Annotated in this window: 101 protein-coding genes, 4 tRNA genes and 1 other RNA gene (2 of these 106 only partly in view); 53 read left to right on the top strand and 53 right to left on the bottom strand. The window is 76.4% G+C overall.

All coding sequences use genetic code 11. The features are described from left to right. On the top strand, positions 1–5 hold the 3' portion of the coding sequence (locus D0Z06_RS07085) for a glycoside hydrolase family 16 protein (RefSeq protein ID WP_158579899.1). It extends 793 nt beyond the left edge of the window; only the last 5 of its 798 coding nucleotides appear in the window; its start codon lies beyond the left edge, outside the window; the stop codon is at positions 3–5. An 80-nt stretch (positions 6–85) separates the two neighbouring features. After that, the gene (locus D0Z06_RS07080) at positions 86–1,030 is read left to right on the top strand and encodes an endonuclease/exonuclease/phosphatase family protein (protein WP_158579898.1); all 945 of its coding nucleotides are present in this window, start codon (positions 86–88) and stop codon (positions 1,028–1,030) included. Between the two features lie 27 nt (positions 1,031–1,057). Here D0Z06_RS07080 and D0Z06_RS07075 read toward each other — a convergent pair whose 3' ends face one another. From D0Z06_RS07075 to D0Z06_RS06950, 25 genes are all read right to left on the bottom strand, one after another. Beyond that, entirely contained in the window at positions 1,058–2,890 is a 1,833-nt protein-coding gene (locus D0Z06_RS07075; RefSeq protein WP_117376635.1) for a hypothetical protein, read from the bottom strand. Next, positions 2,887–3,294 carry a hypothetical protein gene (locus D0Z06_RS07070; RefSeq protein WP_117376634.1) on the bottom strand — a complete coding sequence of 136 codons (408 nt, stop codon included), beginning with the start codon at positions 3,292–3,294 and terminating at the stop codon, positions 2,887–2,889. Before D0Z06_RS07070 ends, D0Z06_RS07075 begins: the two co-directional genes overlap by 4 nt. Then, entirely contained in the window at positions 3,291–3,899 is a 609-nt protein-coding gene (locus D0Z06_RS07065) for an acyltransferase (RefSeq protein WP_233517508.1), read from the bottom strand. The genes D0Z06_RS07070 and D0Z06_RS07065 overlap by 4 nt, the downstream gene beginning before the upstream one ends. Then, entirely contained in the window at positions 3,896–5,215 is a 1,320-nt protein-coding gene (locus tag D0Z06_RS07060) for a lipopolysaccharide biosynthesis protein (RefSeq protein WP_117376633.1), read from the bottom strand. Before D0Z06_RS07060 ends, D0Z06_RS07065 begins: the two co-directional genes overlap by 4 nt. Beyond that, positions 5,212–7,767 (bottom strand): glycosyltransferase, encoded by a 2,556-nt coding sequence (locus D0Z06_RS07055; RefSeq protein WP_117376632.1) that lies wholly within the window; start codon positions 7,765–7,767, stop codon positions 5,212–5,214. Before D0Z06_RS07055 ends, D0Z06_RS07060 begins: the two co-directional genes overlap by 4 nt. Positions 7,768–7,816: 49 nt before the next feature. Further along, on the bottom strand, positions 7,817–8,638 hold the full coding sequence (locus D0Z06_RS07050; protein WP_117376631.1) for a polysaccharide deacetylase family protein: 822 nt from the start codon (positions 8,636–8,638) through the stop codon (positions 7,817–7,819). After that, positions 8,635–9,642 carry a glycosyltransferase family 2 protein gene (locus D0Z06_RS07045; protein WP_117376630.1) on the bottom strand — a complete coding sequence of 336 codons (1,008 nt, stop codon included), beginning with the start codon at positions 9,640–9,642 and terminating at the stop codon, positions 8,635–8,637. The genes D0Z06_RS07050 and D0Z06_RS07045 overlap by 4 nt, the downstream gene beginning before the upstream one ends. Further along, entirely contained in the window at positions 9,639–10,535 is an 897-nt protein-coding gene (locus D0Z06_RS07040; RefSeq protein ID WP_117376629.1) for a glycosyltransferase family 2 protein, read from the bottom strand. Before D0Z06_RS07040 ends, D0Z06_RS07045 begins: the two co-directional genes overlap by 4 nt. A gap of 351 nt (positions 10,536–10,886) precedes the next feature. Further along, entirely contained in the window at positions 10,887–11,717 is an 831-nt protein-coding gene (locus D0Z06_RS07035; protein WP_158579897.1) for an alpha/beta hydrolase family protein, read from the bottom strand. Between the two features lie 196 nt (positions 11,718–11,913). Further along, complete coding sequence (locus tag D0Z06_RS07030; RefSeq protein ID WP_117376627.1) at positions 11,914–13,008, bottom strand: GNAT family N-acetyltransferase; 1,095 nt, start codon at positions 13,006–13,008, stop codon at positions 11,914–11,916. Beyond that, on the bottom strand, positions 13,005–13,874 hold the full coding sequence (locus D0Z06_RS07025; RefSeq protein WP_117376626.1) for a metallophosphoesterase family protein: 870 nt from the start codon (positions 13,872–13,874) through the stop codon (positions 13,005–13,007). The genes D0Z06_RS07030 and D0Z06_RS07025 overlap by 4 nt, the downstream gene beginning before the upstream one ends. After that, a complete protein-coding gene (locus D0Z06_RS07020) occupies positions 13,874–15,943 on the bottom strand; it encodes a PIG-L family deacetylase (protein ID WP_117376625.1) in 2,070 nt (689 codons plus the stop codon). Before D0Z06_RS07020 ends, D0Z06_RS07025 begins: the two co-directional genes overlap by 1 nt. Further along, on the bottom strand, positions 15,940–17,388 hold the full coding sequence (locus tag D0Z06_RS07015) for a hypothetical protein (protein WP_117376624.1): 1,449 nt from the start codon (positions 17,386–17,388) through the stop codon (positions 15,940–15,942). The genes D0Z06_RS07020 and D0Z06_RS07015 overlap by 4 nt, the downstream gene beginning before the upstream one ends. Beyond that, on the bottom strand, positions 17,385–18,497 hold the full coding sequence (locus tag D0Z06_RS07010) for a GNAT family N-acetyltransferase (protein WP_117376623.1): 1,113 nt from the start codon (positions 18,495–18,497) through the stop codon (positions 17,385–17,387). Before D0Z06_RS07010 ends, D0Z06_RS07015 begins: the two co-directional genes overlap by 4 nt. Further along, positions 18,494–19,696, bottom strand: a complete 1,203-nt coding sequence (locus D0Z06_RS07005) for a glycosyltransferase family 4 protein (RefSeq protein ID WP_199522176.1) — start codon at positions 19,694–19,696, stop codon at positions 18,494–18,496. Before D0Z06_RS07005 ends, D0Z06_RS07010 begins: the two co-directional genes overlap by 4 nt. Next, positions 19,693–21,150 carry a beta-galactosidase gene (locus D0Z06_RS07000; protein ID WP_147331985.1) on the bottom strand — a complete coding sequence of 486 codons (1,458 nt, stop codon included), beginning with the start codon at positions 21,148–21,150 and terminating at the stop codon, positions 19,693–19,695. Before D0Z06_RS07000 ends, D0Z06_RS07005 begins: the two co-directional genes overlap by 4 nt. Further along, the gene (locus tag D0Z06_RS06995; protein ID WP_117376621.1) at positions 21,137–22,780 is read right to left on the bottom strand and encodes a phospholipid carrier-dependent glycosyltransferase; all 1,644 of its coding nucleotides are present in this window, start codon (positions 22,778–22,780) and stop codon (positions 21,137–21,139) included. Before D0Z06_RS06995 ends, D0Z06_RS07000 begins: the two co-directional genes overlap by 14 nt. After that, positions 22,777–24,234, bottom strand: a complete 1,458-nt coding sequence (locus D0Z06_RS06990) for a glycosyltransferase family 4 protein (protein ID WP_233517507.1) — start codon at positions 24,232–24,234, stop codon at positions 22,777–22,779. Before D0Z06_RS06990 ends, D0Z06_RS06995 begins: the two co-directional genes overlap by 4 nt. Continuing rightward, positions 24,231–25,085 carry a glycosyltransferase gene (locus tag D0Z06_RS06985; protein WP_117376620.1) on the bottom strand — a complete coding sequence of 285 codons (855 nt, stop codon included), beginning with the start codon at positions 25,083–25,085 and terminating at the stop codon, positions 24,231–24,233. Before D0Z06_RS06985 ends, D0Z06_RS06990 begins: the two co-directional genes overlap by 4 nt. A 336-nt stretch (positions 25,086–25,421) precedes the next feature. After that, positions 25,422–26,612, bottom strand: coding sequence for a hypothetical protein (locus D0Z06_RS25270; RefSeq protein WP_158579896.1), 1,191 nt, complete (start codon positions 26,610–26,612; stop codon positions 25,422–25,424). Positions 26,613–27,063: 451 nt separating this feature from the next. Beyond that, positions 27,064–27,489, bottom strand: a complete 426-nt coding sequence (locus tag D0Z06_RS06970; protein WP_117376618.1) for a hypothetical protein — start codon at positions 27,487–27,489, stop codon at positions 27,064–27,066. A 26-nt stretch (positions 27,490–27,515) separates the two neighbouring features. Beyond that, positions 27,516–28,568 (bottom strand): PHP domain-containing protein, encoded by a 1,053-nt coding sequence (locus tag D0Z06_RS06965; RefSeq protein WP_117376699.1) that lies wholly within the window; start codon positions 28,566–28,568, stop codon positions 27,516–27,518. After that, the gene (locus tag D0Z06_RS06960; RefSeq protein WP_117376617.1) at positions 28,565–29,170 is read right to left on the bottom strand and encodes a DoxX family protein; all 606 of its coding nucleotides are present in this window, start codon (positions 29,168–29,170) and stop codon (positions 28,565–28,567) included. The genes D0Z06_RS06965 and D0Z06_RS06960 overlap by 4 nt, the downstream gene beginning before the upstream one ends. Before the next feature lie 59 nt (positions 29,171–29,229). Next, positions 29,230–29,814, bottom strand: a complete 585-nt coding sequence (locus D0Z06_RS06955; protein ID WP_199522175.1) for a phosphatase PAP2 family protein — start codon at positions 29,812–29,814, stop codon at positions 29,230–29,232. A 19-nt stretch (positions 29,815–29,833) separates the two neighbouring features. Next, positions 29,834–30,364, bottom strand: a complete 531-nt coding sequence (locus tag D0Z06_RS06950) for a CGNR zinc finger domain-containing protein (protein WP_117376616.1) — start codon at positions 30,362–30,364, stop codon at positions 29,834–29,836. A gap of 138 nt (positions 30,365–30,502) precedes the next feature. Here D0Z06_RS06950 and D0Z06_RS06945 point away from each other — a divergent pair, with 138 nt between their 5' ends. From D0Z06_RS06945 to D0Z06_RS06920, 6 genes are all read left to right on the top strand, one after another. Then, positions 30,503–31,717: an MFS transporter gene (locus tag D0Z06_RS06945; protein WP_117376615.1), complete on the top strand. Its 1,215-nt coding sequence runs from the start codon at positions 30,503–30,505 to the stop codon at positions 31,715–31,717. A 90-nt stretch (positions 31,718–31,807) separates the two neighbouring features. Then, positions 31,808–31,896 (top strand) — tRNA-Ser (locus D0Z06_RS06940). A 21-nt stretch (positions 31,897–31,917) separates the two neighbouring features. Continuing rightward, positions 31,918–31,990: transfer RNA gene (locus D0Z06_RS06935), tRNA-Arg, on the top strand. 249 nt (positions 31,991–32,239) lie between these two features. After that, entirely contained in the window at positions 32,240–33,508 is a 1,269-nt protein-coding gene (locus tag D0Z06_RS06930; protein ID WP_117376614.1) for a DUF4032 domain-containing protein, read from the top strand. 122 nt (positions 33,509–33,630) lie between these two features. Beyond that, complete coding sequence (locus tag D0Z06_RS06925) at positions 33,631–34,494, top strand: creatininase family protein (protein ID WP_117376613.1); 864 nt, start codon at positions 33,631–33,633, stop codon at positions 34,492–34,494. 154 nt (positions 34,495–34,648) lie between these two features. Next, entirely contained in the window at positions 34,649–35,602 is a 954-nt protein-coding gene (locus tag D0Z06_RS06920; protein WP_199522174.1) for an ABC transporter substrate-binding protein, read from the top strand. A gap of 59 nt (positions 35,603–35,661) precedes the next feature. Here the strand turns inward: D0Z06_RS06920 and D0Z06_RS06915 are convergent, their stop codons facing one another. Then, entirely contained in the window at positions 35,662–37,500 is a 1,839-nt protein-coding gene (locus D0Z06_RS06915; protein ID WP_199522173.1) for a potassium channel family protein, read from the bottom strand. Positions 37,501–37,513: 13 nt separating this feature from the next. Next, positions 37,514–37,900 carry a DUF6394 family protein gene (locus D0Z06_RS06910; RefSeq protein WP_117376611.1) on the bottom strand — a complete coding sequence of 129 codons (387 nt, stop codon included), beginning with the start codon at positions 37,898–37,900 and terminating at the stop codon, positions 37,514–37,516. A 178-nt stretch (positions 37,901–38,078) separates the two neighbouring features. Between D0Z06_RS06910 and D0Z06_RS25675 the strand changes: the two genes are divergently transcribed. Then, positions 38,079–38,399 (top strand): response regulator transcription factor, encoded by a 321-nt coding sequence (locus D0Z06_RS25675; RefSeq protein WP_199522172.1) that lies wholly within the window; start codon positions 38,079–38,081, stop codon positions 38,397–38,399. A gap of 18 nt (positions 38,400–38,417) precedes the next feature. Here D0Z06_RS25675 and D0Z06_RS06900 read toward each other — a convergent pair whose 3' ends face one another. After that, entirely contained in the window at positions 38,418–39,974 is a 1,557-nt protein-coding gene (locus D0Z06_RS06900) for an AMP-binding protein (RefSeq protein WP_117376610.1), read from the bottom strand. A 91-nt stretch (positions 39,975–40,065) separates the two neighbouring features. Here D0Z06_RS06900 and D0Z06_RS06895 point away from each other — a divergent pair, with 91 nt between their 5' ends. The 4 genes from D0Z06_RS06895 (at position 40,066) to D0Z06_RS06875 (ending at position 49,715) form a co-directional block, all read left to right on the top strand. After that, positions 40,066–42,888 (top strand): helix-turn-helix transcriptional regulator, encoded by a 2,823-nt coding sequence (locus D0Z06_RS06895; RefSeq protein WP_117376609.1) that lies wholly within the window; start codon positions 40,066–40,068, stop codon positions 42,886–42,888. A gap of 81 nt (positions 42,889–42,969) precedes the next feature. Next, positions 42,970–43,527: a DUF4188 domain-containing protein gene (locus D0Z06_RS06890; protein ID WP_233517506.1), complete on the top strand. Its 558-nt coding sequence runs from the start codon at positions 42,970–42,972 to the stop codon at positions 43,525–43,527. Between the two features lie 933 nt (positions 43,528–44,460). Then, positions 44,461–46,683 (top strand): MMPL family transporter, encoded by a 2,223-nt coding sequence (locus D0Z06_RS06880; protein ID WP_117376607.1) that lies wholly within the window; start codon positions 44,461–44,463, stop codon positions 46,681–46,683. 320 nt (positions 46,684–47,003) lie between these two features. Further along, the gene (locus tag D0Z06_RS06875) at positions 47,004–49,715 is read left to right on the top strand and encodes a penicillin-binding protein (protein ID WP_117376606.1); all 2,712 of its coding nucleotides are present in this window, start codon (positions 47,004–47,006) and stop codon (positions 49,713–49,715) included. A 468-nt stretch (positions 49,716–50,183) separates the two neighbouring features. Here D0Z06_RS06875 and D0Z06_RS06870 read toward each other — a convergent pair whose 3' ends face one another. After that, positions 50,184–51,506: an alpha-hydroxy-acid oxidizing protein gene (locus D0Z06_RS06870; RefSeq protein WP_117376605.1), complete on the bottom strand. Its 1,323-nt coding sequence runs from the start codon at positions 51,504–51,506 to the stop codon at positions 50,184–50,186. Between the two features lie 193 nt (positions 51,507–51,699). Between D0Z06_RS06870 and D0Z06_RS06865 the strand changes: the two genes are divergently transcribed. The 9 genes from D0Z06_RS06865 to D0Z06_RS06825 all read left to right on the top strand — a co-directional run bounded on the left by D0Z06_RS06865 (position 51,700) and on the right by D0Z06_RS06825 (position 61,039). Continuing rightward, on the top strand, positions 51,700–52,671 hold the full coding sequence (locus tag D0Z06_RS06865; RefSeq protein ID WP_117376604.1) for a hypothetical protein: 972 nt from the start codon (positions 51,700–51,702) through the stop codon (positions 52,669–52,671). A gap of 70 nt (positions 52,672–52,741) precedes the next feature. Continuing rightward, positions 52,742–53,329, top strand: a complete 588-nt coding sequence (locus tag D0Z06_RS06860) for a MarR family winged helix-turn-helix transcriptional regulator (protein ID WP_117376603.1) — start codon at positions 52,742–52,744, stop codon at positions 53,327–53,329. Between the two features lie 63 nt (positions 53,330–53,392). Beyond that, positions 53,393–54,865 (top strand): HAD-IIIA family hydrolase, encoded by a 1,473-nt coding sequence (locus tag D0Z06_RS06855; RefSeq protein WP_233517505.1) that lies wholly within the window; start codon positions 53,393–53,395, stop codon positions 54,863–54,865. Then, positions 54,862–55,863, top strand: coding sequence for a glycosyltransferase family 9 protein (locus D0Z06_RS06850; protein WP_117376601.1), 1,002 nt, complete (start codon positions 54,862–54,864; stop codon positions 55,861–55,863). Before D0Z06_RS06855 ends, D0Z06_RS06850 begins: the two co-directional genes overlap by 4 nt. After that, complete coding sequence (locus tag D0Z06_RS06845) at positions 55,860–56,840, top strand: glycosyltransferase (protein ID WP_117376600.1); 981 nt, start codon at positions 55,860–55,862, stop codon at positions 56,838–56,840. Before D0Z06_RS06850 ends, D0Z06_RS06845 begins: the two co-directional genes overlap by 4 nt. Continuing rightward, positions 56,837–58,054 (top strand): glycosyltransferase, encoded by a 1,218-nt coding sequence (locus D0Z06_RS06840; protein WP_117376599.1) that lies wholly within the window; start codon positions 56,837–56,839, stop codon positions 58,052–58,054. The genes D0Z06_RS06845 and D0Z06_RS06840 overlap by 4 nt, the downstream gene beginning before the upstream one ends. Next, a complete protein-coding gene (locus tag D0Z06_RS06835; RefSeq protein ID WP_117376598.1) occupies positions 58,051–58,716 on the top strand; it encodes a D-sedoheptulose-7-phosphate isomerase in 666 nt (221 codons plus the stop codon). The genes D0Z06_RS06840 and D0Z06_RS06835 overlap by 4 nt, the downstream gene beginning before the upstream one ends. After that, positions 58,713–60,101: a D-glycero-beta-D-manno-heptose 1-phosphate adenylyltransferase gene (rfaE2, locus tag D0Z06_RS06830; RefSeq protein WP_117376597.1), complete on the top strand. Its 1,389-nt coding sequence runs from the start codon at positions 58,713–58,715 to the stop codon at positions 60,099–60,101. Before D0Z06_RS06835 ends, rfaE2 begins: the two co-directional genes overlap by 4 nt. Further along, positions 60,098–61,039 (top strand): glycosyltransferase family 9 protein, encoded by a 942-nt coding sequence (locus D0Z06_RS06825; protein ID WP_117376596.1) that lies wholly within the window; start codon positions 60,098–60,100, stop codon positions 61,037–61,039. The genes rfaE2 and D0Z06_RS06825 overlap by 4 nt, the downstream gene beginning before the upstream one ends. 175 nt (positions 61,040–61,214) lie before the next feature. Here D0Z06_RS06825 and D0Z06_RS06820 read toward each other — a convergent pair whose 3' ends face one another. The 7 genes from D0Z06_RS06820 to D0Z06_RS06790 form a co-directional block, all read right to left on the bottom strand. Next, positions 61,215–62,852, bottom strand: a complete 1,638-nt coding sequence (locus D0Z06_RS06820) for a VWA domain-containing protein (protein WP_117376595.1) — start codon at positions 62,850–62,852, stop codon at positions 61,215–61,217. A gap of 95 nt (positions 62,853–62,947) precedes the next feature. Continuing rightward, positions 62,948–63,925 (bottom strand): UDP-glucuronic acid decarboxylase family protein, encoded by a 978-nt coding sequence (locus D0Z06_RS06815; RefSeq protein WP_117376594.1) that lies wholly within the window; start codon positions 63,923–63,925, stop codon positions 62,948–62,950. Between the two features lie 354 nt (positions 63,926–64,279). Beyond that, on the bottom strand, positions 64,280–65,623 hold the full coding sequence (locus D0Z06_RS06810; RefSeq protein WP_233517504.1) for an ABC transporter substrate-binding protein: 1,344 nt from the start codon (positions 65,621–65,623) through the stop codon (positions 64,280–64,282). Positions 65,624–65,687: 64 nt separating this feature from the next. Further along, a complete protein-coding gene (locus tag D0Z06_RS06805; RefSeq protein ID WP_199522171.1) occupies positions 65,688–66,851 on the bottom strand; it encodes a branched-chain amino acid ABC transporter permease in 1,164 nt (387 codons plus the stop codon). Positions 66,852–66,857: 6 nt separating this feature from the next. Next, positions 66,858–67,736: a branched-chain amino acid ABC transporter permease gene (locus D0Z06_RS06800; RefSeq protein ID WP_117376593.1), complete on the bottom strand. Its 879-nt coding sequence runs from the start codon at positions 67,734–67,736 to the stop codon at positions 66,858–66,860. Between the two features lie 54 nt (positions 67,737–67,790). Continuing rightward, positions 67,791–68,585: an ABC transporter ATP-binding protein gene (locus D0Z06_RS06795; RefSeq protein WP_233517503.1), complete on the bottom strand. Its 795-nt coding sequence runs from the start codon at positions 68,583–68,585 to the stop codon at positions 67,791–67,793. Position 68,586: 1 nt separating this feature from the next. After that, entirely contained in the window at positions 68,587–69,432 is an 846-nt protein-coding gene (locus D0Z06_RS06790; protein WP_233517502.1) for an ABC transporter ATP-binding protein, read from the bottom strand. Positions 69,433–69,620: 188 nt separating this feature from the next. Between D0Z06_RS06790 and D0Z06_RS06785 the strand changes: the two genes are divergently transcribed. Then, a complete protein-coding gene (locus D0Z06_RS06785; RefSeq protein WP_117376591.1) occupies positions 69,621–70,823 on the top strand; it encodes a PucR family transcriptional regulator in 1,203 nt (400 codons plus the stop codon). Positions 70,824–70,987: 164 nt separating this feature from the next. On the opposite strand, the gene D0Z06_RS06780 is transcribed toward D0Z06_RS06785, so the two are convergent. The 3 genes from D0Z06_RS06780 to D0Z06_RS06770 are packed head-to-tail and all read right to left on the bottom strand — an operon-like array spanning position 70,988 to position 72,633. Beyond that, positions 70,988–71,221: a DUF2630 family protein gene (locus D0Z06_RS06780; RefSeq protein ID WP_117376590.1), complete on the bottom strand. Its 234-nt coding sequence runs from the start codon at positions 71,219–71,221 to the stop codon at positions 70,988–70,990. A 57-nt stretch (positions 71,222–71,278) separates the two neighbouring features. Further along, a complete protein-coding gene (locus tag D0Z06_RS06775) occupies positions 71,279–72,196 on the bottom strand; it encodes a prephenate dehydrogenase/arogenate dehydrogenase family protein (RefSeq protein ID WP_117376589.1) in 918 nt (305 codons plus the stop codon). Next, positions 72,193–72,633 (bottom strand): PaaI family thioesterase, encoded by a 441-nt coding sequence (locus D0Z06_RS06770; RefSeq protein ID WP_117376588.1) that lies wholly within the window; start codon positions 72,631–72,633, stop codon positions 72,193–72,195. Before D0Z06_RS06770 ends, D0Z06_RS06775 begins: the two co-directional genes overlap by 4 nt. Here D0Z06_RS06770 and D0Z06_RS06765 point away from each other — a divergent pair. The 5 genes from D0Z06_RS06765 (at position 72,632) to D0Z06_RS06745 (ending at position 75,137) form a co-directional block, all read left to right on the top strand. Continuing rightward, positions 72,632–73,354 carry an O-methyltransferase gene (locus tag D0Z06_RS06765; protein WP_117376587.1) on the top strand — a complete coding sequence of 241 codons (723 nt, stop codon included), beginning with the start codon at positions 72,632–72,634 and terminating at the stop codon, positions 73,352–73,354. The genes D0Z06_RS06770 and D0Z06_RS06765 overlap by 2 nt on opposite strands. Beyond that, positions 73,351–73,848, top strand: coding sequence for a tRNA adenosine deaminase-associated protein (locus tag D0Z06_RS06760; protein WP_117376586.1), 498 nt, complete (start codon positions 73,351–73,353; stop codon positions 73,846–73,848). Before D0Z06_RS06765 ends, D0Z06_RS06760 begins: the two co-directional genes overlap by 4 nt. Beyond that, the gene (locus tag D0Z06_RS06755) at positions 73,845–74,489 is read left to right on the top strand and encodes an HAD-IA family hydrolase (protein ID WP_117376585.1); all 645 of its coding nucleotides are present in this window, start codon (positions 73,845–73,847) and stop codon (positions 74,487–74,489) included. Before D0Z06_RS06760 ends, D0Z06_RS06755 begins: the two co-directional genes overlap by 4 nt. An 88-nt stretch (positions 74,490–74,577) precedes the next feature. Beyond that, complete coding sequence (locus D0Z06_RS06750; RefSeq protein WP_233517501.1) at positions 74,578–75,042, top strand: nucleoside deaminase; 465 nt, start codon at positions 74,578–74,580, stop codon at positions 75,040–75,042. Positions 75,043–75,052: 10 nt separating this feature from the next. Next, positions 75,053–75,137, top strand: a tRNA-Ser gene (locus D0Z06_RS06745). Between the two features lie 58 nt (positions 75,138–75,195). On the opposite strand, the gene D0Z06_RS06740 is transcribed toward D0Z06_RS06745, so the two are convergent. Together D0Z06_RS06740 and D0Z06_RS06735 are read right to left on the bottom strand one after the other, a co-directional pair. Beyond that, positions 75,196–76,818: a serine/threonine-protein kinase gene (locus D0Z06_RS06740; protein WP_233517500.1), complete on the bottom strand. Its 1,623-nt coding sequence runs from the start codon at positions 76,816–76,818 to the stop codon at positions 75,196–75,198. A 35-nt stretch (positions 76,819–76,853) separates the two neighbouring features. Beyond that, positions 76,854–77,201 carry a hypothetical protein gene (locus D0Z06_RS06735; RefSeq protein ID WP_117376690.1) on the bottom strand — a complete coding sequence of 116 codons (348 nt, stop codon included), beginning with the start codon at positions 77,199–77,201 and terminating at the stop codon, positions 76,854–76,856. A gap of 108 nt (positions 77,202–77,309) precedes the next feature. On the opposite strand from D0Z06_RS06735, the gene D0Z06_RS06730 reads away from it, so the two are divergent. Then, positions 77,310–77,394 (top strand) — tRNA-Ser (locus D0Z06_RS06730). A 75-nt stretch (positions 77,395–77,469) separates the two neighbouring features. Here D0Z06_RS06730 and D0Z06_RS06725 read toward each other — a convergent pair. Then, complete coding sequence (locus D0Z06_RS06725) at positions 77,470–78,417, bottom strand: DMT family transporter (RefSeq protein WP_117376584.1); 948 nt, start codon at positions 78,415–78,417, stop codon at positions 77,470–77,472. Between the two features lie 202 nt (positions 78,418–78,619). Here D0Z06_RS06725 and ffs point away from each other — a divergent pair. Continuing rightward, positions 78,620–78,715: signal recognition particle sRNA small type (gene ffs, locus D0Z06_RS06720), an RNA gene on the top strand. Positions 78,716–78,837: 122 nt separating this feature from the next. Here the strand turns inward: ffs and D0Z06_RS06715 are convergent. Then, on the bottom strand, positions 78,838–79,626 hold the full coding sequence (locus D0Z06_RS06715) for a hypothetical protein (RefSeq protein WP_117376583.1): 789 nt from the start codon (positions 79,624–79,626) through the stop codon (positions 78,838–78,840). Further along, the gene (locus D0Z06_RS06710; RefSeq protein WP_117376582.1) at positions 79,623–80,150 is read right to left on the bottom strand and encodes a SigE family RNA polymerase sigma factor; all 528 of its coding nucleotides are present in this window, start codon (positions 80,148–80,150) and stop codon (positions 79,623–79,625) included. Before D0Z06_RS06710 ends, D0Z06_RS06715 begins: the two co-directional genes overlap by 4 nt. Positions 80,151–80,408: 258 nt before the next feature. Between D0Z06_RS06710 and D0Z06_RS06705 the strand changes: the two genes are divergently transcribed. After that, on the top strand, positions 80,409–82,802 hold the full coding sequence (locus D0Z06_RS06705) for a DNA polymerase III subunit gamma and tau (protein WP_117376581.1): 2,394 nt from the start codon (positions 80,409–80,411) through the stop codon (positions 82,800–82,802). Between the two features lie 71 nt (positions 82,803–82,873). On the opposite strand, the gene D0Z06_RS06700 is transcribed toward D0Z06_RS06705, so the two are convergent. Together D0Z06_RS06700 and D0Z06_RS06695 are read right to left on the bottom strand one after the other, a co-directional pair. After that, positions 82,874–83,359, bottom strand: a complete 486-nt coding sequence (locus tag D0Z06_RS06700) for an SRPBCC family protein (RefSeq protein WP_117376580.1) — start codon at positions 83,357–83,359, stop codon at positions 82,874–82,876. Beyond that, positions 83,356–83,727 (bottom strand): ArsR/SmtB family transcription factor, encoded by a 372-nt coding sequence (locus tag D0Z06_RS06695; protein WP_117376579.1) that lies wholly within the window; start codon positions 83,725–83,727, stop codon positions 83,356–83,358. Before D0Z06_RS06695 ends, D0Z06_RS06700 begins: the two co-directional genes overlap by 4 nt. 155 nt (positions 83,728–83,882) lie before the next feature. Here D0Z06_RS06695 and D0Z06_RS06690 point away from each other — a divergent pair, with 155 nt between their 5' ends. The 7 genes from D0Z06_RS06690 to D0Z06_RS06660 all read left to right on the top strand — a co-directional run bounded on the left by D0Z06_RS06690 (position 83,883) and on the right by D0Z06_RS06660 (position 91,232). Continuing rightward, the gene (locus D0Z06_RS06690; protein WP_117376578.1) at positions 83,883–84,218 is read left to right on the top strand and encodes a YbaB/EbfC family nucleoid-associated protein; all 336 of its coding nucleotides are present in this window, start codon (positions 83,883–83,885) and stop codon (positions 84,216–84,218) included. Positions 84,219–84,251: 33 nt separating this feature from the next. Then, positions 84,252–84,851 carry a recombination mediator RecR gene (gene recR / locus D0Z06_RS06685; protein WP_012946702.1) on the top strand — a complete coding sequence of 200 codons (600 nt, stop codon included), beginning with the start codon at positions 84,252–84,254 and terminating at the stop codon, positions 84,849–84,851. Between the two features lie 425 nt (positions 84,852–85,276). Next, positions 85,277–86,977 (top strand): ABC transporter substrate-binding protein, encoded by a 1,701-nt coding sequence (locus D0Z06_RS06680; RefSeq protein ID WP_117376577.1) that lies wholly within the window; start codon positions 85,277–85,279, stop codon positions 86,975–86,977. Between the two features lie 109 nt (positions 86,978–87,086). Further along, complete coding sequence (locus D0Z06_RS06675; protein WP_117376576.1) at positions 87,087–88,091, top strand: ABC transporter permease; 1,005 nt, start codon at positions 87,087–87,089, stop codon at positions 88,089–88,091. Beyond that, complete coding sequence (locus D0Z06_RS06670; RefSeq protein ID WP_117376575.1) at positions 88,088–89,029, top strand: ABC transporter permease; 942 nt, start codon at positions 88,088–88,090, stop codon at positions 89,027–89,029. The genes D0Z06_RS06675 and D0Z06_RS06670 overlap by 4 nt, the downstream gene beginning before the upstream one ends. Before the next feature lie 5 nt (positions 89,030–89,034). Next, on the top strand, positions 89,035–90,105 hold the full coding sequence (locus D0Z06_RS06665; RefSeq protein WP_233517499.1) for an ABC transporter ATP-binding protein: 1,071 nt from the start codon (positions 89,035–89,037) through the stop codon (positions 90,103–90,105). Beyond that, positions 90,102–91,232, top strand: a complete 1,131-nt coding sequence (locus tag D0Z06_RS06660; protein WP_117376574.1) for an ABC transporter ATP-binding protein — start codon at positions 90,102–90,104, stop codon at positions 91,230–91,232. The genes D0Z06_RS06665 and D0Z06_RS06660 overlap by 4 nt, the downstream gene beginning before the upstream one ends. A gap of 75 nt (positions 91,233–91,307) precedes the next feature. Here the strand turns inward: D0Z06_RS06660 and D0Z06_RS06655 are convergent, their stop codons facing one another. Next, entirely contained in the window at positions 91,308–91,658 is a 351-nt protein-coding gene (locus tag D0Z06_RS06655; protein WP_117376573.1) for a Rieske (2Fe-2S) protein, read from the bottom strand. A gap of 108 nt (positions 91,659–91,766) precedes the next feature. On the opposite strand from D0Z06_RS06655, the gene D0Z06_RS06650 reads away from it, so the two are divergent. Together D0Z06_RS06650 and D0Z06_RS25265 are read left to right on the top strand one after the other, a co-directional pair. Continuing rightward, positions 91,767–93,842, top strand: coding sequence for a TPM domain-containing protein (locus tag D0Z06_RS06650; protein WP_117376572.1), 2,076 nt, complete (start codon positions 91,767–91,769; stop codon positions 93,840–93,842). Positions 93,843–93,877: 35 nt separating this feature from the next. Then, on the top strand, positions 93,878–95,851 hold the full coding sequence (locus tag D0Z06_RS25265; protein WP_158579895.1) for a sensor histidine kinase: 1,974 nt from the start codon (positions 93,878–93,880) through the stop codon (positions 95,849–95,851). Here the strand turns inward: D0Z06_RS25265 and D0Z06_RS06635 are convergent. Beyond that, entirely contained in the window at positions 95,836–96,195 is a 360-nt protein-coding gene (locus D0Z06_RS06635; RefSeq protein ID WP_147331982.1) for a hypothetical protein, read from the bottom strand. The genes D0Z06_RS25265 and D0Z06_RS06635 overlap by 16 nt on opposite strands. Positions 96,196–96,274: 79 nt before the next feature. Between D0Z06_RS06635 and D0Z06_RS06630 the strand changes: the two genes are divergently transcribed. Both D0Z06_RS06630 and D0Z06_RS06625 read left to right on the top strand, forming a co-directional pair. Continuing rightward, entirely contained in the window at positions 96,275–96,973 is a 699-nt protein-coding gene (locus D0Z06_RS06630) for a response regulator transcription factor (protein ID WP_117376570.1), read from the top strand. Positions 96,974–97,228: 255 nt separating this feature from the next. Continuing rightward, positions 97,229–98,008, top strand: a complete 780-nt coding sequence (locus D0Z06_RS06625) for a VOC family protein (protein WP_117376569.1) — start codon at positions 97,229–97,231, stop codon at positions 98,006–98,008. Positions 98,009–98,080: 72 nt separating this feature from the next. On the opposite strand, the gene D0Z06_RS06620 is transcribed toward D0Z06_RS06625, so the two are convergent. From D0Z06_RS06620 to D0Z06_RS06605, 4 genes are all read right to left on the bottom strand, one after another. Further along, positions 98,081–98,506: a PPOX class F420-dependent oxidoreductase gene (locus tag D0Z06_RS06620; protein WP_117376568.1), complete on the bottom strand. Its 426-nt coding sequence runs from the start codon at positions 98,504–98,506 to the stop codon at positions 98,081–98,083. A gap of 50 nt (positions 98,507–98,556) precedes the next feature. Beyond that, complete coding sequence (locus D0Z06_RS06615) at positions 98,557–99,522, bottom strand: pirin family protein (RefSeq protein WP_117376567.1); 966 nt, start codon at positions 99,520–99,522, stop codon at positions 98,557–98,559. Between the two features lie 43 nt (positions 99,523–99,565). Continuing rightward, entirely contained in the window at positions 99,566–100,477 is a 912-nt protein-coding gene (locus D0Z06_RS06610; RefSeq protein ID WP_117376566.1) for a DUF5996 family protein, read from the bottom strand. 72 nt (positions 100,478–100,549) lie between these two features. Continuing rightward, positions 100,550–101,539 carry a pirin family protein gene (locus D0Z06_RS06605; protein ID WP_117376565.1) on the bottom strand — a complete coding sequence of 330 codons (990 nt, stop codon included), beginning with the start codon at positions 101,537–101,539 and terminating at the stop codon, positions 100,550–100,552. A 320-nt stretch (positions 101,540–101,859) separates the two neighbouring features. Between D0Z06_RS06605 and D0Z06_RS06600 the strand changes: the two genes are divergently transcribed. From D0Z06_RS06600 to D0Z06_RS06590, 3 genes are read left to right on the top strand one after another with little or no spacing between them, the layout of a single operon-like run. Continuing rightward, positions 101,860–103,584: a circularly permuted type 2 ATP-grasp protein gene (locus D0Z06_RS06600; RefSeq protein WP_117376564.1), complete on the top strand. Its 1,725-nt coding sequence runs from the start codon at positions 101,860–101,862 to the stop codon at positions 103,582–103,584. Then, on the top strand, positions 103,578–104,528 hold the full coding sequence (locus tag D0Z06_RS06595; RefSeq protein WP_117376563.1) for an alpha-E domain-containing protein: 951 nt from the start codon (positions 103,578–103,580) through the stop codon (positions 104,526–104,528). Before D0Z06_RS06600 ends, D0Z06_RS06595 begins: the two co-directional genes overlap by 7 nt. Continuing rightward, positions 104,525–105,445: a transglutaminase family protein gene (locus D0Z06_RS06590; protein ID WP_199522170.1), complete on the top strand. Its 921-nt coding sequence runs from the start codon at positions 104,525–104,527 to the stop codon at positions 105,443–105,445. The genes D0Z06_RS06595 and D0Z06_RS06590 overlap by 4 nt, the downstream gene beginning before the upstream one ends. A 26-nt stretch (positions 105,446–105,471) precedes the next feature. Here D0Z06_RS06590 and D0Z06_RS06585 read toward each other — a convergent pair whose 3' ends face one another. Continuing rightward, positions 105,472–106,254: a hypothetical protein gene (locus D0Z06_RS06585; RefSeq protein ID WP_117376562.1), complete on the bottom strand. Its 783-nt coding sequence runs from the start codon at positions 106,252–106,254 to the stop codon at positions 105,472–105,474. A gap of 241 nt (positions 106,255–106,495) precedes the next feature. On the opposite strand from D0Z06_RS06585, the gene D0Z06_RS06580 reads away from it, so the two are divergent. From D0Z06_RS06580 to mnhG, 8 genes are all read left to right on the top strand, one after another. Next, entirely contained in the window at positions 106,496–108,307 is a 1,812-nt protein-coding gene (locus tag D0Z06_RS06580; protein ID WP_117376561.1) for an ABC-F family ATP-binding cassette domain-containing protein, read from the top strand. A 130-nt stretch (positions 108,308–108,437) separates the two neighbouring features. Continuing rightward, positions 108,438–108,893 (top strand): SRPBCC family protein, encoded by a 456-nt coding sequence (locus tag D0Z06_RS06575; protein WP_117376686.1) that lies wholly within the window; start codon positions 108,438–108,440, stop codon positions 108,891–108,893. A 188-nt stretch (positions 108,894–109,081) separates the two neighbouring features. After that, a complete protein-coding gene (locus D0Z06_RS06570) occupies positions 109,082–111,964 on the top strand; it encodes a Na+/H+ antiporter subunit A (protein WP_199522169.1) in 2,883 nt (960 codons plus the stop codon). Next, positions 111,961–112,497 (top strand): Na(+)/H(+) antiporter subunit C, encoded by a 537-nt coding sequence (locus D0Z06_RS06565; protein WP_117376560.1) that lies wholly within the window; start codon positions 111,961–111,963, stop codon positions 112,495–112,497. Before D0Z06_RS06570 ends, D0Z06_RS06565 begins: the two co-directional genes overlap by 4 nt. Then, a complete protein-coding gene (locus tag D0Z06_RS06560) occupies positions 112,494–114,239 on the top strand; it encodes a Na+/H+ antiporter subunit D (protein WP_199522168.1) in 1,746 nt (581 codons plus the stop codon). Before D0Z06_RS06565 ends, D0Z06_RS06560 begins: the two co-directional genes overlap by 4 nt. Beyond that, on the top strand, positions 114,236–114,817 hold the full coding sequence (locus D0Z06_RS06555; RefSeq protein WP_117376559.1) for a Na+/H+ antiporter subunit E: 582 nt from the start codon (positions 114,236–114,238) through the stop codon (positions 114,815–114,817). Before D0Z06_RS06560 ends, D0Z06_RS06555 begins: the two co-directional genes overlap by 4 nt. Continuing rightward, on the top strand, positions 114,814–115,164 hold the full coding sequence (locus D0Z06_RS06550) for a monovalent cation/H+ antiporter complex subunit F (RefSeq protein WP_117376558.1): 351 nt from the start codon (positions 114,814–114,816) through the stop codon (positions 115,162–115,164). Before D0Z06_RS06555 ends, D0Z06_RS06550 begins: the two co-directional genes overlap by 4 nt. Beyond that, positions 115,148–115,343: the 5' portion of a monovalent cation/H(+) antiporter subunit G gene (gene mnhG, locus D0Z06_RS06545; protein ID WP_117376557.1), read on the top strand. It continues 209 nt past the right edge of the window; only the first 196 of its 405 coding nucleotides appear in the window; it begins with the start codon at positions 115,148–115,150; its stop codon lies off the right edge, out of view. The genes D0Z06_RS06550 and mnhG overlap by 17 nt, the downstream gene beginning before the upstream one ends.

Below are 115,343 nucleotides of genomic sequence, written 5' to 3'. Positions count from 1 at the left end.
ACTGAGGGCCTCCGGTCCCGCCCTCGGGCAGCCGGGTGCGGACGCCGGCCCGCCGAGGCAGCGCAGAGGACGACGTGCCGCCGGCGTGCTCGGGGCCTCCGGTGGGCTGGCCGCGGCGCTCGGGCTCGCCGCGCACCACTACCCCTCGGGGAGCAGCACCACCGTCGCGGTGAGCGCCTTCTCCTCGTACCTCGTCGCGCTGGCCCCGCTCTCGGCCCTGCTCCTGCTCCTCGGGCGGCGGTGGATCGCCGCCGGGCTGGCCGCCGCGCTCACCGCCGGGGCGGTCGCCGCGCTCGCCCCCACCTACGCCGGGGACCAGGTGGCCACGGCCGGGCGGCCGCTGACGGTGCTGACGGCCAACGTGAAGCTGGGCCAGGCCGGTGCGGCGGGCGTCGTCGCGGCGGTGGAGCGCTCGGGGGCGGACGTCGTCCTCCTCCAGGAACTGACCCCCGCGCTCCGCCGGCAGCTGGCCGACGCCGGGCTGGACGCGGTGCTCCCGCACAGCGTGGTCGAGCCGTGGCCGGGGGCCGAGGGGATCGGGCTGTGGAGCCGGTACCGCCTGGCCGACGAGACCCGCCACGACGAGCTGACGTTCCCCGCGGTCTCGGCCCGCCTGGTCCTGGACGACGAGCAGCCCGGGCCCGTGGTGCTCACCCTGCACGCCGCCGGCCCGTGGCCGCAGGCGGCCGACGACTGGGTCCGGGACCTGGCCAAGCTCCCCGCCCTGCTGGACCGGGTGGCCCGCGAGGCCGACGTGCTCGGCTCCCCGGTCCTCATCGGCGGTGACCTGAACGCCACCTGGGGCAACGCGCAGTTCCGCGGCCTGCTGCAGGACGGCTACCGGGACGCCGCCGAGGTCCTCGGCGCCCCGTGGACCACCACCTTCCCGGCGGTGCCCCGGGCGCCCGCGCTCATCGGCATCGACCACGTCCTGGTCCGCGGCGCCGGGCCGCGGGAGCTGCGGACGGTCGGCATCCCTGGTTCCGACCACCGTGGCGTGGTGGCCACCGTGGTGCTGCCCGCCGCTTGAACCGCCCCGTCGGCGCGGGGGCGCCGGCTACTCCGGTGCGCCGCCCTCGTACTGCAGGACCACGGCGTCCTCGTTCTCGTAGAGGGTCGTCCACCCCGGCGCTCCGGTGGCGGCCTCCCGCAGCCGGTCCAGCGAGCCGTCGGCCAGCAGGCCGTAGTACTGGGCGTACTCCGCCATGCTCCGGGTGAGCACCAGGTAGGGGTCCTGCCCCTGGGTCGCCATGAACTCCTCGACCAGGGGGAGCCCGCCCTGGTCGAGCAGGTCCCCGTCCAGGCCGGCGAACTCGATGAGGTCCGGGTCACCGCCCGAGGACGGCACACCGAAGGCGTCGTAGTCGGCCGTCAGCCGCCCGGGCGCGTTCTGGGCGCCGATGACGAGGGTGCGGCGCTCCTCGCCGTTGTCGTAGAGCCACTGCATGGCCTGCACCTCCTCGTCGGAGAAGGTCGACCAGGCCAGGGTGCCGTGCAGGCCCTGGATGCTCGCCAGCGAGACCACGGTGAGGGCCACGGCCAACCCCGGCGCGACGAGCCGGCGCCACGGGATGCGCAGCACCGCCTGCGCGATCAGGAACGCGGTGAAGGGCAGGGAGAACAGGTAGACGCGGTAGATCGCCTCCCCGCCGTAGCTCTGCCCGAAGAGGACCAGGAACGGGGCGAAGGCCAGGGCGGCGGGCACGAGCACCCGCCCGGGCGCCCGCCAGGAGGCCACCACGGCGACGGCCCCCGAGAGCCAGATGCCGAGTGCGAGCGCCGAGGCGACCGTGCTGGTGAAGGCCTGGCCGGCGCTCCCGGTCGTCGTCGACACGACGCCCTCGGCGTTCTCCCAGAACCGCAGGCTGTCGAGCAGGCCGTAAGCGCTGTTGATGAAGTCGAAGCGCGGCATCAGGTAGAGCACCGCGATCGCGATGCAGCCCAGCGCCGTCCAGCGGGGCCGCACGGCCCCGAGCGCCGTCACGAGCACCAGGGCCACGATCACCATGTACGGCGACAGCTGGTGCGCGGTCGTCATCGCGGCGAAGACCACGAACAGCAGCACCAGGCCGACCCAGCGGTCGCCCCGGGACGCGACCGGCTCCGCCCCGCGCACCGACCACGCCTTGAGCCGGCGGAGCCACGCCGGCCCGCGGCGCCACCCGGTGGGGGTCCGGTGCAGCCAGGCCAGGACGACGAGGAAGCAGCCCGCGCTCAGGTGGAAGGCGTACGCCTGGGGCGAGAGGTAGGCGGTCCCCACCCACAGCGCGGCGTGGAACAGGAAGACCGTCAGGAAAGCCACCCGGCGGTCGTCGGCCAGGTGGCGCGCGATGGCGAACACCGGCAGGCACACCAGCACGCTGGAGACGAAGGGAGCCCACGCCGCCAGGGTGAGCGTCGAGATGCCGGTGAGCTCACCGAGGGCAGCGACCGCGGTGAACAGGGTGGGCCACTGCTGGTAGATGTCGCGGGGGTCGGTGACACCGTTGCCCTCGCGGAACCACTCGACGACCCCGAGGTGCTTGTAGGTCCAGGCGTACTCGGGGTTGCTGTAGAGGATCGGCACGGTGGCGTCGATGACCGCCACCAGCGCGAGGACCCCGGCGGCCAGCACCCAGGTGCGCCGCTGGTCGAACAGCTCCACGACGAACCCGAGGCACACCAGCGCCAGCCCGACGTAGAACAGCGGGCCCACCAGACCCAGCAGGCCGTACTCGGACCGCGCCGTGGTGTCGACCTGCGTCAGGCTCACCGCCCACCACACCAGACCGGCCAGGACGACCAGGGGTGCCTGCGCCCGGCGGGACGGCGACGGGGTGCGGCGCGCCGACCCGGTGCCGCCGCCGGTGCCGGCGTCCGGCGCGCCCGGGTTCGCGAGGGTGCGGGTCATCGGCCGGACCTCCGCTCGCGGAGCAGCGCCCCGGCGCAGGACGCGACCGTCGCGGCGGCCAGGACCACCAGCAGCGTCGTGGGCGACCACACGCCGCTCCAGCCCAGCACCGCCGAGCCCAGGCCCCACAGCGCCAGCGACACCACGGTGGTCATCGCCCACGACGTCGACTGGCGGGTGGTCGCCACGTGCGACATGACCGCCGCACCCGGTCCGGCGCAGACGAAGGCGAGCACGGTCACCAGCCGGACGGCCTCCGGGGCGCCGGACGCGGTCGCGACGACCGAGCCGACGGCGGTGGCGATGCCGACCCAGGCGACCAGGGACTGGGTGAACCGGTCGGCGCGGTCCAGGACGCGCTGCGGCGCGTCGGGCGGGCCCGCCGGTGTCGAGGTGGTGCTCATGCGGTCGCCTCTCCTCCTGGTGCCGGGTGCCCGCCGATCTCACGCACACGGCGGGCCGGGACACCGGCGTAGACGCCGCCGGGCCGGCAGTCGGCCGCGACCACCGCGCCCGCCGCCACGACGACGTCGTCGCCGATCGTCACGCCGGGCAGCACCGTGACGCGGGCTCCGAGCCAGACGCGGTCGCCGATCGACACCGGCAGGCCGGTGGCCTCCGGGCGCCAGGACCCGTCGGGGCCGCGGTGGTCCGAGGTGATGATCATCGACTGCATGCCGATCGCGCAGTCCGCGCCGATCGCCACGGGCGCGACGGCCTCGATGTAGCACTCCAGGTTCAGGTAGCTGCGCGCCCCGATCCGGACGTTGCGCGGCTCGCCCTCGAAGCGGCAGGCCGGACTCACCACGAAGGAGTCGACCGCCATCCCCCCGAGCCGCAGGAGCACGCGGCGCAGGACCTTGGGAACGGCGAAGGAGGCCGCCACGCGGTTGAACCACAGGTTGCGCAGGAAGATGCGCGCGTCCAGGCGCAGGGCCTGCAGCAGCAGCCCCGGACCGGGCCGGGGGCGCCGGGGGGAGGACCGCCGCGCGGCCGGGGTCGTGGTCACGGCGTGCTCCCGGGCCGGGCCGGCTCGGCCCCGGTCGCCGGCACCGGCGCTGCGCCGGCACCGGCGACCAGCTCCCGGTGCAGGCGCACCCCCACCGGCAGGACCGCCAGCGCGGTCACGGCCTCGCACACCAGGTACAGCAGCGCCAACCCCTCGAGGCCGAAGCTGTCCAGGCCCAGCGCACCCACTCCCAGGAACACCGTGGCCTTGACCGCGAGCGCCGTGACCAGCGGCTTGAGCCGCTTGCGCGACAGGCTGAGCGCGGTGAAGACGACGAAGCCCGCGGTGAAGGGGAAGGACAGCGCGACCAGGCGGAGCAGCGTCGTCCCCTGGTCGGCGTACTCCGAACCGAGCAGCGCGAGCACCAGGGGGGCGGCGGCCACGGTGACCGCGGTCGCGGCGAGGCTGACCGCCGCGGTGAGCCGCATGGACCGCCGCATCAGCCGGCGGAACGTGCTCGCGTCGGCGGAGTACTCGACCACGAAGGCCATGGCGATGCTCCACATCAGCGTGCCGAAGGCGACGCTGACGTACCAGGGCACGTAGAAGTAGGCCGCCGCCTCGCTGCCGAGCACGGCGGACACGAGCACGGGCGGCAGCAGCGTGATGCAGCTGTTCAGCGCGCTGGCGGCGTAGTCGCCGGCCACGAACCCCTTGATCGAGCCCCACCGGACGTCGGTCGACCCGGGGGACGTGGCCGCGTGCCGGGGGACCAGCCGGCGGAAGACGACGGTGTTGACCACCACGACCGCGAGCAGGGTGGGGACGACGAGCGCCGTGAGCGCGCCCCACTGCGCGGACAGCAGCACGAGGGGGAAGAGCAGGGCGACCCGGAGCAACCCGGCCAGCAGGTTCTCCAGGGGCACCCACACGGCGGCGCCGAGCGCGGTCAGGGCGCCGTCCTGGACCAGGAAGATGGCGTAGCAGAGGGTCGCGCCGACGAAGACCAGGGGGACGAACCAGTCGTCCCCCAGGATGGCGCTGCCGAAGCCCAGGGCGACGAACCCGAGGGTGACCGCCAGCCCGGTGATCAGCGCCAGGCCGTAGGCGCGGGCGATGAAACCGCCGGTCGCGGCCCCGGCGCCGGGGACGAAGCGCAGGAGCACGCTGATGATGTTCAGCTGCGCCAGCCCGGCCAGGAAGGTGATGGCCGACAGCGCCGACGAGGCCTGGCCGACCGCCGAGGCCGGGAGCATGCGGGCGGCCACGATCCAGAAGACGATGCCCAGGACCCCCGTGAGCACCGTGGACGCCATCAGGGCCACGGCGTTGAGCTCCATGGCCCGGCGTCTGCGCGGGGCCGCGGTGGCGGTCACGAGGTCTCCTTCGAGCGGGCGTGGAGGTAGGCGCGGGGTCCGGCGAGCATGCCCCGCAGCCGCAGCCGGCGGAGCTCCGCCGGGAGGCCCTCGAGCAGGGTGGTGACCCCCGGGTCCCGCGGGCGGAGCCGGCCACGTGCGACCGTGGCCGCGGCGTGCGCGAGCCCGACCAGGTGCCGGGGGTCGCGCACGACGAGAGCGGTCAGCAGCGCGGTGAAGCCCGTCCCGTAGCCGGCCATCTGCCGGGCCAGGTCCGCATCACTGCGCCGGTGCGCATGGCAGGTGACCGCCGAGGGCTCGTACCCGAGCTCCCGGCCGGACGCCAGCATGCGGACGACCATGTCGACGTCCTCGCCGCCGCACGTCGGTGTGCCGGTGCCGAGCGCCTCGTCGAAAGGCCCCTGGGCACGCAGCGCTGCCGCCCGGAAGGCCATGTTGGCCCCCATGAAGGTACCCAACTGGTAGAGGGAGTGCACGCGCACGGGGCCCGCAGCCCCGCTCCCGGGTCGCCGGACGCCCACCCGGTAGCGCGCCGGGTGCCACACCGGTCCCCGGGGCCGCTCGAGCCGGAAGGTCTCGGCGGTCAGCACCTTGGCCGCCCCACCGCTGTGCCGTTCGAACACCTCCTGGGCGGGGGTCTCCAGCTCGCTCGGGACCACGAGGCCGCCGAGGCCGTCGAGGGACGGTTCCGCGGCGAACCGCTCGGCCAGCGCCCGGAGCCAGTGGCGGTCGACCGTGACGTCGTCGTCGGTGAAGGCGATCACCTCGCCCGTGGCCTCGGCCACGCCGCGGTTGCGCGCGGCCGAGATCCCGGGCACCGGTTGCCGGAGCAGCCGCACGCGCGGGTCGGCGAGCTCCGGGACGTCGCCGGTGCCGCCGGGGGAGGTGGCCCGCCGGTTGTCGACGACGAGCACCTCGACCGGCGGGAGGTCCTGGCGCAGCAGCGCCTGCAGGCAGCGGGACAGCCCCTCCGGCCGCTCGAACATCGTGGGGATCACCACGGAGACGCCGGGCAGCGGGGACCCGGGGGCGAGCGGCGCGGGGGCGGGTGCGGCCTCCGCCAGTCGGCCGAGGGCCGCGGCGCGGGCCTCGGGGTCGAGCGCCTCGGGGAGCGGCAGGGTGGTCAGCGCCACCGGTCGGGTCCCCCGCCGCACGACGAGGTGAACCGCTGCGTAGCGCTCGGCGTCCACCTCGGCCAGGGTCCGGTCGGGGTCTCCGTCGAGGTCCCAGTGGACGACCTTGGTGGGCCGCCACCCGCTGGCGGCCGGGCGCTGCGGCGCGCCGTCCCCGGCTCGCCGGTCCCGTCGCCGCTGCCGCAGGTAGGCGGCCGGGCCGCGCAGCATGCCGGCCCGGTTGGCGGACAGGAGCTCGGTCGGGAAGTCCGTGGCGAGCCCGGAGACCCGCAGGCTGCTCGAGCTGGTCATGTCCCGCACGGCCCGCCCCGCGAGCGCGGCCAGCGGGAGGAGGACCCGGGGGGAGTCGACGACCAGGGAGGTGTAGAAGGCGGTCAGACCGGTCCCGTACCCCTCCATCTGCCGGCGCAGGCCGGCGAGGTCGCGGCGGTGGAAGTGCCGGGTGACGGCGCTGGGCCGGTAGAGGGTCGGTCGACCGGAGCGCAGGAGGTCGGTGAACACCCGCGTGTCCTCCGCGCCGTGGGTCAGGGTGCCGGCGCCGAGCGCGTCGTCGAACCCGCCGACCGCGTGCAGCGCGGAGGTGCGGAACGCCATGTTGGCGCCCACGCCGAACGGCGGGAGGGGGTACAGCGGGCTCTGCCGGTCCCCGCTGCCGCGCCCGAAGTCGGCCGGGGTGAACCCGCGGCCCTTGCTGTGCCCGCCGAACTGCTCGAACCAGACCTGCGCGCGGGTGGCCAGCTCGGCGGGGACGACCAGGCCGGAGACCGCGGCGGCCTCCGGCCGGTCGGCCAGCGCCCTGGTCAGCTCCGACAGCCACATCGGGTCGGCGACCTCGTCGTCGTCGATCCAGGCGACGACGTCGCCCTCCAGCGGCTCCCGCAACGCGCGGTTCCGGGCGCGGGAGAGGCCGGGCCGCGGCTCGACGACGTACCGGACGTCCAGCCGGCCGGCGAACCGGGCGACGACGTCCTCGGTGGCGCTGGTGACCGGGGCGTTGTCCACGACCCAGACGGCGAAGTCCGGGTGGTCCTGCGCCGCCAGGCTCTCCAGGCAGGCCGCGAGCGCGTCGGGCCGCTCCCGGGTGCACAGCACGACGCTGGCGCGACCGGCGGTGGCCAGGTGCTCGGCGTGCCGCGCGGCGAAGCCGGGGCGCTCGGCGCGGCGGCGGCGGACGAGCTCACCGAACCGGTGGTCGAGCGTCCGCTGCAGCTCCTCGGCCGGGATGCCGTGCTCCGGCAGCGGGAGGACCTCCCACCCCAGGGGCTCACCGTCGAGCCGGACCAGCAGCCACGCCTCGTCGGCGGTGCGGCCGTCCGGCCCCAGGCGGTGCAGCGGCCCGACCGGTCCGGAGAGCTCCACGTCCACGACGTGCGCCGCGACGGACCCGAGCGTCGGGCCGGTGTCCTCGAGCAGTGCCATCTCTGGGTCAGACCGTCCGTTCCCCCGGGTCGTTGCGTGAGTGCGTGCGTTACGTGAGTTCGTGGCCGAAGGCGTGCGCGGTACGGCGGGCGGCGCGCCACGCCGGTGCGGCGACACGTTTGAGGTGCGGTGCGAGCCCGGGCTCGCCCGTGGACACGAGCGCGTCGAAGGCATCCCCGGTGACGCCGGGCCGGACGTGCAGCCGTGGAACACGGTACGTGTCGTCCGCGGACGTGGCGATCCTCCGCCCGACGATGCACCCGTTGGTGTAGCCCGCCCCGGCCACGGCCCGTTCGACCCGGCGGCTGGAGTACCCGTGCGGGTAGCAGAAGGAGGTCACCGCCCGCCCGAGCCGGTCCTCCAGGTCGCGCTTGCTGTCCACGACCTCGGTGCGGAGCTCCTGGGGGGAGAGGGTGTCGAGCGTGCGGTGGTTGACCGAGTGGCTGCCGATCTCGACCCCGACGTCGGCGACGTCGGCCAGCTCGGACCAGCTCAGCCGCGATCCGTACGGGTCGCCGGGCGGTACCCGTACCCCGACGGAGCCGGTCGGGACGTACATGGTGGCCCGCGCGCCCAGCGAGGCGAGCACCTCCACCCCGTGCGTGAAGTCGAGCAGCCCGTCGTCGAAGGTGACCCCGACGACCCGTGCACCGGGGTCGGCGGCGCGGGCGGCGAGGGCTTCGGTGAGGCCCAGGAGGCGCCACCCGTCGGCGGTGAGGGCGCCGAGCTGATCGGCGAGCTCACCGACGGGGACGGCGTGCTCGTCCGGGGTTGCCGGCGCTTCCACCGGGGTCGAGTGGTACATCAGCACGGGCATCCGCCACCGCACCGACCGGCGCAGCAGGCGTCCGCTGGCCGCGCGCCCGCTCACGGCCGGCCCGCCCGGGGACCGGGCACGTCGCCGACTGCCGCCGTCCCGGTGCCGGGCGCCCCGCTGACGGGAGCCACCGCGGCGGTTCGGCGGGTGACCGGCCGTGCCGTGAGGTAGCCGACCCCCGCCGCCGCGATGCCGGCGAGGATCGCACCGGCTCGGGCCAGGCCCCCCAGGACGTCGCCCCGCAGCGCCGCGGCCAGGTTGCGGGCCACCCCGTTGACCAGCACCGTCCGCACGAAGGCGGTCTCCTCCGCGAGGACGTCGTCGCCCGCGGTCGGGAGCGCGGCCATGTGCCGCTTGCCGGCGCCCTCGAGGTGGCAGCGTCGCAGGAAGAAGCCGAAGGTCTGCCGCTCCGGTGGGACCTCGTGCCAGACCACCGCGTGCGGCGTGAACCGCCACCGCGCACCCGGGCCGGTGTGGGCGTTGAGGCGTAGGCAGAGCTCGGTGTCCTCCGGCTGGGAGGCATCCCCGACCTTGCCCAGGTCGGCCGAGAAGCCGCCGACCGCCAGCAGCCTGCTCCGCCGGACCAGCAGGTTGGCGCCCCAGACGTTGCGCACGTCGAGCGACGGCCGGGGCATGGACCCTCCGACCACCCAGGAGAACTGCTCCGGGAACCAGCGGGGAGCGCCCACCGGCCAGCGCGCCTCGATGGCGCCGCCCACCCCGGTCGCGAAGGGGGCCTCGTGGTGGGCGCGCAGCAGTTCCTCGATCCAGGTCGGCTCGGCCACCTCGTCGTCGTCGAGGAAGGCGACCAGCTCCGACTCGCTGACCAGGGCGCCGGTGTTCCGGCCGCCGGACGCGCCCCGCGCGTACCGGTTGGGGACGACACGTGCGCGGTCGCCCAGTTCCCGGCGCAGGCGGTGCAGCAGGGTGTCGTTGTGGTCGACGACCACGACGAGTTCGACCGGGACCGTCTGCGCGGCTGCGGAGTCGACCGCGCGCAGGATGTCGTCCCACCGTGCCTCGCTGAAGCAGGGGATGACGACGGCGACGGTGCTCATGCGACGTCCTCGACGGGCACCGCGCCCGCCCGGGGCAGTGCCGGCACGTCGTCCCCGGAGGTCCGCCGGGGAGCCGTCGCGCGCCGTGACCGCACCACCGGCGGCACGCCGGCTCGCGTCCCGGGCGGGAGGGTCCCGCCGGCGCCGTTGACCCGCTCGACGAGCAGGGCGCGGAGGACCCGGAAGCCGTCCCGCCAGGTGTTGAGGTTGCTCTGCCCGTGCAGGCGGGGGAACTCGAAGCTCGGGACCTCGGCGATCCGGAGCCCCCCCTTGGCGACCCGGGTGTTGATGATCGTCTCGATCTCGAAGCCGTCGCCCCACTGCTTGCGGTCCCGCCCGGTGTCCGCGGCGTCGAGGGCCAGCACCGGCAGGCAGCGGGCCCAGAACGCGTTGTAGCCGTAGCAGAGGTCGCTGTAGGACGTGCCGTAGAGCACGTTGACGACCCGGTTGAGCCACCGGTTGCCCCAGGCCCGCAGCCGCGTGATGTCGGCGCTGCCGCCGCCGGGAGCGAACCGGGTGCCCTTGGCGAAGTCCGCGCCGGAGGTCAGCGCCCCGACGTAGGCGGGGATCTCCCGCGGGTCGGCCGAACCGTCGGCGTCGAGCATCACCACGACGTCGCCGGTCACCGCTGCGAAGCCGCAGGCCATGGCGTTGCCCTTCCCGCGCCTGTTCTGCTGCACCACGACCACGTCGGGGCGCAGGCTCCGGGCCACGGCGACGGTGTCGTCGACGCTCCGCCCGTCGACGACGATGACCTCGTGGAGGTCCTCCGGGAGCAGCGCGAACACGTGCGGGAGGTTCCTGGCCTCGTTGTACGTGGGGATGACCACGCTGATCCGGGGTGCCCCGGTGCTGTCGTGGCGGTGCGCAGCGGTGCCCTGATGTGGGCGCATGCCGGTCCTCTCGGTGCGGAGACGGGTCCGGTTTCGCCTCTGCTCGCCGCCGGGCACGTGGCGACCAGGGTCGCCCGGCGGGTCATCGCTACCCGTGGTGCGTGGTTGGCTCGATGTCCTCGGTGGCCGGTCCTCCGGCACGGGGATCACGACGCGCGGCGGCACACCGGTGTGCAGCCCCCGTGTCGACTGGCCGACGTCCGTTCCAGAGTGACTGAGAGTCGTGGTCGTGTCCACCGGATGGCGGATACGTCACGTCATCGGGTGACAGCCGTGCGATCCTGCTCACTGTCCGTGGCGAGAGCGCGGTGCGGTCGCCCGCGCACGTCCCCCTGTCGGGCGCTGCTGCGGTCAGCCGAGCTCGTCGTCGGCGAGGAACGCGGCCCCCGAGCCGTCGACCGCCGACCGCAGGTCCTCGAGGGCCGCTGGGTCGATGTCCAGCGCCCACTGCAGGTAGTCGGTGGTGACCTCGGCGACGACCGGCCAGGTGGGGTAGGAGTCCTCCTCGTAGGTGCTGCTGTGATCCGCCCCGGGAACCTCGAGGAAGGCCTTGGGTGCCGGAGCGGCGCCGTAGAGCTGCTCGCCCTGCTCCACCGGGATCGCATCGTCCTGGTCGCCGTGCACGAACAGGATGGGGGTGCCGGCGTCGACGAACGTCAGCGGGGGCTTCTCCGCGAGCTCGGGCACCAGGTAGTCCAACGGCCCCCCCGCGAGGACGAGGGCGGCGTCGAAACCGCTCACGAAGCCGTACTCGCTGCGCAGGAAGGCGGTCGTCAGGGCACCCAGCGAGTGCCCGGCCGCGGCGATCCGCTCCGGGTCGACCAGCCCCTCGATGTCGCTGCCGGGGGTCTCCGCGAGCCGCAGCACCTGGTCGAGGACGAAGGCGACGTCCCCCGGCTGCTGGGGCACGTCGGCGCGGATCTCGGCCGCGCCCTCGGCGCTCAGCGGGAACCGCGGCGCCGCGACGACCATGCCCGCCGACGACCACCGGGAGAGCAGCTCCTCGTACTTCTCGGGGGTGGCCAGGTAACCGTGGCTGAACACGACCAGCGGGAAGGGCCCGTCGCCCTCGGTCGGGTACCAGATCGTCGTCTCCAGCTCACGGGTGGCCACGACCTGGTTGCCGTCGGCGTCGTAACCACCCCGGGAGCCGTCCTCGAGGCTGACCTGCGTGCTCGTCACGTCGAGGACGGTTTCCTCGGTGGGGCCGTTCCCGCCCGGGGACCCCTCGTCCGGGGCGGAGGAGGAGCAACCCGAGACCACGAGCACGGAAGCCACGAGTGCCATGAGTCCACGGGTGCGCCGACGCTTCGCCATGATCCCCAGTGTCCGATATCGACTCTAACCAGCCGCGTTCCGGGGCCGATCGAGAGACATCTCACACCGGGCGGTTCCCCGTCGCCCGGGCGGCGACCGCCCGCATCCTCTCGTCCGCGGCGGTGAGAGGCAGTCGCTCGAAGCGCAGGGCCTCGTAGCGGATCGCCGCCGCGCCGAAACCGGCCTTGAAGCGTGCCACCCCCGAGCCGGGGTCGGACTCGCCCAGGTGGAACCAGCGGGCTCCTCCGCGGCAGGCCTCCTCGATGGCCAGAGACTGCAGCAGCGCACCGGCCTGCGTCTGCCCGGCGAGTTCGCGGTCCATCGCCGACATCCAGAAGTAGGCCTGCTCACCGGCCCGCAGCACGACGTACGCGGCCACCGGCTCGCCGTCGAGGTGCGCGGTCCAGCCGGTCACCGCCGCGCCGAGAGCCGGGAGCGCGGAGGCGAGCTGGCCGGCGCGGTCCCGGCGCCGCTCCACGAGGCGCTCGATCCACGGCGGGCGTCCGCGCTGCTCGGCCCACCGGTCCACCGTCCGGCGGTTGAGCGCGGTGAAGGTCTCCACGAGCCGGGCACCGGTGCTCAGCCGGACGTCGAGCGGCTGCCGCTCCGCCCGGCGGACCTTCCTCCGCACGTCCGGGCGGAACCGCGTCGACCACACGGCGGGGAAGCCGCCCGCGAGGTCGAGCACGTGGCACAGGAAGGGCACGCGGACGGTGCCGGGCGGGGCGGTCGCCGCCCAGACGCCCGCCGTCAGGGGGTTCGGGGTGAGCGTCGACCGCAGCACGCGTCGCCCGGCCAGGTCGGCCAGGACGGCCTCGGCCTCGGACCCGGTGACCGGGCACCCGGCCACGAGCGGACCTCCGTAGCCGAAGCCGTAGGGCATCGACTCCTCGGAGAGCACCAGCCCGGCCCGGGTCCGCGCGACCAGCGGCAGCACGAGGCGCCGGCCGTCGTCGAACTCGTAGAGGCGGCTCCGGTCGGTGAAGCCGCGGGTGCCGCACAGCCAGTCGGTCCACGCCGGGGTCTGGGTGGGCAGCGCCAGCGGGTCCGAGGCCAGGACCTCGGCCCAGACCTCGCGCGGAGCAGGGCTGGTCACGCGCACCGCTCCCCGCCGCGGGCCCACCGGGGTGACCGGCGGGTGCACGTGCGTGCTCACGCGGCGTCCCCCGGGGTCCGGCCGGTCACCGTGGCGGTCGGTGCCGGAGCCGTCGTCCCGGTCCCCCCGCGCGGGCCGGGTGCCAGCCGGAGCGCGGCACGGTCGAGGAACCGGTGCACGCGCAGCGCCGGGGGGAACCAGCGCGCCGGAGGCGCGTGCAGGCACCGGTCGGGGAGCCCGTGCCGCGCCAGGCCCGCCCGGCTCGCCGCGACGTCGAAGTCGGCGTGCAGGAACTCGACGGCCCCGGTGGCGTCGTCGAGCACCGCGAACCGCGCGACGGGCCGGCGTTCCCGCTGCCGGGACTGGCCCACGCTCCCGGGGTTGAGCAGCCGCGCCGTCCGGGCCGGCCGCCCCGCGCGACGGGCGGGGACGGTGCCCCGGCCCGCCTCCACGAGCCACGGTTGGTGGGTGTGGCCGAGGACGAGGACGTCGGCCCCCGGTGCCTCCACCGGGAGCCGGGCGAGCAGCTCCTGGGCCCGGCGCTCCCGGAAGATGTACTCCTCCGGGCTGTCGAGCGACCCGTGCGTCATGAGCACCCGGCCGGCCCGCAGGGTGGTCGGCAGCGACTCCAGCCAGCTGCGGACGTCGGCCGACAGCAGGGCGCGGTGCACGTCGGCCGACCGCCGGGCGTAGGAGGGGAAGCGGGTCGGGGGCAGCCGGTCGAGGACGAACAGGTCGTGGTTGCCGAGCACGCACTGCGCCCCGGCCTCGGCCAGCGCCGTCACGCACTCGTTCGGCTGCCCCCCGTAGCCGACCAGGTCGCCGGCGACGAGGAGCCGGTCCACGCCCCGGCGCCGCAGGGCGGTGAGCGCCGCCTGCAGCGCCGGCAGGTTGGCGTGCACGTCGGACAGGACACCGGTGCGCATCAGCGCACCGCCCCGGCCGCCACCGGGCCCTCGGTCGGCTCGGGGGACCGCACCGGCCGCCGCCGCAGCCGGCGCCAGGCCGGTCCCGCCACAGCGGCGAGCATCGGGAGGGGGTCGGACAGGTCCATCGGGGTCTTGGTCTCGGCCCGGGCGGCCCAGCGGGCCCAGCGCCACAGGCCGGTCCCCTCCTCCCGCGCGGCGAGGAAGTCGCGATCCACCCGGCACCAGGCCACGCCCGGGCGGGCCGGGGTCGTGGCCGGCCGGGGCCGGCCGACCAGGTCCGCCCACACCACCGCCGGGATGTTCACCCCTGCGGCCGCCCCGACGTTGTGCCACATGTTGTAGCGGGGGTTGACCTCCAGCAGCCACAACCGCCCGTCGTCGTCCCGCTTGAAGTCCAGCTTGGCCACGCCACGCAGGTCGAGCGCCGCCACGACCTCGCGGCCCAGGTGCAGGACGTCGGGTTCCTCGGAGGTGACGACGGCGGTCGAGTGACCCAGCGCCATCGGGTACGTGCGCACCTTCCGGCCGGTGAACTCGGCGGCCACCCGCCCGGAGGCGTCGACGTAGACGTGGTAGCTCTCGATGCGGGTCTCCGGGCCGAGCACCGGCTGCTGCACGATCAGCTCCGGGTGGTCGCCGGCCAGCCGTTCGACGAGGGCGTCCAGCTCGCCCCGGTCGTGCAGCAGGGCGGCCTTGGCGGGCGTGGTGGCGTCCCAGAGCGGGGCCCGCCGCAGCGGCTTCACCAGCAGGGGGAACGCCAGCCGCTCGTCGAGGACCGGGCAGGCCGTGTCGAGGACCTGCCCCGTCGGCACGGGCAGCCCCACCTCGTCGGCGAGCTGCTGGAAGGCCGCCTTGTCCACGAGCTTCTCGACGAGGTCGGCGTCGGGGACCACGAACCGCAGGGCCGGCGCGAGCTCGTCGCGGCGGCGGGAGACCAGCAGCAGGTCGTCGTCGGACTGGTAGAAGAGCACCGTCGGCGTCTCGCGGCTGCGCGCATCGGCCAGGAGCGCGGCGACCAGCGCGTCCTCGTCGGGGCGCGGGTCGTCGATCCAGCCCGAGACGTACCGGGAGTGCCGGTCGGGCCGCCCGGGCGGCCCCACGGTCGTGACCGGGACGCCCACCGCGTGCAACGGGACAGCCAGGTCCAGGTACCCCAGCACGACGGCGCGCCCGGTCTCCTGCATGTCGGTGGTCTCCTTCGAGCGGGCCCGTGGCCTGGTGCCGGCGGGCAGGGACGGTCGGTCCGCGGCGCGGGAGGGCGTCGTCGTCCCCACCTCGGGCGGCAGGTAGTAGGTCTCCGGGACCAGGGGGATCTCCCCCTGCGGCGGGAACAGCGCCTCGACCTGGGTGCGGTAGCCCTTGATGAGCACCTGCTTGGCGTCGAGGTCGCGGTCCCAGGTCACCGCGGTCAGCCCGCGCGCCGCGACGTAGCCGGGGACGGGGTTGCGCAGGACGTAGGGGAAGTCGGCGTAGAGGACGGCGGGCCGCGGCTGCCGCTCCACCAGCGCGCGGGTGAGCAGGTGGTCGACGTGCCGGGCCACGCCGACCGGGCCGAGCACCAGCGCCGCGTCGATGCGGTCGGCCAGCGCGCGGACCTCGGCGTCCAGCCGGCTGAGCAGCGCCCGGTCCCCGCGGGAGATCCGGCCCTTGTCGATGTCGAGCCGGAAGGTGGGGTAGCGGTGCACGACCTCCGGGACGACGCGGCCGAGCCGCGCGACGGCCGGCGGCACGTCCCGCAACCGGAACAGCGCGTCCGGCACGCCGAGGTGCACGTGCTCGACCCCCAGGCCGGTGAGCACCTCGGCGTCCTCCGCCTGCCGGGCCGCGTACAGCTCGGCGGCGTCGCCGATCGTGCACTGGCCGAGGAACGCCCGCGCCGCGCGGCTGTGCGGCGGCGGGCCCGCCTCGGTGAAGACGGTGGCCACGGTGACCGGCACCCGCCCGGCCAGCGAGCTCAGCAACGCGCCGCAGGACAGGACCGCGTCGTCGAGGTGCGCGGACAGCACGAGGATCCCTCCGCCTGCGGCCACCGCCTCGTCGAGGAGGGTGGACAGCGGGTCGTTCATCGGGTCTCCCGTTCGCCGGTGGGGTGGGTCGAGGCCCTCCGGAGCAGCCGGAGCACGGCGCCGGCGAGCAGCAGGACGGCGACCACCCACAGGGCCGGCACGGAGGCGGCCGCCTGGAGGAGGGCCCCGACGACGCCGGCGGCGAGGAGCGCGGACAGCGCCCGCCGGGGTGTCCGGGGGGGCAGCAGCGGCGCGGCGGCCACCCCCAGCGCCCCGGCCGCGAGCAGGGCGGCCAGCGCCACCCCGGTGGCCAGACCCGGGATCCCGTCGACCTGCCAGCCCAGCAGCAGGCCCGCGGGCATCAGGACGACGGCGGCCAGCAGGCCCGCCTGGCACCGCCGGTAGGCCCGCAGCCCGAGCAGCACGGAGGTGAACGTGGTCAGGGCGGCGTAGCCGATCCCCGCCGCGGCGAGCACCGGGAGCAGCGCCAGGGAGCCGGCGTAGCGCTCCGGGAACACCAGCAGCATCAGCTCGCGGGGCACCGTGGCGACCACGACCGCCGCCGCGAGCGCGAGCACCGCGAACGAGCCCAGCGTCGCGTTCAGGATCGACTCGGTGTGCGCGTGCCGGCTGCGCAGCAGCGGGAAGGCAACGGCGACCGCGCCGGCCGCCACGTAGACCGGTGCCTTCGCCAGCGTCGACAGCGCCTGGAACCCCGCGCTGGCCGCGTCGTGGTCGCCGAGCAGCGCGACCAGGACGACGTCCGCGCCGACCAGTGCGTAGACGATCAGCTGGGTGACGGCGATGTCCCCCGTCTCCGCCCAGCGCCGCCGCTCCCGGAGCACGTCGGGGCGCCAGGACAGGTCACGCCACAGCCGCCGCGGGGTGGTGAGCAGCACCACCGCCGACCCGGCGACGAACCCGACCAGCGCGCCCCCCGCGCTGCCGCCCACGAGGACCACGCCGACGCTGACGAGCACCCGGACGCTGACCTCGGCGACGACCATCCAGGAGTCCCGGACGAACAGCAGCTCGCCGTGCGTCCAGCCCCACACCGGGCTGCACAGGCACAGGACCATCGCTGCCACGGCCACCGTGGCGGCGACCAGCGGCGGGGCGAACGCCGCGGTGATCAGCCCGGTCACCAGGGCGGCGAGCAGCCCGCACCCGGTCGACACCGACCAGGCGAAGGCCATGCCGCTGCGCCGGCCCTCCGACCCCGGGGGGTGGCTGCGGATGGTGTGCGTGAGGGGCATGGGGATCAGCGCCGCGGCGAAGACGCCGACGGTGCCGAGCAGCGTCGCGGCGGCGGCGTACTGGCTGTAGGAAGGGGCGTCGAGCAGGTGGGCCAGCACCAGCGCGCCGACGTAGCCCAGCACGGCGACCATGGCCATGGCCGCCGACACCAGGGGGCCGCGGGACGCGACCAGGCTGCCGTCGGCGGTCAACCGGCCGTCCCCGTCGTGCGGCGCGGCGACGTCCGCGGGCCGGGGGGCGGCGGTCACCGGTCCACCGCCCCGGCGCGGCCCCGCCCGAGCGAGGCCAGCCGTCCGGCCACCGCCCGGAGCCGGTGGTCGGCCGCCGTCATCGGCAGGCGCTCGAAGCGCAGAGCCGACCAGGACACGGGCACGCCGCCGTAGAGCTCCTTGTACTGCGCCACCCCGGAACCTGGGTCGGACTCGCCGAGCTGGAACCACCGGACCCCGGACGCGCAGGCCTCCTCCAGCTCCAGCGACAGCAGCAGCGCCCCGGCCTGGGTACGCCGTGCCAGGTCCGCGTCCACGGCCGACAACCACCCGTACGCCTGGGCGCCGAAGTGCAGCGCAACGTTGACCGCGACCGGCTCCCCGTGCAGGTAGGCCGTCCAGGCGCGGACCATCGGTCCGAGGGCGTCGATGGCGGAGGCGAGCTGGCCGACGCGGTCGCGCTGCCGGTCCACCAGGCGGGCCAGCCAGAGCGGTTGCCCCCGCTGCCGGGCCCAGCGCTCCACGGCGCGGCGGTTCAGCTCGGCGAACGCCTCGACGACGCCGCTGCCGGCGCCCGACCGGACCTCGAGGGGCTGCTTGAGCGCACGGCGGATGTTCCGCTTGGCGCCGCTGCGGAACCGGGTGCTCCGGACCTGCTCGAAGCCCCCTTCGAGGTCGAGGACGTGCGCGAGGTAGGGGACGCGCACGACCCCGGGCGGGGCGATCGCCGACCACTTCGCCGACGCTCTGGGCAGCGGCGCCAGCGACGAGCGCAGGACGGGACGCCGCGCCAGGTCGTCGAGGACCGCCCGCGCCTGATCGGGGCTGGGCTCCCCGCCCATCACCAGCGGGCCCCCGTAGCCGAAGCCGTAGGGCATCGACTCCTCGGTCAGCCGCACCCCCGCCGCCGTGCGCGCCAGCAGCGGGAGCAGCAGCCGGCGGCCGTCGGCGAACTCGTACAGCCGGCTGGCGTCGGTGAAGCCGCGGGTGCGGCAGAGCCAGTCGGTCCACTCGGGGGTCTGGCTCGGGAGGGCGGAGGGATCGGCGGCCAGCGCCTGCCGCCACACGTCGCGAGGGGCGGGGGAGACGACGGACACCTCCCGGCGGAGGTCCACCGATCCGGTCCACGGGCGGATCAGCGTGGTCATCGACGGGCCCCCGAGGTCAGCTCGCCGCACGGTCGCGGTGAGGGGGCGGCCGGTGGCCGGCCCACGGCGGCGCGGTAGACCTCGGCCTGGCGGCGGGCGAGGACGTCCCAGTCGTAGCCGGCGGCGAACGCGCGACCGGCCGTCCCCATCGCCAGGACCCGGTCGCGGTCACCGTGGAGCGCCACCAGTTCCGCGGCCAGGCCGTCGATGTCGAACGGGCGCACCAGCCGCCCGGCGACCGCCGGGACCACCTCCCGCAGGCAGGGGATGTCGAACGCCACGACCGGGGTGGCGGCGGCCAGCGCCTCCACGGCGACGATGCCGAAGGTCTCGGCCCGCGACGGCACCACCGCGATCCTGCTGGTGACCAGCAGCCGGGCCTTGTCCGCGCCGCCGACCCAGCCGGGGAAGCGGACCCGGTCGGCGACACCCAGCCGCTCGGCGAGCTGCCGGACCCTTGCCTCGTCGGGGCCGCGGCCGGCGATGACGAGGTCGCCGTCCACCTGCGGGTGCGCCTCCGCCCACGCCCGCAGGAGGAGGTCCAGACCCTTGCCCCCGAGTTCCAGCCGGCCGATGCACAGCACGTCCCGGCCGAGCTGCGCCGGCTCGTCGAACAGACACGGGTCGACCCCGTTGCCGATGACGTCGACCGAGGCCCGCGGGTTCATCGCGGTCAGCCGTTCGGCCGTGCCCTCCGACACCGCGACGAGCTGCCGGTGGGTCCGCACGGCCGCCCGCTCCACCAGGTGGAAGGGCAGCTTGTACTGCCGGGTCTTCTCTCGGGCGTGCAGCCACTGGACCATCCCGACGACCGGGCGCCGCGTCCACAGCGGGACCGCCATGCTCGAGAACGGCGGCAGGAAGTCCTCGACGACGAGGTCGGCCTCGCGGTGCCGCCGGACGGCGACCGGCAGCATCAGCACGTAGCCGAGCAGCCGGGTGAGGCGGTTTGCGCCGCGGCCGATGCCGACGTGCTCGTACCGCACGCCCTCGTGCTCGCCGTCGACGTACCCGGGGAAGCGGGTGGTGAGGACGGTGACGTCCATGCCCGCGGCGGCCAGCCGCCGGTCGATCTCGCGGGTGCGCACGGATCCGCCCCCGGAGCCCGGCATCCGCGGGTCCTCGAAGCCCAGGTGCAGGACCCGCAGGGGTGCGGAGCCCCCGTGCGGGGCCGGTGCGTCGCTGTCCACGGTGCTCATCGGTGCGTCCCCTTCCTGCCGGGCCGGCGCTCGTCACTCCTGGCGGCCCGGATCCGTGCGGCGTAGTCGTCGATGCCGGCACCGGGGCGCTCGCCGAACAGGTCGTCCTCGAACGCCCACATGAACAGCGACATCCCGCACTCCAGGGCGTACCGGGGCGCGTGGTCCATCTGCTCGCCGGCGCTGTCGGTGAGGTCGTTGCCCCCGGTGCGCGGGGTGTCCGGGGACCCGGGGTTCTCGCCCATGAGACCCAGCCCGGCCGTGCGGGCGTTCGCCATCGTCCAGCGGACCGACGACCACTGCCCAACGTCCGGCTCGGTCAGCAGATCGCGGTCGGCGTCCCCCGGTCGGCAGCTGTCCTGCGGCGGGTCGAGCTGGCGGGCGGTCACCGCGGTCGCGTCGTCCACGCTGCTGGAGTCGGCGTACAGGCTCCCCCAGCCCGGTTGCTCGGTGGACGCCAGGCTGCCCGCGATGTGCGGCAGCTGCTCCGGGTAGAACAGGCCCTGCTCGAAGCTGCCGTCGCGGTCGGCGGTGCCGTCCATGCGGGCGGCCAGGGCCGCCTCCAGGTCGGCCGGCAGCGCACCGCGGCCGGCCAGCGGGAAGTGGATGTCCCTCTCGTAGCCCTGGTCGCGCAGGGTGCGGACCACCCAGATGACGGCGTCCGCGACCGATCGGGAGTACCAGCGGTACCACTCCCGGACCTGCTCGGTGCCCACCTCGGTGCCGTTCCAGGCGGAGGAGCCCGGGATCCAGCCCGGCAACGGGCTGGGCTCCGCCCCGTCGGCCAGGCCCACCCCCTCCTGGGCGGCCGCGTCGAACGCCCAGAACGGGTTGTACCCGGAGGACTCGCCGCCCGGGTAGCCCAGCTCGCCGTGGATGCCGGTGCCCACGCGGATCGCCGCGGCCCGATCCAGGCCGACGGCCCGGTCCAGCGCGGCGAGGTACTCGGCGACGGCGTCCCGGACCGCCTGGCTGAAGACCACGTTCGGCGCGTACCGGTCTCCCCGGTCACCGTGCTGGTTCACGTAGGCACCGCCGGGCAGCTCCGCCACCCAGCCAGGGGCCGAGTGCAGCCCGAGCGTGAACACCACGCCGATCCCGGCGCGGTCGCACTCGTCGATGTGCCGGCGGACGTAGGCGGCGTAGCCCAGGTCGTACTCGCCGGGCACCGGCTCGAACGACGCCCAGCTCAGGCCCATCTCGGCGTAGCGCACCCCGGCCTCGCTCAGGGCGTCGACCCGCTCCGGGTCGCAGCGGGACCCCAGCACGCCGAACGCCAGGCCGGTGCCCGCGTCCGCGACCACCGGGTCCGGTGACCCGGGCACGTCCGCCGGCCGACCCGACACGATCGCGGCCCCGGCGGCCGCGGCCGCGAGCACCGTGACGACGAGCGCCAGTGCGTTCCGACGGCGGCCACGGCCGGGGGCCCGCCGCCCGAGGTCATGGCGTGCCACGGTCACCCGCCTCGGGCACCGCCTCGCCGGCGGTGCCGGCGTCGACGGGCGGCGGGGGAGGGCCGCCGATCCCCAGCGCGGCCGCCGCGGCGAGGTCGTCCTCGTCGACGGACCACAGCACCGTCTCGCCGTTGGTCGGCCCCGCGTGCCGGAACAGCGGCTCGCCGTTCGCCTCGAGCCACACGAGCAGCTCCGGGGTGGCGCGGGCGTAGCCCTGCTCGGTGGGCAGGCTCACGGTCAGCACGTACTCCGCCCCGTTCGCGGTCAACTGCGCCGCGGTGGACCAGGGGCCGAACCGGTCGTCGTCCCGGAAGGCCCGCACCGCCGTGTCGTTGGTGACCCCGACGCGGGCGTCGGCGGGGAGCTCGGCCACCGCCCACGCCCGGAAGCTCCGGAACCCGTCGTCCTCCTCGGTCTCGAGCCGCAGACCGAGGAACGCCGCCGCGGCGAGCAGGAGGCACGCCACGGTCACGGTCACCGTCCGCAGGCCCGGCCGGTGCTCGACCACCATCGCGGCGGCGACGGCGAGGGCGAGCACGCCGGCCACCACGACGGGGTAGCCGAAGTGCTCCTCGAAGGTGCCGAACAGCGCGAGGAAGGCACCGAGCCCGCCCGTCACCACGGCCGACAGGCCGATCAGGCGCCGGTCCGCGCGGCGGCTGCACGCGGCGATCAGCCCGGCCAGCGGGCACAGCAGCAGCAGCAGATAGCTCGTGCCGTAGGCCTGGGCCTGGTCGACGAGCCGCTCGGCGAGGCTGGGCGCCCCGGGGGCGTTGAAGCCGGTCGTCTGCTCCGCGCCGATCAGCCGCAGCACACCGGCGCTCTTCGCGGTGCCCCACAGGCCCAGGTAGCCGGTGAGCCAGAGCGTCATCAGGTAGAGGGCGTAGGGCAGGGCGATCCCCACGAGCACCGTCGCGGCCTCCCGGACCTGCAGGGTCCGACGCCAGGCCACGGCAAGGAGCACCGGGAGGACGACGTAGACGGCGAAGACGTCCTTGGTGAGGACGGCGAGCCCGAGCAGGAACCCGGCCAGGAGCAGCCGTGCCCGCGGACGGCCCCGCTCCCGCCGGTCGACGTGGCGGACCAGCAGCAGCAGGCCCGCCAGGACCGCGACGACCGCGGGGGTCTCCAGGAAGACCCGGCTGTTGTTGCGGAGCACGAAGGGCTCGAACACCAGGAGCAGGGCGCCGAAGACCGCCGGCCAGGTGCCGGCGACCCGTCGCAGCAGGAGGAAGGCGAGGGCGACGGACAGCGCCCCCAGGGAAGCCATCAGCCACCGGAGGTCGTAGACGAGCTCCATGCTGTCGCCGGTCCCCAGGCCGAGCAGCCGGATCACGCCGCCCTCGACCAGGAAGGAGCCCGGCGGGTGGAGGAAGAACGGCCCGTCGCCGAGGGCCGGCATCTCCCACCGGCTGATGGACGCGCCGAGGTCGGCGTAGTGCATCTCGTCGATCCACAGCTCGAAGCTGCGCATCAGACCGACCGAGCGGACGGCCATGGCCAGCGCCGCCAGGGCCCCGGCCAGGGCGAGGGGGTGCGAGGCGGTGCGTCGCCAGGCCGGGGTCCGTTGCCGGTCGCCCGGCCCGGAGGTCTCCTCCGCCGGCGCAGGGGTCTGGTCGATGAGGGTCACGCGCTCTTCTCCATGTCGAGGTGTTCCACGCCGGGAGCAGGGGCCGGCGGCGCCTCGGGCCCGGCCAGCAGGAGGCGGCGGTCGGCGAGTTGCAGGGAGCCGTCACGGGCGCCGATCCGATCGAGGACGACGGCTGCGTCGAAATCGTCGCAACCGGTCAGGACGACCGACGTCCGGTCGCCGTGCTGGACCAGCTCGTCGGTCGAACGGAGCCCGGTCCGGACGTCAGCGGGGTCGGTGTGGCGGAAGCCGACCAGGACGGCCATGTCCGACCGCGCGGACCGGCGCTCGGGCGTGCGCCCCCGGCTGCGCGCGGCGGTGGAGCGCATCTCCTCGACGACCACCCCGGCCAGGAGGTCGGCGCTGCGGTCCCAGGAGAAGCACCGGGCCCACGCCCGGCAGTCGGCGGCCATCCGTTCTGCCCGGGCGTCTTCCCCGAGGAGGTCGACCGCGGCGACGAGCGCCGTGCCCAGGTCCTGCGGCCGCTCGACCAGCCACCCGGTCTCGCCGTGCAGGACCGAATCGCGGATGCCGGGGACCTTCAGCGCCAGGCACGGGACCCCCGTCGCGGCCGCCTCGATCACCGAGCACCCCCACCCCTCGGCGGCCGAGGTCGAGGCGGTGAGCCAGGCCGAGGAGAGCAGCTCGTCGCGCACCTCGGCGGACACGTAGCCGTGGAGCCGGACGGTCGACCGCAGGCCGAGGTCGGAGACCAGGCCCTGGAGCCAGTGCCGTTCGGGGCCGTCCCCGACGATCTCCACCCGCAGCCCCGGGATCCGGGCCGTGGTCGTCGCCAGCGCGCCGAGCAGCAGCTCGATCCGCTTGTGCGGCACGAGCCGGCTGACCACGACCAGCAGCGGGTCGGGGGAGCGGTCCCGCGGCGCCCACGACACGGGGGCGGTGCCGTTCGGCACCACGAAGACCGGGTTGCGGAAGCCCAGCCGGTGCCGGAGCTCGAACCTGGTCGAGGGCGACACCGCGGCGATGGCCCGCTGCGCGTAGACGCGCCGCGCGACCGGGCCCTCCAGCAGGCGGCCCACCGCCGCCATGGCCGGGGAGAACCGGGTGGCGAACTGGTCCTGGTGGACGTGGTGGACGACCTGGACGACGGGCACGGCCTGCGGGAGGAACAGCGGGGCGAAGAACGGGATCCCGTTCTGGCAGTCCACCACCGCGTCGAAGCGTCCCTGGCTGCGCAGCAGCCGGGCCGCCGCGCGGGGGTAGACCGACAGCGGGCCGCCCGCGCGGTGCACGTGCATGCCGTCCAGGTGCTCGTGCTCGGCCTGCCCCGGCGCGCGCGCGGTGAACCAGGTGACCTCGGCGCCGGCCCGCGCCCAGCGCATGCCGATCTGGTGGATGTACTGCTCGGCGCCCCCGGCCTCCGGGTGCCGGACGTCGCGCCAGTTGAGGACCAGGATGCGGCGGGCCCGGAGGTCCGCGGCGGTCGCCGTCACGACGCCCACCGGGCGGCCGCGCGCTGCATCTGCAGCACCGCGCCGAAGCTGGCGACGCCGTCGCGCAGCGGGTGGAAGGAGGACTCGCCGGCGTGGCTCCACGCGACCGGGAGCTCCACGATGTCGAAACCGCTGCCCTGCAGGCACCGGAGGAGCTCGACGTCGAAGGCGAACCCGGTGACCCGGCAGTTCACGAGGGCATGGGTGACGGCGTGCCGCTCGAAGAACTTGAACCCGCACTGGGTGTCGTGCACGCCCTTGACGATGTTGCGGGTCAGGAGGCGGAAGGCCGCACCGCCGAGGCGGCGCCCCGCGGGCTGGGTCTCGACGAAGCACGCCCCCGGCGTGTGCCGGGAGGCGATCACCGCCGCCGCGCCCCGTTCGAGGTGCTCCATCGCGGTGGTGAGGGTCTCCACCGGGGTCGCGAGGTCGGCGTCGAAGAAGCCGACGAAGCGGGAGCGGCTGCTCAGCAGGGCCCGCCGCACCGCCGCGCCCTTGCCCGGGCGAGCGCACCCCACGACCTCGACGGGCACGCGGGGGTCGGCGGAACGCGCCACCGCCCGTGCCACCCCGGCGGTGTCGTCCGAGCTGCCGTTGTCGACGACCACGACGCGCGAGGACCACGGCTGGTCGCGGAGGAACTCCACCGTGCGTTCCAGGGTCCGCGGGAGCCGCGAGGCCTCGTTGTACGCCGGTATCGCCACCTCGAGGTCGGCGCCGGCGCGGGCGCTGGTGATCGCGACCGGCCGGGTGGGTGTGCTCCGGCCGGTGCGCGGTGCGGGCACGGTCGGTGGGTGTTGCCGGGCGTCGGCCCGGTCGAGGGTTGCGCTGTCGAGCGCGATGACGGTCATGAGAGCCCCGTGGTGTCGGGTGGTGCCGGTTCGGGTGCGGGTGCCTGGGCCGCGTCCCCGGGGAGAGGGGCGGGTGCCCAGGTCGGCGGCGTGGTCGACGGCAGGCGTCGCCGGGGCCGCCCACGGTGACCCGGATCAGTTCCGGGCGCCGATGGCGTGGAGGCGGTGCAGGACCTGCGTCCCTTCGAGGTCCTCGACGAGCGCCGCCGGGCGGCGGGCAGGTCGGGAGGCAGGAGCGGGACGCGGATACCGGGTGTGCGGCCGGCAGGGCCGTGGCCGCCGTGCTGCGAACCGTCGCGGTGCCCCGCTCGGGGGCGCCGGACCGCTACTCGACGGTCAGTCCGGGCGGGCGCCCGGGTCGTCGGCACCGCCGACGACGAGGGCGGCGGTGTTCCAGGCCGAGCGGGACGACGCCGTCGCCAGCGATGCCATGAAGCCGCCGGCCGCCACCGCCAGTTCTGACTCCGAGCCGCTGCCGTGGCCGGACCCACCGGCGCAGACGACCGAGGACGTCGTCGTCGGGCAGCCCGGAGCGGTGGGTGCCTGCGGAGCTGGCGGGAGGGGAGTTCCACCCGGCTCGGCCGGCTGCACGGGGGCGATCGGGAGTGGTGCGGTCAGGACGTCGGCCGGGGCGTCCGTGACGAGCCCGGGCACCGTCCGAGGATCCGCGGCCCGCGTGCCGGACGACGCGGCGGCGCCGGGCGTCCCCGCCCGCAGGTGCCGGGCCGGGTGGGCGGTGGGGCCGGCAGCCGGCGCGGTGCAGGGAGCGGCGTCCCCGGTGACCTGGGCCGACGGCAGGGCGTTCGCCGGGGCCGACGTACCGGTGATCGGCGAGGAGGCGGCCGGAAGGGGTGCCACGGTCGCCGGATCCGCTGTCGGGGTCGCCGCCGGGCTCGTGGTCGTCGACCTGGTCGCGGCCGGGACCTGCTCGGTGGGCTCGACCCCCGCCGCTCCGGTGCCGGCGTCGGTGGTCGTGCCGGTGCCGGTGGTGGTCCCGGTGGTGGTGCCGGTGCCGGTGGTGGTGCCGGTGGTCCCGGTGGTCGTACCGGTGGTGCCGGTGCCGGTGCCGGTGGTGGCGCCGGGTGCGGTGTCCGGGGTGGTGGATCCCCCGGGGCCGGGGACGGGGTCCGTCGGGTGCGGCTCGCCGGTGTCCGCAGGATCGTTGGCCGGGGCCTCGGCCACGGGCGGCTCGGCCACGGGCGGCTCGGCCACGGGCGGCTCGGTCACCGGCGGCTCGGCCACGGGCGGCTCGGCCGCGGGCGGCTCGGCCGCGGGCGGCTCGGCCACGGGCGGCTCCGCGACGACCGGTTCGCTGACGTCCTCGGACCCGGTGGCCGGCTCCCCGTCGGGACCCGGCGCCTCGGGATGCTGCGGCTCAACCGCGGGTGGGCCCGTCTGCGCCGGCGGGTCCCACCGCACCCCCGAGTGGTGCGTGGTCCCGGTCGTGCGGTCGTGAGCGAGTGCCGGCCCCGCCAGGGCGGTGAGCAGCAGCCAGCCGCCCAGCAGGAAGAGCAGTGCCGTGATCACGCGGCCGCGCCAGGACCAGCCCGTAGGGGTCCCGGCGATGTCAGGACAGCCCTCATCAGCAAGCGCGCCTGGTGACACTGCGTCACCAGGCGGCAGCGCAAGGCTGACGCCGACCACCTGAGGCCCCCGTGTCCGTCATGTGAGCTGTGCCAGGACCTCCGGGCAGGCATCAGGCCTTCCGCGGTCCGGACCGGGACCTTGAACAGCGACTGCGTCCCGGTCAAGGTGATCTGGGTCGCAACGAAGGCGCCCACGGCGCTTTGTCACTCTCCGTTTCGATTCGCTAGCCAAGGCGTACCGAAACCGCCTGTCTCACCCGGGTCCTCGGCGGGGTACTGGACCAACGCCGTGCCATCCCCGCGGTACGGTCCTGGGCGCAGGACGGCGACCGTGGTGACGACGCACAGCGTCACCACGTAGACCTGGTGCGGCACCAGCAGGCTGGTCTCGCTCAGCGGCCAGAGAAGAGGCACCCCCGGACCCGTCGCGAGGTCCGCGCCAGGTGCACCAGCACCCCGAGGGCCAGGCCGCCCAACGGGGTCCGCAGCCGCCGACCGGTCCACGAGAGCGCCAGCAGCACCACCACGAGGCTGAGCGAGTGGGTGACCGGCCGCCCGAACTCGGTCACCGCGCCGACGCCCCACAGGTACAGCGGCACGTGATCGAGGTCGATGAGCACGGCGGCGAGCAACGCCCACGGGAAGAGGTCCCGGTGCCGCTCGGGCAGCAGGGCGGTGAGCAGCAGCCACGCCGTCAGGAGGTGCGCGGGTTCGTCGAGCACGCCGACGACGACCAGCGGCCACGGACGTGCGGCGGCGACCGTGTCGAGCGTCAGGACGACGGCCAGAGCGGCGACCGCGGTCAGCCCGCGTGTCACCGGTGAGGCAGGGGGGCTGGTCCCCTTCACATCCGCGTCCAGGCCAGCAGATCCGCCGCCGTCCGGGTGTTGACCACGCGGTCCACGGGGACGCCGACCTCCACCGCCCGCTCGCAGCCGTTGCCCTGCCAGTCGAGCTGACCGGGGGCGTGCGCGTCGGTGTCGATCGCGAACTCGCAGCCGAGCTCGAGGGCGAGCGCCAGCAGCCGCAGCGGCGGGTCCAGCCGCTCGGGCCGGGAGTTGATCTCGACGGCGGTGCCGTGCGCGGCGCAGGCGCCGAACACCGCCTCGGCGTCGAAGGTGCTCTCCGGCCGGGGGCGCTGGCGGCGGCCCTCCCGCTGCTCGCGGGGGACCAGCAGCCGGCCGGTGCAGTGCCCGAGGACGTCGGTGTGCGGGTTCTCGACCGCGGCCAGCATCCGCGCGGTCATGGCGGCGCTGTCGGCCCGCAGGTCGGAGTGCACGCTGGCCACCACGACGTCCAGGCGGGCGAGCAGCTCCTCGGTCTGGTCGAGGGACCCGTCGACGAGGATGTCGCACTCGATGCCGGTGAGGACCCGGAAGGGCGCCAGCTCCTCGTTGAGCTCCGCGACCACGTCGAGCTGGCGCTCCAGCCGCTCGGGGGAGAGCCCGTTGGCGACGGTCAGCCGCGGCGAGTGGTCGGTGAGGGCCAGGTAGTCGTGTCCGAGCGCGAGCGCCGCCTCGGCCATCTCGCGGATCGGGCTGCCGCCGTCGGACCAGTCCGAGTGCGCGTGCAGGTCGCCGCGCAGCGCGGCGCGGTACCCGGCGACGTCGTCGGCCAGCGGCACCAGCTCGGCGTGGGCCTCCTCCAGGCGGGCGAGGTACTCGGGCACCTCCCCGGCGTGGGCCTGCACGATCGCCGCCCCGGTCTTCGGGCCGATGCCGCGCAGGTCGGTGAGCGTCCGGGTGCGGATGCGCCGGTCGAGCTCCTCGGGCCCGAGGCCGTCGACCACCGCGGCCGCGGTGCGGAACGCCGCGACCCGGTGCGTGGGCTCGCGGGCGCGCTCCAGGAGGAAGGCGATCCTCCGGAGCGCGGCCGCGGGCGGGAGCGGGTCGCTCAGCTGAAGACCTTCGCGGTGCTCTTCGCGGTGCCTTTGCCGGCCTTCTTCCCGGCCGTGCGGGTGGCCTTCTTCTGCGCCTTGGTCGCCCGCTGGGAGGCCTTGGCGGCGCGCTTCTGGGCCTGGGCCAGGTTCTTCTCCGTGGTCTCGGAGGCCAGCCGGGCCGCGCGGCGCGCGCGGTAGCCCACCGACGGGCGCCCCGCGGTGTCGGCGGTGGCCAGCAGGAGGCCGCCGAGCATGCTGGTGTTCTTCAGGAAGTCCGCCAGCTGGCCGAACCGCTCGTCGGGGTCCTCGTGCTCCCAGAACCGGTGCCCGGCCAGCGTCGTGGGCACCACGCTGACGGTGAGCAGCAGCGCCGAGAGCCGGGGCAGCTTGCCCAGGGCCAGCATGCTGCCGGCGGCGACCTTGACCGCGGCGTCGGCCTTCACCCACTGCTCGACGTCCCGGGGGACCTCGACCGGCAGCTGCTTGTCGGCCTGCTCGGCGACCGCCTCGACGATGGGGCGCGCGCCCGGCACCCGGTCCTGCGGCTTGCGCAGCGTCTGTATGCCGCCGTAGACGAACGACGAGGCGAGCAACGGCCGGGCGATCCGGCGGAGCAACATGGTTGACCTCTTTCCGTCGGGTGTGCGTGCGGACCACGGGTGCCCCGGATCGACCCGGGTCACCCCTGCTCAGGACCGTAGTGACGCGCACGCCACTCCGCTGGGTCAAGGGCCGCGCCGGTGGGCAGGCAGCGGCCGGCGGCCGCCACGGCCGAGCCGACGGCGAGCCCCGCGACGACGTCCCCGGGGAAGTGCACGCCGACGTGCACCCGGGAGTAGCCGACCGCCAGGGCGAGCGGCGCCAGCAGCGCACCGGCCGGCGGGCACTCCAGCGCCACCCCGGTGACGAACGCGCCGGCCGAGGCCGAGTGCCCGCTGGGGAACGAGTGGGTGGTCAGGTGGTGGCGCAGCAGGCGCTCCACGGGGTGGCCGGAGAGGTCGGGGCGGCGGCGTCCGAAGACCCGCTTGAGGACGGCGTTGACCAGGGCGCTGGAGACCGCCATCGACCCGAGCCCGCGCACCGCCGCCCGGCGGGGCGGCCCGCCGCGTGCCGCGAGCAGCAGCCCGACGGCCATCCACAGCCGGCCGTGGTCGGCGGCGGTGGTCAGCCGGCGCAGCCACCGGTCGGCCGGGGAGTGGGGGAGGGCGCCGATCCGGGCGTGCAGCCAGGTGTCCAGGGAGCGGAGTGGGTCCGTGTGCGTCACCTCGACGAATCCACGCCGCTCAGGCCTTCCGGCGGGCGCGGTAGGCCGCGACGGTGGAGCGGCTGGCGCAGGTGTTGGAGCAGTACCGCCGGCTGGCGTTGCGCGAGGTGTCGACGTAGACGTCCTCGCACCCCTCGGCCGAGCAGACGCCCAGCCGCTGCCAGCCGTGCTGGGCCACGACCTGCGACAGGCCCATGGCGACCGTGGTGGTCAGCTGCTCGAGCAGCGGGGCGTCCGGCCGGGCGTAGTGCAGGTGCAGCTCGCCGTCGTGGTCGGTGGCGTAGGGCCGCGGGCGGGCCCGGGCCAGGAGGGCGTTGAGCCGGTCCATGACCTCCTGCCGCGAGCCGGCCAGGGCCACCGCCCGCACCAGGTCGGCGGTCTCCCCGGCGCGGGCGGTCTCGCCCGGCGACAGGGTGAAGTCCGTCGTGCCCTCGAACCACTCGTCGTGCCCACGGAGGAACCGCGCGGCCCAGTCCGGCGCGTCCCGCCCGGTGTTGGCGAGGTCGATCGCCAGCTCGACCGCGTTCGAGCCGAAGGTGTCGTAGTCCACGCCGGACCCCCTACCGGGGCACGACGGGGCTGTAGGTAGCGTCACACATTTGACTGCCTACCTTCCCGTCCCTAACTTGTAGGGGGTCAACGGAGTTTGACCCCCTACTCTTCCGCCTTCTCGTGAAGTGGACCCGTCGTGCGCTCGTACCTCGCCGTCTGGCGCCTGCCGTCGGCCCCGGTGCTGCTCGGGGCCGGGTTCGCCGGCCGACTCCCCTCCGCCATGGTGCCGCTCGCGCTGCTGCTCATGGTGCAGCAGCAGACCGGTTCCTACGCCCTGGCCGGCCTCGCGGCGGCCACCTACGGCCTCGCCATGGCCGGGATGGCGCCGGTTCTCGGCCGGCTGGCCGACCGCCGCTCGCCGCGCCCGGTGCTGCTGACCCAGGCCGGGGTGTACCCGCTGGCGCTCGGGCTGCTCGTCGCCGCCGTGCTGGGGGCCGCCCCCACCCCGCTGGTGCTGGCCGCCTCGGCGCTGGCCGGCGCGGCCACCCCGCTGGTGTCGGGCACGGTGCGCGCGCTGTGGTCGCAGGTCGACCCGCGGGTGCGCTCCAGCGCCTTCGCGCTGGACGCCACGGGCACCGAGCTGGTCTTCGTCGCCGGCCCCACGCTCGTCGCCGCGCTCGCCGTGCTGGTCGGGCCGGCCTGGGCGGTCGGCCTGGCCGGCGTGCTGGCGACCGCGGGCGCGGTCGGCATCGCCACGGTCCGGGCCCTGCGTTCCTGGGCGCCGACGCCCGCGGTGCACCGCTCCGGGCCCCTGGCGACGGTGCTGGCGCCCGGCATGCCGCGCGTGCTGGCGAGCGGGGCGGCGCTCATGGTCGGTTTCGGCGCGCTCGAGGTGGCGATCCCGGCGTTCGCCGACGAGGTCGGCTCGCCCGGGCTCTCCGGCGTGCTCCTCGCGCTGTGGTCGCTGGGCTCGGTGGCCGGCGGGCTGTGGTTCGGCGCCCGCGTGGTGAGCGCCTCGCTCCCGCGCCAGTACCGGTGGCTGCTGCTCGGCGTGACGATCGGCCTGGCCCCGCTGGCCGCGGCCTCGAGCCCGTGGGTGCTCGGCGCCCTGCTGTTCCTCGGCGGGACGGCGATCGCCCCGACGCTGACCGTGCAGAACTCGCTGGTCGGCGTCATCGCCCCCCGGCACGCCACCACGGAGGCGTTCACCTGGCTGTCGACGATGGCCACGGGCGCCTCGGCGGTCGGCGCCGCGGTCGGCGGCGCGCTGATCGAGACCCGGGCCGGGGTGGACGGCAGCCTGCTGCTGGCCACGGCCGGCGCGGCGGCCGCGGTCGGGCTCACCCTGGTGCCGGGCCGGCGGCGCGGGTCGCGGGCCGCCGGGCGCGCGGCCGAGCCGGTCGCGGCCTGAACGACCGCGGGGGGCGGGGCCGGGCTGCGACTCCCTCCCGGGGCGCTGGTAGTCTCTGTCCTCGGTGGTTCCGGGGGGACTCGGACCCCGGGAGGCTTCGCCTAGTCCGGTCTATGGCGCCGCACTGCTAATGCGGTTTGGGTTAACCCCCATCCCGGGTTCAAATCCCGGAGCCTCCGCGCACGACAACTGAACAGCACGCACCCGTAGCTCAATGGATAGAGCATCTGACTACGGATCAGAAGGTTAGGGGTTCGAATCCCTTCGGGTGCACGCGCAGACGGCGGGCCCGTCCTCCACGTGGAGGGCGGGCCCTTCGTCGTCCGCAGCACCGGTGAGCGGAGTCCATCGTGCGAGGCCCCCTCGCACGAGGGACTCCACCCGGCCCCCGGGTGAGACAGACGTCATGACGAATCGGCGACCGAAACGCCCCGTGCCGCGGTCCGCCACTGGCAGCATTCGCCCGACCGCACGCCGTGGTGCGCACGTCGCCGTCCGCCACCGTCGCCCGCGAGGTCCGCCATGCGCTTCCTGTTCCGCCCCCCGGCCGCCGCAGCCGCCGGCCTGCTGGCGCTGCCGTGGGCCCGCCCGCTCGCCGACTGGCCCGGCGACCTCGTCCTCGACGTGCCGCAGCGCGGCGTGTCCCGGCACGTCGTCCGCTTCGTCGCCGCGGACCACGCCGGGGACACGGCCGCGGGCGGTCGCTCGGCCTACGCGCTCAAGGAGATGCCGGAGGAGCTGGCCCGCAGGGAGTACGCCCTGCTCACCGGGTTCGCCGAGGAGGGCCTGCCCGCCGTCGAGGTGCTCGGGGTCTGCGTCGACCGGGGGGAGGGGCTGCCGGCGGTGCTGGTCACCCGCTACCTCGACTGGTCGGTCTCCTCCCGCTACCTCTTCTCCTCCGGCCGGGTCGCCCTGGGCAGCCCGTCGGTGGCCCAGCTGCTCGAGGCGGTGGCCGCCCTGCTGGTCCGGCTGCACCTGGCCGGGGTGGTGTGGGGCGACTGCTCGCTGTCGAACACCCTCTTCCGCGCCGACGCCGGCAGGCCCGCGGCGCACCTGGTGGACGCCGAGACCGCGGAGCGGCACCCCGTCCTCACCGCCGAGCAGCGACGGGCGGACGTCGCCCTGGCCGTGGAGCGGGTCGCCGCCGAGCTGGCCGACCTCGCCGCCCGGGGGCTGCTGCCGGCCGGCGTCGACCCGGTGACGACGGCCGAGGGGCTGCGCGTGGCCCACGACGCGCTGTGGGCGGAGGTCACCCGCGACGAGCCGCTCGCACCCGAGGACCCGCGCCGGCAGGTCGAGCAGCGGGTGCGGCAGCTGGGCGACCTCGGCTTCGACGCCGGCGAGGTGGAGCTGGTCACCGGCCCCGGCGGCAGCCGGCTGCGCGTGCGCACGCGCGTCTCCGGGCCCGACCGGCACCGGCGGGAGCTGGCCCGCCTCACCGGCCTGGAGGTCGGCGAGAACCAGGCCCGCCGGCTGCTGCACGACCTGCACCGCCACCGGGCCGAGCTGGAGCGGCGGGCCGGCGTGCCCGTGCCCGAGGAGGTCGCCGGGCAGCGCTGGCTGGCCGAGGTGTGGGCGCCCGTGGTGGCGGCGACGCCGCCGGAGCTCGCCGGGCGGCTGGCGCCGGCCGAGCTGTTCCACGAGGTGCTGGAGCACCGCTGGTTCCTCTCCGAGCAGGCCGGCGGCGACGTGGGGACGGCGGCCGCCGCGCGGTCCTACGTCCGCACGGTGCTGCCCCGCACACCCGAGGTCAGCGGCCGGGCCGCGGTGCTGGCCCGGACGGCGCCCTGACCCCGACGCCGGCCCGACCCGAGCGGGGGCGCGTGGACCGCGCGCAGGCAGGTGCGGCGACGGCTTGCGACGCGCTTGCTAGCGTGCCCGCTCGGCCGACCCGAGACGAGCGAGGAGCCGCCATGACCGCCGAGCACGCAGGTCGAGGGGCTCGTGCCGGCACCGTCGACGTCTTCGGGGGCACCACGGCGGAGCTGACCTGGTACGAGGTGGAACGGGCCGCCCGGAGGGGGGCGGTGCTGCTGTGGGCGTTCGGCGTCCTCGAGCAGCACGGCCCGCACCTGCCGACGGGCACCGACGTCTACCTCCCGTCGGCGCACCTCCAGGAGGTGCGTGCGGCCCTCGCCGGCCGCGGTGTCGAGGCGCTCGTCGTGCCACCGTTCTACTGGGGGGTCAACGTCGTCTCGGCGGGGTTCCCGGCGTCGTACTCGGTGCGCCCGGAGATCATCCGGGAGGTGATGGCCGACCTCGTCGCCGGGATGGCACGCGACGGCTTCGGGTCCGTCTTCTGCTTCTCCGGCCACGGGGACGCGCTGCACAACGAGACGGTGCACGCCGGTGCCCGGCTCGCCGCTGAGCGGACCGGCGTCGACGTCAGCTTCGTCGCCGACCCCGCGCTGGTCGCACGGTTGGGGCTGTCCCCCGACGACCCGCACCTCACCGTCACCGATCCGGCGGGCGAACGCCCCGCCCGGGCCGGAGCCGGGATCGACGTCCACGCCGGTCGCTGGGAGAGCGCCATGATGATGGTGAGCTGCCCGGACCTGGTCCGTGAGGAGACCCGGCGCACGCTGCGGCCCACCGGGCTCGGTGCCGCTGACCTGGCCGTGTGGCGTCGAGGAGCCGGCCACGCCCGACGGACCACGCCGCAGGGCTATCTCGGGGACCCCGCCGCGGCATCTGCGGCCGAGGGCGACCACCTGTTCGCCGAGGCGGCGAGGCTGGCCGCCGAGGCCGTCGTGCGTCGACTGGCCGCCGTCCGCTGACCACGGTGCGTTCCCCCGGGGGCCGCACGATCGGGTGGAAAGCGCGGGCGGCCGCGACCGCGCCCGCGCGGTCTGGTGACAATCGGTGACTCCGGCCCGCCCGCACGTGGTGGGGGAGAGGAGCACCATGCCCCGGCGCAGTCGCGCGAGATCCGTGGTCCTGACCCCCCTGGCGGTGCTGGCACTTCTCGGGCCCACCGCCTGCGGTGACGGCGCCCAGCCGGACGCCGCCTCCCCGGAGGAGCTGACCGAGGTCACGGTCGGGATCATCCCCATCATCGACGTCGCGCCGCTGTACCTGGGCATCGAGCAGGGCTTCTTCGCCGACCGCGGGATCGAGGTGAGCACGCAGCAGGCCCAGGGGGGAGCTGCGATCGTGCCGGCCGTCGTCGCCGGTGAGTACCAGTTCGGCTTCTCCAACATCGTGAGCATGCTCATCGCCCGCGACCGGGGCCTGCCGCTCGACCTGGTCGCCATCGGGGCGCGCGCGTCGGAGGACGTGCTCGACGACGGGTCCGGCCAGATGATGGCCACCGATGCGTCCATCGGGACGGTCGAGGACCTGGTGGGCCGGCGGGTCGCCATCAACACCCTGGCCGGCATCACCGAGGTCGCCGTGCGCGCCTCGCTGGACGCCCAGGGCGTTGACGCCGACCAGGTCCAGTTCGTGGAGATCGCGATCCCCGACATGCCGTCGGCCCTGACCGGCGGGCAGGTGGACGCGGCGGTGATGGCCGAGCCGTTCACCACGCTGGCGGCACGGGACGGCGCCCGCCCGCTGCCCGTCAGCTACGCCGCGATGAACGCCGGTGCTCCCTTCGCGGGGTGGTTCACGACCGAGACCCAGGCCCAGGAGCAGCCCGAGGTGACCCAGCGCTTCACCGAGGCGCTCGAGGAGTCCCTGCGCTACGCCACGGACAACCCCGACGAGGCCCGTGCGGCCCTCGACGAGTACCTCGACCTCCCGGACGGCATCGGTGAGGAGGTCACCCTGCCCGGCTGGGATCCCACCATCGACGAGGACCAGCTCCGGCGCCTCGCCGAGCTGACCGCCGAGTACGGGTTCATCTCGAGCCCGGATGTGCTGGACGACCTGCTCGCCGGCTGACGACGCACTCGCCGGACGGGTTCAGGTCCCGGCGCCGGCGCACCGCTGGCCACCGGGGTTCAGCGGGGGACGCCGGACCGGTCCGGGGAGGTCCGCGGGTCCGGCCGGGCGTCGCGGCTCAGCCGGCGCCACACCCAGCCGGCCGGCACCCGGTGCCCGGTGACCACGTACTCCCGGACGGCGTCCACCGCGAGCGTGGTCGCGAGCGCGCGGCGGGCGGCGGCCCACCCGGCCAGCAGCAGCTCGTCCCCCGGGGCGAGCACGAATCCCGGGCCGGGCGCCAGGGTGGCGGACCCGTCGCGGAGGACCAGCAGCACCAGCGCGTGCAGCGGCCGGTCGCGGTCCTCGGGGTTGCGCAGCAGGTCCCCGAGGCGGGCGCCGCCGGCGGCGAGCCACCCGGTCAGCGCCGGAGCCGCCTGCGCGGTCAGCGGCACCGTCCACAGGGCCTGCAGGTGCCGGCCGCACACATCGGTGAGGCGCTCGATCAGCTGCGCCGCCCAGGCGTCCCCCTCCCGCGGCATCTCCCGGAGGAAGCGCCACAGCAGCGGGGTGGCCAGCTGCGCGTACACCTCACGGGCGACCACCTCGGTCGGCACGAGCAGGGCGTCGACCCCCATCGCGGCGAACAGCGGGGCGCTGGGCGACCGGTTCTGCCGGGCGCCGACGAACAGCCCCGGGTTGCCCCGGCGGGCTGCGGCCACCAGGGACAGGTTGGTGGCGTCGTTGTCCGTGCCCGCGACGAAGCCCACCGCGGTCGCCAGGCCCGCGCGGGCCAGCACGTCCGGGTCGACGCCGTCGCCCACCACGAGGTCCTCGTCGGCCGCGCCCGGGGCCGGGTCGACGACGGTGACCGCCAGGCCCTGCGTGCGCAGGTCCGCGGCCAGCGACCGGCCCAGCCGGCCGTACCCGCAGACCACCCAGCGGCCGCCGCCCGGCGGGCGGCCGCGGGCGGGCAGCCCCGCGCCCGGCCCGCCCTCGAACCAGGTGAGCAGCTGGTAGGTGGCCGGGGCGCGCAGCGCCAGGCACAGGTGGTCGCCGTACCGGTCGAACGGGTTGATCACGGTGGGGTCGCCGAAGGCCCGCATCCGCTCGGCCATCGCCGGGGACGTGGCGCGGGCGATCACCGGCAGGTCCGGGCGGAGCAGGGCCGCGGCCATGACGACGGTGAGGTTGGCCTCGTCGTCGTCGGCGAGCGCCACGACCGCCTCGCACGAAGGGGAGCCCAGGCCCGCGACGGCGAGGTGGCCCGGATCCCGGGCGTCACCGGCCAGGGCCGGGACGTCGGCGTGGAAGGAGTCCAGCTCCAGGTCGTCGATCCGCTCCGGTGCGCGGTCGAGCACCACGAAGCGGCGGCCGAGCCGGTCGAGCGCGTGCGCGAGCAGCTCCCCGGCACGCCCGTAACCCGCCAGCAGGAGGAACGGCTCGCCCAGCCGGCCGACCTTGCGGGTGACGTGCTGGAGGGCCAGCGCCGCGCGGAACGCGCGGTCCTGCAGCAGGGCCAGCAGCGACCCGATGGCGTACGCCCAGCCGATCACGCTCAGGAAGATCGAGACCGTCACCCACATCCGCTGGCTGGGGGTGAAGGGGTGCGGGAGCTCCCCGAAGCCGATCGTCGTCGCGGTGTAGCTCATCACGTAGAACGCGTCGAAGAACCCCATCCGGTACGGGCGGCCGGCCGCGTCCTCGCCGGGGACCAGGGTCAGGCCGAGCACGCTCACGGCGAAGATCACGATCAGCACGATGAGGGGTGCGCGCATCCGCCGGAGCACGAGGAACACCGGGGCCGACGCCTCGGTGCCCGACGCGGCGGACGCCAGCAGCCGGGAGGTGCGGGCCGGCGGGCGGTCGTCCTCCTGCCGCACGAGGCGCCACCAGAACAGCAGCAGGGGATTGCCCACGACACCCCTCCGATCACCCGCGGTGGAACGACACCGTCTCCACGACCAGCAGCACGACCGAGACGAGGTTGGCCAGCAGCGCGCCTCCGGACAGCGACACCACGCTCGCCGTCGTGGCGGGGGTCAGGCCCGCGGTGGAGACGTAGGTGGCGTAGCCGAGCACCAGGGCGGCGGCGATGAGCTGGAGGTCGGCGACCAGGCTCGTGGCCAGGTGCACCGCGCCGATCTGCGTGCGGTCGCCGAACTTGAGCACGGTGGCGATGAGGTTGACGACGACCGCGGCGAACAGCTCGTAGCGGTTGTGCACCGTCGGGTCGTCGATGTCGCCGAGGAAGAAGCCGAAGTTGAGGGTGGCGGCGAGCACGACGAAGAAGCCGAACACCACCTTCTCGAGGTTCACCCGGCCCTCCCGCCGCCGGCCGGGCCCGCGGCGCCTCCCGGAGCGGGTCCCGGCGGCATCGTGCACCCATCCGGGGCTGCGGCGCAGCAGCTGCGCGCCGGGCTGCCCGACACCACGAGTTGCGGTCGATGTCGTCTCGATGCACGCGGCCGTCGCTACGGGTGAGCGGGTGCCGCCGGTGACCGAGGGCCCGGCCCAGGAGCTGCGGCGGCGCGACGCCGTCCTCGACGCCGCCCGCTCGGCCACCGAGCTCTTCCTGGACGGCGACGGCGACCGGCGGGCGCACCTGCCGGAGATCCAGGGCCGGCTGTGCAGCCGCTGCAGGGTCAGCGAGCGGACGGCGCGCACCCACGTGAGCGACATCCCGGCCGAGCTCGGGCTGGCCTCGCGCACCCGGGCGGCCACGTACGCCGTCCGCGAGGGGCTGGTGCCCGGCGCCCCCGCCGGGCCGGCGGTGCCGCACCCGCGCACCCCGCCCGGCGCCCCCGCCCGGCGCTGACCCCCGGCGGCACCGGGGTCACACCGGCGCCGCCGCGCGGTCGCGCAGCACCCGGCGCAGGACCTTGCCGGCCGGTGAGCGCGGCACCGCCTCGACCACCACCACCTCGGCCAGCCGCTTGTACCCCGCCGTCCGCTCGGCCGCCCAGCCGATCACCTCGGCCGGGTCCAGCGGGCCGCGCGCGACCACGTAGGCCACCGGCCGCTCCCCGGTCCGCTCGTCGGGACGGCCGACCACCGCGGCGTCGGCGACGGCGGGGTGGGTGACCAGCAGCGCCTCCAGCTCGGCCGGGGCGACCTGGAACCCGCTGACCTTGATCAGCTCCTTGACCCGGTCGACCACGACGACCTCGCCGTCCGCCGTCACCGTGCCCAGGTCCCCGGTGCGGAACCAGCCCTCGGCGTCGATCGCGGCGGCGGTCGCCGGCGGGTCGTCCAGGTAGCCGGCCATCACCTGCGGGCCCCGCACGTGCAGCTCGCCGGTCGTCCCGGCCGGCACCTCCGCGCCGGTGAGCGGGTCGACCAGGCGCACCTCGGTCGAGGGGACGAGCGTGCCGACCGCGCCGGGGGTGTGCCCGGCGCCGTCCCGGCGGGAGATCGACAGGACCGGGCTGGTCTCGGTCAGGCCGTACACCTGCCCGACCGTGCAGCCCAGCCGGCGGGCGCACTCGCTCTCCAGGGCCCCGGGCAGCGGCGCCGACCCGCAGATCACCAGCTCCAGCGAGGAGACGTCGTACCGGTCGACGGCGGGGGAGCGGGCCAGCCCGAGCACCACCGGCGGCGCGGCCGGCAGCAGCGTCGCCCGGTGGGCCTCGACCAGCCGCAGGCAGGCCTCCAGGTCGAACCGCGGCAGCGTCACGACCGTCGCCCCGGCCCGCAGGGTCAGGCAGATCGACGAGCAGAACCCGGCCGCGTGGAAGAACGGCAGCAGGCCGATCATCACGTCGTCCGGGGCCGGGGTGAGGACCGCGCGGGTCTGCACCACGTTCGCCACCAGGTTGCGGTGGGTCAGCCGTACCCCCTTGGGCAGCCCCGTGGTGCCGGAGGAGAAGGGCAGCACGGCCACGTCGGTGGCCGGGTCGATCCGCACGTCCGGGGGCGGGGCGGTCGTCGACACCAGCGCGGCGAAGGGCGTCGTCCCCGCCGGGGCCTCCCCCACGACGACCACCTCGAGCCCCGGTGCCGCCGCGCGGGCCGCGGCGACGAACGGGCCGACCGTGACCACGGCCCGGGCGCGGGACCCGCGCAGCTGGGCGGCGATCTCCTCCGGGGTCCACAGCGGGTTCACCGGGGTGATCGCGCCGCCGGCCAGCTGGGCGCCCAGCATCGCCACCGGCCACTCCGGCAGGTTGGGGGCGAGGACCGCCAGCACGTCCCCGCGGCCGAAGCCGCGCGCGGCCAGGCCGGCGGCGAACCGGTGGGCCGCCGCACCGAGCGCGGCGAAGGAGAGGGTGCGCCCGGTGGGCCCGTCCACGTAGGCGGGCCGGGTGCCGCGGGCGGAAGCCCCCTCGAGCAGGAACGTCGGCAGGTCGACGTCCGGGACGTCGACGGGGGTCAGCGGGGAGTGCAGGGGCATGACGGCCTCCGGACGGGGCGGGACGATGCCGCCAGTCCACGCGACGACGCCCCTGTCCCACGTCGGGGATCGCCCCTAGCGTTCTGGGTCGATGACCCGTACGGCCGCCACAGCCGCCGCCGAGCCGCTCCTGGAGCGGAGCGCCGAGCTCGGCGCGGTGACGGCGGTCCTGGCCGCCGCGGCGGCCGGCCGCGGCGGAGCGCTGGTGATCGAGGGGCCGGCCGGGATCGGCAAGACCAGCCTGCTCGACGCCACCCGGGTCCGCGCGGAGGAGCTGGGGTTCCGGGTGCTCCTCGCCCGGGCCAGCCCGCTCGAGCGGGAGTACGGCTTCGGCGTCGTCCGCGACCTGCTCGAGCCCGTGCTGCGCGCCGCGGGGCCGGAGGAGCGGGCGGTGCTCCTCGACGGGGCCGCAGCGCTGGCCGGCCGGGTGCTCGAGCCGGTCGAGACCGCACCCTCGCCCACCTTCGCCGCCCTGCACGGCATCTACTGGCTGCTGGCCGGCCTGGCCGAGCGGAGGGCGCTGCTCGTGGCCGTCGACGACGGGCACTGGGCCGACGTGCCGTCGTTGCGGGCGCTGCACCACGTCGCCCACCGGATCGCGGACCTCCCCGTCCTGCTGCTGGTCACCCGCCGGCCCGGCGAGCCGGGCGGGGAGGCCGGGGAGCTGCTCGACGCGCTGGCCGCGGACGTGGCGGCCACGCTCGTCCGCCCGGCCCCGCTGTCGGCCGCCGCCACCGCGACGGTCGTCGCCCGCGTGTTCGGCGGCCCGGTCGCCCCGGCCTTCGCCGCGGCCTGCCACGAGGTGTGCGCGGGCAACCCCCTGCTCCTGGGCACGCTCGCGCGGTCGCTGCGCCAGGCCGGCGTGGCCCCGGACGAGGCGTCGACCGGCGCGGTCCACGACCGGGCGCCGGCCATCGTCGCCGCCTTCGTGCTGCCGCGACTTCGGCACCTGCCGCGCCCGGCGGGGGCGGTGGCCCGGGCCCTGTCCGTGCTGGGGCCGGGGGCGGAGCTGCGGCACCTCGCCGCCGTGGCCGGCCTGGCGCCGGCGGTGGTGACCGAGGCGATCGACCGGCTGGCCGCCGCGGAGCTGGTCGTGCCCGGCCCGCCCCCGGCCTTCCCCCACCCCCTGCTCGGGCAGGTCGTGGCCGAGCGGATGCCGGCCGCCGAGCGGCACGCGGCCCACCGGACCGCGGCCGCCGAGCTGGCCGCGGACGGCGCCCCGGCCCAGGCGGTCGCGGCGCACCTGCTGGCCATCCCCCCGTTGCGCGACGACTGGGTCGTCGAGCGGCTGCGGGACGCCGCCCGGGACGCGCTGGCGCAGGGCGCGCCGCGGTCGGCCGTCAGCCACCTGACCCGCGCGCTGGCCGAGCCGCCGTCGCCCGACGTCCGCCCCGCGGTGCTCTTCGAGCTCGGCGCGGCGGAGACCCACCTCGGACCGGCGGCCGGGCTCGACCGGCTGCAGGCGGCCCTCCGGGTCACCACCGGCGCCACCGACCGGGCCCGGGTCGCGCTGCGCCTGGCCCGGGGGCTGGAGACCGCCTGGGAGCTGCCCCGCGCGCTCGCGGTGCTGCAGCGGGCGGTGGCCGAGACGGATGCCGCCCCCGACGTCGACCCGGAGGTGCGGCTGCTGCTGGAAGCCGAGTACGTGGGCCTGGCGAGGTCCCGGCCGGAGACGCGGGCCGATGCGCTCGGCCGCCTGGCCCGGCTGCTGCCGGAGGCCGGTCCCGACTCGGTGGCCGGGTGCATCCTGCTGGCGTCGTCCGCCGCCGAGCTGGTGCAGGAGCCGGGCCGGGCGGCGGAGGCGGTGGCGCGGGCGCGGGCCGCGCTGCTCGGCATCGGGCGGACGGCGGACGGCTCGTTCGTGACCGGCGTGCTGTACCTCGCCGCGCCCGTGCTGGCCGCCGCGGGCGAGATCGACGCGGCGTTCCGCGCGGCCGACGCCGCGGTGACCGAGGCCCGAGCCCGCGGCGCCCTGGTGGAGCTCGGCGCGGCCCTGGGTTCGCGAGCGGAGATGGGCCGCCGGCTCGGCGCGCTGCTGGACGCCGAGTCCGACGTCCGGCTCTCCCAGGACCTGGCCCGGGAGGCCGGCGTCGGCGCCCCCGAGCCGCTGCTGCTGGGCAGCCTGCTACCGGTCCTCGTCGAGTGCGGCCGGACGGCCGCCGCGCAGCAGGAGCTCGACCGGCTCGGCCGCCCGGGACCGTCGGCGCACGTCAACCTGCTGGCCGCCCTCGGCCGGCTGCGGCTGGCCCAGGGGCGGCCGGCCGAGGCGCTCGAGGCGCTGCTGGCGGCCGGGGCCCGGCTGGCCACGCGCGGCTGGCGGCACCCCGGGCTGCTGCCCTGGCAGACCGACGCGGCGCTGGCCGCCCACGCCCTCGGGCGGCACGACCAGGCCGGGGAGCTGGCCGGCGAGGCGCTGCGGACCGCCCGGCGCCACGGCGCGGACGTCGCCCTCGGCATCGCGCTGCGCACCACCGCCCAGCTCGCCGGGGACCCGGCCGGCCTCGCCGAGGCCGCCCAGGTGCTCGCCGCCACGCCGGCGCGGCTGGAGCACGCCCGCGCGCTGGTCGAGCTGGGTGCCGCGCTGCGGCGGTCCAACCGGCGGGCCGACGCCCGCGGACCGCTGCGGCAGGGGCAGGACCTGGCCGCCCGCTGCGGGGCCGGTGCCCTGGTGGCGCAGGCCGGTGAGGAGCTCGCCGCGACCGGCGCGCGGCCCCGCACGGTCCGGTGCACGGGGCCGGAGGCGCTGTCGGTCAGCGAGCGGCGGGTGGCCCGGCTGGCCGCCGAGGGGCTGGCCAACCGGGACATCGCCCAGGCGCTCTTCGTCACGGTCAAGACCGTGGAGGTCCACCTGTCCGCGTGCTACCGCAAGCTCGGGATCACCTCCCGGGCGGAACTGCCGGGGGTGCTCGGCTGAGACCTCGGGGGTGTCCCCCGATGCGGAGCCGGCCCGGGGCGGGGTGGGGTGGACCGGTACCCGCTCGCCGAGGAGGCTGCCGTGCCCACCACCATCCCCGTGCCCCGGCCCTACGTCGGAGCTGCCGAGAACGCCCCGGCAGGCGTGGTCGGCGGCCAGTTCGCCGCGACCCCCCACGGGGAGGTCGTCGTCTTCCTCATCGGCATGCGCGTCAACCGGTGGCGCAGGGTGCGGAGCTGGTGGCCGGTGTTCGTCGCGATGCCGCGGATGCTGCGGGAACTGGCCGGGCGGCCGGGATCGGGGTTGCTCGCCCCGCCGCGGTCGTACTGGTCGGGGCGGGACTTCCTCCTCGTCCAGTACTGGCGCTCCGTCGAGGACCTCGGCGCCTACGCCCGGGACAGCCGGCTCTCCCACGCCCCGGCGTGGGCGGCGTTCAACCGGCGCGGCGCCGGGACGGCCGACGTCGGCCTCTGGCACGAGACCTACGCCGTCCCCGCGGGGGCGGTCGAGTCGCTCTACGGCAACATGCCGGTCGCCGGGCTGGCGGCCGCCACCGGCTGGGCCCCCCGGGCGCAGCGCTCCCGGTCCCGGGCCGTCGACCGGATGGGCCAGCGCGACCCCGAGTACGTCCCGGCCTGAGCCGGCCGCGGAGGAACTCCGCGACCCGGGCCGCGACGGCCTCGGGCTGCTGGATGCCGAGGTCGTGCGCGCCGCCGGGGATCTCGGCGGCGCGCCCACCCCCGGCTGAGTTCGGCAGCAAGGTGTGATCCTGCGTGCGCACGTCGGCGCGCTCCGGCGCGGGTCGAGCCGCGCGGCCCGACGTGGAGCCGCGCTGTGACCCGGCTCCACGTCCGACGATGCGGGTCAACCCTGGTGAGCCGCGTGGAACGGCAGCCGATGGCGCTGAGCCGGAGCGGGCCAGCGCGCCCCTGCGGGCGCAGGCCGGGTGTTCTGCCGCCACCCCGTCCGGTGAGCAGAACCAGGCGGGATGACGCACATCTGCCACACCCTGCTGCCGAACTCGCCCCCGGCTAGGGCGGCGGCGCGCCTCCTGCGGCTACGTCATCCGGCCGAGGCCAGGGGGCGGGATGACCGAGCCGGAGTCCGGTCCTCCGTGGGACCCGCGCACCCCGGCCGCCGCACCGACGTGGTGCTCCTCGACGTGCACCTGCCCGACGCCGGCACCGGGCTGGCGCTGCTCGCCCGGCTGGCCCGGGCCGCGGTCCGCGTGGTGGCGATGAGCGCCGCGGGCGGCGTCCGCGGGGCCGCGCTGGCCGCCGGTGCGGCCGGCTTCGTGGAGCAGGACGGCGCCACCGACGTCCTGCTCGAGGCGCTATTCGCGGCCGGGGCAGGGGCTCCCCCCACCGCAGGACCAGGGGCGGATGGGTGCGCTCCCCGATGGTGGCGCGACCGGCGGCGCCGGGAGGCTCGCCGCGGCCGGTTGTCGGGCTGCCCCGACACCCACCCGGCCAGCTGGCGGGATGGGCTCCCACCCCGCCGACCAGCAGATTCGACGACGACACCGTGCACCGCCGCGGGCCCGCGGGGCCCGCCGACCGACAGGAGACCACCGTGGACGGACGCGGCAACCTCGCCGCCCGCACGGGCCGCTGGAGCGCCCGGCACCGGAAGACCGCGATCCTCGGCTGGCTGGCCTTCGTGGTCGCCGCCGTCGTCCTCGGCGGGGTGCTGCCGCAGGGCGAGCTGACCGACGCCGAGCGGCTGGTCGGTGCCCCGGCCCAGGCGCAGCGCATCCTCGACGAGCACGGCTGGGAGGAGCCGGCCGCCGAGATGGTCCTCGTCCAGCGGGAGGACGGCGCCACCGAGGCCGCCGCGACCGCCGCCCTGACCGACGTGGTCGCCGCGCTCGAGGCCACGCCGGAGGCGGAGAACGTGGTCAGCCCGCTCGCCGGCGCGCCGCTGGTGTCGGCCGACGGGCGTTCGGCGCTGGTGACCTTCGACATCCGCGGCGACCCGGAGACCGCCGAGGACCGCATCGGCCCGGTCCAGGACGCCGTCGCCGCGGTCGCCGCCGACCACGCCGGCGTGCGGGTCGAGCAGTTCGGCGGCACCAGCGCGGGCCTGGCGCTCGACGCGGCGCTCGAGGACGACTTCCAGCGGGCCGAGTACCTGTCGATCCCGATCATCCTGTCGGTGCTGCTGCTGACCTTCGGCGCGGTGGTCGCGGCCGTGCTGCCGCTGGTGTTCGCGCTCACCGCGTTCGCGGGGGCGCTGGGGCTGCTCGGCCTGGTCAGCCAGGTCTGGCACGTCGACGGCAACGCGCAGACCGTCATGCTGCTCGTCGGCCTGGCCGTCGGCGTGGACTACTCGCTCTTCTACCTCAAGCGGGAGCGCGAGGAGCGGGCCCGCGGGCGCTCGGCCGCCGAGGCGCTCGACGTCGCCGCCGCCACCTCGGGCCGCTCGGTGCTGATCTCGGGCATCACCGTGGTGCTGGCGATGGCCGGCATGTTCCTCACCGGCTTCTCCGTCTTCACCGGCATGGGCATCGCCACGATCCTGGTCGTCGCCACCTCCGTGCTCGGCTCGCTGACCGTGCTGCCGGCGCTGATGAGCTGGCTCGGCGACCGGGTGGAGAAGGGGCGGCTGCCGTTCCTGCGCCGCCGGGGCGCCGTCGAGGGCCGGTTCTGGCCGGCCGTGCTCGGGGTGGTGCTGCGCCGCCCGCTGGTCTCGGCGGTCGTCTCCGCCGCGCTGCTGGCCGGCCTCGCCGTCCCCGCGCTCGGCCTGTCGCTGCGCAACGAGGGCATCACCGACCTGCCGCAGGAGCTGGCCGTGATCGGCACCTACGAGCGCATCGCCGAGGCCTTCCCCGGCGGCTCCGACCCGGCCGAGGTGGTCGTCGAGGCCGCCGACGTCACCACGCCCGAGGTGCAGACCGCGATCGCCGACCTGCGGACGGCGGCCCTGGCCACCGGGCGGATGAACGAGCCGATCACCGTGGAGACCAGCGCGGACGGCCAGGTCGCCGTCGTCTCGGTGCCGCTGGTCGGGGACGGCGAGGAGCAGGCCTCCCGCGACGCGCTGGTCACCCTCACCGACGAGGTCGTGCCGGCCACGGTCGGCGCCCTGGACGGCGTGACCGCGGTGACCGCCGGGAACACCGCCTACTCGGTGGCCTTCGAGGAGCTCATGGCCGAGCGGACCCCCTACGTCTTCGGGTTCGTGCTGCTGCTGGCCTTCCTGCTGCTGCTCGGGTCGTTCCGGTCGGTGGTGGCCGCGGTCACCGCGATCGTGCTGAACCTGTTGTCGGTGGCGGCCGCCTACGGCGCGCTGGTCCTGGTGTTCCAGGAGGGCGTGGGCGCCGACCTCATCGGCCTGGACTCCACCGGTCCGATCGTCAACTGGATCCCGCTGTTCCTCTTCGTGATCCTGTTCGGGCTGTCGATGGACTACCACGTGTTCATCCTCAGCCGGATCAGGGAGGGCCACGACCGCGGCCTGCCCACCCGGGAGGCGGTCCGCTCGGGCATCACGTCGTCCGCCGGGGTGGTCACCAGCGCCGCCGGGATCATGGTGCTGGTCTTCCTCTGCTTCGTCGCGCTGTCGATGACCTCGATGAAGCAGGTGGGCCTGGGGCTGGCGATCGCGGTGCTGCTCGACGCGACCGTCGTCCGCGCGGTGCTGCTGCCGGCGGTCATGCAGCTGCTCGGCGACGCCAACTGGTACCTGCCGCGGTGGCTGCGCTGGCTGCCGAGGCTGGAGCACGAGCCGGCCCCCTCGGTGCCCGCCCCGCGCCCGGCGCCCGACGAGGTCCCGGTCCTGGTCGCCCGGCCCTGACACCGCCCGCCGCGGCTGTCCCCGGCACAGGAAGCCCTCCCCCCGTCGGCGGCCGGCTGACGGGGGGAAGCTTCCTGCGCCTCGCCCCCCTCGCCCGGCCGGCAGCGGGCGGACGCAGGCGGCGCCCCTCGCCCGGCACGCGGTCGGTGAGGACGGCGGGGTCGGCGGCCACCCGGCCACCCGGCGAGGAGCCCTCCGGGGGCCGGACCGCGCCCCCGGGGCCACTTTGCGGTCACGTGACGAATCCATGAACGGCGTGGCCGGGGCGGTGCCCGCGGGGAACGTGGAACCGGCCCGTCCCGTCTCCAGGAGGTTCCTGCGTGCCCCGTCCCCCCGGTCTGCCGGTCCCCGGCGTCGAGTCCGACCACCGGTCCCGGCGGCGCCGGCTGCGGGCGCTCCTCGGGCTGACGGTGGCGGTGGTGCTGGCCGGTGCGCTGGCGGCGTCGCTGGCGCTGCCCTTGGTCGCGGGCGCGGGCCTGGCCACGCGCGACACCGCGGGGGTGCTGCACCCGGTGGAGGCCGAGCTGCTCGACCGGACGCCGCCGGGCAACACGCGGGTCCTGGCCGTCGACGGCACGCTGATCACCGAGCTGTACCGGCGCAACCGCACCGTGGTCCCCAGCGAGGCGATCGCCCCGGTGATGAAGGACGCCCTGGTCGCCATCGAGGACGCCCGCTTCCACGAGCACTCCGGTGTCGACGGCGAGGGCCTGATGCGGGCGCTGGTGCGCAACCTGGCCGCCGGCACGGTGGTCGAGGGCGGCTCCACGCTCACCCAGCAGCTGGTCAAGCAGATCCGGCTGCAGTCGGCGGAGTCGCCGGAGGAGCGCGAGGCGGCGACCGCGGAGGCCCTGGGTCGCAAGCTGGACGAGGCGCAGCTGGCCCTCGGCCTGGAGCAGCGCTACACCAAGGACGAGATCCTCACCCGCTACCTCAACCGGGTGTACTTCGGCGCCGGCGCCTACGGGGTGCACGCGGCCGCCGAGACCTACTTCGACACCACGCCGGACGCGCTGACCCTCGCGCAGGCGGCCACGCTCGCCGGGCTGGTGCAGAGCCCGACGCAGTACGACCCGTTCGTCGCCCCGGACGTGGCCACCGCGCGGCGCGACGTCGTCATCGGCCGGATGCTGGACCTCGGCATGGTCGACCCGGCCGCCGCGGCCGAGGCGCAGGCCGCGCCGGTGGTGCTCACCCCCGGCCAGGGGCCGCCGCGCGGGTGCGCCGAGGCCGCCGTCAGCGGCTTCTTCTGCGACTACGTCCTCTCGTACCTCACCGGGACGCTGGGCCTCAGCATGCGCGAGATCGAGACCGGTGGGCTCACCATCCGCACGACGATCGACCCGGCGATGCAGCAGGCCGGTGACGCGGCCGTGCGCGCCTCGGTGCCCGAGGGGGACCCGCTGGCCGCGATCTACACGGCGGTCGAGCCGGGCTCCGGCCGGGTGCTGGCCATGTCGGTCAACCGCCGGTACGGCCTGGACGAGGCCGACCCGGCCCAGACCACGGTCAACCTGGCCACGGCCGCCGGCCAGGGGGCCGGCTCGACGTACAAGGTGTTCACCGCCGCGGCCGCGCTCGAGGCCGGCTTCGGGCTCGACCACGTCATCACGACCGACGACCCGTACGAGTCCACCGTCTACCGGGACGGCGACGCGCCCTACGACGTGGGCAACGCCGGGCGGTACCCGAGCACGCTCGACATGGAGCGCGCGCTCTACATGTCGTCCAACACCTACTTCCTCGCCCTGGAGGACCGGCTGGGCAGCGTCACCGGCCCGGTGGACATGGCGCTGCGCCTGGGGCTGACCTCGCTGGAGCCGGTCGCCGAGCAGGTCAAGGCGGAGAACCGGGGCTCGTTCACCTTCGGGGCCGAGGCGACCAGCCCGCTGGCGCTGGCCAACGCCTACGGCACGCTGGCCGCCAGCGGCACGCACTGCTCGCCCACCCCGGTCGACGAGATCCTCGACCGGTACGGGCAGCCGCTGACCCGCGAGGACGGCTCGCCGGTGCTCATCCCGGACCGCTGCACCCCCGAGGTGGTGCCGGCCGGGCTGGCCAACACGCTCAACCAGGCGCTGCGCAAGGACGTCGAGCCCGGGTTCCCCGGCCAGACGGGCCGGCGGGCCTACATCCCGGGGCACCAGATCGCCGGCAAGACCGGGACGACGCAGGACAACTACTCGATCGCCTTCGTCGGCTACACGCCGCAGATCGCGGCGAGCGTGATGGTCTACGACCCGGTGGCCAACCGGGACGTCGGCGGGTTCGGCGGCGGCAAGGGCGCCACGATCTGGCACGACGCGCTGGCCCCGATCCTCTCCCAGCGCGAGCCCGTGCCGTTCGCGCCCGCCGACCCGTTCTACGTGGAGGGCAACAAGCAGTCCCTGCCGCCCGGGTGCGTGGGTTCCGGGTCCTCCCGCTGCCGGGCGCTGCTGTCCTCCTCCGGGCTGAGCGCGAACCTGGTGCGCGTGGACAGCGGCCGGCCGCCCGGCGTCGTCGTCGGCGTGGACCCGGCGCCGGGTGCCCTGGTCGACAGCAACCGGCCGGTGACCGTGCTGGTCAGCAACGGGGCCCGCTGGGCGCCGCCCCCGCCGCCGGAGCCCGAGCCCGCGCCCGCGCCGCCGCCCGCCCCCGCGCCCGCGCCGCCGCCCGCCCCCGAGCCCGCGCCGGAGCCGGAGCCGGAGCCGGAGCCCCAGCCAGCGCCCGCGCCGCCGCCCGCGCCCGCCTCCGCACCGGAGCCCGCGCCCGCGCCGCCGCCCGCGCCCGCCTCCGCACCGGAGCCCGCGCCCGAGCCGGAGCCGGAGCCGGAGCCCCAGCCAGCGCCCGCGCCGCCGCCCGCGCCCGCCTCCGCCCCGGAGCCCGCGCCCGACCCGGCCCCCGAGCCGGTGCCGGAGCCCGCTCCCGCCCCGGAGCCGGCGCCCGCTCCCGAGCCGGAACCCGCTCCCGAGCCCGCGCCGGGACCCGAGGGCGCACCCGGCCCGGCCGCCGAGCAGGTCCCGGACGAGGGCGGCGCCGGACCCACCGGCTGAGCGTCACAGGTAGCCACCCGTGCACCAAACCCCGCGGTCCTACGTCTGTGAGTGCCCCTGCACTCACAGACGTAGGACCGCGGGAGGGACACCTCAGGGCTGGGATGCGGCCGGGCACGCGGCGCCCCCGCGCCGGGAGGCGCACCGGGGCGAGCGGCCGGGCACGAGGAGCCGGGCACGAGGAGCCGGGCACGAGGAGCCGGGCACGAGAGGCCGGGGCACGGCAGGCCGGGGCTGCGCAGGACGGCGCGACGGTGCGGGACCGCCCGCCGGCGACGAGGATGTGGGGCGGGGGGCCGGTCCTGACGGTCTGGCCGCGTTGGTCAGTCCACCCAGCTGTGGGTGGCCACTGTTTGCCGGCTACCCCCGCCCGCAGCCACTGTGACCCAGCTCACACAACAGGGTCAAGTCCGCCCGGCGTGTCGTCCCGCGCGTGTCCGGCTCCCCCCGAGGCGGTCCGGGCGGTCGTCAGCCGACCCGGCGCAGCACGTCCGCGGAGAGCTGGTCGACCGCGGTGTGGCCCGTCAGCCCCAGCGTCAGGTCGAACTCGCCGAGCACGTCGGAGACCACCTGGCGCACCCCCTCCTCGCCCGCCAGGCCCAGCCCCCAGACCCAGGGGCGCCCCAGCAGCACGGCGCGGGCGCCGAGGGCCACGGCGGTGAACACGTCGGCCCCGCTGCGGACCCCGCTGTCGAGGAGCACCGGCGCCCGGTCGCCCACCGCGGCGACCACGTCGGGCAGCGCGTCGAGCGCGGAGATCGAGCGGTCCACCTGCCGCCCGCCGTGGGTGCTCACCACCACGCCGTCGACCCCCTCGTCGAGGGCCCGGCGGGCGTCGTCGGGGTGCAGCACCCCCTTGAGCACGATCGGTAGGCGGGTGCGGGCCCGCAGCCAGGCGAGGTCGGCCCAGGTGATCGAGGGTCGCGAGTAGATGCGCAGGAACGTCTCGACCGCGGCCCGGGGCAGCGGGGAGCGCAGGTTCTCCCGCAGGGGCCCGGGCCAGGCGCGCGCCATGCCGACCAGGGCGCGCACCGCGGCCACGGTGGGTCGGGACTGGCGGTCCCGCGCGGCGGCGTCGCCCGCCTCGACCGGCGCCGGTGCCGCGTCCCCCGCCGCGGCGACCCGCTCCTCGACCAGCCGCCGGAACACCGGGTCGGAGGTGTACTGCGCGATGCCCTTGCCCAGCGCGAAAGGCAGGTGGCCGAGGTCGAGGTCCCGGGGGCGCCAGCCGAGCATCGTCGTGTCGAGGGTGACCACGAGGGCCTCGCACCCGCACGCCTCGGCCCGGGCCACGAGGCTCTCCACCAGCTCGTCGGAGGTGGACCAGTACAGCTGCGACCAGCGCGGCGCGTCCCCCATCACCCCCGCGCAGGTCTCCATCGGCACCGACGCCTGGTTCGAGAACACCATCGGCACGCCCAGGCCCGCGGCCGCGCGGGCGACGGCGAGGTCGGCCGCGCGGTGCACCAGCTCCAGCGCCCCGACCGGGCCGAGCAGCACCGGTGCCGGGAGGCGGCGGCCGAACAGCTCGACCGAGGTGTCCCGGCTGCTGACGTCGCGCAGCACCCGGGGGACGACGGCCCAGCGGTCGAACGCCGCCCGGTTGGCCCGCTGGGTCGTCTCCTCGCCGGCCCCGCCGGCGACGTAGGCGTAGGCCCGGGCGGTCAGCCGGCGCCGCGCGGCCCGCTGCAGGCGCCGGGCGGCGGTCGGCACCCGCGGGCGCCGGCCGTACACCCCGGCGCGGTAGACCTCGTCCTGGCGGCGTCGTCCGGTCCCGGCGGCTGAGTCCACCGGCCCACCGTAGTGAGCCCTGCGTCACAGCCCCGGACGGGGGCCCGGCCGACGATCTCGCGACACGCCGCAGCGACACGCGCAACTGGCCGGTAACCCGCGGCCGCGGGCCGCTCCCGCGGTCCATCATGGGGGTCCGCCCGCGCTCAGCACGGACGCCCGGCGGGGCGGTCACACCAGGGGGAAGTTGCACGTGCCGGTCGCCAGCAGGCCGGGGCTCGTCAGGGGCGCCGCGTCCGTCCTCGGCCTGTCCGCCGTCCTCGCCTGCCTCGTCCTCGCCACCGCCGGGCCCGCGGCCGCCGTCGACGACCCCACCCGCCCCGACGCGCGTGTCACCCAGGGCCCCAGCTGCCGCCCGGGCGGGGTCGCCGTCGAGGTCACGGCCGGCACCGCCCCCTACGCCGTCCGCCTCGGCACCACGCGCGCGCCCGAGGGGGAGGACGGCGCCGAGCTGACCCCCGGCGCGGTCGTCGTCCTCGCCACCGGGCCGGTGGCCTGGGGCGAGACGATCGACCCCTTCCTCGAGTACACCGCCCTCGACGGCTCGGGCACCGCCTACGTCGACGAGCTCGAGGGCTTCAGCTTCACCCGGCCCGCCGAGGAGGACTGCGCGGCGATCAGCCCGCCGTCCGCGGCCGCCGGCGTCCCGGGCGCCGCGGTGGACACCCCGCCGGTCGTCGTCCCCTCGCCGCGGGCCGAGCCCGCGCCGATGCCGTCCCCGCAGCTGCCGCCCCCCGCCGGGGCCGCGCCGGCCGGGGCCCTCGACGCGCCCGACGTGCGCGCCGCCTCGCCGCGGGTGCTGCCCGGCGGCGCCGTCGACGTGCGGGGCTCGGGCTTCGAGCCGGGCGAGACGGTCAGCGTGCTCGGGCCCGGCGGCGCGGTGCTGGCCTCGGCCACCGCGGACGCCGCCGGGGCCGTCGCGGTGTCGGTCCCCGTCCCGGACGCCGCCGCACCCGGCCCGGCGGTCCTCGTGCTGGTGGGCGAGGAGTCCGACGCCTCCGGCGAGGTCGCCCTCCGGGTGGCCGACCGGGCCACCCCGCTGGTCGGGGGCGGGCTGGCCTGGGTCCCGCTCACCGCCGGGGTGCTGCTGCTCGCGGCCGGAGCGGGTCTGGCCGTCCGCAGCGCCCGGCGCCGCCCGCCCGCCGGCCCGCCCGGCAGCGCCTGAACGGCACGGCGACGTGCGCGGGTCCGCCGGTCCGGGGGCGCCCGGGCGCGATCTCGGGAACCATGGTGGGGTGCCGAGCCAGGACGCCCTCGCGCCGGACCACCCGCGCGGGGCGGGTCCGGACGACGACGCGGGCGCCGACGACCGCGTCCCGCGCGACCCCGCCGAGGTACCCGGCGCCGCGCCCGGCCCGGCCGAGACCTGGCTGCGCATCGTCCAGGTGCACGACCGGATCACCCGGCGGGTCGACTCGGCCCTGCACCGCGAGCACGACCTGTCGTTGACCGGCTTCGAGGCGCTGCGGCGGATCGTGGAGTCCCCCGGCGAGCGGGCCACGATGGGGGAGCTCGCCGAGGCCCTGGGGATCTCCCGGGCCGGGGTGACCAGCACCGTCGGCCGGCTGGTGAGCGACGGCCTCGTCGTCCGGGAGCGCAGCGCGGGCGGGGACCGCCGGCTGCTGCACGCCCGGCTGACCCCCGCCGGCCGGGCCAAGGTGGCCGAGGCCGCCCCCACCCACGACGGGATGGTGGCCCACCTGCTCGCGCTCCTCGGGGACGACGCCGCCACGGTCACCGACGCGCTGGCCCGCGTCTCCGCGGCCGCCCGCAGCCGCCGGGCGCCGACCGCACGCCCTCCGGTGGACACTTCAAGCCCGTAGTGTTTCGATCCGCGCCGGACGGGCAGGGACGCGTCCGTGCAGGTGGGAAACGCGCGTTGCGCCGTGGTCGTGCCGACCGTCGGCCGACCGTCGCTGGACGCGCTCCTCGACGCGCTGGCGCAGGGCCGCGGCCCCCGTCCGGTCGAGCTCGTCCTCGTCGACGACCGCCCCGCCGGCGCACCCCTGCGGGCCGAGCGGGCCGGCCTCCCGCCGGTGCGGGTCCTGCGCACCGGGGGCGGCGGGCCGGCCCGCGCCCGCAACCTCGGGTGGCGCAGCGTGCGCACCGAGTGGGTGGCCTTCCTCGACGACGACGTCGTCCCCGACCCCGACTGGTACGAGCGGCTGGCCGACGACCTGGCGGGGCTGCCCCCCGACGTCGCCGGCAGCCAGGGCCGGGTGCGGGTCCCCCTGCCGGAGCACCGCCGCCCCACCGACTGGGAGCGCGGCACCGCCGGGCTGGCCACCAGCTCGTGGATCACCGCCGACCTCGCCTACCGCCGCAGCGCCCTGGCCGCCGTCGGCGGGTTCGACGAGCGCTTCCCCCGCGCCTTCCGCGAGGACTCCGACCTGGCGCTGCGGGTCATGGGCACCGGCGCCCGCCTGGTGCGCGGGCGGCGCCGGATCACCCACCCGGTGCGGCCGGTCGACCGCTGGATCAGCGTGCGCACCCAGGCCGGCAACGCCGACGACGTGCTGATGCGCCGCCTGCACGGGCCCGGCTGGCGCGACCGCGCCGACGCCCCGCTCGGCCGGCGCCCGCGGCACCTGGCGGTCAGCGCCGCGGGGGCGGCCGCCCTCGCGCTGGCCGCCGGCGGGCGCCCCCGGGCGGCCCTGGCCGCCGGCCTGGCCTGGGCCGCCGGGACGGCGGAGTTCGCGTGGGCCCGCATCGCGCCCGGCCCGCGCACCCGCGACGAGGTCACCACCATGCTCGCCACGAGCGCGGCCATCCCGCCGCTGGCCACCTGGCACTGGCTGCGCGGCGTCGTCACCCACCGCCGGGTGACCCGCTGGCGCGGCCTGCCCGACCTGGTGCTCTTCGACCGCGACGGCACCCTCGTGCACGACTTCCCCTACAACGGCGACCCGGCGTGGGTCCGGCCGGTGGACGGCGCCCGGGAGGCGCTCGACCGGCTGCGGGCCCGCGGGGTGCGCGTCGGCGTGGTGAGCAACCAGTCCGGGGTCGCCCGGGGGCTGATCACCCGCGAGCAGGTGGACGCCTGCACGGCCCGGCTGGCCGAGCTGCTGGGCCCGTTCGACACCGTGCAGGTCTGCCCGCACGGCCACGACGACGGCTGCGGCTGCCGCAAGCCCGCGCCCGGCATGGTGAAGGCGGCCTGCGACGAGCTCGGCGTCGACCCGGCCCGCTGCGTGGTCGTCGGGGACATCGGCGCCGACGTCGAGGCCGCGGCCGCGGCCGGCGCCTCCGGCGTCCTGGTGCCCACCCCGGTCACCCGCCGGGCCGAGGTGGCGGCGGCCCCGCGCCGCGCCGGCACGCTGACCGATGCGGTCGACGGCGTCCTGGCGGGCGCCTGGTGACGCGCACGGTGCTCGTCGCCCGGCTGGACTCGGCCGGGGACGTGCTCGTGCAGGGGCCCATGGTCCGGGCCGTCGCGGCGGGCGCGGACCGGGTCGTGTTCCTCGCCGGGCCGGCCGGCGCCGAGGCGGCGGCGCTGCTGCCCGGCGTCGACGAGGTCTGGACCTGGGCCTGCCCGTGGATCCTCGGCGACCCGCCGCCGGTCGACGCCGCCGACCTCGCCGCGCTGACCGACCGGGTGCGCGCCCTCGCCCCCGACGAGGCGGTCCTCTCCACGTCCTTCCACCAGTCGCCCCTGCCCCTGGCGCTGCTGCTCCGCGCGGCCGGCGTCCCCCGCGTCTCGGCCACCAGCGTCGACTACCCGGGGTCGCTGCTCGACGTCCGCCACCGGGCCGACGACGACCTGCCCGAACCCGAGCGCGCCCTGTCCCTCGCCCGCGCCGCCGGGTTCGACCTGCCGGCGGGGGACGACGGCCGGCTGGCGGTGCGCCGGCCGCTGCCGCCCGTCGCGCACGAGCCCGGGTACGTCGTCCTGCACCCCGGCGCGAGCGTGCCGGCGCGGGCCTGGCCGCCGCAGCGCTGCGCCGAGGCCGTGGTGGCCCTGTCGGACGCCGGGTACCGGGTGCTGGTCACCGGCGGGCCGGGGGAGCGGGCGCTGACCGCCGCCGTCGCCGGCGCCCGCGGCACCGACCTCGGGGGCGGGACGAGCCTGGCGCAGATGGCCGCGCTGCTCGACGGCGCCGCCGCGGTCGTCGTCGGCAACACCGGCCCGGCGCACCTGGCCGCCGCCGTCGGCACGCCCGTCGTGTCGCTGTTCGCCCCGGTCGTCCCGGCCGCGCGGTGGGCGCCCTACGGCGTCCCCACCGTCCTCCTCGGCGACCAGGACGCGCCGTGCCGCGGGACCCGGGCCCGGGAGTGCCCCGTGCCCGGCCACCCCTGCCTCTCGTCGGTCAGCGCGGCCGACGTGGTCGCTGCCGTGGACAAGGTGGTGAGCTCGTGAAGGTCCTCGTCTGGCACGTGCACGGCTCCTGGACGACGGCGTTCGTCCAGGGGCGGCACGAGTACCTGGTCCCGGTGACCCCCGACCGGGGGCCCGACGGGCTGGGCCGCGCCCGGACCTGGGACTGGCCGGCCTCGGTCCGCGAGGTGACCCCGCAGCAGCTGCGCGGCGAGGACGTCGACGTGGTCGTCCTGCAGCGGGTGCGCGACCTCGAGCTGGTGCGGGAGTGGCTCGGCCGCGAGCCCGGCCGGGACCTGCCCGCGGTCTTCCTCGAGCACAACGCGCCGGGGCTGGAGGAGGGTGCCGCGCCGGTCCCGCACACGCGCCACCCGATGGCCGACCGGGACGACGTCCCGCTCGTGCACGTCACCCACTTCAACCGGCTCTTCTACGACAACGGGCGCGCGCCCACGGCGGTGGTGGAGCACGGCATCGTCGACCCGGGGGAGCGCTGGACCGGGGAGCTGCCGCACGCCGCCGTCGTCACCAACGAGCCGGTCCGCCGCGGCCGCACCGTCGGCGCCGACCTGCTGCCGGGCCTGGCCGCGGTCGCGCCGGTCGACGTCTTCGGGATGGGCCTGGCCGGGCTGCACGAGCGGCACGGGCTGGACCCGGCGCGGGTCACCCTCCACGACGACCCCCCGCAGGCGGTGATGCACGCCGAGCTGGCCCGCCGCCGCGTCTACGTCCACCCGGTCCGCTGGACCTCGCTGGGGCTCTCCCTGCTGGAGGCCATGCACCTGGGGATGCCGGTGGTCGCCCTGGCCACCACCGAGGCCGTCGAGGCGGTGCCGCCCGAGGCCGGCGTGCTCTCCACCCGGCCCGAGCGGCTGTGGGAGGCCGTCCGGACCTTCCTGCACGACGAGGACGCCGCCCGGCTGGCCGGCAAGGCGGCGCGGGCCACCGCGCTGGAGCGCTACGGCCTGGGCCGGTTCCTCGCCGACTGGGAGGGCCTGCTCGAGGAGGTGGTCCGGTGAGGGTCGACCTCGTCAGCGAGCACGCCAGCCCGCTCGCCGCCATCGGCGGGGTGGACGCCGGCGGGCAGAACGTGCACGTCGCGGCCCTGGCCGCCGGCCTCGCCCGGCGCGGGCACGAGGTCGTCGTGCACACCCGCCGGGAGTCGCCCGACCAGCCGGAGCGGGTGACCGCGCCCGACGGCTACGACGTCGTGCACGTCGCGGCCGGCCCGGACCGGGTGCTGCCCAAGGACGAGCTGCTGCCCCACATGCACCGGTTCGCCGCCGAGCTGCGGCGCAGCTGGGCCGCCGACCCGCCCGACCTCGTGCACGCGCACTTCTGGATGAGCGGCCTGGCCTCGGTCGCCGCCGCCGGGCACGCGGGGGCGGGCGGGGTGCCGGTGGTGCAGACCTTCCACGCCCTCGGCTCGGTCAAGCGCCGGCACCAGGGCGCGGCCGACACCTCCCCGCCGCATCGCATCGACCTCGAGCGGGGGCTGTGCCGCGACGTCACCCACGTGGTGGCCACCTGCACCGACGAGGTGTTCGAGCTGCGCCGGCTGGGCCTGGCCCGCGACCGCGCCTCGATCGTCCCCTGCGGCGTCGACACGTCGGTGTTCACCCCGCGCGGCCCGGTGGCGCCCCGCGGCGGGCGCCCGCGGCTGCTGGTCCTCGGCCGGCTGGTCGAGCGCAAGGGGCAGGACGACGCGGTCCGCGCGCTGGCCGCCGTCCCGGACGCCGAGCTGGTCGTTATCGGCGGCCCCCCGGCCGCGCGGCTGGGCACCGACCCCGAGGTGCGCCGGCTGCGGGCCGTGGCCGCCGAGGCGGGGGTGGCCGACCGGCTGGTGCTCACCGGGGCGGTGGCCCGCGCCGACGTCCCGGCGTGGGTCCGCTCGGCCGACGTCGTCCTGGCCGTGCCCTGGTACGAGCCGTTCGGCATCACCCCGCTCGAGGCGATGGCCTGCGGCCGGCCGGTGGTCGCCACCGCCGTCGGCGGCCTGCAGGACACGGTCGTCGACGGCGTGACCGGCGACCTGGTCCCCCCGCGCGACCCGGACCGGCTCGGTGCCGTGCTGGCCGCCCTGCTCGCCGACGACGACCGCCGGGCCGCCTACGGCGCCGCCGGCGTCCGGCGCGCCCGTTCCCGCTACCGGTGGTCGCGCGTGGTCGCCGACACCGAGACCGTCTACCGGCAGGTCCTCGCCCGCCGCCGCCCCGTGGAGGTAGCCCGATGAGCGCCGCGCCCCGTGCCGCGACCGAGGTCGTGTCCCCGGACTCGTGCACCCACCTCACCGGCGCCGACCACGTCGCCTCGCTGTCGGCGGCGCTGGGCTCGCTCTCCGGGCAGCTCGACGCCCTCGACCGCTGGGGCCGGCAGCTGGCCGACGTCCTGTGCGGGGAGTCCCGCGGCCGGCTGCTGGCGGCGGGCAACGGCGGCAGCGCCGCGCAGGCCCAGCACCTGACCGCCGAGCTGGTGGGCCGCTACCGCGCCGACCGGCCGCCGTTCGCCGCGGTGTGCCTGACCGCGGAGACCTCGTCGCTGACCGCGATCGCCAACGACTACCCCGCCGACGAGCTGTTCGCCCGCCAGGTGGAGGCGCACGGCCGGCCCGGCGACGTCCTGGTCCTGCTGTCCACCTCGGGCCGCAGCCCCAACGCGGTGGCCGCCGCCCGGCGGGCCCGCGAGTGCGGCATCACCGTGCTGGCGCTCACCGGGCCGGCGCCCAACCCGCTGGCCGCGGAGGCCGACGAGGCGGTGTGCATCGACTCCCCGTGGACGGCGACCGTGCAGGAGTGCCACCTGGTCGCCCTCCACCTGGTCTGCGCGGCCTTCGACGCCGCGGTCCTCGCCGAGCCGGCGCGGGTGCCCGAGAGCCGGATCCGGGTGGCCCGGTGAGCGCGCGGGCGGGCGGCGGCCCCCTCGTCGTCGTCGGCGACGCGCTGCTCGACGTGGACCTGGTCGGCACCGCCTCCCGGCTCACCCCGGACGCCCCGGTGCCGGTCGTGGAGGACGTGGAGACCCGCGAGCGGCCCGGCGGGGCGGCGCTGGCCGCGGTGGTCGCCGCGGCGTCCACCGGGCGCGAGGTCGTGCTGGTCACGCCGCTGGCCGACGACGAGGGGGCCGAGCGGCTGCGCGCGCTGCTGGCCGGCCGGGTGCGGCTGGTGGGCGTCCCCGCCGGCGGTGGCACCGCGGTCAAGCGGCGGGTCCGCGTCGGTGACCACTCGGTGGTGCGCATCGACTCCGGCGACCCGGTGGCCGCCCTCGGCCCGCTGCCCGCCGAGGCCGCCGCGGTGGTCCGGTCGGCGGCGGCGGTGCTCGTCGCCGACTACGGGCGCGGCACGACGGCGGCCCGGGACGTCCGGGCCGCGCTGGCCGGGGCGGGCGGGCCGGTGGTCTGGGACCCCCACCCGCGGGGCGCCGACCCGGTGCCGCAGGCCCGGCTGGTCACCCCCAACGGCGCCGAGGCCGCCCGGGTGGCGGCCGCGGCCGGGGTGGCGGCCGGCGGGGACGGGCTGGCGGCGGTGGGTGCCCGCGCCGAGGCGCTGATCCGGCACTGGGGCGTGGGCGCGGTCGCGGTGACCCTGGGCGCCCGGGGCGCGCTGCTCTCCTACGGGGAGGGCGCGCCGATGGTCGTGCCCGCGGTGCCGGTCACGGGAGGCGACCCGTGCGGCGCCGGGGACTCCTTCGCCGCGGCGGCCGCGCTGGCCCTCGCCGACGGCGCGGTGACCGGGGAGGCGGTGGCGGCGGCCGTCGCGGCGGCGGGCGCGTTCGTCGCCCGTGGCGGCGCGTCGGCGTGGGACGCCGCGGCGCCGGCGGCGGGCCCGGTGGCCGGGGCAGGCGTGGACGGCGTCCTCGCGCGGGTCCGGGACGCCGGCGGCACCGTGGTGGCGACGGGGGGCTGCTTCGACCTGCTGCACGCCGGGCACGTGGCCACCCTGCGCGCCGCCCGCGGCCTGGGCGACTGCCTGGTGGTGTGCATCAACTCCGACGACTCCGTACGCCGGCTCAAGGGCCCCACCCGGCCGCTGGTGACCGCGGCCGACCGCGCCCGGGTGCTCGAGGCGCTGGAGTGCGTGGACGCGGTCGTGGTCTTCGACGAGGACACCCCGACGCAGGTGCTGGAGCGGCTGCGGCCGGACGTCTGGGCCAAGGGCGGCGACTACGCCGGCGCCGACCTGCCCGAGGCCGCCGTGCTGCGCGGCTGGGGCGGCCAGGCGGTGGTGCTGCCCTACCTCGACGGGCACTCCACGACGGCCCTGGTCGAGCGCTCGAAGGTGTGAGCGCAACCGCCCTGGTGCTGCGCCCGCTCGGGCTCGGGGACCTGCTGACCGGGGTGCCGGCGATCCGCGCGGTGCGGGCGGCGGTGCCCGACCACCGGCTGGTGCTGGCGACGACGGCGGCGCTCGCACCGCTGGCCGGGCTCGTCGACGCCGTCGACGAGGTGCTGCCGGCCCGCGAGCTCGAGCCGCTGGACTGGGACCGGCCGCCGCCCGAGCTCGCCGTGGACCTGCACGGCAAGGGCCCGGCCTCGCACGTGGTCGTGGCCGACCTGCACCCCGGCCGGCTGCTCACCTTCGGCAGCCCCGGCTACCCCGGGCCGGCCTGGTACCCCGACGAGCACGAGGTGCGCCGCTGGTGCCGGCTGGTCGCCGAGGGGCTGGGCGTCCCGGCCGACCCGGACGCCCTCGACCTCGCCGTCCCGCCGGTGCCGTCGCCCGCGCCGGCCGGGGTGGCGGTCGTGCACCCCGGCGCCGCCTTCCCGGCGCGGCGCTGGCCGGCCGCGCGGTTCGCCGCGGTCGCCCGGCACCTCGCGGCCCGCGGCCTCGACGTCCGCGTGACCGGCGGCCCGGCGGAGGTGGAGCTGGCCCGGTCGGTGGCGCGCGGGGCCGGGCTGGGGGAGGACGCCGTCCTCGCCGGCCGGACGACGACCCTGGAGCTGGCCGCGGTGGTCGCCGGGGCCCGCGTGGTGGTCAGCGGGGACACCGGCACCGCGCACCTGGCCACCGCCTACCGCCGCCCGTCGGTGGTGCTGTTCGGCCCGGTGCCGCCCGCGCTGTGGGGCCCGCCGCCGCGGCCGCAGCACGTGGTGCTCTGGCACGGCGATGGCACCGGCGACGGCACCGGCGACCCGTGGGGGGCCGAGCTCGACCCGGCGCTGGCCCGGATCACCGCCGAGGAGGTCACCGCCGCCCTGGACGGCCTGCTCGCCGCCCGCTGAGCGTCCGCGCGCCCGGACCCGCCGCCCTGACCCGCCGCCCCCGGATGTCCCCCGAGCGACCTACGTCTGTGAGTGCCGTGGCACTCACAGACGTAGGTCCCGGGGCACGAGGTGCACGGGCGGGGACGGGCGCCCACCTGGCCGGGCGGGGCGGCCCGCGCCCGGGCGCGGACCGTCAGTCCCGCTGGCGGAGGGCGTCGAAGAGCACGGTCTGCAGGTCGGCCGGGTCGACCGCCGAGTAGGCGGCGCCGCCGGTGACGTCGGCGATCTGCTGGAGGGCCTCCTGGTCGGCGTCCGGGCCGAGCGCCACCCCGATCACCTTGACCGGCCGCTCGGGGTCGGCCTCGCTCTCCAGCGTCGACAGCAGCTCGTCGAGCGAGACGCCGTTGGCGTCCTCGTTCGTCCCGTCGGTGACCACCAGCACGCTGTTGACCGCCGTCGGGTCGTAGTCCGACCGCGCCGCCCGCACCGCGGCGAGCGTCGTGTCGTAGAGGCCCGTCCCCCCGGGGGTCAGCCGCGACGGGATGGTGGTCAGCGCCTCGTCGAGCGCCTGCCGCTGCGTGCCGCCGTCGACCGAGGCCCCGAGCTCCCGGGTGGGCACGACCTCGGTCCAGTCCTGGTCGTCCTGCACCTCGGCGGCGAAGAACCACAGCCCGAGCGCGTAGCCGTCCGGCACCAGCGACAGCGTGCTGCGGGCGGCGTCACGGGCGAGCGTGGCCCGCGTCCCGTCGCCGGCGGGGGCCTCCATCGAGGTGGAGACGTCGAAGACCGTCAGGATCCGGGACGGCGCCACGAGGCTGGAGAGCCGGCCGAGCAGCGCCTGCACCGCGGCGGGGTCCAGCTCCAGCCGCTCGGGCGCCTCGGCGCGGATGCCCAGCGGCTCCCCGGCGTCCGGCGGGGCGGCGCCGTCCGGCCCGCGGAAGCCGGCCTGGCGCGCGGCGGTGACCGCGGCCTCGGAGGTCAGCGCGCCGACCACCGCGTCGACCGCCACCGGGTCCACCTCCCCGGCGGCACCGACCCGGACCACCGGGTAGTCCAGGTAGGGCGAGCCCTCGGCGGGGTAGACGGCCGTGAGCGCGGTGCCGGAGACCTCCTGGTTGGTGCTGTAGACGGTCTGCTCGGAGACCGGGACCAGCGGTGCATCGGAGGCGCCGTCGCTGCCGGCTGCCAGGGCGTCGTCCACCGACACCCCGCCGGCCCGCTCGGCGGCCAGCACGGCCTGCACCACGGCGTTGTCGGCGTCGGCGTCCCCGCCGAGCGCGGTGCGCACCGCGCCGAGCGCGGCCAGGCCCTCCGCGGACGTGGCGAGGTCGGGGACGGCCAGCCGCTGCTCGGCGGCCAGCGCCGCGCCCCAGCCGGGCGGGGCGTCGGACCAGCCGAGGGCGTCGACGGCGGTGCTGCTCGTGGCCAGCACGACCGGGGAGACCGCCACCGGGTCGCCGGCCTCCAGCTGCTCGTCCTGGGCGCGGGCCAGCCACAGCGAGGAGTCCGGCACCCACACGTGCGGCAGGGCCGACGGCTCCAGCGTGCCCAGCTCCCCGACGGTCGACACCGGCTCCTGCGCGGTCACGACGGCCTCGGCGCACACGTCCTCGCCGAGCCCGCCGCCGAGGACCTCCTGGGCGACCGGCGCCATCTCGGGGGCCACCGCGACCCGGACCTGCGCGGGGTCGTCGCACCCGCCGGAGCCCACCGCCCACCAGGTCACCCCGGCGGCGGCGAGCACGACCACGGCGACGACCGCGGCGATCGCCAGCGGTGGGACCGCCAGCGCCGTCCCCCGTCGCGCGCTGGTGTCGGCGTGGCGGCCCACGGCGTTCCCCCCTCGTTGCCCACGGTGCGTGCCCGGCGACCCCCTGGAACCGCCGCCCCCAGCCTAGATCGACCGGCCGGCGCCGCGCCGGGTGCTCAGCCGGCCTGGGCGGCGGCCGCCTGCAGCCGGCCGGCGAACCAGTCGACCGTCCGCCGCAGGCCCTCCTCGGAGGGCACGGTGGGGCGCCAGCCGAGCAGCCGCTCGGCGCGCGTGGTGTCGGGACGCCGGACCTTGGGGTCGTCGACCGGGAGGTCGACGAAGCCGATCTCCGAGGTGGACCCGGTCAGCTCCACGATCCACTGCGCCAGGCGCAGCATCGACAGCTCGTCGGGGTTGCCGATGTTGACCGGCCCGGCCTCGGTGGAGAAGGCCATGGCGAGGATGCCGCGCACGGTGTCGTCGACGTAGCAGATCGAGCGGGTCTGGGAGCCGTCGCCGGCGACGGTCAGCGGTCGCCCCTCCAGGGCCTGGCCGACGAAGGCGGGGATGGCCCGGCCGTCGTCGGCACGCATGCGCGGGCCGTAGGTGTTGAAGATGCGCACGATGCCGGTGTCGGTGCCCTTGGAGGTGCGGTAGGCGGTGGTCAGGGCCTCGCTGAACCGCTTGGCCTCGTCGTAGACCCCGCGCGGGCCGACCGGGTTCACGTTGCCCCAGTACTCCTCGTCCTGCGGGTGCCGCAGGGGGTCGCCGTAGACCTCGGAGGTCGAGGCCAGCACGTAGCGGGCGCCCTTCTCGCGGGCCAGGCCCAGGGTGTGCAGCGTGCCGAGGCTGCCCACCTTGAGGGTCTCGATCGGCATGCGCAGGTAGTCCAGCGGGCTGGCCGGGGAGGCGAAGTGCAGGACGAGGTCGACCGGGCCGGGCACGTGCACGAAGTCGGTGACGTCGCAGCGGACCAGCCGGAAGCCGGGGTGCTCCACCAGGTGGACGACGTTCTGCGGGGAGCCGGTCAGGAAGTTGTCGAGGCACACCACCTCGACGTCGCGGGCGAGCAGCTGCTCGCACAGGTGCGAGCCCAGGAACCCGGCCCCACCCGTCACGACCGCCCGCCGGACCGTCCGTGCCGCACGCACCATGCCTGCTCCTCCCGACCGGGGCGCCCAGCGCGCACACCGCGCGCGCTCCTACCCGTCGGGCGGGCCGCCACACACTTAGCCGGTTAAGTGATCCGGGTGCGAAACGGCGACGGGCCGCCGGTCCCGCGAGGGGACCGGCGGCCCGCCGGGTGGTGCTGTGCCTCACCGCGACCCCACGAGTGGCGGATGCGGCCCCGCTGCAGGGTCCCGCGCCGAGCGTGCGAGGCGTGGGGGGCAGCGTGGCCCCGTCCCGAGGCTCACCCCGAGCGTGCGAGGGGTGAGGCGTGGGGGGCAGCGTGGCCCCGTCCCGAGGCTCACCCCGAGCGTGCGAGGGGTGAGGAGGACGGGGTCCTTCTAGTCCACGACCGACTCGACGTCCGGGATCGCGTTGGCCGGCGGCGGGGCCTGCTCGCCGTCGAACTCCTCGATCTCGGCGTTCCCGAGGTCGGTCACCAGCACCGGCGTCTGCTCCTCGGCGGTCGTGCCGGTGATCCGGCTGACCTGCATGCCGCTGGTGCCCATGTGGCTGTCCTCGGAGTAGCGGAACGGGGCGAAGGTCGGGCCCTCCCACTCGCTGCCGGCGGTCTCGATGGCCTCGACCAGGCCGTCGCGGGTCGGGTTCTGCCCGGCCGCCTGCAGCGCCTGGGCCGTCGTGAAGGCCTGCGCCATGCCGTAGATGCGGTAGTTGGTCAGCTCGCCCTCACCGCCGCACTCGTCCCAGATCCGCTGGAACTCCTGCACCCACGCGTTGTCGGGGGCGTCCACGCCGGGCAGGTACTCGGTGGTCAGCGCGCCGTCGAGCAGGCTGGCGTCGCTGACCGCACCCTGCGAGAAGTTCTGCAGCAGCGAGCCGACCAGCGCCGGGTCCGAGCCGACGTTCGAGTAGAACCACTGCGGCTGGTAGCCCAGGCGCAGTGCCACCAGCTGCGAGAGCGCGGTGTAGCTGGGCACGTTGAAGCCGACGACGAAGTCCGCGCCGGCGGCCTGCAGCGCGGCGATCTGCGGGCCGACGTCGGTGTTGCCCGGCACGTAGCGCTCGGCGGCGACGATCTGGTCGTCGATGTACTCCCGGATGCCGCGCTCGCCGTCCTCGCCGAAGTCGTCGTCCTGCAGGAACAGGCCGACCCGGGCGTCGGGGAAGTTCTCCGCGATGTACTGCCCGATGATCTTGCCCTCGGACTCGTAGTCGGTCTGCCAGCCGAACGTGTACGGGTAGTCCTCGGGGTTCTCGCCCCACAGCCGCGAGCCGGAGGCGACGAACAGGTCGGGCACGCCCTCGGCGTTGAGGAACTCCAGGACGGCGCTGTGCGTCGGGGTCCCGAGCCCACCCATGATCGCGAAGACCTCGTCCTCGAGGACGAGCTGGTTGACCACCGCGCTGGTGTTGGTGGGGTTGTAGGCGTCGTCCCGGTAGATGTACTCGATCTCCCGCCCGTTGATCCCGCCCTCCTGGTTCAGGCAGTCGAAGTACGCCTGCACACCGGTGGGGATCTCGCTGTAGCCGGGGGCGGCCACACCCGTCAGCGGGTAGTGGGCGCCGATCTTGATGCTGTCCTCGGTGATGCCGATGTCGGAGGCCTCGTTCTCGCCGCCGCCGCCACCGCCGCTGCCACCGTCCCCGCCGCCGCAGGCGGCGAGGGTGGAAGCGACGGTGGCCGTGGCCAGGATCCGGGTGAGGCGCCGGGACGATCTGGTCAACGGATCTCCTTCTCTCTGTCCCGGACGTGCTGCCGGGGGTCTGTGGGTGGGTGCGGGGGCGGCGTCAGGCCCGGCCGGCCGCGGAGGCGGCCCGGCGGGCGCGCCAGGTGCGCCAGCGCAGGCGGACGGAGCCGACCACGCCCGCGGGCGCGAAGATCATGACGACCACCAGCACGACGCCGTAGACGAACGGGGCCAGCTGGGCCGCCTCGGTGTTGTTCAGGCCCAGGTCGGCGCCGAGGTCGGTGACGAACGGCGGCAGGAACACCAGCAGGGCCGAGCCCAGCAGCGCGCCGAACAGGCTGCCGAGGCCGCCGATGACGATCGCGGTGAGCAGGGCCAGGGAGAGCACCAGGGTGAACCCGCTGGGCGCCGCCAGCCGCACCACCAGGGCCAGCACGGCGCCGCCCAGGCCGGCGCAGGCCGCGCTCACCACGAAGGCCAGGACCCGCCAGGCGCCGAGGTCGATGCCGGCCAGCTCGGCGGCCACCTCCTGGTCGCGGACCGCCCGCCAGGTGCGGCCCACCCGGCTGCGGGCCAGGTTGGCCAGCAGGAAGAAGGTGATCAGCAGGCAGATCGCGCCGAGGTAGGCCAGCCACTTGGTGTTCGAGGCGGGGTTGCCCGAGACGAAGCCGATGAAGCCGTCGAACGCCTCGGGGGCGCGCGGCGCCCGCACCCGCAGGCCCTGCTCGCCGCCGAGCCACTCCCGGAAGTAGAGCGCGAGGCCGGGGAGGCCGACGGCGAGGGCGAGCGTGGCGCCGGCCAGGTAGGGGCCGTGCAGGCGGGCCGCGGCCACGCCCACCAGGGCCCCGACGAGGGTGGTGAGGAGCACCGCGACGAGCAGGACGACCGGGAGCGGCAGCGGCTCCTCGGCCTCCAGGAACAGGGCGGTCGTGTAGGCGCCGACCGCCATGAGGGCCCCGTGGCCGAGCGAGATCTGCCCGTTGAGGCCGGTGAGCACGGTCAGCCCGCCGGCCGCGATGGCGTAGTAGGAGAGCTGGGCCAGCTGGCTGTTGGTGAACTGGTCGGTCGACTCGAGCAGCACGACGGCGACGACCGCGCACAGCAGGAGCACGAGCAGGTGCCGCAGGAGCGTGTTCGAGGGCAGCAGGGAGCGGCCCGTGCTGGCGCCGGCCGACGGTGCGTTCGCGGCGGCGGTCGACTCGGTCGGCGACTCGGAGCTCATCTCGCCGGACGAGGTGGCGGTGGTGTCCTGGGGCTGGCTCATCGCGGGTCAGGCCCTCCGTGCCGTGCTGCTGGCGAACAGGCCGCCGGGTCGGACCAGGAGCACCACCATGAGGATCACGAGGGCGGCCAGGTTGACCAGGGCGGGGTCGATGTAGGCGCTGACGTAGGCCAGCGCGAGGCCGATGGAGAGGCCGCCGACGACCGCGCCGACGGGCGAGTCGAGGCCGCCGAGCACCGCGGCGACGAAGCCGAAGACGATGAGCGCGTCCATGTAGGCCGGCCAGACCAGGCCGCCGCCGGCGATGAGCAGCCCGGACAGCGAGCCCACCACGGCGGCCAGGGCCCACCCGAGGGTGAGCATCCGGCCGACCCGCACCCCGAGCAGCCGGGCGACCTCCTGCCCGAACGCCGACGCGCGCATCGCCAGGCCGACGCGGGTGAACCGGAACAGGGCGATGAGGCCGACCATGGTGACGACGACGGCGCCCAGCACGTACAGGCTGTTGGGGGTCAGCGCGATCGTGGTGTCGCCGATGCTGAAGCCGCGCAGGCCGAAGGGCGCCGGGAACGACTCGAACGAGGAGCCGTACACGATGGCGATGAGGGCCTGGAAGGCGATGAACAGGCCGAGCGTCACGATGACGGCGTTGAGCTCGGGCCCGCCCTCCACGGGCCGGATCACCACCCGCTCCACGACCGCACCGAGGACGAACCCGGAGACCAGGGCCACGACCAGGGCGAGCCAGTAGGACCAGCCGCTCTGGATGAGCGCGAGGGCGATGAAGCTGGTGGCCGCGGCCATCGAGCCCTGGGCGAAGTTGACGATCCGGGTGGACCGCCAGATCAGCACCAGGGCGAGGGCGAAGGCGGCGTAGACCGACCCCGAGATCAGCCCGGTGAGGGTCACGTTGACGAACTGCTGCACGGTGCGGGATGCCTTCCAGGCTGGTCGGGCGAGGGCGCTGGTCCGGTGGGGGCGTCAGAAGCCGAGGTAGGCGTGCCGCAGCTCCTCGTCGGCCATCAGGGTCCGGGCGGAGTCGGTGACGACGACGCGGCCCAGGTTGAGGACGACGCCGATGTCGGCCACCGACAGGGCGCTGCGGGCGTTCTGCTCGACGAGCAGCACCGACAGGCCCTCCTCGTCGACCAGCTGGCGGAGCAGCCCGAAGATCTGCGCGACGATCCGCGGCGCGAGGCCGAGGGAGGGCTCGTCGAGCAGCAGGAGGCGCGGGCGGGCGAGCAGGGCGCGGCCGATGACCAGCATCTGGCGCTCACCGCCGGAGAGGGTGTGCGCGTGGTTGTCCCGGCGCTCGGCGATCCGCGGGAACAGGTCGTAGACCCGGTCGAACTCCTCCCGGCCGACCTTGCCGCGGAACAGCGCGCCCACGCGCAGGTTCTCCTCGACGGTCAGCTCGGCGATCACGCCGCGCCCCTCGGGCACGTGCGCCATGCCCTTCTGCACCATGGCCTCGACCGGGGCGCGGGTGATGTCCTCGCCCATGAGGTGGACCCGCCCGCCGGTGCTGCGCACCAGCCCGCTGATGGTGCGCAGCAGCGTCGTCTTCCCAGCGCCGTTGGCCCCGAGGACGGCGGTGATCCGGCCGGCCTCGGCCCGCAGCGAGACGCCGTCCAGGGCCCGGACCGGGCCGTAGGAGGCGGAGAGGTCGGTGACCTCCAGGACGGGCGCGGCGACCGCGGCCCCACCGGCCGCCCCGCGGGCGGCGCCGGCGGCCGTGCTGCCCGCGCCGGGGGGCACCTGCTGCTGGTCGGCCACGTCAGCCCTCCCGCCCGTCGGCGCCCGCGCCGACCTCGACCTCGTCACCCAGGTAGGCCTCGGTGACGGCCGGGTCGGCCTGCACCTCGGCCGGGGTGCCGGCGGCGATCTGCTCGCCGGAGTCCAGGACGGTGATCCGGTCGCAGACGCGCATCACCAGGTCCATGTGGTGCTCGACCAGCAGCACGCTCATCCGGCCCGACAGCGCCCGGATGAGGTCGCCGAGGTCGTGCATCTCGTCCTCGGACAGACCGCTGGCCGGCTCGTCGAGCAGCAGCAGCTCCGGCTCCACGACCAGCGCCCGGGCCAGCGCCACCCGCTTCTGCACCGGGTAGGGCAGCGAGTCGGGGTAGCGGCCCGCGTAGGCGGTCGCGTCGAGCTCGTCCAGGGCGGCCAGGGCCCGGGCGCGCAGCCGGGCCTCGTCGCGGTCCGCCGTCGGGACGGCGAACAGCGCGGAGAAGAAGCCGGCCTTGGCGTGCCGGTGCGCCCCCACCATGACGTTCTCGAGCACGGTCAGGCCGCGGAAGAGGCCCACGCCCTGCAGGGTGCGGGAGATGCCCAGCCGGGTGAGCTGCTTGGGCTTGAGCCGGCGCAGCTCCTCGCCGCGCCAGACGATCCGGCCCTGGGTGGGGCGGACCAGGCCGCAGGCCACGTTGAACAGCGTCGTCTTCCCGGCGCCGTTGGGCCCGATGAGCCCGTGGACCTGCCCGGGCTCCACGGTCAGCGACACGTCGGAGAGAGCGGTGACGCCTCCGAAGGAGACGCTGATGCCGGTCATCTCGAGCCGGTGGGTGGGCGGTCGGTCCTGGTCGGGTGTGCTGCCGGCGGTCGATGGCGGCTGCGCCACAGGGCCCACGGCTCCTCTGGGGTCGGGGAGCCGCCCGGCCGGCCGGGGGCCGGCGGGCGACGATCGGGTCACGGCTACGTCCCCGAGAGCCTGCGTGCCGGTGGCAACCGTCACAATGGGCGCACCGCACACCGATGGGCGGGACGTGTTGTGCTGGGTGCGACGAGGGGCACGCGCGAGGAGGTGGGATGCAGCCGTTCCGGGACGAGGTCTCCGCCCGGCTGGGTGAGCTCGCCCCGCGGCTCCTCGACCGGCTCGACGACATGACCGCGCGCGTGGTCGACGTCCTCCACACCAGCGACCCGGCGTACCGGCGGCTGTCCGACCGCGACGCCGGTGAGCTGCGCTGCTCGGCCCGTGCCGGCCTCGAGCGGGGGATCCGCAGCCTCGTCGGCGCGGCCGCGGGCGACCCCCGGACGATGCAGCGCGAGGCCCGGCAGGTGGGCCGGCGCCGCGCCGCCCAGGGCGTGCCGCTGGAGTCGGTGCTGCGCGCCTACCGGCTGGGCGGGCAGGTCACCTGGGAGGCGCTGCTGGAGGTCTCCCCGCCCGGCGACGTGCTCCTGCTCGAGGTCGCCGGCTCGGTCTGGCGGACCAACGACGCCGAGTGCGCGGCGGTGGCCGAGGGGTACCGGGAGGAGCAGTTGCGCCGCGCGGAGGCCGACGACGCCGCCCGCCAGCGGGTCCTCGACGGGCTGCTGGACGGGCGGGGCGGGGACCCGGCGTTCGAGCGGGTGGCCGCCGAGCTGCTCGGGGTCCCCCTGGAGGGGCGCCTGCTCACGGTGGTGGCCCTGCCCGACCCGGCGGGCGAGCCGACCCTCGCCGACCCCGGCCCGGCGCTGCTGCGGCGCGGGGTGCGCTCGGTCTGGGGGGCCCGCTCCGGGGCGCAGGTCGGCGTCGTGGTGCTCGGGGCCCGGCGGCCGGACCAGGTCCTCGGCTGGCTGGCGGCGCTGGCCGGCGGGCCGGTCGGCGTGTCCGACGTGGTGGAGGGGGTGGCCGCCGTCGCGGCGGCGTACCGGATGGCCGAGACCGCGGCCCGCACGCTCCCGGCCGGCGAGCCCCGGGTGGTGACGATCGACGAGCGGCTGCCGGAGGCGCTGCTCACCAACTCCCCGGAGATCAGTTCCCGCCTGGTGGCGCGCTCGCTGGGCGGCCTGCTGGAGCTGCCCGACGAGGAGCGGTCGGTGCTGCTCGACACCCTGGCCGCGTTCCTGGCCGCCGACGGCTCACCGACCCGGGCGGCCGAGGCGCTGTTCTGCCACCGCAACACCGTCATGCACCGGCTGCGGCGGATCGAGGCGGTCACCGGGCGCACCACCACCGACCCGCGGTCCCGGCTGCTGTGGCAGCTGGCCCTGCTGGGCGCCGGGCGGCAGGCGGTCGCCCACCGCTGACGCCCCCGCCGCCCGGGCCCCGCCGCGAGCGGAGCGGGTGCTGGGGGCAGGGTGGCCCCGTCCCGGGTCCCGCCGCGAGCGGAGCGAGGGACGGGGAGGGCGGCGGCCCCCCTGCAGGGTCCCGCCGCGAGCGGAGCGAGGGGTGGGGGGCAGGGGGGGTCCTTCTACTGGAGGTAGCCCTCGACCTGGTCGGCGGGCCGGGCGTGGGCCTCCTCGGGGTCCTCGCCGTACTGGCGGCGGGCCCGGCGCTGGCGCAGCAGGTCCCAGCACTGGTCGAGCTGCACCTCGAGCTCGTCGATCCGGGCGCGCTGCTCGTCGGTGTGCTCGGTGCCCTCCCGGAGCCGGTGCTCCTCGTCGACGAGCGCGTGGATGCGGGCGATCAGGTCCTTCTCCTCCATGGGCGCGATCCTTCCCGTGCGGGCCGCGCCGCAACCGCCGGCCCCGGCGGGTCCGCCCTACCCGCCCTCGGGCACCCAGCCCTCGACGAAGGCGGCCAGCCGCCGGGTGACCGCGCCCCCGGCCCGCCCCAGGGCGAGCAGCGCCGCCCGGTCGAGCGGTACGCGCACCGGGCGCCGGCCCGGGTCCGCGGTGCGCACCGCGTGCCCGGCGGCCACCAGCTCCGGCCACGGGCGCGCCAGCTGGGCCCGCACCTGCTCGAGGGCGGCCTCCGCGGGCCCGGCGTTGCCCTCGAGGACCGCGGTGACGAACGCCGGGTCGCTGGCGATGACCCGCGTGCCGTCGCGGAAGCTCCCCGCGGCCAGCGCGAGGGCGAGGGGGCCGGCCGCACCGGCGGCGGCGGCCAGGGCGGCGGCCAGCAGGTGCGGCACGTGGCTGACGGCGGCGACGGCCGCGTCGTGCTCGGCCACGGTCGCCGGGACCACCTCGGCCCCCGCGGCGAGGGCCACCTCGGCCACCCGCAGCCAGCGCGGGAGCTCGGTCGCCGGCTCCAGGCACAGCGCCCACCGCGCACCCCGGAACAGCGCCGGGTCGGTGGCCGCGTGCCCGGAGCGCTCGGTGCCGCACATCGGGTGCCCCCCGACGTACCGCCCGCCGAAGCGCCCGCCGAGCACCTCCTGCACCGGTGCCTTGACCGAGCCGACGTCGGTGACGGTGGCGTCCGGGGCGACGTCGAGCCCGTCGAGCGCGGTGCCCAGGACGGGCAGGGGGACGGCGAGCACCACGACGCCGGACAGCTCGCGCCCGATCCGCACGCCCCGCGCGGCCGCGGCGTCCCGTGCCGCCGGGTCGACGTCCCACCCGCTGACCTCGCGCCCCGCGGCGGCGAGCGCGGCGGCCAGCGACCCGCCGAGCTGGCCGAGCCCGACGACGGCGACCGGCGGGGCCGGCATCGTCGGCACCGGCAGGCCGGTCACCCGGCGTCCCAGGGCCGGTCGGTGCGGAACACCCGGGCCAGGGCGGTGGCGACCAGCCGGCCGTCCTGCGCCCGCGCCTCGATCCGGTACACGGCGGTGCGCGCGCTGCGGTGCAGCTCGGTGCCCTCCGCGGTGAGGACGTCGCCGGGCCGGCCGGCGCCGCAGAACTCGGTGTGCACGTCCTGGGCCACCGCGACCGTGCCGTGGCTGTTGCTGACCGCCGCGTGCACGACGTCCAGCAGCGCCATGGTGGCCCCGCCGTGCGCCATGCCGACGGCGTTGAGCAGCTGCCCGCCGACCGGCATCGACGCCCGCGCGTACCCGGGGCGGACCTGCTCCAGCGTGATGCCCAGGTGCCCGGCGAGCGGGTCGGCGGCGAGCCGCGCGAAGAGGGCGGGAGCGATGTCGGCGCCGTCGTCCGGCGCGGGATCGGCCATGATCGGACCCTATGGCCCCCGCGACCACCCGTCCCCGCACGCCGCGGACCCCCGCGTCGTGACCCCGCGCTCCTTCCTCCTGACCCCGGAGCTCGGCGACTACGTGCGCCGCTGCTCCGAGCCGCCGGACGACGTCGTCCGCGACCTGCTCGCCGAGACCGCGGCGCTGGCCGAGCGGGGCGAGGCCTCGCCGACCTTCCAGATCGCCCCCGAGCAGGGCACGTTCATGCAGGTGCTGACCCGGGCCCTGGGCGCCCGCCGGGCGATCGAGATCGGCACGTTCACCGGCTACTCGGCGCTGTGCATCGCCCGCGGGCTGCCGGCCGACGGGTCCCTGCTGTGCCTCGACGTGAGCGCGGAGTGGACCGCGATCGCCCGCCGGTACTGGGACCGCGCCGGGGTGGGCGACCGGGTCGAGCTGCGGCTGGGCGACGCGCACGAGTCGCTGCGCGCGCTGCCGGCCGAGCCGACCTTCGACCTCGCCTTCGTCGACGCCGACAAGACCGGCTACGCCGCCTACGTCGACGCGCTCCACCCGCGGATGACCGAGAACGGCGTGGTGCTGCTGGACAACACGCTCGCCGACGGCACCGTCCTGGACCCGCGGACCGACAACCAGCGGGCCATCGCCGAGCTCAACGTGGCGCTGGCCGCCGACCCGCGGTGGGACACCGTGCTGCTGCCCCTGTCCGACGGCCTCACCATGCTGCGCCGCCGGTGAGCGGCACCGGGTCGGGGGCGAGCTGGGCGGTGCGGATCAGCCGGCCGGCCGGCCGCTGGCGGGTGGAGCTGCTGGCCGAGGACGCCGGCGACGAGCTGCCGGCGCTGGAGCGGGCGCTGGGCGAGCCGGGTGCCGACGGCTGGCCGGGGCCGTTCGTGGTCGTGGTCGACTCGCGGCTGTACTTCGTCGCCCTCCGGCACGGGCCCGGCGGCATGGTCCGGGCGCTGATCAGCGACGCGACCATGCAGGAGTGGCTGCTGGCCAGCGAGGTGGTCGAGCGCTACGGCATCGCCGTCGACGCCGAGGGGGCCTTCGACGACGACGAGACCGGCTGGCCGGGTGGTGACCTGGACCTGTTCGCCGACGACGGGCTGCCCGCCGAGCAGCTGCGGCCGATCGTGACCGCCGACGACCTCTGGGCCGACGAGATGGTCGCGGCGATCGCCGCACGGCTGGGCTTCGCCGACGAGCTGGCCGCGGCGGTGGCGCCGTGACCGCGCGCGCGGTCGTCTTCGACCTCGGCGGGGTGCTCACCGAGAGCCCGATGGTCGCCTTCGCCGCCTACGAGGCCGAGGCGGGGCTGCCCGAGGGGCTGATCCGGCGGCTCAACAGCACCGACCCGGACACGAACGCCTGGGCCCGGTACGAGCGCAACGAGCTCGACGCCGCGGGGTTCGTCGACGCCTTCGAGGCCGAGGCGCTGGCCGCGGGGCACCGGCTGGACGCCTCCCGGGTGCTCGCCGCGCTGGCCGGGGACCTGCGCCCGGCCATGGTCGCCGCGGTGCGCCGGCTGCGGGCGGCCGGGCTGCCGCTGGCCCTGCTCTCCAACAACGTCGCGCCGATGGAGCGCACCGGCCGGCTCGGCGAGCTGCTGGCCCTGTTCGACGTGGTGGTGGAGTCGTCCGTGGAGGGGGTGCGCAAGCCGGAGCCGGAGATCTACCGCCGGGCGCTGGACCGGCTGTCGGCCGCCGTCGGCCGGCCGGTCGCCCCGCACGACTGCGCCTACCTCGACGACCTCGGCATCAACCTCAAGCCGGCGCGGGCGATGGGCATGCACACCGTCAAGGTCGTCGACCCGGCCGCGGCGCTGGCCGAGCTGTCGGAGCTGACCGGCGTCCCGCTGGACCCGTCGTGACGGCGCCCGCGGCCTACCGGGCCGGTCGCGCTCCCCGCGTCTCCGAGTGCACCTGCACTCAGGGGCGTAGGCGCGCGGACCGGACGGGGTGACCGTGGACGTCGACGCCGCGATGGGCCGTGCCCTGGAGCTGGCCGCCGCCGCCGAGGGGTGGGGCGACACACCGATCGGGGCCGTCGTCCTCGGGCCGGACGGCGCGGTCCTGGCCGAGGCGGCCAACGAGCGCGAACGCCGCGGCGACCCCACCGCGCACGCCGAGGTGCTCGCCCTGCGGGCCGCCGCGCGGGTGCACGGCGACGGCTGGCGGCTGACCGGGACGACGCTCGTGGTCACGCTGGAGCCCTGCACGATGTGCGCGGGGGCCAGCGTCCTCGCGCGGGTGGGGCGGGTCGTCTACGGCGCCGACGACCCCAAGGCCGGGGCCGTCGGCTCCCTGTGGGACGTCGTCCGCGACCGCCGGCTCAACCACCGGCCGCAGGTCACGGCGGGTGTGCGGGCGGAGGAGTCGGCCGCGCTGCTACGCGCGTTCTTCCGCCGCCGCAGGGCCCTGTAGTCTTCTCGGCGGTGGCGTGTCCGAGCGGCCGAAGGAGCACGCCTCGAAAGCGTGTGAGGTGCAAGCCTCCGTGGGTTCAAATCCCACCGCCACCGCGCGTGTGAGAGCCGCTCCCGGGAGCTCGGGAGCGGCTCTCGCCGTCCGGGGGCCGGTTCAGCCGATCGTCTCGACGAACTGGTCGAGGTCCACCAGCCAGCCGCCCTCGCCGTCGGGGACGAGGCGCACCTCGTGCAGCTCGGTCCGGGCGCTGCCGTCGTCCCCGGTGAAGCGCACCTCGGTGGTCGCCACGACGGTGCCGTCGTCCTGCCGCGAGGCGTCCCGCACGCCGGCCAGCTCGACCTCCGCCCAGGGATCCCAGTAGTCGCGGTAGTAGTCCTGGCCGGCGACCGACTGCAGGTAGGGGCCGGTCAGCGCGTAGGCGGCGTCCGGGTCGCCGGGCAGCAGCGCGTAGTAGGCGCCGAGGGTCTGCTGCGTGACGGAGACCGCGTCGGTGGGCCCGCTCGGCGCCGGTGCCGTCTCCTCCGCCGGTGACGAGGTCCCGGCCGTGGGGGATGTCGGCTCCTGCGTCTGCGGGTCCCGGGTCTCCGGGGCCTGCGTCGTCGGCTCGCCGGTCTCCTCGGCGGAGGGCGTGGGGGTGGCGGCCGGCGCCGCGCCGCCGGTGTCGCGGCCGACCCACCAGGCGACCAGCACCCCGGCGAGCACGGCGGCCAGCACGAGGCCCGCGACCACGGCCGTCCGCCGTCCCCGTCGCGGGCGGGGCCGGCCCGGCGGCGGGGGAGGGGGCGCCGGCTCGGGGTCCGCCGGCGGGGCCGCCGGTTCCGGGTCGGCCGGCGGTGCCGCCACCGCGGGAGCCGCCGCGGCGCGCAGCTCCGCCGTGCCGTTCGGTGCGACCGCCGAGCGCAGGCCGGTGCGGGCCATGAGCACGGTCGTCGGGTCGCCGTCCCGGCCCGCCGCGAGCGCGGCCAGCTCGTCGCGGACCGCCGGCATGTCCGGGCGACCGGCCGGGTCGTCGGCCAGCATGCGGGTGAGGACGCCGGTCAGCGGACCGGCGCGCTCCGGCGGTGCGGGGTCGCCGGCCGCGACCCGGTGCAGCAGGCGCAGGGGGTTGTCGTCCATGCCGAACGGCGGGCGGCCCTCGAGGCAGGTGTAGAGGGTGGCGCCGAGGGAGAAGACGTCGCTGGCCGGCGTCATGTTCTCCCCGCGGGCCACCTCGGGGGCCAGGAACGCCGGCGTCCCGGTGATCTGCCCGGTGCGGGTGAGCGTCACGTCCCCGGTGGCGTGCGAGATGCCGAAGTCGGTGATCTTCACCAGGCCGTCGACCCGGTCACCGCGGCCGATGAGCACGTTGGCCGGCTTGACGTCGCGGTGCACGATGCCGGCGGCGTGCGTGGCCGCGAGCGCGTCGGCGACCTGGGCGCCCACCTGGGCGACCAGGCCGGCGGGCAGCACGCCGTCCTCGGCCAGGACCTCGGCCAGGCTGCGCGAGGGCAGGTGCTCCATGACCAGCCACGGCGCCCCGTCGTCCAGGGCGACGTCGTAGACCGAGACGGCGTGCGGGTGGGAGAGCCGGGCGGCGATGCGCCCCTCCCGCAGGGCCCGCTGGCGCAGCTGCTCCACCTCGGCCGGGGTCGCGGCCGGCGGGGCGAGGACCTCCTTGACCGCGACCTGCCGGCCGAGCCGCTCGTCGCGGGCCAGCCACACCGCGCCCATGCCGCCGCCGCCGATCCGCGACAGCAGCCGGTAGCGCCCCGCCACCACGCGGCCGGGCCCGGTCACTCCTCTCCTCCCTCGCTGCTGGTCGGCGCCGCGCGTCAGACGCCGCTGGGCACGCCGTAGCGACGGGCGTACTCCTCCTGCGCACCGGACGGCAGGGCGTCGTAGAGCTCGCCGAGCTCGCGGACCGCCTCGGGCGCGAGGTCGTCGAACAGCCGCTGCCAGGTGGGCGGCTCGTCGTAGCTGCGGGTCAGCAGCAGCTCCCACGCGCGCGTCTGCCGGTCGCGCTTGCCCCGCTCGGCGGCCATCTCCGAGAGGTAGGCGTCGGTCGCGGCGTCCTTCTCCGCCTTGGTGGCGGTGGGCGGCAGCCCGGCCGGGTCGTCGCCCCGGAGCACCGCCACGATCGCGGCGACGACCTCGGGGCGGGGCCGGTCGGTGTCACTCATGGCGTCGTTCTCCTGTCGGGCGGTGGGACCGTCGTCGTTCCGACAGCCTCTCCCATCGGCGGGGGGTCAACCACCCGGCACCGCGCCCGGTATCGTGGGGGAGCCGTTGGAGGATTCGCCTAGTGGCCTATGGCGCTCGCTTGGAAAGCGGGTTGGGGGCAACCCCTCGGGAGTTCGAATCTCCCATCCTCCGCAGCCCGCCGGCCGGGCCCCGACCGGGGCCCGGCCGGTGCCGTATCCGGCCCGGGGCGCGGTGCCGCGGGGGTGATCAGCCCCCGGGTGGGGCCCCGACGGCCGGTTCGGCGGAGGCGGCGAGGCGGCGCAGGTAGAGGCCGGCCACCGCCGCCAGCACCAGCGCGCCGCCGGCGAGCGCGCCCAGCGGCAGCCGCTCGCCCAGGAACGCGGTGGCCAGCACCGTCGCGGTGACCGGCTCGAGGAGCGTGACGATCGCGGCCACCGCGCCCGGGACCGTCCGCAGGCCGCGGAAGAACAGCGCGTAGGCCAGCGCGCTCGGGACCGCACCCAGGTAGACGAGGGTCAGCACGGCGACGGGGTCGGCCGTCGTCCGCAGCCCGGCGGCCAGGGCGACGGGGGTGAGGAGCAGGGCGCCGCCGCCGAACCCGATCAGGGTCACCGGGACCCCGACCGGCACGCCGCCGCTGGCCAGGGTGACGACCGCGTAGCCCAGGGCGGACCCGACCGCGAGGAGGGCGCCCGCGAGCACCGCCGTCCCCGCCGAGGCGCCGGCGGTCAGGCCGACGAGCAGGACCAGCCCGGTCAGGGCGACGGCGAGGGCCACCAGCGTGGCCGGTTCGGGCCGGCCGTGACCGAGCAGCGCGGCCCCGAGGGCGATGAGCAGCGGGGCCAGGCCGAGGGCGACCAGGGTCGCCACGCTCACCCCGGCCGTGGCGACGGCGGCGAAGTAGGCCAGCTGGTACGCGGCCAGGCCGGTGGCGACCAGAACGAGGCGGACGGGGACACCGCGCCCCGACCCGCCGGCCGGGGCGGCGCGCCGGCGGGTGAGCAGGTGCGCGGCCAGCAGGACCACGGCCCCGATGGCCATGCGGTGCCAGGCGATGTCGAGCGGGCCGAGGTCGGTGCGGTCGGCGACGACGCGGCCGCTGAACCCCGCGGTGCCCCAGAGCAGGGCGGCGAGGACGACGAGGGGGAAACCGCCGGCGAGGCGCGCGCCGGCGGGGGAGAGGGGGGTGGGCATGACGCTCCTGGTGCGGGTCCGGATCGGGCTCGGACCGGAGCGCGCCGGGCACCCCCGGCGTCAGGTGCCGGGGTCAGCCCGCGGGGCTCCGGGTCAGCAGGAGCGCGGCGGGGGGAGCACGAGGGCGCGCCGGGGCGTCATGGCCGGGAGCGTATCGGGCACCCGCTGCCGGACTCGACCGGGTTCGTGGCCTACAGTGGGTGCAGACCCCTCGTGTGGCGTCACCCTGTGAACCTCCCCAGGGCCGGAAGGCAGCAAGGATAAGCGGGCTCTGGCGGGTGCGCGGGGGGTCCCTCTACGTCCTCTGTCGGCCTACCGGCCTCCGACCGCGGCCAGGTGCCGTCCCCCGGCCGCCGCGGAGCCCCCGACCCCGGCCCCTCGTCGGGGACCCTCCGGGCCCCGCTCCTCGGCCCCGCTGGGTCAGGAGACGGCCAGCGAGGCGATCAGGTCCCGGCCCATCTGCTCGCCCGCCGGACCCGGGGGGAAGGTGGCGGAGACGCGGATCTGGCGGTCCCCGTCGAGCACGGCGAGCCAGGCGGTCCAGCTGTCGACCTCCTCCCACTCGAGGACGTCGAGCGGGGGCTCGACGTCCCCGTAGGCCGCGTCCGCCCCCGGGACGGTGACATGGGCCCCGCCGTCCAGCGGGGGCAGCCCGCCCTCGTAGGTGTCCACGATCGTGATCTCCACGGTGGAGTGCACGTCGCCGCTGATGAGCGGGCCGTGCCACGTGAACGACGGGCCGCTCATCCAGTCGCGGGCGGTGGTCTCGTCCACGACGTCCGGGGTCCGGGCTCCCGGGGGGACCGCGAAGGTGACCCCCTGGAAGCTGCGCGGCTCCCAGCCGGCCGGCAGCCCGTCGGGCACCTCCTCGGAGGGGCCCGGGTCGGCCGGCGGTGGCGTGGTGGCCGGTGGCGTGGTGGGCGGTGGCGTGGTGGGCGGTGGCGTGGTGGCCGGCGCAGAGGGTGCGGTCGTGCTCGGCCGGGCGACCTCACCCCGGTGGCCGGCGGAGAGCAGGTCGGGTGCGCTCGTGACCCCGACGACCACGGCGGCGGTCGCCGTCGCGACGGCGCCGAGCGCGATACGGCCCCGGTGGCGCCGTCGGTGCCGCTGCCGGGCGTCGCGGACCAGCCCGACCACGTCCACCGTGGGGGCGAGGTCGTCGGCCAGGCCGTGCAGGCGCGAGCTGAGCAGGGTCTGGTGGTCGGTCACGCGTGCCTCCCCGACGAGTGAGCGAGGTCGTCGCCCCCGAGAGGGGCGAGCAGGCCGCGGAGCGCGGCCAGTCCCTTGGCGACGTGGTTGTTGACGGTGCTCCGGGAGCAGCCCATGAGCTGCGCGGTCTCGATTTCGGAGAGGTCGTCGAAGTAGCGCAGGACGACGGCGGTGCGGACGCGCGGGGACAACCGCAGCAGCGCGCGCCGCATCTCGTCGCTCTCCGCGTACGCGGTCTGGTGGTCGCCCCCGCCGACGTCCGGGAGGGTCTCCACCGCCCGCTCGGTGCTGGTCAGCCGGCGCAGCCAGCTCAGGTGCGTGTTGATCATCATGCGGCGCACGTAGGCGGCCGGGTGCTCGGCCCGCTCGACCTTCGGCCAGGAGCCGTAGGCCTTGGCGAGGGCGGTCTGCAGCAGGTCCTCGCCCAGGTGCCGATCCCCGGTCACCAGCACGGCGGTGCGCAGGAGCGCCCGCCCGTGCTCGGCGACGAAGTCCGTGAACTCCGCGTCCCTGCCATGGGTCACTGGTCCCTCCGGTGCTCGGTGTGTCAGCCGGGGGACGCGTCTGCTGCCCTCTCCCGCCCTAGTGCTGTACGTATCGGTTCGATAACGCCCCGGTGGAACCGTCGCGGCCGTCCACGGCGACCCCTGATCGGGTGCGCCGAGGGGAGCCCGACGGGTGGGGAGTCCGCCGGCACGCACCCGCTGCAGCCCCCGCCGACCGGTCGCGGCCGCGGCGCCGGGGTCCGCGACGGTGTCCCCGGTGGCACGTAACCTCGCCGCGTGGCTCTGGCGCTCTACCGGAAGTACCGCCCGGCGACCTTCGCCGAGGTGGTCGGGCAGGAGCACGTCACCGCACCGCTGGTCAACGCGGTCGGGAGCGGGCGGATCAACCACGCCTACCTGTTCAGCGGCCCGCGCGGCTGCGGCAAGACGTCCTCGGCGCGCATCCTCGCCCGGTCGCTGAACTGCGAGCAGGGGCCGACGGCGACGCCGTGCGGCGTCTGCACCAGCTGCGTCTCCCTCGCCCCCGACGGGCCGGGCTCGATCGACGTGATCGAGATCGACGCGGCCAGCCACGGCGGTGTCGACGACGCCCGGGACCTGCGCGAGCGCGCGTTCTTCGCGCCGGTCAACAGCCGTTTCAAGGTCTACATCGTCGACGAGGCGCACATGGTGACCACGCAGGGCTTCAACGCCCTGCTCAAGGTCGTCGAGGAGCCGCCGGAGTTCCTCGTCTTCGTCTTCGCCACCACCGAGCCGGACAAGGTGCTGCCCACCATCCGCTCGCGCACGCACCACTACCCGTTCCGGCTGGTGCCGCCCTCGACGCTGCGGGGCCTGCTGGAGCGCACCTGCGCCGCCGAGGGGGTCCGGGTCGAGCCGACGGTCTTCCCGCTGGTCGTGCGCGCGGGCGGCGGGTCGGTCCGCGACTCGCTGTCCATCCTCGACCAGCTGCTCGCCGGCGCCGGGGCCGAGGGCGTCACCTACCGGGACGCGGTGGGGCTGCTCGGCGTCACCGACGACGCCCTGCTCGACGAGACGATCGACGCCCTCGCCGCGCACGACGCGCCCGGCGTCTTCCGCGCCGTCGACCGGGTCGTGGAGGCGGGGCACGACCCGCGCCGCTTCGCCACCGACCTGCTCGACCGGCTGCGGGACCTCATCGTCCTCGACGCCGTCCCCGATGCCGGGGGCAACGGCCTGCTCGACTGCCCGCCCGACCGGCTGGACCTGATGGCCTCCCAGGCCCGGGCGCTGGGCTCGGCCACCCTCTCCCGGATGGCCGACACCGTGCACGCCGGCCTGACCGAGATGCGGGGGACGACGGCACCGCGGCTGCTGCTGGAGCTCGTCTGCGCCCGCATGCTGCTGCCGGTCACCGACGACTCCGCCGCGGCGACCCTGCAGCGCCTCGAACGGCTCGAGCGGCGGATGTCCATCGCCGGCGAGCACGCCGGGCGCCCGGTCGCCGAGGCCCCGGTGCGCGAGGCCCCGGTGCGCGAGGCCCCGGTGCGCGAGGCCCCGGTGCGCGAGGCGCGCCGCGAGCCGTCGGGCGACGCCGCACCGCCCGCCGACCGGCCGTCGGCGCCGCGCCGCGAGTTCGTCCGCCGGTCCCAGCAGGCGGCCCCGGCGGCGCCGCAGCCGCCGGCGGCCGACGCACCGCGGCCCCAGCCCTCGCCGGCCGCTCCCGAGGCCCCCGCTCCCGAGGCTCCCGCCGCTGAGGCCCCAGCTGCCCAGGCCCCGGCCCCCGAGGTGCCCGCACCGGCCGCCGCGCCCCCGGCGCCGGCCGCCCCCGCGGCCGACGACGACTGGCCGGAGACGGCGCCGCCCGGGACGGCGCCGGCGGCCCGCCCGGCAGCACGCGCGGCAGCGGAGGACGACTGGCCGGAGACGGCGCGCCCCGGGTCGGGGGGCGCCCCGGCCCGCCCGGCGCCGTCGGCCCCCGCTCCGGCCGGGCAGCCGCCGGCGGACGAGCCGCAGCGGGCGCGGGTGGCGACCACCGAGCCGGACATCCCGCTGCCGCCGGAGCCGACCGACGACGAGGACTGGCCGCACCCGGCCCGGCCCGCCGCGGTGGCGGCGGCCGCCGCGCGGGTCGAGGCGCCGCGCCCGCCGGCCGCACCGCGGGCCGCGGCCGAGTCCTCCCCGGCCCCGCGGGGCGGGGAACCCACGCCGGTGGTCTCCGCCGACCCCGAGCCGGCGGGCAGCGCCGGCGACCTCACCACCGCCGACGTCCGGCGGGTGTGGCCGGAGCTGCTCAAGGTGGTGCGCGGCCACAAGCGCACCACCGAGGCGCTGCTCAAGAGCGCGCAGGTGCACGACCTCGCGGCCGGCACGCTGACCCTGGCCGCGACCTCGCCGGCGCTGGCGAAGATGCTCGGCGACGACCTCAACAAGGACGTCGTCCGGCAGTCGCTGCTGGAGCTGCTCGGGGTCCGCTGGAAGGTCCAGGTCGTCGTCGAGGGGGCGACCCGGGGCGGCGGCCCCCAGCCGTCGCCGGAGGCCGCCCGGGAGGCGGCCCGCGCCGCGGAGGCGGCCGAGGCGCAGGAGCTGATGGCCCAGCGCGCGGCCGAGGGGGAGGACCCCGACCGCCGGCACGAGCCGGCCGTCGACCCGGAGCAGGCCGCGCTCTCCCTGCTCCGCACCCATCTCGGCGCCCGGCCGGTCGACTGACGACCCCGTCCCGCCCCGACGGGCCTGCCCGCTGCCCGCCCGGACCGGGCGCGGGCAGCGGGCCGTCTGCCTCAGCCCTGCGCGAGCACCTCGTCGAGCCGCTCGTAGCCCTCCCGGATACCGACCTCCATGCCGCTGGCGACCATCGCGTCGCGGTCGGCGAAGGAGTCGACCAGCGAGGTCGAGACCAGGCGGGTGCGCCCGTCGCCGAGGTCCTCCAGCACGAGCTTCTCCAGGGCCACGCCGTCGGGCATGCCCTCGAAGGTGAAGGTCTGCACGATGCGCTCGTCGGGGCGGATCTCGTGGAAGCTGCCGTGGAAGGCGTACTCCTCGCCGTCGGTGCTGTGCAGGTACCGGTACGAGCCGCCGGTGCGGCAGTCGTAGTGGTCGATGCGCATCTGCAGCCCGCGCGGGCCGAGCCAGCGGACCAGCAGGTCGGGGTCGGTGTGCGCCCGGAACACCTTGGCCGGCGGGGCGTCGAACTCGCGGGTGATGCGGACCAGCGGGACCTCGCGGTCGACCTCGATCTGCGTCTCGTGGTGGCGGGTGGCGGTCATGGTGCTCCTCCTCCGGGAAGGGGTTCCTGGGTGGGTGGGACGTCGTCCGGCAGCGACGCGAGGACGTCGTCCAGCCGGCGGTAGCGCTCCTCGGCCTGCCGGCGGTAGCGCTCTATCCAGGCGGTCATGAGGTCGAAGACCTCCGCCTCGAGGTGGACCGGGCGACGCTGGGCCTCCCGGCTGCGGCTGACCAGGCCGGCGTCCTCGAGCACCCGCAGGTGCTTGGAGACGGCCTGGACGCTCACGTCGTAGGGCTCGGCGAGCTCGCCGACGGTCGCGTCGGCCACCGCGAGCCGGGCGACCATGTCGCGCCGGGTGGGGTCGGCCAGGGCCGCGAAGACCCGGGACAGCGGATCGGCGGCGGCCATCGGGACGGGACCTCCTCTCGTCAACCAATCGGTTGAGGAAGAGGGTGCACCCCTCGCCGCATCTTGTCAACCACCTGGTTGAGAACGGGGGTCGAGCCGGCGCCGGGCGGCCCGGCCTCCCGGCGGGTGTCGGACCGGCGGCCTACCCTCGGGGCATGTTCCCCGGCGGTCAGCCCGACATGTCGAAGCTGCTCGAGCAGGCGCAGCAGATGCAGCAGCAGCTGGCTGCCGCGCAGGAGCAACTGGCGCAGGAGGAGGTCACCGGCTCTGCCGGGGGCAGCCTGGTCACGGTCACGATGACCGGCCAGGGCGAGGTCACCGCGGTCACCATCTCGCCGGAGGCGGTCGACCCGTCCGACGTCGAGACCCTGCAGGACCTCGTGGTCGCCGCCTTCCGCGACGCCTCGCGCCAGGCCAACGAGCTCACCGCCAGCCGCATGGGCCCCCTCGCGGGCGGCCTCGGCGGCGGCATGGGGCTGCCCGGCCTCTAGGCCGCGGCAACCCCCGTCTACGAGAGGGACACCGTGTACGAGGGGGCCGTCCAGGACCTCATCGACGAGCTCGGCCGGCTGCCCGGTGTCGGGCCGAAGAGCGCCCAGCGCATCGCCTTCCACCTGCTGGCGGCCGAGTCCGCCGACGTCGGGCGGCTGGTGGCGGCGCTGCAGCGGGTGCAGGCCGAGGTCCGCTTCTGCAGCACCTGCTACAACGTCGCCGAGGGTGAGCAGTGCCGCATCTGCCGCGACCCGCGGCGGGCCGACGACGTCATCTGCGTCGTCGAGGAGCCCAAGGACGTCGTCGCCATCGAGCGCACCCGTGAGTTCCGCGGCCGCTACCACGTGCTCGGCGGGGCCATCAGCCCCATCGAGGGCGTCGGGCCCGACGACCTGCGGGTCAAGGAGCTGATGACCCGGCTGATGAGCGGCGCGGTCACCGAGCTGATCATCGCGACCGACCCCAACCTCGAGGGCGAGGCGACCGCGGCCTACCTGGCCCGGCTCGTCGGCCCGCTCGGCCTGGCGGTCTCCCGGCTGGCCAGCGGGCTGCCCGTCGGCGGCGACCTCGAGTACGCCGACGAGGTCACCCTGGGCCGGGCCTTCGAGGGCCGCCGCCGCATCGACGCCTAGAAGGACCCCGCTGCCCCCCGCCGCTCGCAGGCTCGCAGCGGGACCCTGCAGCGGGGCCGGGAGCCGAGGCGGGACCCCGCTGCCCCCCGCCGCTCGCAGGCTCGCTGCGGGACCCTGCAGCGGGGCCGGGAGCCGAGGCGGGACCCCGCTGCCCCCCGCCGCTCGCAGGCTCGCAGCGGGACCCTGCAGCGGGGCCGGGAGCCGAGGCGGGACCCCGCTGCCCCCCGCCGCTCGCAGGCTCGCAGCGGGGCGGTCACCCGTCCGGCCGCGCGCAGGTCACAGGATGGTGTCGATCGTGGACGGCGGTTCCCGGCGATCGGTCGCGGACGCCTAGGGTTCCCTGGTCCGTGGAGGTCTCGCGCCTCGCGGCCCACTCATCGGGAACTCATCCGGCCCAGGGGGCCGAGAAGGCAGGTCTTTCCGCGATGCAGCGACGACCTCAGCGAGCGCTGGCCGCCACCGCGGCCGCTCTCACCGCGGCCACCCTGTCCGCCTGCGCGTCCGAACGGGACTCCGGCGGCGGCGAGGGCGGCGAGGCCCAGTCCGGCGGCACCCTCGTGTTCGGCGCCGCCGGTGACCCGGCCATGTTCGACCCGGCCTTCGCCAGCGACGGCGAGACCTTCCGCATCGCCCGCCAGATCCATGAGGGTCTGCTCGGCAACGAGCTCGGCGGCACCGAGCCGGTGCCCGAGCTGGCCGAGGACTGGGAGGTCAGCGAGGACGGCCTGGAGTACACCTTCTCGCTGCAGGAGGGCGTCCAGTTCCACGACGGCACGGACTTCAACGCCGAAGCGGTCTGCTTCAACTTCGACCGCTGGTACAACTTCGAGGGCCTGGCCCAGAGCCCGAGCGCCTCGTACTACTACCAGGCGGTCTTCGGCGGGTTCGCCAGCACGCCGGACGTCCCGAGCATCTACGAGAGCTGCGAGGCGACCGACGAGAACACCGCCGTCGTCCGGCTGACCCAGGTCACCTCGAAGTTCCCCGCCGCCCTCGCGCTGCCGGCGTTCTCCATCCAGAGCCCCACGGCACTGCAGGAGTACGACGCCGACAACCTCTCCGGCAGCGAGGACGCGCTCTCCTACTCCGAGTACGCCCTGAACCACCCGACCGGCACCGGGCCCTTCCGCTTCGAGAGCTGGGACCGCGGCAACGGCGAGGTCACCATCGTCCGCAACGAGGACTACTGGGGCGAGGCCGCACTGCTCGACGAGATCATCTTCCGGACCATCCCCGACGGGAACACCCGCCGGCAGGAGCTGCAGGCCGGGTCCATCGACGGCTACGACTTCGTCTCGCCGGCCGACTACCAGACCCTGGAGGACGACGGCTTCCAGGTCCTGGTCCGCGATCCGTTCAACATCCTCTACCTGGGCTTCAACGGCGGGAACGTGCCCGGCACGCAGGCCAACCCCGCGCTGCAGGACCCGCGGGTGCGGCAGGCCATCGCGCACGCCATCGACCGCGAGACGATCGTGAACTCGCTGCTCCCCGAGGGCGCCGAGACGGCCACCCAGTTCTTGCCGCCGACGGTCGACGGCTGGGCCGAGGACGTCACGACCTACGAGTACGACCCCGAGCGCGCCCGCCAGCTGCTGCAGGAGGCCGGCGCCGAGGGGACGACGCTGCGGTTCTACTACCCGACCGACGTCAGCCGGCCGTACCTGCCGGACCCCGCCGCGATGTTCCAGGTGATCAACCAGAACCTGACCGACGCCGGGTTCACCACCGAGCCGGTCGCCCTGCCGTGGAACCCGGACTACCTCAACGCCGTCCAGGCCGGCCAGGCGGACATCCACCTGCTCGGGTGGACCGGTGACTACAACGACGCCTACAACTTCATCGGCACGTTCTTCGCCGAGGCGGCGAACAACCAGGCATCGGCCGAGTTCGGGGCGTTCAGCGCGCCGGAGATCTTCCAGGCGCTGGCCCAGGCCGACGCCGAGCCCGACGCCGAGGCCCGGACCGAGCTGTACCAGGAGGCGAATCGCCTGATCATGGACTACCTGCCCGGTGTCCCGATCTCGCACTCGCCCCCGGCGCTCGTCGTGGCCGAGAACGTCCAGGGTCTCGAGCCGAGCCCGCTGACCGCCGAGGTCTTCTCGACGGTGTCGCTGGCCGACTGAGGGAGGAACCCCTCGCCCTCCACCGCTCGCAGGCTCGCGGCGGGCCCCTCCAAGGGAGCCCGCCGCGAGCCGGCCGGTACCGTCAGCCCGTGAGAGGTGACCCGAGCGCGTGCTCCGCTTCGTCGTCCGGCGGCTCCTGCAGCTGATCCCGATCCTGCTGGGGTTGTCGGTCCTGCTCTTCGCCTGGCTGCGGGCGCTCCCCGGCGGGCCGGCCCAGGCCGCCCTCGGCGAGCGCGCCACACCCGAGGCGATCGCCCGCTACAACGAGCTGTTCGGCCTCGACCAGCCGATCTACGTGCAGTACCTGCGGTTCCTCGGCCGTGCCGTGCAGCTGGACTTCGGCAACTCCACCCGCACCGGCCGCCCCGTCACCGAGGAGTTCCTCGAGCGGATGCCCGGCACCATCGAGCTGACCCTCTTCGCGATGGTCTTCGCGATCGGCGTCGGCATCCCGCTGGGCTACCTCGCCGCCCGCCGGCACGGCAGCTGGATCGACTCGACGTCGGTCATCGGCTCGCTGCTCGGCGTGGCGATCCCGGTCTTCTTCCTCGCCTACCTGCTGCGCCTGGTGTTCGCCGTGGAGCTGGGCTGGCTGCCCGGCTCGGGCCGCCAGGAGGTGCGCATCGACGCCACCCGGGTGACCAACTTCTACGTGCTCGACGGGGTGCTGACCGGCGAGTGGGACGCCGCCTGGGACGCCTTCACCCACCTCGTGCTGCCCGGCATCGCGCTGGGCACCATCCCGCTGGCGATCATCGTCCGGATCACCCGCGCGTCGGTGCTCGACGTGGTGAACGAGGACTACGTGCGGACGGCGAACGCCAAGGGGCTGGCCACGCAGACCGTGCGCCGCCGGCACATCCTGCGCAACGCCCTGCTGCCGGTGTCGACCACGATCGGCCTGCAGACCGGCCTGCTCCTGTCGGGCGCGGTGCTCACCGAGACGGTGTTCGCCTTCGGCGGGGTGGGATCGGCCATCTACGACGCCATCTTCGGCCGCGACTACGCGCTGCTGCAGGGCTTCGTCCTGCTGCTGGCGATCATGTACGTGCTGGTGAACCTGCTGGTCGACATCTCCTACGGCCTGCTCGACCCGAGGGTGAGGGTGAGTTGACGGCGATCGGGGACGTGAAGCGGCGGCGCATCGACGAGCTCGCCGCCCGGGCCGGCCAGGTGCCCGAGGGTGAGGGTGGCGTCTCGCTCACCAGGAGCGCCTTCCGCCGGTTGCGGCGCGACCCGGTGGCCATCGCCGGTGCGGTCATCGTCGTGGTGTTCCTGCTGGTGGCCGCGTTCGCGCCCTGGCTGGCGCCGCGCGACCCCCTGGCGCAGACCCTGCTGTCGGAGATCCGGCCCGGGTACATCCCCGGCAGCCGGGAGGGCTTCCCGCTCGGCGTGGACAACCTCGGCCGGGACGTGCTGTCGCGGCTGATCGTCGGCTCGCGCCAGTCGCTGCTGATCGGCGTCGTCTCCACCCTGCTCGGCGCCGTCGTCGGCATGGCCATCGGCGTGCTGGCCGGCGCCCTCGGCGGGTGGGTGGACAGCGTCGTCATGCGGTTCGTCGACATCCTGCTGTCCATCCCGGGCCTGCTGATGGCGATCAGCATCTCCGTGCTGCTGGGCCAGAACCAGTACTCGCTGGTCATCGCGATCGCGGTGACCCAGGTGCCGGTCTTCGCCCGGCTGCTGCGCGGGTCGATGCTCTCCCAGCGCAACAGCGACTACGCGCTGGCCGCCCGCGCGCTCGGCGTCAGACGCGGCCGGATCGTCTTCGGGCACGTGCTGCCCAACTCGCTGTCCCCGGTGATCGTGCAGGCGACGCTGTCGCTCGCGACGGCGATCATCGAGGCGGCGGCGCTGTCCTTCCTCGGCCTCGGCGACCCCGACCTGGGCCGGCCGGAGTGGGGCGCGATGCTCGCCAACGCGCAGCAGTTCCTCGGCGTCCGGCCGGAGCTGGCCATCTACCCGGCGCTGTGCATCATCGTGGTCGCGCTCGGCTTCACGCTGCTCGGCGAGTCGCTGCGAGAGGCCCTCGACCCCAAGTTCCGGAGGTAGTCGCGGTGTCCATCGAGGCGCTCCCGGCCGGGGAGGCCGCCCGCGCCGACGGCCCGGTCCTCCAGGTCGACGACCTCAGCGTCACCTTCACCCGCCGCGGGGAGGCGCCGACCCGCGCGGTCGACGGCGTGAGTTTCGCCGTGGACGCCGGGGAGACCGTCGGCCTGGTCGGCGAGTCCGGTTGCGGGAAGTCGGTGACGTCCCTGGCCGTCATGGGGCTGCTGCCCCGCCGCGGGGTCCGCGTCGGCGGCTCGGTGCGCTTCGGCGGGGTCGAGCTCGTCGGCGCCCCCGACCGGACCCTGCGCGACCTGCGCGGCGCGGACATGGCCATGGTGTTCCAGGACCCGCTGTCCTCGCTCAACCCCGTCGTCCCCATCGGCACCCAGGTCACCGAGGTGCTGCTCGAGCACCGGGACGTGTCGCGCGGGGAGGCGGCCGACGAGGCGACCCGCCTGCTCGACCGCGTCGGCATCCCCGACCCCGGCCGCCGGCTCAAGGAGTACCCGCACCAGCTCTCCGGTGGCATGCGCCAGCGGGCGCTGATCGCGATGGCACTGGCCTGCTCGCCGCGGCTGCTCATCGCCGACGAGCCCACGACGGCCCTCGACGTGACCATCCAGGCGCAGATCCTGGAGCTGCTGCGCGAGCTCGTCGTCGACACCGGGACGGCGCTGGTGATGATCACCCACGACCTCGGCGTCGTCGCCGGCCTCTGCGACCGGGTGCACGTCATGTACGCCGGGCGGATCATCGAGTCCGCCGACCGGCACGACCTGTTCGCGCGGCCGCGCCACCCCTACACGGGCGGCCTGCTCGCCTCGGTCCCGCGGCTGGACGGGGCGCGCGGCGCGCCGCTCACCCCGATCCGGGGCTCGGCCCGGGACACGATCCCGTGGGCCGAGGGGTGCGCGTTCGCCCCCCGCTGCGACCACGCCCAGGACGACTGCCTGACCGAGGTCTCCGGGAGCACCGTGCCGCTCGAGCACGACGGTCCGGCCCGCGAGCTGCGCTGCCGCCACCCCCTCCGGCGCCCGCCGTCCGCGACCGGCGCCACCGCCTCCGGAGCCGCCCGATGAGCGCAGCCGAGCCCCTGCTGCGGGTGGAGGGCCTGCAGGTCCACTTCCCGATCAAGCGGGGCCTGTTCGTCGACCGCACCGTCGGCCACGTCCGCGCCGTCGACGGCGTCGACCTGGCGATCGACCGCGGCACCACCTACGGCCTGGTGGGGGAGTCCGGCTGCGGGAAGTCCACGCTCGGCCGCGCCGTCCTGCGGCTGGTGGAGCCCACTGCCGGGAAGGTGGTCTTCGACGGCACGGACGTCGCGTCGCTGTCGGGCGAGCCGCTGCGGGCGGTGCGGCGGCGGATGCAGATGGTCTTCCAGGACCCGCTCGGCAGCCTGGACCCGCGGCAGAACGTCGAGTCGCTGCTCTCCGAGCCCCTGCGCGCCCACGGCCTGGGCGGCGGCAGGGAGGGGATCGCGGCGAAGATCCGCGGCCTGCTCGACGCCGTCGGCCTGCCCTCGGCCGCGCTGCGCCGCTACCCGCACGAGTTCTCCGGCGGCCAACGCCAGCGCATCGGCATCGCGCGGGCGATCTCCCTGGAGCCCGACCTGCTCATCGCCGACGAGCCGGTCTCCGCGCTCGACGTCAGCGTGCAGGCGCAGGTGGTCAACCTGCTGGAGGAGCTCCAGCAGCGGCTGGACCTGACCTACCTGGTCATCGCGCACGACCTGGCGGTGGTGCGGCACATCAGCGACGTCGTCGGCGTCATGTACCTGGGGTCGCTGGTGGAGCAGGCGCCCTCCGACGCGCTGTACGACGAGCCGCTGCACCCCTACACCCGGTCGCTCATGAGCGCCGTCCCGGTGCCCGACCCCGAGGTCGAGGAGCGGCGCGAGCGGATCCTGCTCGCCGGTGACCTGCCCTCGCCGGCCAACCCCCCGAGCGGCTGCCGGTTCCACACCCGCTGCCCCTGGCGGCAGGAGACGCGCTGCGACACCGAGGCGCCGCCGCTGCGGGAGCTGGCACCCGGGCGCTGGGTGAGCTGCCACTGGGCCGAGGACATCCGGGACGGCGTGCTGCGCCCGAAGTCCCCCGAGGAGGTCGCGGCGACGCAGGGGGTGTCGGTGCGCGCCAGCGGTGCGGTGAACCCGGAGACCGATGCCCTCGTCCAGGGCGTGGACACCCCCGTCGAGCGCCGCTGAAGAAGGACCCCCTCCTCCCCACCCCTCGCTGCGCTCGGGGCGGTGCCCTGGAGGGGGCCGCGGCCTGCGTCCCGCTCACTCCACGACGACGGCGTCGCCGCGGCGCAGGGCGCGGCGCACCCGCAACCGCAGCACGCGGGCGTAGGCGCGCACGAACTGCGTGTACCCGGGCGTCGGCCCGTGCCAGCCCAGGAACCCGCGCGGGCCCTGCACCATCCGCCCGGAGCGCACGTCGTAGCGGGCCTGGTGCCAGGGGCAGACCAGGCAGCCGTCGGCGTCGACGCTGCCCTCCGACAGGTCGGCCAGCTGGTGGCGGCAGCGGCGGGAGACGGCGAAGTACTCCCCGTCGCGGTTGCCGACCGCCCAGTCGCCGGCGCGGCGCACGGTGCCCGGCGGCAGGTCGGCGGCGGGGATCTGCTCGGGCACGTGTCCTCCTCGGGTTCCGGGTGGGCCGGCGGGCTCCTACCCACGACCGGGCGGCCGGACCCGTTCCGCTGGGTAGGGTCTCGCCGAGCCCGACACTGGAGGTCCCGCGTGCGCCGGCTGCCCGCCGTCCCCACCCTGCTGGCCACCCTGCCGGCTGTGGTGCTGCTGAGCGGCTGGCTCGTGCTGACCGGGGGGCCGGCGCTCGCCGAGCCCCCCTTCGACGTCCCGGGCGAGGTGACCGACCGGGCCGGCGTCCTCTCCGGGGCCGAGGCCGCCGAGGTCGAGGACGCCCTGGCCGGGCTGCGCGCCGAGGACGGCCTGCAGCTGTTCGTCGTCTACGTCGACTCCTTCGACGGCCAGGACGGCGTCGCCTGGGCCGACGCCACCGCCGAGGCCTCCGGCCTGGGCGTCGACGACGTGCTGCTCGCCGTGGCGGTCGAGGACCGGCGCTACGGGGTCTCGGTGGCCCAGGACGCGGCGGTGTCGGACGCCGACCTGCAGCGGCTGCTGCGCGAGGACGTCGAGCCGGCGCTGGCCGAGGACGACTGGGCCGGCGCGGCGACCGCCCTGGCCGCGGGGCTCTCCGGCGACGGGGCCGGCGGCGGGGACGGCGGAGGCGGCGGCCTGGGTGCCGTCGCGGTCGTCGGGGGCATCGCCGTGGTGGCCGGGGGGGCCTACGCGATCAGCCGGGCCCGCCGCCGGCGCTCGGCCGCGCCGCCGCAGCCGGCCGGCCCGCCCGACCCGCACGCCGGTGTCCCGACCGAGCAGCTGGAGGCCCGGGCCAGCACCGCCCTGCTCGAGCTGGACGAGGCGGTCAAGACCTCGCAGCTCGACCTGGACTTCGCCCGGCTGCAGTACGGGCAGGACGCCGTGGCCGGCTTCGGGGAGGCGCTCGCGGCCTCGCAGGAGGAGCTGGGCCGGGCCTTCGCGCTGCGCCAGCAGCTCGACGACGAGGTGCCGGAGGACGAGCCGACGCGCCGCCGGATGCTGGCCGAGGTGCTGGCGCTCACCGGCGCTGCCGACGCCCGTCTCGACGAGCAGGCGGAGGCGTTCGACCGGCTGCGCGACCTCGAGCGGACCGCGCCGGAGGCCCTGGCCGGGCTGCGCGCGCGGATCACCGCCCTGCACGGCCGGCTGCCCGCCGACGACGAGCGGCTGGCCGCGCTGCAGCGGCGCTACGCCGCCGCCGCGCTGGAGCCGGTCGCCGACAACCTGACCGAGGCCCGCGCCCGGCTGGCCGCCGCCGAGCAGGAGGTCACCGAGGCCGACGCGGCCCTGGCCGCCGGGCAGCCCGGCCAGGCGGTCGGGGACCTGCGCGCAGCCGAGGACGCCGTCGTCCAGACCGCCACCCTGCTCGACGCCGTGGCGCGGCTGGCGACCGACCTGGAGGCGGCGACCGGCCGGGTCGCCGCGGTCCGCACGGAGGTCGAGGAGGACCTCGCCGAGGCCCAGGCCCTGCTCGCCGCCCGCGCCGATCCCGGGCTGTCCGCACGGGTCGCCCGGGCCGAGGCCGCCCTGGACGCCGCGGGGACCGCGCTGCACCCCGACGGCGGCGCGCTGCCCGACCCGGCGGCCGCGCTGCGCCGGGTGGAGGAGGCCGCCGCCGCGCTGGACGCGGCCCTGGGCGCGGCCCGGGACGCCGAGGCGCGCGCCCGCCGCGCCGCCGCCGCGCTGGACCAGGCGCTGCTGTCGGCGCGCTCGGGGATCGCCGCGGCCGGGGACTTCATCGCCACCCGGCGCGGGGCGGTCGGCGCGGAGGCCCGCACCCGGCTGGCCGAGGCGCAGCGGCACCTCGACGTCGCGACCGCCCGGGCGGGCACCGACCCGGAGGGCGCCCTGCGGGAGGCGCAGCTGGCCGGCTCGCTGGCGCACCAGGCGCTGCAGCGGGCGCAGTCCGACGTCCGCGGCTGGGGCGGCGGGTACGGCGGGGGCGGGTACGGCCCGGTGCCCGGCGGGTTCGCCGGCGGCCGCGGCGGCGTGGACCTCGGCAGCCTCGTCCTCGGCGGGATCCTCTTCGGCGGGGGCGGCGGCGGGTACGGGGGGTCCCGCGGCGGCGGGTTCGGCGGGGCCGGCGGGCGGCGGTCGGGTGGCTCCGGCGGCGGGTTCGGCGGTGGCGGGCGGCGGTCGGGCAGCTTCGGCGGCTCCGGCAGCCGTGGACGGCGGGGCGCCGGCGGGCGGTTCTGACGCCGCGCGGGACGACCGGGCAGGGGGTGGCGGGCGTGCGACCGGTGCTGCGGACGGCGGCGTTCGCCGTCGCGTTCGCCGCCGCCGTGCTGCTCGGCCGGACCACCCGGCTGGAGGGCACCGACCTCGCCCTCGTGTGGCCGGCCGCCGGCGTGGCCTTCCTGTGGCTCTCCGGCACGTGGCGGCGCCGGTGGCTGCGGGCGGACCTCGTCGCCCTGTTCGGGGTCGCCGCCGTGCTGACGGCCCTGACGGGCGCCCCGGCCGGCCTCGCCGTGGCGCTGGGCGCGGCCGCCGTGGTCCAGGCCGTGGTCGGCGTCGCGGTCTGGGCGCGGCTGGCCGGTCCCGCGCGCGAGCTGCGCACCCGCCGCCAGCTGACCGGGCTGCTCGGGGGCGCGTTCGCCGGCGCCGCCGCCAGCGCGCTCGTCGGCCCGCCCGCGGTCCTGCTGGACGCCGCCGGAAACGCCCCCGCCGTGGTCGCGATCTGGGTGCTGCGCAACGCGGGGGGCGTGGTGGTCGTGGCCACCGTGGGCCTCCGCGTCCTCGGCCACCGCCCGGGCGACCCCGTCGGCCGGGTGCCCCGGCTCCCGGAGGCCGTCGCCCTCGGGGCGGTCACCGCCGCCGCGGTCGCGCTGGTCTTCGGTCCCGGCCAGGACCGGCCGGTGACCTACGCGCTGCTCCCGGTCGCGGTGTGGGCGGCGCTGCGCCTGCCCACGGAAGTGGCCACCGGGTGGGTCCTGGTCGTCACGGCGGCCGTCCTGGCGCTCACCCTGGCCGGCGACGGGCCGTTCGCCGTCGTGCCACCCCAGGACGGCGCCGTCCTGGCGCAGGGCTTCCTGCTCGTGCTCGCCGTGCTCGTCCTCCTCCTCGCCCTGGGCCGCGACGAGCGGGACCGGCTGGTCGACGAGCTGCGGGTGGCGGGGCGGCGGGCCGAGGACCAGCGGGTGGTGCTCGACGCCGTCCTCGACCGGCTGCCGGAGGGGGTCGTGCTGGTGGACCGGACCGGGCGCACCGTCGTCCGGAACCCGGCGGCGGCGGAGTTCTTCCCGGGCGAGTCCGAGTCGGTCGACCCGGCGCGCTGGCTGCAGGAGGTCGCGCCGCGCACCCCGGACGGCCGGCTCGTCCCGCTGCGGGACCTGCCCATGGTGCGGGCCGTCTCGGGGGAGGAGGTCGGTCCGGTCGACCTGCACACCGACCTCGGCGGCCGCGAGCGGGTGTTCGCGGTGACCGCCCGCCCGCTGCCCACCCTGGAGGGCGAGCTGGGGGCGCTCGCGGTCTACACCGACGTCACCGAGGACCGGATGCGGCAGGCCGAGCTCTCCTCGTTCGCCGGCGTGGTCGCCCACGACCTGCTCAACCCGCTGGCCGCGCTCGACGGCTGGCTGCGGGTGCTCGGGGGCACCGGTGGCGCGGCCGACCCCGGTGCGGCCGAGGCGCTGGTCCACGCGCGGGCCGTGGCCGGGCGGATGCGCGACCTGGTCACCGGGCTGCTGGCCTACAGCACGGCCCGCGACGCGGCGCTCGACCCGGTCGACGTCCCCCTCGCCCACGTGGTCGACGACGTCCTCGCCGACCACCTGGTGGACCGCGGCGACGAGCCGGAGCCGCGGTTCGACGTCGGCGACCTGCCGGTCGCGCACGTCGACCCGGTGCTGGTCCGGCAGCTGCTGGCCAACCTGGTGGGCAACGCGGTGAAGTTCGCCTGCCCGGGGGAGCCGGCCCGGGTGCACGTGCACGGCGGCGCCGGGCCCGGGGCCGACCGGGTGTGGGTGGAGGTCCGGGACGCGGGCGTCGGCATCCCCGAGGGCCGCCACGAGGAGGTCTTCGGCGACTTCGTCCGCGCCCGGCCCGCCGACGGGGGACCGCCGGGGACCGGTCTGGGGCTGGCCATCTGCCGCCGGATCGCCCGCCGGCACGGCGGTGACGTGACCGCGGCCCCCGCGCCCGGCGGGGGGACGACGGTGCGCGTGGTCCTGCCCGCGGCGCGGGCGGGCGCTCAGCCGCCCGGCTGACCCCGTCCCCCCGGGTCGTCCCGGCGGGCCTCCGGGTCCCCGAGCAGGACGACGGAGGCCCGCATGCCGTGCGACCGGGCCTCGGCGAGCTCGGCCGACAGCCGGTGCCCGCTCGACGGGGCCGGGGGGCGGCAGACGAAGACCAGGTCGGCGTCGCCGTCGATCGCGGCGGCCAGCCCCCCGGCCAGGGAGCCGGACACGGTGACCGCGTACCCGCGCAGGCGCAGGCCGTCGGCGAACGACCGGCTCCAGGGGGAGGCGTCCTCGACCAGCACCGCCCGCCCGGCGGGACCCGTCCCGCGGGGTCGTCGACAGGGGTCCGTCGTCCGCAGCGGGTCAGGCATGGGCCGACCCTGTCGCACGGCACCTGAAATCGTCCTGAGCGCGGCGCGGACGGCGGCGCGGGTGCGGCAGCATGGGGGGATGCCGGGGGGGACGGTGCTCGTCGTCGAGGACGAGGCGGAGGTCCGGACGCTGCTGCGCCGGGGCCTGGAGGCCGAGGGTTTCCGGGTGCTCACCGCCGGGGACGGCCGCAGCGCGCTGGCCGTCCTCGACCAGCGGGCCGTGGAGGTGGACGCCGTCGTCCTCGACGTCGGCCTCGGCGACAGCGACGGCCTGGAGGTCTGCCAGGCGATCCGCTCCCGCGGGATCGGCACGCCGGTGCTCTTCCTCACGTCGCACAGCCGGCTCCCCGACGTGCTGGCCGGGTTCGCCGCCGGCGCCGACGACCACATCGCCAAGCCCTTCGCCGTCGACGAGGTCGTGGTCCGGCTGCGGGCGGTGCTGCGCCGGGCCGGGGGCGCCGCCCCGGCCGCGGGGGCCGACGGACTGCACCTGGACCCGCACCGGCGGGTGCTCGTGGGGCCCGGCGGCGAGCGGACCGTCACCCCGATCGAGTTCCGACTGCTCGCCGCGCTGCTGGGCGCCGCGGGCGCGGTGGTCCCGCGCCGGGACCTGGTGACCGCGGGGTGGCCGGCCGGTGGGGTGGTGCACGACAACACCCTCGACCAGTACCTGTCCCGGCTGCGGCGGAAGGTGGCCGCCACCAGCGAGGGGGTGGTCGAGCTGCGCACGGTGCACGGCGTCGGCTACCGGGCGGTGGTCAGCGGCGGCGGGGGCTGACCCGCGGCGAGGTGCTCAGGCCGCGTTCAGGTCGGGCGGCGCAGAGTGGGGCACGACCGGTACCGGCCGCCTGCCCCCGTGCGCGGCCGGTTCCGGTCCGCCACCTCCTCCGCCCGCCCGCAGTGCCGGCACGACAGCCGGTGACCGGCGCGCCGGGCGCCGGCGCCCGCCCGGCCCGACCGGGCCCGAGGACGCCGGGAACCGTCGGTCCCCGGTGGGACGGTCCCCTCCCCGACACCGAGGAGGAGACACGACATGCCCACCCGAGACACCGCGTGGCCGGCCGGGACCCCGTGCTGGGTCGACTACGGCACGTCCGACGTCGACGCCGCCCGCGACTTCTACGCCGCCCTGCTGGGCTGGGAGTACACCGGCGGGGAGGCCGAGTACGGCGGCTACCTCAACGCCACCCGCGACGGTCGGCCGGCGGCGGGCCTGGGCCCGCTGATGGACCCCACCGCGTCCCCGAGCTGGACGACCTACCTCGCCACCGACGACGCCGCGGCCACCGCCGCCCGCATCCGCGAGGCCGGCGGCGCGGTGGTCGTGGAGCCGATGGAGGTCGGCCCGATGGGCACGATGGTCGTGGCGGCCGACCCCCAGGGCCACGCCTTCGGCCTGTGGCAGTCCGGCGAGCACACCGGCGTCCGGGTCTACAACGAGCCCGGCTCGCTGGCCTGGAACGAGCTGATGGTCGACGACCCCGCCGGCGCGCGCCGGTTCTACGGCGAGGTGTTCGGCTACAGCTTCGACGAGCTGCCCCCGGAGCAGGGCGGCGAGGAGGGGATGGACTACACCACCTTCGCCGCCGGGGGGAACCCGCTCGGCGGGCTCGGCGGGGCGCAGCCGGGTGTGCCCAAGGGCTGGCTGGTCTGCTTCGCGGTCGCCGACACCGACCAGGCCGTCGCCACGGTCGAGGCCCGCGGCGGCAAGGTCACCACCCCGGCGACGGACACCCCGTTCGGGCGCTTCGCGGTCGTCGAGGACCCGTGGGGCGCGCCGTTCACGGTCATGGGCCCGAACGCGGGCGGCTGAGCACCGGCCCGGGCCGGCGCGGACGGGGCGCGCCGGCCCGGGGACGGGGCAGCCTCGGCCGGAGCCGCCGGCCTAGGAGCCCAGCTGCCCGTAGGCGTGCTCCGGCCGGAACCGGACGACGAGCCGCCGGTCGGCGACCATGGCCGCCCGGTACTCCTCCCAGTCCTCGTGCTCGCCGGAGATGCCGCGGTAGTAGGCGACGAGCTCGTCCGCGGTGGCGTCGTGCGGGTCGGCGGCGACCGGGGTGAGCTCCGCGGTGCCCTCCACCGCCACCCACGACCAGAAGTCGGCCGAGGAGACGTGCAGCGTCACCCGCGGGTCCCGCTCGAGGTTGCGGGTCTTGGCGCGGTCGGCGGTCACCGACACCCGCACGAGCCCCTGCTCGCGGTCGAGGGCGTAGCCCACGTTGGACAACTGCGGCCGGCCGTCCCCCTTCACGGTGGCCAGCACGGCCCAGCGGTGCTCGGCCAGGAAGCCCAGCGCGCGATCGATGTCCATCAGCGTGCCCTGCCCATCAGCGTTCCCTGCCCATCAGCGTGCCCTGCCCATCAGCGTTCCCTCCCGCGGGCCTTGAGCGGCACCGGGGGCAGCGGGGGCGCCGCCAGCCGCTCGTCCGAGCCCGGGACCTCGCCGAACCGCGCGTCCCGGTCGTTCCACTGCTCGGCGTACCCGGCGATCTCGGCACCGGTGCGGCCGACGAAGTTCCACCACATCACGATCCGCTCGTCGAACGGCTCCCCGCCCAGCAGCAGCAGCCGCGCCGGTGCCCCGGCCCGCAGCCGCACCGAACGCCGGCCGGTGCCCAGGTAGAGCATCGCGCCGCGCGCGACCGGCGCCCCGGCGACGTCCGCCCCGCCCGTGGCGGCCAGCACGGCGTGCTCGAAGCCGGGCTCCAGCGGGATCTCGACGTCGGCGCCGGCGGCCAGGGTGAGGTCCGCGCCGACCAGCGGGGTGTGCGCCGTCCCCGGTGAGGTCGCGCCACCGAGCGAACCCATGAGCACCGTGGCGGCCAGCCCGTCGGAGTCGAACCCCGGCAGGCCGGTGTGGTGCTCGAAGGCCGGGGAGGTCTCCCGGCTGGCGTCGGGCAGGGCGACCCACAGCTGGGCGCCGTGCAGCATCCGCGGGTGCGGGACCGGGGAGTGCTCGGAGTGGGCGATGCCGTGCCCGGCGGTCATCAGCGCCAGCTCGCCGGGCCGCACCACGACGTCGCTGCCGAGGGAGTCCCGGTGGTGGACCTCGCCCTCCAGCAGCCAGGAGACCGTCTGCAGCCCGGTGTGCGGGTGCGGCGGCACCTGCATGCCGGGCGCCGTCGCGACGTCGTCCGGGCCGTAGTGGTCGACGAAGGCCCAGGCGCCGACCAGCCGGCGGCCCAGCGTCGGCAGCATCCGGCGGACCCGGGTGCTCTCCCCGAGCATCACCTCCTTGCCCGGCAGGAGGTCCAGCGCCGGTCCGGGTGCGGTCCCGGCCAGCCCGCCCAGCTCGCGGGCGGCCGGCCGGCGGTCCAGGTTGCTCATCGGGGTCCTCCTCGGGAGGGACGGCGGGCGCGGGCCGGGCGGTTCAGCCGGGCTCGGGGGCGGTGGGGCAGCGCAGCGCGTCGAGGTCCCAGCCGGCCCGCCGCGCGCCGGCGGCGTAGGCGCTCTCCAGGAAGTCGAGCACGGCGGCCCGCGGGTCGGGTGCGGTGCGCACGGCGGCGTAGGGCAGCAGCGCGAGGTGCCCGCCCCGGCTCTCGACCCACCGGGCGGCGTCCGGGCGCAGCGGCTCGTCGGTCAGCCCCGGCGGCTCCGGTGCGGTGTAGGAGTAGAAGGCGGGCTCGGGGACGCGGTCGTCGCCGAACCAGAACCCGGCGCTGATCACCTCGTGGGAGTAGGCCTCCCGGGTGACCGGGTCCACCTCGTCGGGCTGCTCGACCCGGCGGTCGGAGAACCGGGTGACCGCCACGTCGAACGTGTGCCAGAAGTGGTGCACCGGGCTGGTCTTGGCGTAGCTGCGCCCGGCGAACTCCTCGAGCACCTGGGCGACCTGGCCGAGGACGACCCAGTAGCGGGTCACCATCTCCCGGTCGTAGGAGGCGTGCTGCTCGTCCTCGGTGAACGGGGTGGCGTCGGCCAGGTCGAAGGGCACCGGCCGGTCGACGGTCGCCGGCAGGCCCAGGCCGTCCAGGGTGGCCAGCAGCCGCCGGTAGAAGCCCGCCACGGAGAGGCCGGGGAGGGCGAAGGAGGCCCGCCGCCCGTCGGCGACGGTGACCTCCAGCCGGTGGTCGACCAGGTCGAGGTCGATGCTGAACACCGGGTCCAGGCCCATCGGCCGGGTGGTCAGCCCGCGCCCGGTCAGGTGGAACGGCACGTGCCACCAGTGGTTGCGGCGCGGGCCGTGCGCCAGCCGCACCTTGCCGACGACCTGCAGGAAGCGGTGCAGCGTCTCCTTGGTGTCGGCCCAGTCCTCGAGCGGGATCGGGGGGAAGACGGCCACGGCGCGCTCCTCGGTCGGTGCCTCACAGGATGCCGGTCCCGGCGGCCGGGCGCCGCCGGGACCGGAGGGGGATCACTGCCCGCTCTCGCCCCGGACGGCGGCGTGCGGGACGCGCTGGGCCGGAATGCTGCCCAGCCGCCCGGCCTGGAAGTCCTCGAAGGCCTCGACGACCTCCTGCCGGGTGTTCATCACGAACGGGCCGTACATGGCGATCGGCTCGCGGATCGGGCGCCCGCCGAGGACGACGACGTCCAGGGCCGGCGTGCGCGACTCCTGGTGCACCGCGCCGCGGACGGTCACCGTGTCGCCGGGGCCCAGGACGGCGAGCTGACCGGTGCGCACCGGGGCGCCGTCGATGCCGACCGAGCCGGCGCCGGAGAGCACGTAGACCAGCGCGTTGAAGTCCGGCCGCCAGGGCAGGTCGAGGGTCGCGCCGGGGGAGACGGTCGCGTGCACCATCGCCATCGGGGTGTAGGTGGACCCGGGGCCGGTGTGCCCGCCGACCTCGCCGGCGATCACCCGCAGCAGGGCGCCGGCGTCCTGGCTGGCCAGCAGCGCCGCGCTGTTCGCGCGCAGGTCCTGGTAGCGCGGCTCGACCCACTTCTGCGCCCGGGGGAGGTTCACCCACAGCTGCAGGCCGTGGAACAGGCCGCCGCTGACCACCAGGTGCTCCGGCGGCCGCTCGATGTGCAGGACGCCGCCACCGGCGGTCATCCACTGGGTGTCGCCGTTGCTGATCGTCCCGCCGCCGCCGTGCGAGTCGGCGTGCTCGAAGGTGCCGTCGATGATGTAGGTGACGGTCTCGAAGCCGCGGTGCGGGTGCCACGAGGTGCCCTTGGGCTCGCCCGGGGCGTACTCGACCTCGCCCATCTGGTCCATGTGGATGAACGGGTCCAGGTCGCGCAGGTCGACGCCGGCGAACGCGCGGCGGACCGGGAAGCCCTCTCCCTCGAACCCGGAGGGGGCGGTGGTCACCGAGCGGGTCCGGCGGCGCACCGTCCCGGGTGCGGGCAGCGGGACCCGGGGCAGGGCGGTGGTGTCCTCGACGGTCACGGCAGGCATGCCGGCCTCCTTTGTTGAGGGCTCAACTAGCAGAGACTGTAGCGCCGGGCGGCCGCGTTGTCTTCCCGCCGTCGCCGTCCGCGGTCGCCGTCCGCGGTCGCCGTCCCTCCGTCGTCGCCCCTCCGTCGTGATCATGGACATCCGGTCGGACGACACGCCGTCCGCCGGCGTGTCGGCGGCGAGAACTCCATGATCACGGCGGGAGGGCGCGCGGGAGGGTGCGGGAGGACGGCGGGAGGACGGCTGGGACGGCGGTCGCCCCGGCGCGGCGCCACCCTGCGGACACGCGTCCGACACACGGCCGAACTAGGTTCGGGCCCATGGCGGACCTCTTCGACGGCTACCCCCTCGGGGAGCAGTGGGACGAGATGTTCGGGGAGGTCGGCCGGCCGCGGCCCGCCTACGCGGGGCTGCACACCTCGCTGCAGCCCATGGCCGGGGACGAGCTCTCCGCACGCGCCGACCTGCTCTCCCAGACCTACCGCGACGCCGGGGTCACCTTCGCCCACGCCGGCGAGGAGCAGCCCTTCCCGCTCGACATCGTCCCGCGGGTGATCGGCGCCGGGGAGTGGTCGCTGATCGAGCGCGGGGTGGCCCAGCGGGTGCTCGCCCTGGAGGCGTTCCTGGCCGACGTGTACGGCGCGGGGGAGGTGTTCGCCGACGGGCTGGTGCCGCGCAGCGTGGTCACCACCAGCGCGCACTTCCACCGGCAGGCGCACGGCCTGGTCCCGCCCAACGGGGTGCGGGTGCACGTCGCCGGAATCGACCTGGTCCGCGACGAGGCCGGCGACTTCCGGGTGCTCGAGGACAACCTGCGCTCGCCGTCCGGGGTCAGCTACGTCATCACCAACCGGGCGGCGATGAGCCAGGTCCTGCCCGAGCTGTTCGCCGACCACCGCATCCAGCCGGTCGCCGACTACCCGACCCGCCTGCTGGCCGCGCTGAAGGCCTCCGCGCCGGCGAACGTCCCCGACCCGACGGTCGTCGTCCTCACCCCCGGCGTCTACAACTCGGCCTACTTCGAGCACGCGCTGCTGGCCCGCCAGATGGGCGTCGAGCTGGTCGAGGGCCGCGACCTGGTGTGCGCCGGCAACCAGGTGAGCATGCGGACGACGGACGGCCAGCGCCGCGTCGACGTCGTCTACCGCCGCATCGACGACGACTTCCTCGACCCGGTGCACTTCCGCCCCGACTCGGTGATCGGCTGCGCCGGCCTGCTCAACGCCGCCCGCGCCGGCCGGGTGACCATCGCCAACGCGGTGGGCAACGGCGTCGCCGACGACAAGCTGCTCTACACCTGGGTGCCCGACCTGGTCCGCTACTACCTGGCCGAGGAGCCGCTGCTGGCCAACGCCGAGACCCACCGGCTCGACGAGCCCGACGTCGTCGAGTGGGTGCTCGACTCCCTCGACCAGCTGGTGCTCAAGCCGGTGGACGGCTCCGGCGGCAAGGGCATCGTCATCGGCCCGCGGGCCGACGAGCGCACGCTGGAGGAGCTGGCCGTCAGGGTGCGGGCGCGGCCGCGGGACTGGATCGCGCAGAAGCCGATCGGGCTGTCCACCTGCCCCACGCTGGTCGGCGGGCGGATCGCCCCCCGGCACGTCGACCTGCGCCCCTTCGCGGTCAACGACGGGGATCGGGTGTGGGTGCTGCCGGGCGGGCTGACCCGGGTCGCGCTGCCGGAGGGCGAGCTGGTGGTCAACTCCAGCCAGGGCGGCGGGTCCAAGGACACCTGGGTGCTCAGCCCGCCCCGGCCGGCGGCCGAGCCCGAGGAGGCCCCCGACCTCACCCGCATCGAGTTCAGCCCCGCCGACCTGGCCGAGGACCCGACCGCCCCGGACCCGGGCCCGGCCGGTGACCTGCTGGTGGACCAGTCCCAGCAGCAGCAGCAGCAGGAGGAGGACCTCGCTGCCCTCCACCGCTCGCACGCTCGCGGCGGGACCCTGCACCGAGGCCAGGAGGACGGCGGCACGCTCGCGTCGAGGCTCCGAGAGGGGCCGACCGCCGGGCGCGACGAGGAGGGGACGAGGACGTCCGCATGCTGAGCCGCATCGCCGAGTCGCTGTTCTGGATCGGCCGCTACGTCGAGCGGGCCGACGACACCGCCCGCATCCTCGACGTGCACACCCAGCGGCTGGTCGAGGACCCCTGGATCGACGAACGCAGCGCCTGCGCCAACCTGCTGGCCCTCATGGGCTCGCCGGTGCCGGGGGACGAGGCGGACACGGAGCGGGTGCTGGCCACCCTGGCCTTCGAGCGGGCCGGCCCCAGCTCGATCGTCGGCGCGCTCTCGGCGGCCCGGGAGAACGCCCGCGGCGCCCGCGAGGTGCTCTCGGCGGAGATCTGGGAGTCGCTCAACGTCACCCACAACGCCCTGCCGCAGCAGCGCACCATGGCCCGCCGGTACGGCCCGCACTCGCTGTTCCGGTTCGTCCGGGAGCGCTCGGCGATGGTGTTCGGCCTGGCCGACTCCACCATGAGCCGGGACGAGAGCTGGCTGTTCCTCGTCCTGGGCCGGTCGCTGGAGCGGGTCGACATGACCGCGCGGATCATCTCCACCCGCGTGCTCGGCGGGGACGCCGCGCCGTCCTGGACCCTCGTGCTGCGCTCCACCGGCGCCTACGAGCCCTACCTGCGCACCTACCGCGGCGTGGTCGACTCCAGCCGCGCGGCGGAGTTCCTGCTGCTGGACCGGCTGTTCCCCCGGTCGGTGTTCGCCGCGCTCGCGCAGGCCGAGGCCTGCCTGGCCGAGCTCGAGCGCTCCCCCGTGCGCGACGCCACCCGGGTCGGGGTGGCCGGCGAGGCGCACCGCATCGTCGGCCGGGCCCGCACGATGCTGGAGTTCATGGCCACCCCCGACCTGCTCGCCCAGCTGCCGGCCCGCCTCGAGGAGCTGCAGCGCACCTGCTCGCTGGCCAGCGGCGCGGTCACCAACCGGTTCTTCACCGAGCAGGCGCCCCAGGTGTGGGTGCCGGAGGGGGTCGCGTGAGGCAGGCGCAGACGCAGGGGCAGGCCCCGCCCCGGGCCGGTCACGGGGAGCGCCGCGGCCCGCGCCCGCCCGGGGACCGCTGGCGGCTGCAGGTCGTCCACCGCACCCGGTTCCGCTACGGCGGGCCGGTGCGCTCCTCGTACAACGAGGCCCGGCTGACCCCGGAGAGCAGCGCCCGGCAGACCACGCTGCGCTCGCGGGTGGAGATCGAACCGGCGGCGACCGCGTTCGCCTACCGGGACTACTGGGGCTCGACGGTGACCGCCTTCGACCTGCACACCCCGCACACCGAGCTGGTCGTCACCGGCACCTCCGTCGTCGAGGCGGGGGCCGACCCCGAGGAGCACGAGCACGTCGGGTGGGGAAGGCTGCGGGCACCGGTGGTCCGCGACCGGTTCGGCGAGCTGCTCGGCCCGACCCCGCTGACCCGGATGGACGACGAGGTGGTCGAGCGGCTCCGGGCCGCGACCGGGGACGCGCCGCCGCACGAGACCGGCGCCGCGGTCTGCCGGTTCGTCCGGGAGCACATCGGCTACCTCTCCGGTGCCACCAGCGTGAAGACCAACGCGATGCAGGCCTGGGCCGCCGGCAAGGGCGTCTGCCAGGACATCTCGCACGTCACCGTCGGGCTGCTGCGCGCCCTCGGCCTGCCCGCCCGCTACGTCTCGGGGTACCTGCACCCCGAGCGGGAGGCCGGGGTCGGGCACACGGTCACCGGCGAGAGCCACGCCTGGGTGGAGTGGTGGGACGGCGGCTGGTGCGGCTTCGACCCGACCAACTCGGTGGAGATCGGGCCGCGGCACGTCACGCTCGGCCGGGGCCGCGACTACTCCGACGTCCCCCCGTTCAAGGGCATCTTCTCCGGCCCCGGCAGCGAGGGGCACACGGTGACCGTGGAGGTCACCCGGCTGGCCTAGCCGGGACGGCCCCGCCACCGGCCCGCTCAGAAGCCCTTGAGCAGCCGGGCCACCCCGGTGAGGGCGTCGCCGTCCGCCTCCTCGGGCAGCACCTCGCAGCGCGGGGCCAGCCGCGGTGACCAGTGCACCGGGGCGGCGTCCAGCCAGTCGGCGCCCGCGTCGGTGAGCCGGCCGTCGCTGCGCAGCGGCGCCCAGCCGCGCAGCAGCCGCAGCGCCTCGCCCAGCGTGACCAGCGACCGGGCCACCCCGCGCCGGCGCAGCCCCGGGTCGACGGTGACGGCGTCGACGATGCCGGAGCGGGTCCACCAGCGGACCTCCCCGACGCGGTCGGCCATCGGCAGCCCGGCCGCGGCGACCTGGTGCGGGGCGACCAGCGTCCCGGGGGCGAAGGCGTCGCCGCGGAAGGCGAGCAGCGACGTGGCGGGCACCGGGCTGCTCGCGTGCGAGACCTCGGCGAACCACAGCGGCGGGCAGGTCCCCGCCACGGCGTCGCCGAACGCGACCCCGACCGGCGTGCCGTCGCAGGCGCGGTAGCGCAGGTCGACCAGCCAGCCGGCCGGCCGCCGTCCCCGGGACTCGAGGGTGGTGAGGTCGACGGGGGTGCCGTCGGGGAAGCGGGTGGAGTTGACCGCGACCAGTGAGTGCTCCCGCGAGGCCGCCCCGTGCTCGGCCAGCCGGGCCCACCAGACGGTGACCGGCCGGGGCGCGGCCTCCCGCGTCGCGCGGCGGACGGCGACCAGCGTCGCCCGCGCTGAGTGGGCCGCCCGGAGCGGGTGGGTGGTCCTCTGGGCGATCAGAGCCGCGGTCATCTGCGTACCTCCTGCTGTGCCCCCGTGCGGGAACGCTCTCGACGGGCCCGACTCTCGGGCGCGCTGCTTGTACGGCCCTTGCGGGCCACTTGCGGGGATCCCCCGGCGCCCCGGCAGCCTCCGGGCGGGGCCGTCCCGGCGGCCAGGGGCCGCTGTCCCGTCCCGCGTCCCGGGCCCCCCGGGACGCCCCCGCGCCGACGGCGGACACTGGTCGGGTGAACCCGCCGACGCCGACCGCCCGATGAGCGCCCCCGTCAACCTGGTCAACCTCGAGCGGGTGCAGAAGGCCCACGGCACGACCGTCCTGCTCGACGACGTCTCCCTGGGCGTCGCGGCGGGCGAGCGGATCGGCGTGGTCGGGCGCAACGGCAGCGGCAAGTCCACGCTGCTCGGAGTCCTCACCGGGCGGGAGGAGCCCGACGCCGGCCGCGTCACCCGGCGCGGCGACCTCGCCCTGGGGGTGCTCGACCAGTCCGGCACCCTCCCGCCCGGGGCGACGGTGCGCGACGTCGTCCTGCCGGGGAGCCTGTTCGCCGCCGAGCACGAGTGGGCCGCCGACCCGGCCGTGCGCAGCGTCCTCACCGGCCTGGAGCTCGACCGGCTCGGCCTCGACGCACCGGTCGCGCCGATGTCCGGTGGCGAGCGCCGCCGGGTGGCGCTGGCCGCCCAGCTCGTGCGGCCGCTGGACCTGCTGGTCCTCGACGAGCCCACCAACCACCTCGACGTCGAGGGCGTGGCCTGGCTGGCCGGGTACGTCCGCGAGCGGGTCGGTGCGCTGGTGGTGGTGACCCACGACCGCTGGTTCCTCGACGAGGTCTGCACCACCACCTGGGAGGTCGCCGACGGCCGGGTGCACTCCTACGACGGCGGGTACGCGGCCTACACCTTGGCCTGCGCCGAGCGGGCCCGCGTGGCCGCGGCCACCGAGGAGCGCCGGCTCAACCTCGTCCGCAAGGAGCTGGCGTGGCTGCGCCGCGGGCCGCCCGCCCGCACCAGCAAGCCGCGGTTCCGCATCGAGGCCGCCCAGGCGCTGATCGCCGACGAGCCCCCGCCGCGGGACTCGCTCGCCCTGGCCGGCTTCGCCGCCCGGCGGCTGGGCCGGACGGTCTACGACGTGGAGGAGGTCTCCTACGCGGTGCCGGGGGACGACGGCCCCCGCGCGCTCTTCCGGGACCTGACCTGGCACGTGGGCCCCGGCGACCGGATCGGCGTGGTCGGCGTCAACGGCGCCGGCAAGACCTCCCTGCTGCGGCTGCTCGTCGGCGAGACCGAGCCCGACCGCGGCCGGGTGGTGCGGGGGCAGACCGTCGCCCCGGCCTACCTGTCGCAGCACGTCACCGAGCTCGACGGCCGGCTGCGGGTGCTGGAGGCGGTGCAGGAGGTGGGCCGGATCGTGCGGCTGGCCGGCCAGGAGATCTCGGCGTCGTCCCTCGCCGAGCGCTTCGGGTTCCCGGCCGCGCGCCAGTGGACGCCGGTCGGCGACCTCTCCGGCGGCGAGCGGCGCCGGCTGCAGCTGCTGCGGCTGCTCATGGCCGAGCCCAACGTGCTGCTGCTCGACGAGCCGACCAACGACCTGGACATCGACACCCTCACCGCGCTGGAGGACCTGCTGGACGGGTTCCCCGGCACGGTGCTGGTGGTCAGCCACGACCGGTACTTCGTGGACCGGGTGTGCGACTCCGTGGTCGCGCTCATGGGCGACGGCTCGCTGGCCGCGCTGCCCGGCGGGGTGGAGGAGTACCTGGCCCGCCGCGCCGCGGGGGAGGCGCAGCTGCCCTCCACCGCACCCGCGGGGCCGACCCCGGGGACGGCGCCGGCCGGGGCGGCCCGCCCCGCGGGGGAGGTGCGCGCCGCCCGCAAGGAGGCCACCCGGCTGGAGCGGCGGCTGGAGCGGCTCACCGCGGAGGAGGAGCGGCTGCACGCGGAGCTGGCCGCGGCGGCCACCGACCACGCCCGCGTCCTCGAGCTCGACGGCCGGCTGCGGGCGCTGCTGGCCGAGAAGGACCAGGTGGAGACCGACTGGCTGGCCGCGGCCGAGGTCGCCGAGGGCTGACCGGCCGGGTCCGGCCGTCCGGGGCCCGCCGGCCGGCGGTGCGAGCCCCGCGCGGGGCGGGGCCGTCACCCCCCGGTGGCAGGGTGTCCCGTGCGCCGGTGGGGTGCCGGTGACGACGGAGGAGGGCGACGTGCGGGACGTGGAGGTCCGCCGGCACGCGGCGGCGCCGGTGGAGCGGGTCTGGGCGGTGGTGACCGACCTCGAGGGCTCTCCTCGGGTGGTCAGCGGGATCGAGTCGGTGGAGGTGCTCACACCGGGGCCCTTCGGGGTCGGGACGCGCTGGCGGGAGACGCGCCGGATGATGGGCAGGTCGGCCACCGAGGAGATGACCGTGACCGCGGTCGAACCGCAGCGGGCGTACACGGTGGAGGCCGACGGCCCCGGCGTCCGCTACGTGTCGACGCTCCGGGTCGAGCCGTCCCCCGGCGGCGGGACGGACGTGGTGATGACGTTCGGCGGCCGGCCGACGACCACCCTGGCGCGGGTCCTGGGTGCCGTCACCGGCCCGATCGGCCGGCGCGCGGTGTCCTCGGCCCTGAGCCGCGACCTGGCCGACATCGCGGCGGCGGCCGAGCGGGGCAGCTGAGCCGGCACCGGCACCGGTCCGTGTCGCTGGTGACCCCCGGGCGCTGAGCCGGAGCAGCCGCGAACACGCGGTTTCCCCGGTGACGGACGGCGGTACTGCACTGCTGGGTGCCCCGGCCCGCGCGGGATGGCGGCTGCCCTCGTCGACCAGGCCCGTCGGCGATTCGTCACCGCCGACCCGGGAGCCCCGTGACCGTCCTGCTGCTGGCGCACCTGGCGGCCGCGCTCGCGGCCCCCCTCCTGGTGCGGTGGTGGGGGCGGCAGGCGTTCCTCGCGCTGGCGCTCGTGCCGGCCGCCTCCTTCGGCTGGGCCCTCGCGCAGCTGGGCACCGTGCTCGACGGCGGCGAGGTCCGCGACACGGTCCCGTGGGTGCCCACGCTCGAGCTGGCCGTCGAGCTGCGGCTGGACGCGCTCGCGCTGACCTTCGCCGCCCTGGTCACCGGGGTCGGCGCGCTGGTGCTCCTGTACTGCGCCCGCTACTTCGAGCCGGACGAGGAGGGCACCGGGCGGTTCGCCGCCGAGCTGACCGCCTTCGCCGGCTCGATGCTGGGGCTGGTCCTCGCCGACGACGTCTTCCTGCTCTACGTCTTCTGGGAGCTGACCACCGTCTTCTCGTTCCTCCTCATCGGGGGAGCGGGCGGCCAGGTCGCCGGGCGCCGGGCCGCCTCCCAGGCGCTGGTCCTGACGACCGCCGGCGGCCTGGCCATGCTGGCGGGGCTGATCATGGTCGCGCAGGCCAGCGGCAGCACCCTGCTGTCGGAGATCGTGGCCGACCCCGGCAGCGGGCCGCTGCTGACCTGGGGCACGGTGCTCGTGCTGCTGGGTGCGCTCACCAAGTCGGCGATGGTGCCCTTCCACTTCTGGCTGCCGGCCGCGATGCAGGCCCCGACCCCGGTCAGCGCGTACCTGCACGCGGCCGCGATGGTCAAGGCCGGCATCTACCTGGTCGCCCGGCTGGCGCCCGGCTTCGCCGACGTCCCCGGCTGGCGGCCGATCGTGCTCGGCGTCGGCGTGGCGACCATGCTGCTCGGCGGCTACCGGTCGCTGCGGCAGTACGACCTCAAGCTGCTGCTGGCCTTCGGCACGGTCAGCCAGCTCGGCTTCCTCATGACCCTCGTCGGCGCGGGCAGCCAGGAGCTGGCCACCGCCGGGCTGGCCATGGTGCTCGCCCACGGGTTGTTCAAGTCCACGCTGTTCCTGAGCGTCGGCGTCCTCGACCACGCCACCGGGACCCGGGACCTGCGGGAGCTCTCCGGCCTGGGACACCGGCTGCCCTGGCTGGCGACCGCCGCCGTCCTCGCCTCGGCGTCGATGGCGGGGCTGCCGCCGTTCCTGGGCTTCGTCGGCAAGGAGGCGGCGTTCACCGGGCTGTGGGAGGGCGGGGTGCCCGACCGGGCCGCCGCCTGGACGGTGCTGGCCGGCATCGTGCTCGGCTCGGTCCTCACCGTCGCCTACACCGCGCGGTTCCTGTGGGGGGCCTTCGCCCGGAAGCCGGGGCTGCCCGAGGCGGCTCCGGCCGAGCTGGAGCACCCGCCGGGCCCGCTGTTCCTCACCGCCCCGCTGGTGCTCGGCGTCGCGGGGCTGGTGGCCGGCCCGCTGAGCTCCTCGATCGACCCGCTGGTGGCCGCCTACTCCGAGACCCTGCCCGTGCTGGCCGAGGAGGCCGAGCACCTGGCGCTCTGGCACGGGCTGCAGCCGGCGCTGGCCCTCTCGGCGCTGACCCTGCTCGGCGGCCTGGGCCTCCACGCCGCCCGCGACCGCGTGTCGGCCGCGCAGCGGCGGGTGGCGGTGCCGGCGTCGGCCAACAGGGGCTACTGGAACCTGCTGCAGGGCGTCGACCGGCTCGCCGTCCTGGTCACCGGGACGACGCAGCGCGGCTCGCTGCCCACCTACCTCGGCGTCATCCTCGTCGTCGTCCTCGTGCTCCCGGGGGTCGTGCTGCTCACCCGCGCGCCGTGGCCGGAGGGCTGGCGGGCCTGGGACAGCCCGCTGCAGGGGCTGATCGCCGTCGCCGTGCTGGCCGCGGCCGTCATGGCGGTGCGCATCCGGTCGCGGCTGTCCGCGGCGATCGTCGTGGGCATCACCGGGTACGGGCTCGGCGCGCTGTTCGTCGTCCACGGCGCCCCGGACCTCGCGCTCACCCAGGTCCTCGTCGAGACCATCACGCTGGTCGCCTTCGTGCTGGTGCTGCGCAAGCTGCCCAAGGACGTCGGTGGGCGGGACCGGCCACGGGTGCGGTGGGCCCGCGGCGCGGTCGCCCTCGCCGTCGGCTGCTTCATGGGCCTGGCCGGCGCCGTCGCGCTCGGCGCGCGCACCGCCGACCCGGTGTCCGAGCCGTTCCCCGAGCTGGCCGACGTGATCGGGCACGGCTACAACGTCGTCAACGTGACGCTGGTCGACATCCGCGCCTGGGACACCTTCGGTGAGATCTCGGTGCTGGTCGCCGCCGCGACCGGCGTCGCCAGCCTGGTGTACCTGCGCGGCCGGCCCGGCGCGCCCGAGCGGGCCGACTCCGACGCCGGCGCCGGCGCGGGGCCGCCCCGCCGCGCCCCCCGCCGGGAGTGGCTGGCCGCCACGGCCACGCTCGACCCGCGGCGCCGGTCGGTCATCCTCGAGGTGGTCACCCGGCTGCTGTTCCACGCGGTGCTCGTCCTGTCGGTCTACCTGCTGTTCGCCGGGCACAACCAGCCCGGCGGCGGTTTCGCCGGGGGGCTGGTGGCCGGCCTGGCGCTCGTGCTGCGGTACCTCGCCGGCGGGCGCTACGAGCTGGGCGAGGCCGCGCCGGTCGACCCCGGCCGGCTGCTCGGGCTCGGCCTGCTCATCGCCGGCGGCACCGGGGCGACCTCCCTGGTGCTCGGGGAGGCCGTCTTCGAGAGCGCCTACCTCTCCGGCACCCTCCCGGTCCTCGGCGAGGTCTCCCTGGCCACCGCGCTGTTCTTCGACATCGGCGTGTACCTGGTCGTGGTCGGCCTGGTCCTCGACGTGCTGCGCAGCCTCGGGGCGGAGCTGGACCGGCAGGAGGACGAGGAGCCCGCGGTGGAGCGCGCCCCGGAGGAGGTGATCGCGCGGTGACGCCGACCGTCGTGTTCCCCGTGCTCGTCGCCGGCCTGTACGCGGCCGGCGTCTACCTGCTGCTGGACCGCAGCCTCACCCGGGTGCTGCTGGGCTTCCTCCTGCTGGGCAACGCCACCAACCTGCTCCTCCTCTCGACCAGCCGGGCCGGCGAGCCGCCGATCGTCGGCACCGCCGAGCCGGCGGAGATGGCCGACCCGCTGCCGCAGGCCCTGGTCCTCACCGCCATCGTCATCACCTTCGGGGTCTCGGCCTTCCTGCTCGCCGTCATCCACCGCTCGTGGCGGCTGGTGCGCCGCGAGGTCGTCGAGACCGACGAGGAGGACCGCCGGGTGGCCGCCCGGTCGCCGCGGCAGGGCGACGCGCTGGACCCGGACGACCTGGACCCCGGTGACCTGTCCCGGGAGGAGCGGGCCGTGGGCCGCGCGGTCGGCGGCCCCGGGGACGACGTCGAGCACCGGTTCGGCGAGCGGTTCCCGGACGCGGCCTCCGACGACGTCGACCTGCCGCCGACCCGCGGGGCCGCACGGTGATCCGCGTCCTCGCGCCGCTGCCGGTGCTGCTGCCCCTGGCCGGGGCGGCGCTCTCGCTCGTCCTCGGCCGGTTCGCCCGGACCCAGCGCGCGCTCAGCACCCTGGTGCTCGGCGCGGTGCTGGCGGTGTCGGTCGCCCTGCTGCTGCTCGCCGACGCCGACGGCGCCGCGGCGGTCGCGGTCGGCGACTGGCCGGTGCCCCAGGCGATCATGCTGGTCGTCGACCGGCTGTCGGCCCTCATGCTGGTCGTGGCGTTCACCGTCGGGTTCGGCGTGCTCCTGTTCGCGGTCGGCCAGGGCTGGGCCGACGGTGCCGAGCGGTCCCCGGTGTCGATCTTCCACCCGACGTTCCTGGTCCTCATGTCCGGCGTCGCGTTCGCCTTCCTCGCCGGGGACCTGTTCAACCTCTACGTCGGTTTCGAGGTGCTGCTGACGGCCAGCTACGTGCTGCTGACGCTCGGCGGGTCGGCGCCCCGGATCCGCGGCGGCATCACCTACATCATCGTCAGCCTGCTCAGCTCGCTGCTGTTCCTCGCCGCCATCGGGCTGGTCTACGCCGCCGCCGGCACGGTGAACATGGCCCAGCTGTCGATCCGGCTCGCCGAGCTGCCCGCGGGCACCGTCGTGCTGCTCGAGGCGCTGCTGCTGGTGGCCTTCGGGATCAAGGCGGCGGTCTTCCCGCTGTCGGCGTGGCTGCCCGACAGCTACCCGACCGCCCCGGCACCGGTCACCGCGGTCTTCGCCGGCCTGCTCACCAAGGTGGGCGTGTACGCGATCATCCGGACCCAGACCCTGCTCTTCCCGGGCGAGGCGCTCACGACCGTGCTCATGTGGGCCGCGCTGGCCACGATGCTGGTCGGCATCCTCGGGGCCATCGCGCAGACCGACATCCGCCGGATGCTGTCGTTCACCCTGGTGAGCCACATCGGCTACATGGTCTTCGGCGTCGCCCTGGGCACGGTGGCCGGCCTGGCCGGCGCGGTGTTCTACGTCGTCCACCACATCGTCATCCAGGCGACGCTGTTCCTCGTCGCCGGCCTCGTCGAGCGCAAGGGCGGCTCCACCGCGGTGCCCCGGCTCGGCGGGCTGGCGGCCGCCTCGCCGCTGCTCGCCGTCCTCTACCTCGTCCCGGCGCTGAACCTGGCCGGCATCCCGCCCCTGTCGGGGTTCCTCGGCAAGCTCGGCCTCCTGCAGGCCGGCGTGGCGGCCGGCGGGGTGCTGCCCGGCCTGCTGGTCGCGGGCGGCGTGGTCACCAGCCTGCTCACCCTGCTGGCGGTGGCGCGGGTGTGGACCCGGTCCTTCTGGCGGCCGGTGGGCCAGGACATCGGCGCCGACACCGCCCGGGCCGCGGCCGCCGCCGACGACAGCCGGGCGGACAGCGGGCCCGACCCCGACGTCCCCGGGGAGGACGACGAGCCGGCCGCGCACGGCGCGTCCTCGTCGGGGCTCGGCACGACGCGCGCCGGCGCCCGCGCCGCGGCGTGGGAGCGGCGGACGGCGGTGGCCACGGCGCACGACGAGCTCGCCGCCGACGGCGTCCGCGGGCGCGCGGAGGAGCGGCTGCCCGGCGCGCTGGTGGGGGCGACGGGGCTCATGGTGGCGGTCAGCGTGGCCCTCACCGTCATCGCCGGCCCGCTGTACGCGCTGGCCGACCGGGCCGCCGCCGACCTGCTGGAGCGGACGCCCTACCAGGAGGCCGTGTACGGCGAGGGGCCGGCCGAGTCCGCGGAGGGGGTCCCGTGAGCCCCGGGCCGATCGCCCCGCCCTACGTCCGCCAGCTGCCGCTGCTGGGCTGGCTGACCCTGGTGTGGGTGCTGCTCTGGGGCACCTTCTCGTGGGCGAACCTGCTCAGCGGGCTGCTCGTCGCCGTGCTGGTCACCTGGCTGCTGCCGCTGCCGGCGGTCACCGAGCACGCGCGCCTGCACCCGTGGCCGGTGCTGCTGTTCGCCGGGGCGTTCCTCAAGGACCTGGCCGTCTCCAGCGTCGTGGTCTCCTGGGAGGCGCTGCGCCCCGGTGGGCCCGTCCGCTCGGCGATCATCGAGGTGCAGCTGCGCACGGACTCGGACCTGCTCATGACGATCGTCAGCGAGACGCTGACCCTGGTCCCGGGTTCGCTGGTCCTGGACGCCGACCGGGAGCGCAACGTGCTGCTCATGCACGTGCTGCCCGTGCGCGACCTGGACGAGGTGGAGCGCCAGCGCGCGAGCGTGCTCGAGGTGGAGGAGCGGGTGGTGCGCGCCTTCGGCAGCCGGGCGGAGATCGCGGCCGTGGAGCGCGCGGTCCGCCGGGAACGGGCGACGGCCGGGGGAGTGCAGCGGTGAGCGTCGTCGCGGTGGTCGCCTTCGCCCTGCTGGGCGCCGGCGCGCTCCTGTGCCTGGTGCGGGTGGCGCTCGGGCCCTCGCTGCTGGACCGCGTCGTCGCCACCGAGACCCTGCTGGCGATCGTCACCGCCGGCCTGGCCGCGCACGCGGCCCTCGCGCGCGACACCACGGTGGCCGCGGTGCTGCTGGCGGTGACCCTGCTCGGGTTCACCGGGGCGGTGGGCGTGAGCCGCTACGTCGGCGGCATGCTCGTCCGGTCCTCCGACGACGGGCGGGACGTCGGCCTGCCGATCGCCGCCGAGGAGCGGGCGTCCGTGGAGAGGGGGGCAGGTGCAGACCGTCGCTGACGTCGTCGCCGTCGTCCTCGTGCTGCTGGGCTGCACCCTGGCCCTCGTGGCGGGCCTGGGCCTGCTCCGCTTCCCGGACGTCGTCTCCCGGCTGCACGCGGGGACCAAGCCGCAGGTGGCGGGGGTGCTGCTGATCGTCCTGGGGGCGGCGATCCGGCTCTGGGGCGAGCCGGCGATGT

This window comes from Geodermatophilus marinus (assembly GCF_003428645.1).
Taxonomy (GTDB): Bacteria; Actinomycetota; Actinomycetes; order Mycobacteriales; family Geodermatophilaceae; genus Geodermatophilus.
Note: the sequence above shows the minus strand (reverse complement) of the source record. Positions and strands in the feature narration are given on the sequence as shown.

Coding starts and splice junctions, on each gene's coding strand:
- D0Z06_RS07075 (WP_117376635.1), bottom strand. CDS start 2,890: ATGACCCGCACCCTCGCGAACCCGGGCGCGCCGGACGCCGGCACCGGC.
- D0Z06_RS07070 (WP_117376634.1), bottom strand. CDS start 3,294: ATGAGCACCACCTCGACACCGGCGGGCCCGCCCGACGCGCCGCAGCGC.
- D0Z06_RS07055 (WP_117376632.1), bottom strand. CDS start 7,767: ATGGCACTGCTCGAGGACACCGGCCCGACGCTCGGGTCCGTCGCGGCG.
- D0Z06_RS07045 (WP_117376630.1), bottom strand. CDS start 9,642: ATGAGCACCGTCGCCGTCGTCATCCCCTGCTTCAGCGAGGCACGGTGG.
- D0Z06_RS07040 (WP_117376629.1), bottom strand. CDS start 10,535: ATGCGCCCACATCAGGGCACCGCTGCGCACCGCCACGACAGCACCGGG.
- D0Z06_RS07025 (WP_117376626.1), bottom strand. CDS start 13,874: ATGCGCACCGGTGTCCTGTCCGACGTGCACGCCAACCTGCCGGCGCTG.
- D0Z06_RS07020 (WP_117376625.1), bottom strand. CDS start 15,943: ATGAACGACCCGCTGTCCACCCTCCTCGACGAGGCGGTGGCCGCAGGC.
- D0Z06_RS07010 (WP_117376623.1), bottom strand. CDS start 18,497: ATGACCACGCTGATCCGCCCGTGGACCGGATCGGTGGACCTCCGCCGG.
- D0Z06_RS07005 (WP_199522176.1), bottom strand. CDS start 19,696: ATGAGCACCGTGGACAGCGACGCACCGGCCCCGCACGGGGGCTCCGCA.
- D0Z06_RS06985 (WP_117376620.1), bottom strand. CDS start 25,085: ATGACCGTCATCGCGCTCGACAGCGCAACCCTCGACCGGGCCGACGCC.
- D0Z06_RS06960 (WP_117376617.1), bottom strand. CDS start 29,170: ATGTTGCTCCGCCGGATCGCCCGGCCGTTGCTCGCCTCGTCGTTCGTC.
- D0Z06_RS06930 (WP_117376614.1), top strand. CDS start 32,240: ATGCGCTTCCTGTTCCGCCCCCCGGCCGCCGCAGCCGCCGGCCTGCTG.
- D0Z06_RS06925 (WP_117376613.1), top strand. CDS start 33,631: ATGACCGCCGAGCACGCAGGTCGAGGGGCTCGTGCCGGCACCGTCGAC.
- D0Z06_RS06900 (WP_117376610.1), bottom strand. CDS start 39,974: ATGCCCCTGCACTCCCCGCTGACCCCCGTCGACGTCCCGGACGTCGAC.
- D0Z06_RS06895 (WP_117376609.1), top strand. CDS start 40,066: ATGACCCGTACGGCCGCCACAGCCGCCGCCGAGCCGCTCCTGGAGCGG.
- D0Z06_RS06835 (WP_117376598.1), top strand. CDS start 58,051: ATGAGCGCCGCGCCCCGTGCCGCGACCGAGGTCGTGTCCCCGGACTCG.
- D0Z06_RS06815 (WP_117376594.1), bottom strand. CDS start 63,925: ATGGTGCGTGCGGCACGGACGGTCCGGCGGGCGGTCGTGACGGGTGGG.
- D0Z06_RS06805 (WP_199522171.1), bottom strand. CDS start 66,851: ATGAGCCAGCCCCAGGACACCACCGCCACCTCGTCCGGCGAGATGAGC.
- D0Z06_RS06785 (WP_117376591.1), top strand. CDS start 69,621: ATGCAGCCGTTCCGGGACGAGGTCTCCGCCCGGCTGGGTGAGCTCGCC.
- D0Z06_RS06780 (WP_117376590.1), bottom strand. CDS start 71,221: ATGGAGGAGAAGGACCTGATCGCCCGCATCCACGCGCTCGTCGACGAG.
- D0Z06_RS06765 (WP_117376587.1), top strand. CDS start 72,632: ATGATCGGACCCTATGGCCCCCGCGACCACCCGTCCCCGCACGCCGCG.
- D0Z06_RS06770 (WP_117376588.1), bottom strand. CDS start 72,633: ATGGCCGATCCCGCGCCGGACGACGGCGCCGACATCGCTCCCGCCCTC.
- D0Z06_RS06735 (WP_117376690.1), bottom strand. CDS start 77,201: ATGAGTGACACCGACCGGCCCCGCCCCGAGGTCGTCGCCGCGATCGTG.
- D0Z06_RS06725 (WP_117376584.1), bottom strand. CDS start 78,417: ATGCCCACCCCCCTCTCCCCCGCCGGCGCGCGCCTCGCCGGCGGTTTC.
- D0Z06_RS06700 (WP_117376580.1), bottom strand. CDS start 83,359: ATGACCGCCACCCGCCACCACGAGACGCAGATCGAGGTCGACCGCGAG.
- D0Z06_RS06695 (WP_117376579.1), bottom strand. CDS start 83,727: ATGGCCGCCGCCGATCCGCTGTCCCGGGTCTTCGCGGCCCTGGCCGAC.
- D0Z06_RS06690 (WP_117376578.1), top strand. CDS start 83,883: ATGTTCCCCGGCGGTCAGCCCGACATGTCGAAGCTGCTCGAGCAGGCG.
- D0Z06_RS06680 (WP_117376577.1), top strand. CDS start 85,277: ATGCAGCGACGACCTCAGCGAGCGCTGGCCGCCACCGCGGCCGCTCTC.
- D0Z06_RS06660 (WP_117376574.1), top strand. CDS start 90,102: ATGAGCGCAGCCGAGCCCCTGCTGCGGGTGGAGGGCCTGCAGGTCCAC.
- D0Z06_RS06635 (WP_147331982.1), bottom strand. CDS start 96,195: ATGCCTGACCCGCTGCGGACGACGGACCCCTGTCGACGACCCCGCGGG.
- D0Z06_RS06630 (WP_117376570.1), top strand. CDS start 96,275: ATGCCGGGGGGGACGGTGCTCGTCGTCGAGGACGAGGCGGAGGTCCGG.
- D0Z06_RS06625 (WP_117376569.1), top strand. CDS start 97,229: ATGCCCACCCGAGACACCGCGTGGCCGGCCGGGACCCCGTGCTGGGTC.
- D0Z06_RS06620 (WP_117376568.1), bottom strand. CDS start 98,506: ATGGACATCGATCGCGCGCTGGGCTTCCTGGCCGAGCACCGCTGGGCC.
- D0Z06_RS06615 (WP_117376567.1), bottom strand. CDS start 99,522: ATGAGCAACCTGGACCGCCGGCCGGCCGCCCGCGAGCTGGGCGGGCTG.
- D0Z06_RS06605 (WP_117376565.1), bottom strand. CDS start 101,539: ATGCCTGCCGTGACCGTCGAGGACACCACCGCCCTGCCCCGGGTCCCG.
- D0Z06_RS06600 (WP_117376564.1), top strand. CDS start 101,860: ATGGCGGACCTCTTCGACGGCTACCCCCTCGGGGAGCAGTGGGACGAG.
- D0Z06_RS06595 (WP_117376563.1), top strand. CDS start 103,578: ATGCTGAGCCGCATCGCCGAGTCGCTGTTCTGGATCGGCCGCTACGTC.
- D0Z06_RS06585 (WP_117376562.1), bottom strand. CDS start 106,254: ATGACCGCGGCTCTGATCGCCCAGAGGACCACCCACCCGCTCCGGGCG.
- D0Z06_RS06580 (WP_117376561.1), top strand. CDS start 106,496: ATGAGCGCCCCCGTCAACCTGGTCAACCTCGAGCGGGTGCAGAAGGCC.